Genomic DNA, 115,343 nt, shown 5'->3' with positions numbered 1-115,343 from the left:
ATCAAGCCACCTCAGCCGCCCTGGCGCAAACCCCGCCCGTGCGCATCACCCAGGTGCATCGAAACACGCTGCATATCCAGGGTGTTGATCTCGATACGATCATTCCAAGCCTGCAAGGGGTCACCGTTGGAGACTGGCTCCTCTTTGACAAAGAGGCGCCGCACAACAGTCAATTGTTGAACCGAAAGAGCCTGATAAAAAGGCGCGCACCGGGCCATGATCGCAAAGAACAGCTGATCGCTGCCAATCTCGATACGGCATTTGTTGTGACCTCTTGCAACAATGACTTCAGCCTGGCGCGGTTGGAACGTTACGTTGCCATGGCCCATGATGCCGGTGTCACACCAGTCATCATTTTAAGCAAAATTGATTTGACCACCGACCCCAGCGCCTTTGTCGAGCAGGCCCAAAGTATTTCACCACAGATCTCCGTGGTCTCCCTTGATGCCCGCAGTCTCGAGGCCAGTGGCCTTCTGCGCCCTTGGTGCCAAGCCGGGCAAACCGTCGCGTTTCTTGGCTCATCTGGGGTGGGTAAATCCACCTTGACCAATTCCCTCGCCGGCAATGAGGCCATCGCCACCCAAGATATCCGCGCCAGCGACGACAAGGGCCGCCACACCACCACCGGACGACAACTGTATATTCTGCGGAGCGGATGCGCCGTTCTGGATACGCCTGGGATGCGTGAAATTCAGCTGACTGATGTTTCCAGTGGCTTAGAAGAAACCTTCGCGGATTTGCACGCGCTCCAACAAAACTGCCGCTTCAATGATTGCGCCCATAACACCGAACCGGGCTGTGCTGTGCAAGCGGCCATTGCCTCTGGGGACGTTGACGTACCACGCCTGCAACGATGGCTCAAACTTGTGGCGGAAGATGCCGAAAACACCAAATTCTTGGCAGATCGAAAACGGCGTGACCGGGCAAAAAACAAACCTGAAAAATCTGTTTCAAAGCACAGCGCAAAGAAATAGCGCCTGTCCATTCAGCCGATAGCGCAGCGATACATCTGCCCCATGCGCGCCGCAACAATCTGCGTCTCCCGCTCAGCCGCCCATAACCATCAATTCGGAAACCGCCATTTTGGCATGATCTGAAAACGGATCAGCCTGCGCGATTTTCACCGCTGCTTCCATATCCTCTGCCTCAACGATCAAAAATCCGGTAATGGCTACAGGCTCATCACTAAGCCCATCCGGGCCAACCACCTTGGAGCGTTTCACCGGAGAAGCGGGATAGACCACAGCCTCCCCCAGGCCGGCCAACCAGTCCATCCATTTTCCCATATGTGCCTTGCCGTCTTCTGGAGAACTCATCTGAGGTTGCTCTAAATAGGTTAATAAAAATTGCGCCATGGGCCCGTCTCCTAAAATTCATTCTGCCTTAATAGCCCCAATCACATCCGTTATCGCCTCTTGGGTCAAGGCCAGAGCCCTGGGAGATGAAAATCGGTGATCACCGCCTTTGAGCAAGCGCAGTTGAATGTCGTCGCCAGCCGCAAGCGCAAAAAGACGTTGCGCCAGTTCAACAGACACCTCTTCATCCTCATCACCCTGCAAAAATCGCGTTGGAAAAGGCAAATTCAACGGGCTGCGCAGAACAAGATGTAACCGACCATCCTCAATCAGGCGCTTGGTGATCGGATAGGGATCGCCATAATCCGAAGGAATATTAACCAGCCCCTCTTGCGTCAAAAATTTGCGAGTGTCAGCGTTGAAATTTGCCCAAAACCCATCCTCCGTAAAATCCGGAGCCGCGGCGATGGTCACGAGCCCTGCAATTCGCTCTGGAATCCGTTTCACCATTAAAAGGGAAATCCATCCGCCCATAGATGAGCCAACCAAAATTTGTGCCCCTTCGGTCAGTTCACAAATCGCCGACTGCGCATCCTCCGCCCAATCGCCAATGCACCCATCTGTGAAGGCCTCCGAAGACGCGCCGTGCCCAGAATAGTCAAACCGCAAAAACCCGCGACCTTCTGCCTTGCACCAAGCCTCCAAATGCAGCGCTTTGGTGCCTGTCATATCGGACATAAACCCGCCCAAAAACACCACACCGGGCCCGATGCCTTTGCTCTGCGCATAGGCAATTCTTCGACCTGAATCCGTTGTCAAAAATTTCATGCGCACCCCCAAGTTTGAGCCAGATTTTATCTGCACAATGGGTCCTGACAATGGAATTTCGCGCCCCTGCGGTGCCAACGGCTGGGCCTGTGTCATATTGGCCGCAACGCGCCCCAGTGTTTGGGTGGTTGACAGCCAAATGCAAAAACGCCAAACAGCAGCCGAACCAAATACCCGCAACCGGGCGTTCCGTGGGCGCCAAACTGACGAGGAGTGCCCGTGATGGCCCAAATCTCACTCACCCTTCCCGACAATTCTATCCGCCATTATGAGGCCGGCATCACCGCCGCCGAAGTGGCTGCTGATATCGCCAGTTCTTTAGCGAAGAAGGCCATTTCCGCAACGGTGAATGGTGCCCATTTTGATCTGACTTGGCCAATTGAGACCGACGCCACGATCGCGATTCATACCATGAAAGATGAGGTTCAGGCCAATGAGCTGATCCGGCATGATTTGGCCCATATCATGGCCCGTGCGGTTCAGGAAATTTGGCCTGATGTGCAGGTGACGATCGGTCCGGTGATCAAAGACGGCTGGTATTATGACTTTGATCGCAAAGAGGCTTTCACCCCAGAAGACTTGGGCGTGATTGAGAAAAAGATGAAGGAAATCATCAATAAGCGCGATGCAGTCCGCACCGAAGTTTGGGATCGCGCGCGCGCGGTGCAACATTATACTGACGCCGGAGAGCCCTATAAGGTGGAGCTGATTGACGCCATCCCTGGCGACGAACCGCTGCGAATGTATTGGCACGGTGACTGGCAAGATCTGTGCCGTGGACCACATTTGCAACACACAGGGCAAGTGCCCGCAGATGGGTTTAAATTGATGAATGTGGCCGGCGCCTATTGGCGCGGCGACAGCGATAGGGCGATGTTGCAACGGATCTATGGGGTTGCATTTTCCAACAAAGAAAAGCTCAAAGCTCACCTGCATATGCTCGAAGAAGCCGCCAAACGCGACCACCGCAAGCTGGGCCGCGAAATGGATTTGTACCATATGCAAGAAGAGGCACCCGGACAGGTCTTTTGGCATCCAAACGGCTGGGCCATCTACACCGAACTCCAAGATTACATGCGCCGCAAACAACGCGCAGGCGGCTATGTTGAGGTCAACACCCCGCAGGTAGTGGACCGCAAGCTCTGGGTGGCCTCGGGCCATTGGGACAAGTATCAAGAGAATATGTTCATCGTCGAAGTGGATGAGGAGCATGCCCGCGAAAAGGCCGTTAATGCGCTCAAGCCGATGAACTGCCCCTGTCATGTGCAGATTTTCAACCAAGGCTTAAAATCCTACCGAGATCTGCCGCTGCGCATGGCTGAATTTGGCAGCTGCGCGCGCTACGAGCCGTCAGGGGCACTTCATGGCATCATGCGGGTGCGCGGCTTTACGCAAGACGACGGGCATATTTTCTGCCGTGAAGACCAAATCGAAGAAGAAACCGCTCTCTATATCGCCTATCTAACCTCTGTATATAAAGATCTTGGCTTTGAATCCTTCCGCGTGAAATTCAGTGATCGGCCAGAAAAGCGCTCCGGCTCTGATGAGGTCTGGGATCGGGCGGAAACCGCTCTTCTGGCCGCAACCCGCAAGGCAGGTATTGAACCCGAAATGAACCCCGGAGAAGGTGCATTCTACGGTCCAAAATTGGAGTTTGTTTTGACCGATGCCATTGGCCGTGATTGGCAATGCGGCACCCATCAGGTGGATTTCGTTCTGCCCGAGCGCTTAGACGCCAGCTATATCGGCGAAGATGGCAACAAGCACAGGCCGGTCATGCTGCATCGCGCCTGCCTGGGGTCTTTTGAGCGTTTCATCGGGATATTGATCGAAGAACATGCCGGGCGCTTGCCCCTTTGGCTGGCACCGCGGCAGGTGGTTGTGGCTTCCATTGTATCAGACGCCGATGAATTTGTGTATGAGGCCGTTGCGGCTTTGCGCGCTGTAGGCGTCCGGGCCGAAGCGGACACCCGCAACGAAAAAATCAATTACAAAGTGCGCGAACATTCCGTAGCTAAAGTACCTGTGATCCTCGCGGTGGGGATGAAAGAGGTTGCAGACCGGACCCTATCAATGCGCCGCTTGGGCAGCAAAAATAGTGAAGTTGTGGCACTTGATCAACTTGTGGCGGCGCTCAAAACCGAATCCACACCACCGGATTTGCTGTAAAATCCAAAGCCACTTTATACCAGAAAACTGCCCGATCATCGCATTGGGCAGCTATGCGCCCGGCAGGGCCGCATAGTAAGCCGCCACATCAGGCTTCCAGCCGAGCGTCATTTCTCCGTCATCGTGAACAATCAACGGACGTTTCATCAGCGCAGGATGCGCCTTGAGGAGGGCCAGTGGATCACCGGCCCGAGCCACCGCGTCCAAGCCGCGCCAGGTGGTCGAAGCACGGTTCAGCAGAGCATCTCCAAACTTCGCAAGAGCCGCCGCAAGAACTGCATACGGCACCGACCCGTCCCGCACATCGATATAATCGACCTGCTGATTTTGCAGCGCTTTTCTAGCTTTACGACAGGTGTCGCAGGCTTTTAATCCATATAGTTGCATAAAATTTCCCTTGATTTTATTTTTAATCGCATAATTGTATAGGTATCGCATCTGAATAACAGGATTTTCGTGAGAATTTTTGCCATTCAGCCGCGGGATGCCGTCCGCAACTCTACGGGCGTGTACTTATGACTTGGGAGAATATGATATGCCTTTGGGCACAGTAAAATGGTTCAACACCACAAAAGGTTTCGGGTTCATTGAACCAGAAGGTGGAGGAAGTGACGTGTTTGTCCACATTTCGGCCGTCGAGCGCGCTGGAATGACAAGCTTGGCTGACAACCAAAAAATAAACTATGAGCTGGTCGAAGGACGCGACGGGCGTCAAATGGCTGGTGAATTGAGCAACGCCGAATAAGCGCGCAAAGCTGCAGCCAGAGCGGACAGTGATCCGCTAAACGTTGGGCCGCGCCCAACCCGTTTACTTTTGTGCCATGCGCTTGGGCGTTAACGCCCAATCGCGGCTTCAAACTCTCTCCATTCACCCTTGCTCATACCTGAATCTTCTTGCGTGACAGGCTCACCAGCAAGCATGCGTTTCAGACATTCCACCGATTTGGCAGAGAATACCGCGCCGCCTAAACGATAATCCTCAAAAGCGCCATAGGCCGCAGGAACCCAGTCGCGCACCATCTCACAAATTGCCTCAGCATAGACCCTTATTTCATATTGCGCATGTGAATCGGCCCGAAGACGCAAGAAGTGAAACAGGTTGTGCAGATCAACTTTCCAGTACCATTGCGTGTAAATATTGGCCGGCAGGTTCATTCGAGCCAATTCACGGGCCAAACCATCCTGCCCCTCATCCGAGATCATCGCCTCGTAATTGTCATAGGCGCGGTTGCTGTCTGATTTCAAAATCTCCAAAACCCGCGCCGCTTCCGCCCCTTGCAAAACCTGCCCGCGGCCCTGGTTATTCACCACTGATTGCGCCGCCAAAGAGTCCGGTTCTGGGATGTAAAACTCTCGGTCGAGAATCGAATAGCGCGCTGAATACTCATTTACATTGGCGGTGCGATGCCGAATCCATTGGCGCGCCACGAAAACCGGCAATTTCACATGCAGTTTGATTTCACACATCTCGAAAGGTGTAGAATGCCAATGGCGCATCAAATAACGGATAAGGCCCGCATCATTTTGCACGGATTTTGTCCCCTTACCGTAGCTGACCCGCGCAGCTTGGCAGATGGCGGCATCATCACCCATGTAGTCGATAACCCGCACAAACCCATGATCCAAAACGGGCTTTGCGCGGTAAAGATGATCTTCCATACCTGGAGCCACAGCCCGCAGGGTAAGCTGAGGATTTGATCGCAGCTGGTCAATTTCTTCTTGTTGTTCTGGTGTCAGCAGCATCACTATTCCCTTAGTTAACCCCTTCTGGAGCGATTCCCTTAGCACTATATATGGAGTAACCTGAAGGATGAACCTACTATATAAAGGCAAGTGCAAATGAAATATCTACATACAATGGTCCGGGTGGCCGATTTAGACGCCTCTATCGCTTTTTTTGCCCTCCTGGGTCTCGAAGAAACGCGCCGTTGGGACAATGAAGCTGGACGTTTTACCCTGGTTTTCATGGCGCCTCCTGGCCAACCCGAATGTCCTGTGGAACTGACCTACAACTGGGATGGTGATGAGGGCCTGCCGTCAGACAGCCGACATTTCGGACATTTGGCCTATGAGGTGAAGGATGTTTATGCCACATGCCAGCATCTGATGGACAATGGCATCACAATCAATCGTCCACCGCGCGAAGGCCGCATGGCTTTTGTCCGCAGCCCAGACAATATCTCAATTGAGCTCTTGCAAGAGGGTGACAATCTGCCTGTGGCCGAACCCTGGGCGAGTATGGAAAATATCGGACATTGGTGAGTCGTCGTCTGTGCAAAGCCCTCGCCGCCCTCTCTTTTACGCTTTGGGTCACGGGTGCCGCGGGCGCTGATACCGCCTGCCGCCAGGCCCTGGCTTTGGGCCTGGATGTGTCGGGATCTGTCGATGAGGGTGAATATCAACTGCAACTGCGGGGTCTGGCCGCAGCCTTGGTCAGTGATGATGTCCGCGCCAGTCTGATGCGCTTGCCGGATGCACCCGTCCGGATTTTAGTTTTTGAATGGAGCGGTCAAGACTATCAGCGCGTTCTTATTGAGTGGACAGACATCACAAGCCCGTCACGCCTCGAGGCTGTGTCTGAAAAGCTGCAATCCACCACGCGGCGCACCGCCCCACCAACCACCGCTTTGGGTCAGGCGATCCAGGTCGGAGCCGGGTTTTTAAACCAACAGCCGGACTGCTGGAAGCGCACTTTGGATATTTCCGGTGATGGGAAAAACAACACAGGCCCAGAACCCCATCACGTCAACAGCCCCGAGAAGATTGGAGATATCGTCATCAACGCATTGATCATTGGTGTTGATGCCACCTCCCGGCTGTCGCATGCGGAGCTGTCCATTGCCGAATTAACCGCCTATTTTGCGCATCGCGTGCTGGCTGGGCCAGGCGCGTTTTCCGAAGTTGCCATCGGTTTTAAAGATTATGAGCGCGCCATGAGCCGAAAATTACTGCGTGAATTGGAATTTTTGAGCATGAGCCAACTAGATCAATAAATAAATCGAATCTGCTTGCCCCAATACTGTTCCATGCGCCGCAGCGCCTCATTTATATCCTCGACCCCGATGCCGTGCAAAACGCCCTCCGATTGCAACGCATCGGCGTGACCCTCGAACAATTCATGCACAAGCTCTCACACATGTTGCCCTTTATCAGTTAATGTCACGCGGACCGACCTCCGGTCCGCCCTACACCGTTCATGGTGCATGTAACCCATACCCACCAATTTTTTCAAATTATAACTGATATTTGAACCCTGGTAATATCCGCGGCTCTTCAACTCGCCCACGGTGACCTTATTGTCTGCGATGTTGAATATTAGCAAAGCTTGCACGGGGTTAATCTCGATCACCCCAACCCGCTCAAATTCATCTTTGATAAAATCCAACAACAAACGATGGAGCCGCTCGACCAGAGCCAAACTCTCCAAGTAATGGGTCATAAAACTCTTGCTGGTTTTGGGATCGTCACTCATTGATCGCCTCTCACGCTGCTTCGTTCAGCAGTATCGAGGAAATTCGCGAATATTATCTAAACGAGATGAATTTAATCACGTGGACTCTGCAAACCCGCGACAATTTGGGCGATCAGCGGCGCACATTCTGCGGGAGCTGCGGCAGTTCCGGTCACCCAAGAGTAAAGATCGTGATCGTTTTCAGCCAGCAATAGATCATATTTCACCAGCTCTTCGTCAGTCATCTGGTCCAAGGCGCCTTGAGCAAAATGGCTTAAAATAAGGTCCATTTCTTTTATTCCACGACGCATTGAACGCATTTTCAGGCGTTTGATCTTATGATCATGCAGCTCAATCATTTTATGGCCAATCTTAATTGTTTCTCCAATTTGCTCAGCCGATCGGCCGTGCGATTCATATCCGTTTTTATTGCACGCATTTCAATTAAAATTGTTTGGATATCGTCGGACAACGGCGCCGTGGTCGGCGCTTCCGGTCCGATCCCTTCACCGCTCAACAGCCAGGGCAAGGAGACATTGAGCATTCCAGTCAACATTTGCAATTTGTTGGCCCGCGGCTCAGAACGATCCTCCTCCCAGGCCTGTAAAGTGGCCAGTTTGATGCCAAGACGGCGCGCCAGTTGCGCTTGGGTCATACCAGCCTTTTCCCGCGCTCCAAGAACGCGATCACCAAACGTGGCTGCGTCGGGGCCATACCAATCAAGTTTCGTATCAGATTCATTTTCCATAATTTCGCTCTTTCCAATCACTTCGCCTTGCAGCGCTGTGCACCTCAATCTAAGATTCTAGGATCACATGTATCACGAGGCCTTCATGTATATTTTATCTTCCGCGCTTGAACGGGTGAAACCTTCTCCCACCATTGCTATATCAACCAAGGCGGCAGAATTAAAGGCGGCAGGGCGCGACGTGATCGCACTTGCAGCCGGCGAGCCGGATTTTGACACCCCAGACCATATCAAAGCTGCAGCGGTCAAAGCCATTGCAGAGGGCAAAACCAAATATACTGCACCGGATGGGATGCCCGAGCTAAAGCGGGCGATTTGTGCCAAGTTCCTGCGTGAGAATTCTCTGACCTATACCCCAGCGCAGGTGACTGTTGGAAATGGCGGCAAACAAACGCTCTATAATGCGTTTATCGCAACATTGAATGCAGGCGATGAGGTGGTGATACCCGCTCCCTATTGGGTCTCTTATCCCGACATGGTACTTTTGGCAGGCGGCACCCCGGTGATTGCCCCAACTTCACAAGATAACAATTACAAACTCACGCCCGCGCAGCTCGAAGCAGCACTGACCCCTAAGACCAAATGGTTCATTTTCAACTCCCCATCAAACCCGACCGGAGCGGGATATAATTGGGACGAGTTGAAGGCGCTAACCGATGTTCTTTTGCGCCATCCCGATGTCTGGGTGATGACCGATGATATGTATGAGCATCTGGCCTATGATGACTTCAAATTTTGCACGCCTGCCGAAGTGGAGCCGGCGCTCTATCCGCGCACGCTGACCTGCAACGGTGTCTCAAAAGCCTATGCGATGACCGGATGGCGCATTGGCTATGCCGCCGGTCCTGAGCCCCTTATCGCCGCCATGCGCAAAATCCAATCGCAATCGACATCCAACCCCTGCACCATCAGCCAATGGGCCGCTGTCGAAGCCTTGAACGGCCCACAGGAATTTTTGTCCGAAAACAATGCCTCTTTCAGCCGGCGCCGCGATTTGGTTGTGAAAATGCTCAATGAGGCCAAGGGGATTACCTGCCCCACGCCTGAAGGTGCGTTTTATGTCTATCCCTCGATAGACGGGCTCATTGGAAAACAGACGCCAAGCGGCGCCGTAATTGCGGATGATGAGGCCTTCGCAACCGAACTGCTCGAACAAACCGGCGTCGCGGTGGTCTTCGGCGCCGCCTTTGGCCTGTCCCCAAATTTCCGCGTGAGCTATGCCACATCCGATGCTGAGCTGTTGGAAGCTTGTACTAGGATCAAAGAATTTTGTGAAAATCTGATCTAGTCTGAGCTATGACCGTGACGATCTTCCGACCAAGGTATTTTTGAACCCGCAAAAATGGCGTGATCAAAAGCCAACGGGCCACAGATCAGCCGTTAAAGGCCGCGCCTAGGCAGACCGCCGGGCCAATCGAAAAAACCGCCGCCAAAGCAAGAGCGCGGCACATCCAAGCCCAAAGACCAGGCCCATCCATATGCCCGCTTCTTGAAACGCGAACCAGAAGCCTAAAACATAGCTGATCGGCAGACCGATCAACCAATAGGATATCGTGGCGATCCACATGGGCACTTTGGTATCTTGCAACCCGCGCAGGAGGCTCAGCGCCACCACCTGCGCGGCATCAACAAATTGAAACAGTGCCGCGAGCATCAACAAGAGCGTGCCGATGCGTAAAATTTCGGGGGTCAAAGGGTCCTGCGGGTCCAAAAATGCACGGATCAAAAACTGTGGGGTCGTCAAGAAAAAGAATATGGCCACAACAGCGGCAACGCTCGACAAGCCCATTGTCACCCAAGCTGTGCGCCTGACCGACGGCCAATCTTGCCGAGCAAAGGCCTTGCCCGCACGCACTGTGCCAGCTTGCGACAACCCCATATGCACCATGAAACTGAGCGCCGCCAGCTGCAACACAATGCCATGAGCCGCCAGCTCCAAATGTCCAAGCCAGCCCATCATAAAAGCGGATGCCGCAAACAATCCACTTTCGGCTAAGGCCGTAGCTGAGATGGGCACCGCAAGCCGGGTGACCGCAAGTGCCGCACTGCCATCAAAGCGCCAGAAGCGAGCGAACATCTGTTGTTCGGGAAAATTGCGTTGAATGTAGATCACGAATCCAAGCAGCGCGAGCATTTGGGATATGACAGAAGCAATCGCCGCGCCTTGCAGCCCCAACTCCGGCAAGCCCCAATTCCCAAATATTAACGCGTAGTTGATCAGCGCATTGGCCACTAAAACAAAGAGCGACACCCAAAGCACGATCCCTGCATGTTCCAGCGCCGAAAGATAGCTGCGCAGCACCAGTCCCCACAATGCGGGCCATAGGCCAAACCCGGCGATGCGAAGATAATCCTGCGCGCCCTGCGCCACTACTGGATCTTGCCCCATTGCCTCGAGCAGAGGCCGGGCATACCACATCGGTAAAAATAACAAAGCCGCCGCCAAGGTGGAAACCCAAAGCCCCATGCGCGTAGCGCGCCTGGCCGATTGCCAATCGTCTTCCGCCACAGATTTGGCCACCATCGGCAAAATTGCAAAAGCAAAACCGGACGTTGCAATAAAGGCGATAAAACAAACCTGAGCACCCAAAGTCACCTGCGCCAGTGCCAGAACCGAATACCAGCCCAGCATTAGTGTGTCGGTTGTATGCACGGCAAATTGCGCCACTTGGCTGCCCACCAAGGGCAGTCCCAGGATCAATAAAGATCGTGCTTCAAATGTGATCGCAGAGGCTTTTTTCATCTCGTTCTCTTACGCAGAAGCCGGCGGCCTGGCCAGTGGTAAAATCAGCAAGGAATATGGATCACCCGGTGTGCCAGGTCTTTTCTTGCCCTACAACTTCTGCCATGAATAACGTCAATCAAAGAAAGAGCAGCCCCATGGCAAGTGACCTATTATCTTCGGCCGCAAATACGGATTATGACGCCGCCTCCATTGAGGTGTTGGAGGGTCTAGAGCCGGTGCGCAAACGGCCGGGCATGTATATCGGCGGCACCGATGAACGGGCCTTGCACCATCTGGTGGCCGAGGTTTTAGACAACTCGATGGATGAGGCGGTGGCGGGCCACGCCAATCGCATCGAAGTTGAGCTGCACGCAGATTACTCCGTCACCATCCGCGACAATGGCCGCGGTATTCCTGTTGACCCCCATCCGAAGTTTCCCGATAAATCCGCTCTTGAGGTGATCCTATGCACCTTACATGCGGGTGGTAAATTTTCTGGTAAGGCCTATCAAACCTCCGGGGGCCTGCATGGGGTGGGTGCCTCTGTGGTCAATGCGCTCTCCGATTCTATGGTTGTCGAAGTCGCCCGCAATCGCGAACTCTACGAACAGCGCTTCGCCCGCGGCATCCCGCTGGGTCCAATTGCCAAGATTGGCGCCGCTCCCAATCGCCGTGGCACCTCGGTCACATTTCATGCCGATGAACAAATATTTGGCAAACACCGTTTCAAACCTGCGCGCCTCTTTGCCTCTATTCGTTCCAAGGCCTACTTATTTTCGGGTGTCGAAATTCGGTGGAAAACCGAGATTGATGATGGCGATACACCGCGCGAAGCAACCTTCCATTTCCCCGGTGGCCTGTCGGACTATCTCGTGGAGACCCTGGGCAAAGCCAGCACTTATGCCGCGGCCCCTTTCGCCGGTGCCGTGGAATTTCAAGAGCGCTTCAATGTGCCCGGTAAGATCGAATGGGCGGTCAATTGGACACCGTCACGTGATGGCTTTATCCAATCCTATTGTAACACCGTTCCCACTCCAGAAGGCGGCACCCATGAAAGCGGGTTCTGGGCCGCAATCTTAAAAGGCATTAAAGCCTATGGTGAATTGGTCAATAACCGAAAAGCCAGCAATATCACCCGTGATGACCTCACAACAGGCGGTTGCGCGCTGGTCTCTTGTTTCATCAGCGAGCCCGAATTTGTTGGCCAAACCAAAGACCGTTTGGCCACTGTCGAAGCCCAGCGCTTGGTCGAAAACTCTGTCCGTGACCGGTTTGACAATTGGCTCGCTGCCGATACGAAATCGGCCGGAGCCATTCTTGATTTCTTAGTCCTGCGCGCAGAAGAGCGCTTGCGCCGCCGGCAGGAAAAAGAAACCCAGCGCAAATCTGCCACCAAAAAATTGCGCCTGCCGGGCAAACTCACAGATTGCACCTCAAAAAACCGCGAGGGCACGGAATTATTCATCGTGGAGGGCGACAGCGCCGGCGGATCAGGCAAAGGCGCGCGCAATCGCGTCAACCAAGCACTTTTGCCGCTCAAGGGAAAAATCCTCAACGTCCTAGGCGCCGCCTCGAATAAACTCGGCTCTAATGCTGAGATCGGTGACCTTTGCGAAGCGCTCGGCGTCGGGATTGGTACAAAGTTCAATATTGACGATCTACGCTATGAAAAGGTCATCATTATGACCGATGCAGATGTCGATGGCGCCCATATCGCCAGCCTTTTGATGACGTTCTTTTTCTCACAAATGCGGCCGCTGATCGATGCCGGCCATCTTTATCTCGCCTGCCCCCCGCTGTTTCGCCTGACGCAGGGGGCAAAACGGGTGTATTGCCTGGATGAGGCAGAAAAAGACCTCTGGCTGGCCAAGGGATTGGGTGGCAAGGGCAAGATTGACGTCAGCCGCTTCAAAGGTCTGGGAGAAATGGACGCCAAGGATCTCAAAGAGACCACAATGGATCCGACGACACGCAAATTGATCCGCGTCACCGTGGATGAAGACACGCCCGGCGAGACCGGAGATCTCATTGAGCGGTTGATGGGCAAAAAGCCAGAAAAACGGTTTGAATACATACAAGCCAACGCAAAATTCGTTGAAGAGCTTGATCTATAGACCCTAGAAAAAGGACCTCCGATTATGCCACTTTATGCGATTACAATGCTTGCGGCGGGGATCGGTATACCAGTCTTGGCGGCGATGAATGCAGCCCTCGGCCGAACTCTTGGCGCGCCCATGCTCGCCGGAGTGGTATTGATCGCTGTGGGCCTGTTAACCGCCAGCCTGGTGGCCATCACCCAAGGGCCCGGTGCTCTGGTCAAACTCACAACAGCACCAAAACATCTTTTCTTTGCCGGGGTCTTACTGGCGTTTTATGTGCTGTCTATAACCGCGATTGCGCCCAAGTTTGGCGTTGGAAATGCTATTTTCTTTGTGCTCATTGGCCAATTGATTTCAGCGGCAGCAATCGATCATTTCGGACTTTTTGGGGCGCAGCAAATCACACTCACCTGGACCCGTCTCAGCGGATTATTTCTCATGGCCGCAGGCGTCTTGCTGACACAAAAAGCCTAAATCACATGCTAAAGCGGACCATGCGCCAACTGAACCACCGAGTCCCAGAGCGCATCGGGCACATCAATTTCCGCCATAGGGCTGCGGGCACTGCCAGGAAGCCTTGCGCCCTCCTGCAAAGCCACGGCATCTGCAAGCCGCGCCAGACGATCGGCAAATCCGTCATGATACGTGCTTGGATCCAAAATGAGATAGAACTGCCCCAATCCATGCGGCGGACCGTCGGGCAGTTTCAAACCACCCACATCCAAGGAGTTGACCGACCCTGTCATCCCAGCTGCGAGGAGCTCGGCCAATATGCCAAACCCCCAGCCTTTATAGCCGCCTGCTGAGACCAAAGCGCCGCCCAGCGCTGCGTCCGGATTCGTTGTGGCCACGCCCTGCGCATCCACAGCCCAACCCAAAGGAATGTCCTCCCCAGCAGCCTTGGCCATCGTGATCTTGCCCAAAGCCACAGCAGAGGTGGAAAAGTCAAAATGCACCTCAAGGCCACCGGCGCCATCTGGCACCGACATGGCAATGGGATTGGTGCCGATCACCTTTTGATTGCCACCCGGCGGGGCCACAACCGGACTGGCGTTGGTAAAACCAATCGCCATCAAACCTTCGCCAGCCAATTGCGCGGTGAAATATCCCAAAGAGGTGCATGTATGCGCATGAGCCACCGCGAGCGAAGCCGTGCCATTCTCGCGCGCTGCGGCCACAGCCATGGGTAAAGCTGCCTCAAAAGCCGGCTGCGCAAAGCCATAGCCCGCGTCCGACAGAATAGCGCCAGGTCGGGCGGCCGTCACTTTTGGATCCACCGACCCGCTCACCCGGCCCGTGGCCAATTGGCGGCAATAACTCTCGAGGTAATAGAGCCCGCAAATCACATTGCCATGAGCCTCCGCATCAGCGACAGCACGCGCCACCGAAGCAGCAATCCATTCTTTCGCACCAAAGGCTTCGAGCGCCAATTTACTGGCAGCTTCAATTTCCAAGACAGAGCAGCGCGGCATAGCAATTCCAATTCAAACAGGTCTAAGGGTAGTGGTTTGGGAGAAAGAATCAGGGTTTGCAGCGTTAAGCAACACAATATTCAGACAGTCTGACCCTGGATTCAGACAATTTGACCTTTGCTCAACCGGACCTGGCGATCCATTCGGGCCGCCAACTCCATATTATGCGTGGCAATCAACGCCGCCATACCGGTGCTGCGCACAAGATCCATCAAGACTTCGAACACATGATTAGAGGTTTCAGGGTCCAGATTCCCAGTCGGCTCATCCGCCAGCAAAAGTTTGGGTTCGTTGGCAAGCGCACGGCAAAAGGCGACCCTTTGCTGCTCTCCCCCGGACAATTCGCTTGGTCTGTGATCCGCACGCTCTGCCAAACCTGTTTGATCCAAGAGCTCTAACGCACGCTTGCGGGCAGGACCGGCCGCTTTGCCTGCCGCCTGCTGCGGCAGCATGATGTTTTCAGCCGCTGTGAACTCTGGAAGCAAATGATGAAATTGGTAGATGAAACCAATTTCCATCCGCCGAAAATCCGTGCGCAACCGATCATCAGCGCGTGTCATGTCCCGCCCAGAAATCTGCAACTGACCACTGTCGGTACTGTCCAGCAGGCCGGCAATATGCAGCAGCGTGGACTTTCCCGAACCAGATGGCGCCACCAGCGAGGTCACTTGCCACGGCATAAGTGTCAAATCACAAGACTGCAGTACCCTCACCTCATTGGCCTGGCCCGGATTGTAGGATTTACAGATCCCCGTCAGAGTCAACACCGGCTCACTCATGGCGCAGGGCCTCCACTGGATTCATCCTTGCGGCCCGCCGTGCCGGGAAAATAGTAATGAAGAAGGACAAAAACAGCGAAATCCCCACGGCTTTGAGCACATCCATGCCGCGCAGCTCTGCGGGCAAATGGTAGATGCCGCGGATTGATGGATCCCAGACTTGTCCGCCTGACAGGTAATTCACCAGACTAAAAATCGCATCAATGTTTAACACAAACATCACGCCAAAAATCACACCCAGAAGCGTACCCACCAAACCAATCCCAGCACCACACAGGAAAAACACCCGCAACACCGTGCCTTCGCTCAGTCCAATGGTTCGCAAAATACCGATATCGCGGCCCTTGTTTTTCACCAGCATGATGAGGCCAGAGATGATATTCATGGTGGACAGCAAGATCAGCACAATCATGATGACCAACATCACATTGTCTTCAATCGCCAGCGCCCGCAGAAATCCACCAGCGTAATCCCGCCAGGTTTCCACCACAGCCGAGTCGCCCACCGCATCGCGCAGCTGGCGCGCCATAATTTCCGCTTGCTCTGGCGTGTCTACAAAAACTTCAATTTGATCTGCAAAACCTTCTTTGTTGAAAAAACTTTGCGCCTCCTCAAACGGCATATAGAGACGGGTCTGGTCAATGTTATAATGCCCAGCGGTGAAGATATAAGTGACCGTATAAGATTTAACTCGCGGGCTTGTGCCAAATGCGGTCCGCACACCATTGGGCGAGATCAATTTGATCCGATCCCCAATCAATAGGCGCAGCGACTTGGCCACACCAGAGCCAATCGCCACCCCTTGAGCAAAATCATCAATACCTCCCTGGCTGCGCTCAGAGAGCGCCACGTTGGGGATGGTTTTTAGATTCTCAAGCGTGATGCCAAAAACCATGACCCCATGGTTTTGATCGTTTGCCGTGCCCATGGCCTGCCCGCGTATCAGCGGCGCCGCACGCGTGACACCTGGAAACGCCTGCACCCGGTCTGCTAATGCCTCGAACTTCTCAATGCGATAATCAAAATTGCCACTTGGGCCGTCGAAACGCTGCTCATACACCGTCACATGGGCATTGGCGCCCAAAATTGCATCGACAAATTCCGTTCGGAAGCCGCTGCGTACGGCCAGCACGATAATCAAAGCGGCCACAGCCAGGGCAATGCCGATCAAGCTGATCCAGGTCATTGCGCTGACGCCACCTTCAGAGCGTTTGGCGCGAAGATAGCGCCAAGCAATCAGGAATTCGAAAGCGGCGAAGGGCGCAGCGCGCGTCATCGGCGCCTCGCGGTGTCTGGCCTTTGAGCCTTCATCCATACCTCTTGCCTCATCGGCTTTGCCGCTTTCTGCGCCTTTTGCGCTTGGATTCAAGTATATTGCGCGATAACTTTGGCAATTGCGGCCTCTGGGGTCAATTCTTCACTCTCCCCAGTTTTACGGCAGGTCAATTCCACCACACCATTTTTCAAACCCCTTGGGCCAACGGTTAAGCGCCAAGGCAAACCGATCAGATCCATCGTGGCAAATTTACCACCGGCGCGCTCGTTGCGGTCATCGTAAAGCGGCTCAAGCCCCGCTTTGGTCAGGTGATTGTAAAGATCCTCACAAGCCGCGTCTGCCTCCGCATCGCCTTGCTTGAGATTCACAATCCCGCAATGAAACGGGGTGACACCTTCAGGCCAAATGATGCCTTTATCGTCATGGCTGGCCTCAATAATGGCCCCAACAAGCCGGCTGACGCCAATACCATGGCTGCCCATATGCACCGGCACCTGTTTGCCGTCGGCGTCTTGAACCGTTGCGCCCATAGCGTCCGAATATTTTGTACCAAAATAAAAGATCTGCCCCACTTCAATCCCGCGTGCCACTTTGCGGCGCTCTTGCGGCACCTCGGCGAAAAGCGCCTCATCGTGGGTCTCATCGGTGCGGGCATATTTGGTCGTAAATTCTTCCATGATCGACTGACATTGCGCTTTATCATCATAATTGATGTCACGATCCCCAAAGGTCAGATCCGTCACTGCGCTGTCATAGAACACTTCGCTCTCACCGGTCTCGGCCAAAACCAAAAACTCATGCGTATCATCGCCACCGATCGGACCGCTGTCCGCACGCATGGGAATGGCTTGCAGGCCCATGCGCTCATAAGTGCGCAGATAGCTGACCAAATGGCGATTATAAGCGTGCATCGCATCTTCTTTGGTCAGGTCAAAATTGTAACCATCTTTCATATAGAATTCGCGGCCCCGCATGACACCAAACCGTGGACGCCGTTCATCGCGGAACTTCCATTGAATTTGATACATGGTTAGAGGCATATCCTTGTAAGACGTGACATGACCGCGAAAAATATCTGTGATCAGCTCTTCTGCCGTGGGCGTAAAAAGCATATCGCGCCCGTGACGGTCTTTGATGCGCAGCATCTCCTCGCCATAATCGTCGTAGCGTCCTGATTCTCGCCAAAGATCTGCCGATTGAATGGTTGGCATTAACATCGCCCAATGACCGGCTTTCGCCTGCTCTTCATGCACAATGGTTTCAATATTTTTGAGCACCTTCAAACCAAGCGGCAACCAAGAATATATGCCCGCGGCAGATTGCTTGATCATTCCAGCACGCAGCATCAAACGATGCGACACAATCTGCGCCTCAGCGGGATTTTCTTTAAGGACGGGCAAAAAGTAGCGACTTAGGCGCATCGAACACTCCAATTGATTTCACAGATCAGTTTAATGCTCCCCCGTGAGTGTCACAAGCGAAAGCGGTCGAAACTGCGTCATAGGTCACTATATTTCCCTTCCCCCTCTTGCAAGCTGGGGTACAATACGCAAATTGAACAGCAAAAGGAGTTTGAATATGGCCTTACCGGTGTCTTTACAGCTACGCTATTGGGGAGTTGCTGCCGTCGTTTTGGGCCTGGTGCTTTGGCTTTTGGACGACACGTTGCTGCCCTTCATTTTGGGCGGGGCCATAGCTTACCTGCTCGACCCGATTGCCGATCGGATCGAGCGTTGGGGGATGTCGCGCCTGCTGGCCACAAGCGTTATTACCCTAGGGGCGATTTTCGTTTTTGTCTTAGCTGTGCTGCTGATCGTGCCTTTGCTCGTGGAGCAAGCAATTTCTTTATTTAACACAGCGCCTCAGATCGCCGCTGACCTCTGGACATTTCTGACCACCCGCTTCCCGGATCTTCTCGATGACAACAGCACGATTAGGCAATCTCTAACAGGGCTCGGCGACACCATTCAGGCGCGCGGGGGCGCTTTGGTCAATGGCCTGGCAGCCTCACTCAATTCCATCGTCAATATTATGGTGTTGATCGTGGTTGTGCCCGTTGTTGCCTTCTATTTATTGCTCGATTGGGATAATTTGGTGGCACAAATTGATGAATTGATCCCGCGCGAGCACCTCGAAAATGTGCGCAAATTGGGCCACGAGATAGACGCCACCCTCGCCTCTTTCATCCGCGGACAAGGAACGGTCTGCTTTATTCAAGGGCTCTACTACGGACTTGCGTTAATGCTCGCCGGGCTGAACTATGGCATTGTCGTCGGATTTGTGGCTGGCTTGATCTCCTTTATTCCCTATGTTGGCGCCTTGGTGGGCGGTGGACTGGCGCTGGGTTTGGCGCTGTTCCAATTCTGGGGAGATTGGATGTCCATTGGAGTAATTGGCGTTATTTTCATGCTCGGACAGGTTTTAGAAGGAAATGTTCTGACCCCAAAACTTGTCGGAAATTCCGTAGGATTGCACCCGGTCTGGCTGATTTTCGCCCTTTCGGTTTTCGGCGGTCTATTTGGCTTTGTCGGCATGTTAGTGGCCGTGCCTGTGGCCGCTATGATGGGCGTTGTCGCGCGGTTTTTGATGCGGCAGTATAAAGCCGGGCTATTGTACCGCGGCTTGAGCCACTCGGAACCCAAAGATGAGTGAGCAACTGAGCTTCAGACTTCCAATTAAAGTGGCTCGAGAACGCGATTCGTTTTTCGTGTCTGAAGCCAACCAACAGGCGGTGGCGCTTCTCGAGAATGCTGCCAATTGGCCGCAAGGCAAGTTGATCCTTTTGGGCCCGAAAGCCTGCGGCAAAACACATCTTCTTGAGATTTGGGCCACCGAACAAAACGCCCAAAAAATTGATCCCCTACAGGAATTTATCTCGCCAGAGGCCGGCGCGCGGGTTGTGGTAGACAACCTTGAGCAGGTGGCAGGTATCTTGCCGGCGGAGACTCGTCTGTTTCATCTGCACAACCAGCTACAATCCAGCGATGGGCTGCTGCTTATGGCCTCCAGTATTGCCATGCGGCAAGCCGGGTTCCAGCTGGCGGACCTCCTCAGTCGGCTGCAAGGCACAAGCTGCGCCAAGATCGACCGCCCCGATGACGCCTTGCTGCACGCGGTGTTGCTCAAATCCTTCATGGACCGCCAGCTTTCCCCAACGCCAGCCGTCTTGGCCTATATCCTAAAGAACATGGATCGCAGTTTTGATGCGGCCAGTGATATTGTCGCTGAATTGGACCGTCAGAGCATGTCCACCAAGCGCCCGATCACCCGCGCGATGGCCGCGACGGTTATGGCCTAGGGCGTCCCCCTTACAATTTGCGTTCAAGAGGTATAAATTACCACCTTGGATATAGGATAAACCATGATAAACTCCGCTGACTTTCTGCACAGTGATTTCCCCTCAGCGCAAGTTTGTGGGCAGGATATCACCGGGCCAGATCGGTTTTTGAACCGAGAGCTGTCATGGCTTGCGTTTAACTGGCGCGTTTTAGAGGAAGTGGATAACCTCAATGTGCCTTTGCTAGAACGCCTACGATTCTTGTCGATTTCCGCAACCAATTTGGACGAATTTTATTCAGTGCGCGTCGCCGGTCTGCGCGAATTAGCCCGCGCGGGCAGCATAACGCCAGGTATCGACGGGCGCAGCATCCCCAAACAATTGGAGTTTATCGACAGCGAAGCACGCGACTTGATGCGCAGACAGCAGTCAGTTCTTGCCAATCTTCGCAAAGAAATGGCGGCGCAGGATATTCATATTTTGACCACAGCAGAGGCGAAAGAAGATCATGCCTATCTGCTAAAATATTTCCTGTCCCATGTCTTTCCCGTGGTCTCTCCACTGGCGATTGATCCGGCTCATCCCTTCCCGTTTATCCCCAATGCTGGCTTTGCACTTGCGCTGCAGCTAGAGCGTCAGACAGACAAGCGCAGCCTGCGCGCCTTGGTGCCCGTGCCGCAGCAAATTAACCGCTTTGTGGTGCTTCCCGGGAAAGGGTATCGGTACCTTCCGCTAGAAGAGCTGATCTTGATGCAATTGGAACAGTTGTTCCCAGGCTATGCGCTCAAAGGCCATTGCAGTTTTTCTGTACTGCGCGACAGCGACTTGGAAGTCGAAGACGAGGCCGAAGATTTGGTACGCGAATTTGAGGTTGCGCTCAAACGCCGGCGGCGTGGCGAAGTCATTCGCCTGAAAATTAGTGCCAATGCCCCCCAAGCGTTGCGCGATGACATTATGGTCGAGTTTTCCGTCACCAATACCGAGGTGATCGAAGTGGATGGCATGTTGGGTCTACCGGATCTGAAAGAATTGGTCATTGAAGACCGGCCCAACCTCCTTTGGCCAAACTTTACCCCGCGCGTGCCAGAGCGGGTCACCGATCATGACGGCGATATGTTTGCCGCAATTCGCAACAAAGATATGCTGCTACAGCATCCCTATGAGACGTTTGATATGGTCGTGCGTTTGTTGCAACAAGCCGCGCGAGATCCCAACGTCTTGGCCATTAAACAAACGCTTTACCGCACTTCAAAACGTTCACCCATTGTTGAGGCTTTGTGCGAAGCGGCCGAAGATGGCAAATCTGTGACCGCATTGGTCGAGCTGAAAGCCCGCTTTGATGAGGCGGCCAATATCCGTCAATCCCGCCGTTTAGAACGTGCCGGGGCGCATGTGGTCTATGGCTTTATGAACCTTAAAACCCATGCAAAAATAAGCACCATCGTGCGGCGGGAAGGCAATCGGTTGGTCACCTATACCCATTATGGCACCGGCAATTATCATCCGATTACCGCACGGATTTACACCGATGTGAGCCTGTTCACCTGTGATGCGGCATTGGGGCGAGATGCCACAAAAGTGTTCAACTATCTATCGGGATATGCGCAGCCTGAAACGCTTGAGAATATCTCCATTTCACCACTGACCTTGAAAACTACCCTTCTGCAAGGCATCGCTGCGGAGGCCGAACACGCCAGGGCTGGCAAGCCTGCGGTCATTTGGGTCAAGTTAAATGCCCTAATTGATGCCGATGTGATCGATGCGCTCTACGCCGCGGGGCAGGCAGGGGTAAAAATCAGCCTTGTCGTTCGCGGGGTTTGTGGCTTGCGACCTGGGGTGGCAGGGCTTTCTGAAAATATTCGCGTGAAATCCGTGATTGGGCGGTTCTTAGAGCATTCCCGCATCGTTTGCTTTGCCAATGGCCACAATCTGAACAGCCCTAATGCGCGCGTTTATATCTCTTCTGCCGATTGGATGGACCGCAATTTACACCGCCGGGTTGAAACATTGGTTGAAATTCACAATGAAACTGTCAAGGCGCAGATTGTGAGCCAGATCATGGCGGCCAATCTGGCCGATGTTGCCCAATCCTGGGTGATGCAACCCGATGGCAGCTATGAAAGAGCCACCTGGCCAAAAGGCAGTTTTGCCTTTAATTGCCACCGGTTTTTCATGGAGAACCCCTCGCTCTCTGGACGTGGCAGTGCCGGGGCGCAGGACGTGCCGCAGCTGACCCATACCGATGATTCCTAACCACTCTTTGAAGTCTCGGTCGAATCGCCTAGGCTGAAGTCACAAACACTTTCGGAAACCCGCAGGAGCCCAGATGGACGACTTGGTAACATCCTCTGCAAAATGGGAACCTTTTGAGCGGCCCTTGTTCGATAACCCCAAGGCCCGCGATCTGTCGCGCGTTGGGGTGGTTGATATTGGCTCAAACTCCGTACGCTTGGTGGTCTTTGACGGCGCCGCCCGGTCTCCAGCCTATTTTTTCAATGAAAAAGTCATGTGCGCACTTGGCGCAGGCTTGGCCGAAACTGGCGCGCTCAATCCTGATGGGCGCTTACGCGCCCTCTCCGCTTTACGGCGGTTTTGTACCATCGCCAAAGGCATTGGCCTACCCACACTCACCACTGTCGCCACCGCCGCGGTGCGTGAGGCCAGCGATGGTCCTGACTTCATAGCGCAGGTTCAAAGCGAAACGGGGTTGAAAATCCATGTTATAGATGGGTCAGAAGAAGCCCGTCTCGCGGCGCAGGGTGTCTTGCTTGGCTGGCCCGGCTCTTATGGGCTCGTCTGCGATATCGGTGGCGGTTCTATGGAATTGGCCGAGATTTCTAATGGCCAAGTGGGCCAGCGCGTAACCTCTCCGCTGGGACCTTTGAAGCTGATCAATGTCCCAGGTGGCAAAAAGGGACTTTATGCAGTCATCGCAGAAACATTGGATCGCTTACGCGACCAAATGGGCCCGCAACCTGATCGGCTCTTTTTGGTTGGAGGATCTTGGCGGGCCCTGGCACGAATTGATATGCACAGACGCGGATACCCGCTTCATGTGATGCACGAATATCAAATGACTGCCCGCGATGTGAAGGCCACTGTGCGCTATATTGAGGACTGTGATCTCAAAGCGCTGGGCAAGACTATCCGTGTCACACAAAGCCGAATGGCGCTGTTACCAATCGCCGCAGAAATTCTCAAAGGCCTCCTCAAACGGTTTAAGCCGCATGACATCGCTGTCTCAAGCTATGGAATTCGAGAGGGGCTTCTGTATGAACAGATGCCACAAGCCATGCGCGACCGCGACCCTTTGATTGAAAGCTGCCATTTCGCCGAGCGCAAGGATGCGCGGCTGCCGGGCTTCGGTATGCGGCTTCACAAATTCATCTCGCCGCTCTTTTCCAAAATCCCCCATAGTCGCGCTCGCCTGGTCCGAGCAGCTTGTTTGCTGCATGATGTGAGCTGGCGCGCGCATCCAGATTTCCGCGCAGAGGTTTGCTTTGAATATGCCACCCGTGCCAATTTGGGAGGGCTAAGCCATGAGGAGCGAATTTTTTTGGGCTTGGCATTGCTGCATCGCTACCGAAACGGCCGGGAAGGCACCCGGTTTGAAGAGCTTTTGAGTCTCCTCGATGAGACCGGCCAGAAACAGGCGGAGATCTTAGGCAAAGCCATGCGCTTCGGCGCGATGCTCTGGGCCGATCCAGACAATGAGACCGCCCAGCTCCACTGGTCTCAAAATACAAGAACACTGTCGCTCACGCTCACAGCTGAGGCCTCACCTCTGTTTGGTGAAGTCGCCGAAGCCCGGCTCCAATCTTTGGCCTCATCCCTAAATGCAAATCTTCGCACCGACATGCGATTGACTTAAAGCACGTCTCACGTCCAAGTTCTGCCTCATTTAGGCTTGGACCCTTGCCAGTTCTTCCCAAGCCTTATTGATCGCCACCAAACGTGCTTCCGCCAATTTCACTGCTTCGCGCGGAACGCCGCGCGCCACAAGCTGGTCGGGATGGTTCTTTTTCACGAGTGCCCGCCATGCGGAGCGTATCTCTTCAAAGCTTGCTTCGGTTGAGACGCCCAAAACATCGAAAGGGTCTGCGGTCGCTCCCTTGACATAACGGCCTTTGATCACGCGAAAGTACCTTGCTGAAAGGCCAAAAATATCGGCAACCCGGCGTAAAAACGCATCCTCTTGCACATGATAAGCCCCATCCACTGTTGCTATGTGAAACAGACCTTCAAGCAAGTCTTCGAGGATATCCATTCTTGCGCCAAACATAGATTTGATTTGCCGCGCATAGGTTTCAAACCCAGCCACATCCTGGCGCGCAAGGTTAAATACTTTGGCCGCGCTGCTCTCTTCTGCGGCAGGTATATAAAAAATTTCCCGGAATGCCACCACCTCCGCACTGGTGACGTTGCCATCAGCTTTGGCCATCTTTGCGCTCAATGCGATGACCGCAATTGTAAACCCGACAGATTTCTCCGGCGGGCTGCGCAGCTTCTCAAAAACTGCTGAAAGCCCTTCGCCCTTGGCAAGGGCACCAAGCGCAGCGGTGATACGGGTCCAGATAGACATGAGTGACATTATAGGCTCTGCGCCCGCAGGACGAAAGGGCAAAGCCTCTATTTGAGTGTCACCAAACCGTGATCTGTTTGAATTTCAGCGGAAATCTGCGCAGGCCCAGTTGAGAAGCAAATTCGTTCATCACGGATGAGCTCTGACAAAAGTGCCTGCATTAGATTGGCTCGAGGGTGTTGAATTTGCAAGGAGATCAGACGGCAGCCGCTATCGGGCAAATTCTGACAAGGATGTGCAGGCGGTTGCCATTCAATTAACGCCGGCCCATAGCCCCCCAATGGCAAGTCTCCCGTATCTGAAACGGAAATATCCCAAGTGTAGGCGTCACGCTCAAGCCGCAAGGGCGTTCCAAACTCCGGGCCAAGCCGGGCGAGGCTCTCTTGGATATTGTCGGTTGCCAAAATCCAACTTGCAATGCGTGGCGGACCAGCAAAACGGTCCAATCCAAACCACCGGGGATAGGCCAAAGACGGTGCCTGTGGATCAACAGCGATGGATTCTAGGTAACATGCCTCGCCCATGCCCCAAAGATGGTTGTGGGTTGAGAAATGAAAATGCTGACCAGCCGCAAGCGGCGCAACCTTTAAACAGTCTTGAATATAGTCCGTTGCGGCTTGCCGGGTTTCGCCCGCCACTGCAATATGATCCAATCTTAACATACCATTCCCCTCTGCCGCGTTTTAAACACGCGCCTTTCGGATCAAATCCAAAACATTCTGGGCCGCATCGGGAATATTTGTACCGGGCCCAAAGATCGCCGCAACTCCCGCTGCTTTGAGGAAATCGTAGTCTTGCTGGGGGATCACACCGCCACAGACGACAATAATCTCCTGCGCATCTGCCGCCTTCAATGCCTCGACCAATTTGGGCGCCAAGGTTTTGTGACCCGCTGCTTGGCTAGAAATACCCACCACATGCACGTCATTGTCCACCGCGTCCTGCGCCGCTTCCTCAGGGGTTTGAAACAAGGGTCCAACATCCACATCAAAGCCAATATCGGCAAAGGCCGTGGCAATGACTTTGGCGCCCCGGTCATGGCCATCTTGCCCCATTTTCACCACGAGCATCCGAGGCCTGCGTCCCTCGTCTTTCGCAAATTTTTCCACAGACTTCTGAATTGACTCAAAGCTTTCATCGCCCTCATAGGCAGATCCATACACGCCAGCCAATGTCTTCACCTCCGCGCGATGCCGGCCAAATGTGCCCTCCATCGCCAATGAAATTTCCCCCACCGTCGCCCGATGACGTGCTGCTTCAACAGCTGCTTCTAAAAGATTGCCGCCTTCAACACAGCGCCGTCCAAGCTCAAGAAGGGCTGCATCGCAGGCCAATTGATCACGGCTTGCGCGGATGGATTGGAGTTTCACGACCTGCGCTTCACGCACCTGATTGTTGTCAATATCGCGCACTTCAATGTCGGGTTGTTTGTCAGCGGTATATTTGTTGACCCCAACAATCACCTCTTCCCCACGATCAATCATCGCCTGACGCCGCGCCGCACTTTCTTCAATTTTTAGCTTGGGTAGGCCGCTCGCCACGGCTTTGGTCATGCCGCCCATCTGCTCAACCTCTTCGATCAGCGCCCAGGCTTCATCAATAAGATCGGCAGTGAGTTTTTCCACATAGTAAGAACCGGCCAGCGGATCAACAACATTGGTCACCCCAGTTTCTTCCTGTAAAATAAGCTGGGTGTTGCGGGCGATGCGCGCCGAGGTTTCCGTTGGCAGGGCAATGGCCTCATCAAAACTGTTGGTATGCAATGATTGCGTACCGCCCAAAACCGCCGACATCGCTTCAAAAGCCGTGCGCACGATATTGTTATATGGATCCTGCTCTTGCAGGCTCACACCCGAGGTTTGGCAATGAGTCCGCAGCATGCTGGATTTGGGATTTTTTGGCTCAAATTCCGCCATAACCCGATGCCATAGCACCCTTGCAGCCCGCAATTTCGCCGCTTCCATAAAGAAATTCATACCGATGGCAAAGAAAAACGACAGCCGCCCGGCAAAGGCATCCACATCCATCCCTCGCGCGATCGCCGCGCGCACATATTCACGCCCATCTGCAATGGTATAAGCCAATTCCTGCACCAAATTAGCCCCAGCCTCTTGCATGTGGTAACCGCTGATCGAAATCGAATTGAACTTCGGCATATCACGGGCGGTAAATTCGATAATATCGGCCACGATACGCATAGAGGCCTCAGGCGGATAAATATAGGTGTTGCGCACCATAAATTCTTTGAGAATATCATTTTGGATCGTGCCCGAGAGAGCCGCGCGGCTGACGCCTTGCTCTTCACCGGCTACGATGAAAGAGGCCAAAACAGGTATCACTGCACCATTCATCGTCATGGATACGGAAATATTATCTAATGGGATGCCATCAAAGAGGATCTTCATATCCTCTACACTGTCAATCGCGACACCCGCTTTACCCACGTCGCCGACGACGCGTGGATGATCGCTGTCATAGCCCCGATGGGTGGCCAAATCAAAAGCCACCGAAACCCCTTGCTGCCCGGCCGCGAGCGCTTGCCGGTAAAAAGCATTGGAGTCCTCAGCTGTGGAAAATCCAGCATATTGCCGAATAGTCCAGGGTCGACCCGCATACATGGTAGCTTTGACACCACGCGTGTAGGGTTCTTGTCCTGGCACGCTGCCTATATGCGCCAAGCCTTTTACGTCCTGAGCCGTATAGAGCGGCTGCACCTTGATGCCCTCGAGCGTATCCCAAGTCAAAGTCTCCAATGACTTACCGCGCAGCTCTTTATCAGCAATTTCGTTCCAGGATGTCTTATCTGTCATTGTCAACGCTCCTTGTCCCACGGGTCGATATTCCCCGATATTTTTTGTTCAACCCCTTCGCTTGAACGTGCAAAGGCTCTATATAAAGCCTTGAAGGAGATATCATGTTTAAAAGAGTGTTCCATTTGTGGCTCGGGCTTCTGGCCATCACCCCACCAGTCTTGGCGGGGGAGACCTTAAACATTTGGCGCTCCGATCCGACCCATATTTTCAACGCCAAAGAGGTCGAGCTATCAGATGTCATCTGGGTGGCGCGGCCATGGGTCGTTTTTGCCGATAGCCCGCTGGACCCCACCTTCGCCCAGCAAATGGCGCTTTTACAGGCCGAAATAGCTGTATTGCAGGACCGCGACGTCATGATCGTGGTCGACACCGACCCAAGTGCCAAATCCGCCCTACGCAAAACCTTGCACCCCAAAGGCTTCAATTGGGTATTAATTGGCAAGGATGGAAAAATCAAACTGCGCAAACCCTTTGCTTGGGACATGCGTGAATTGAGCCGGGTGATCGACAAAATGCCCATCCGGCAGCGCGAGATGCGCAAGCCCTGAGCCTCTCCGCAATGCTTGGAGAGACCCAAGAAGGGCCACACCAGCTGCGGGCTTGAGACGTTCAAGCTCACTCAAACTCCATGATGATCGCATCCACGGCCAGGCTGTCTCCCGGCGCCGCATGTATCTTGCTGACCACAGCTTTCTTCTCGGCCCGCAATATATTTTCCATTTTCATCGCCTCAACCGTACAGAGCGTTTGCCCCTCTTGCACCTCATCGCCGACCGCCACATCGACTTTGACGATCAAGCCCGGCATGGGGCAGAGCAATAATTTAGAGGTATCCGGCGCTACTTTCTCGATCATCAATTGGGCCAGCTCCGCCTGACGCGGACTGCGCACGGTCACGCGCATATCAGCCCCACGGAATCGAATTCGATACCCGCTGGGGCATTTCTTAACCTTTAACGCGATATCAACGCCATCGACATTCATCAAAGCCAGAGGCTTACCCGGTGTCCAATCACTGGCCACCCTATGGCTGCCGCTTTCAAAGTGTACCGTGGATCCATTGGGATCTGCTGCAATGGTCACGGGAAACTCATGGCCCTGAATACCAACAACCCAATCATCCCGAACCCGGCGCTCGTGATTATCCATTCGACCAGAGACTTTCGTACGGCGAATTTCACCTAAACGATACATCGCCGCCGCGCAGGCGCCGACTATTTTGAGCGTCTCTTGTGGCAAACCGACCCCATGAAACCCGTCTGGATATTCCTCCTCAATAAATGCCGTTGTGATATTTCCGGCACAAAATTTCGGGTGATCCATAACGGCAGATAGGAAAGGAATATTGTGACCAATGCCCTCTACCTCAAAGGCGTCCAGCGCATTGCGCATCTGCGCGATGACCGCCGGACGGTCTGGTGCCCAGGTGCAAAGCTTGGCAATCATCGGATCGTAGAACATGGAAATTTCTCCACCCTCATAAACACCCGTGTCATTGCGTACGGCGGCGGTCGTGCTGCGGCTCTCAGCCGGCGGACGATATCTTGTCAGGCGACCAATTGAGGGCAAAAATCCCCGATAAGGGTCTTCCGCATAGAGTCGGCTTTCAAGCGCCCAACCGTTAATTTTCACGTCCTCTTGGCTAATGGAGAGCACCTCACCGTTGGCGACACGGATCATCTGCTCCACCAGATCCACCCCAGTTATCAACTCTGTCACAGGATGCTCGACCTGCAAGCGGGTGTTCATTTCAAGAAAATAGAAGTTCTGCGCGCTGTCGACGATAAATTCCACCGTACCTGCACTGGTATAGCCGACCGCTTGAGCCAATGTACAAGATTGCGCGCCCATTGCTTTGCGCACTTCAGGCGTGAGAAAAGGACTCGGGGCCTCTTCAATCACTTTTTGGTTGCGCCGCTGGATGGAACATTCGCGCTCATTGAGATAGATGCAATTGCCATGGCCATCCGCCAGAACTTGGATTTCAATGTGCCGGGGTTGGGTGACGAATTTTTCGATGAAAATCCGGTCATCTCCAAAGCTGCTGGCCGCTTCATTCTTGGACGATTGGAAACCCTCGCGCGCCTCCGCATCATTCCATGCAATGCGCATGCCCTTGCCACCGCCACCAGCGCTGGCTTTGAGCATCACCGGATATCCAACCTCTTGTGCGATCTTCACCGCTTCATCCGCATCTGCAATCAGACCCATATAACCCGGGACTGTGCTTACCCCGGCTTCCTTCGCCAATTTTTTAGAGGTGATTTTATCTCCCATACTTTCAATAGCAGAGGCAGGGGGGCCAATAAAAGCCACGCCTTCAGCCTCCAATGCCTCAGCAAACAGTCGATTCTCTGACAAAAACCCGTAGCCAGGATGCACCGCTTGCACCCCAGTTTTCCGGATCGCCTCCATGACTTTTTCAATCACAATGTAAGACTGATTCGCGGGCGAAGGACCGATATGCACCGCCTCATCCGCCATTTGCACATGCAACGCCTGGGCATCCGCATCGGAATAAATCGCCACAGTTTTGATCCCCATCGCCTTGGCTGTTTTGATCACACGGCAAGCGATTTCGCCCCGGTTGGCAATTAATATCTTTTCAAACATTGAGGAATCCTTCTCGGCGCGCGCACCTCACTGCAAAAAAGCTGCGCGTAAAAAAGAACCGGCGCTGGCCAAGGCCAGAACCGGTTAAGGAAAGAAAGGGTCGATATGTTTTCAAAACCAATGCAAAGGTTTTTAAAACTCTGACACCCAGATTGTGACGCACGAAGCTTTGTAGGCCAAGGGCAGTACCGGCTCTTCCCAAGCACTGGGCACAAAGCCGCGCAAAAAACCCTATGCAACCCGGCAGATTCACGCCGACCACCCTTCGACAAAAATTTGTGGAAAGCTCGCTTGCGCTTTTTTCAGATCCACCCGCAGCAAAGCCACATAAGATTCAGGATCAAATTCATCCTGCGCGGGAATGACTTCACGCTCAAACAACCAGGACAGACGGCCCCCATCAAGGTTGCCCCGTTCAAAGGGCTCCTCTCCAAAATACTCAATCAAAGCCCGCAAAAATGCCTCATCAGCGCGCCGATCTGGGGGGCGACGGTCGGCATAGCGCTCACGCCTGATGATTTTTGTTGCCCCATTCTTGCTCGCGCGCCGAATGGTAAATTGCGCATCCGTACCGGGAAGACGGCCGGGAAACCCTCGGTGTTTTTCCATTATTGGCTCTCTTCGACCTTAAAGTGGAATATTGTCATGTTTTTTCCACGGATTTTTCAGAGATTTTCCACGCAAACTAGCAAATGCTCGGCACACCCGGCGACGGGTGGATGCGGGCATGATCACATCGTCGATAAAACCTTTTTCCGCAGCAACAAAAGGATTGGCAAAGCGTTCTTCATAGTCTTTCGTGTGCTGCGCAATCTTTGCCACATCACCCAGATCTGCGCGATGGATGATCTCTGTCGCCCCTTTGGCGCCCATCACGGCGATCTCCGCTGTAGGCCAAGCGTAGTTGAAATCTCCGCGCAGATGTTTGGAGGCCATCACATCATAGGCGCCGCCATAGGCTTTACGCGTGATGACCGTCACTTTTGGCACGGTGGCCTCACCATAGGCAAACAACAGTTTGGCCCCATGCTTAATCACGCCGCCATATTCCTGACCTGTTCCGGGCAAAAAGCCCGGCACGTCCACAAGGGTAAGGATTGGGATTTCAAATGCATCACAAAACCGCACAAAACGCGCAGCCTTGCGGCTGGCATCAATGTCCAAACAACCGGCCAAAACCGTTGGCTGATTGGCCACGACCCCGACGGTCGAGCCTTCCATGCGAATAAAGCCGGTGAGGATATTTTTGGCAAATTCCTCTTGGATCTCATAAAAATCACCTTCATCCGCAATTTTAAGAATCAGCTCTTTCATATCATAAGGCTGGTTTGCATTGGCCGGAATCAAAGTGTCCAAACTGTTATCCACGCGAAGCGGATCGTCAAAGAATGGCCGGACAGGTGGTTTCTCACGATTGTTGAGCGGCAAAAAATCCACCAGCCGCCGAACTTCCGTCAGCGCCTCAACATCATTTTCAAAGGCCCCATCCGCCACGGAAGATTTCTTCGTATGAGTGACAGCTCCACCCAGCTCTTCGGCGGTCACCACCTCATTGGTCACCGTTTTGACCACATCGGGACCGGTCACAAACATATAGCTGCTGTCTTTGACCATGAAAATGAAATCAGTCATCGCCGGCGAATAGACCGCGCCACCGGCACAGGGGCCCATGATGACGCTGATTTGTGGCACCACGCCAGAGGCCATGACATTGCGTTGAAACACCTCTGCGTAACCGGCCAAAGAGGCAACGCCCTCTTGAATCCGTGCGCCACCAGAGTCGTTCAATCCGATCACCGGCGCCCCATTTTGCATCGCCATATCCATGATCTTACAAATTTTCTCCGCATGTGTTTCTGACAATGAGCCCCCAAAAACAGTGAAATCTTGGCTATAGACATAGACCATCCGCCCGTTGACCGTGCCCCACCCCGTGACCACACCATCACCGGGATAGGTTTGCTCTTGCATGCCGAAATCGACGCAGCGGTGGGCTTTGAACATATCAAATTCTTCAAAACTCCCCTCATCTAGCAGCAAATCAATCCGTTCGCGCGCGGTGAGTTTTCCCTTCGCATGCTGCGCATCAATCCGGCGCTGGCCGCCGCCCATCCGTACAACATCACGCCGGCTTTGTAATTCGTTCAAAATATTCGTCATGGCAGATCCTCTTTATGGGACAATAGCCTCCTGAGCCAACAAAGCGAAGTCGAATTTGGAATATTTGCAAATATTTTGCGGCCTTAATCTGAATAATTGAATAATTGCAAAGAGTCTGGACAAGCCCATCAGCCGTCGATAGCGATTTATAATGAGTAGTCATTCCCGCTCCAAGTTCTTGAACAATTCCACACCGCCCAGCATCTTCACACTGATTTGCCTCTCGGCAGTCGGCGCTCTCGGTCTCAGCATCTTTCTACCGTCACTGCCCTCAATGGCACAGACGTTCAATGTCAGCTACGCCAACGCCACACTCTCCGTGAGTCTGTATTTGGCAATGAATGCGGTATTCCAACTCTTTGTCGGCCCGCTGTCGGATCGCTACGGACGCCGGCCCGTGGTCATGGTCGCCTTAGCCATTTTTTGCAGCGCCTCATTGGGCTGCATTATTGCTCCCTCTTTTGAGGTTTTTCTGGTCTGCCGCTTACTGCAAGCGGTTGTGGTCACCGGCCTGGTTCTGTCCCGAGCGGCGATTCGCGACACCTGCAGCCAAGATCAAGCAGCTTCCGTGCTGGGATACGTCACAATGGGCATGGCCATCTTACCCCTCATCGGACCCGCAATGGGCGGTGGCTTAGAGGCACAATTTGGTTGGGTGGCGAGTTTTTGGCTCCTGCTCGGCGTTGGCATTTTTGTCTTTGCCCTGACCTATTTGGACATGGGCGAGACCAATCTGCATCAAACCAGCTCAATGGCAGAGCAGTTTCGCGCCTATCCTGAGCTCCTGAAGTCTCGTCGCTTTTGGGGTTATTGCCTAACCGCCAGCTTCAGCGCGGGTGCCTATTTCGCCTATCTGGGCGGCGGCGCCTATGTTGGCCGTGAAATATTTGGCCTATCGCCTGCCGCTTTGGGATTTTACCTCGGCGCGCCTTCATTGGGCTATATCGTTGGGAATGGCATATCAGGGCGTTTCTCAAACGCGCTGGGGGTCAACCGAATGGTGCTAATCGGCACGATTTTAACCTGCCTGGGATTGGTCCTGAGCATCAGCTTGTTCCTCTTCACTGACGCGCAACCGATTTCCTTCTTTGGCTGTGTCTGCTTTATGGGCCTTGGCAATGGTATGGTTCTGCCGAACGCCACGGCGGGCATGATGTCCGTTCGGCCGCATTTGGCCGGCTCCGCCTCTGGCATTGGCGGCACAATCAACACCGGCGGCGGCGCATTGATCGCAATCGGCACCGGGGCCATATTGGTCCCCGGGACCGGCGCTTTGCCCCTGCTGCTGATCATGCTCGCCACCACCAGCCTGTCCATTTTGACCATCACTTATGTGATCAAACGCACCCATGATCTTGAAATCGCAAACCCGCAAAGTTGAGTTTGCAAACTTGCTATGCTAGCAGGTTCCCATGGCCAAACAAAAACTCTATGCCGGCACGAAACTGCGCGAATTACGGCGCAAGGTTGATCTCACCCAGCGGGAATTTTCCGAGCGGCTCGAAGTCTCGCTGCCCTATCTCAATCAAATGGAAAACAACAACCGCCCAGTGTCTGCGGCGGTGATTCTCGCTTTGGCTGATGTCTTTGGTTTTGACGTCACCGAACTTGTGTCAGGCGACAACGCACGATTGGTCAGCGATATGCGCGAAGCGGCCACTGATCCGATCTTTGGCGCCGATGCACCGCATCTGGCCGATATCCGCATGGCCGCCAACAACGCTCCCGGATTGGCGCGCGCGTTCTTGCAGCTGCATCGGGCCTATCGGGAAACCCATGAGCGGCTCGCATCTCTGGATGAGGCCCTCGGCCGCGCCGACAGCCGCCTACAATCCAGCCCTTGGGAAGAGGTTCGAGACTTTTTCCACTATTGTGACAACTATATTGATGCCGTGGACCGCGCTGCGGAGCGCTTCGCCGCCGACGCTAAAGGCAGCATCCAGGCCCATGCGATTGCCAGGCTTGAAGCCCATGGCGTGACGTTGCGGCGCAGCGGAGGTCCAGCCCTACGCAGCTACGAGCCAGAAAGCAAAATTCTAACCCTTTCCGCGCATCTGCCCGGGCCCACCGCGACTTTTCAACTCCTGATCCAACTTGCCCTGCTGACGCAAAACGATCTGCTGGATGCCACTTTGGACTTTGCCAAATTTCATTCACCCGCCGCCCGCGACATCGCGAAATTGGGCTTGGCCAATTACTATGCAGGGGCCAGCCTCATGCCCTATGTCGCCTTTTTGTCTGCCGCACAGGATTTGCGACATGACCTGGAGCAATTGGCCGGGAAGTTTGGAGCCAGCATCGAACAGGTCGCCCATCGCCTCTCCACGTTACAACGCAGCGGGCAAAAGGGATTGCCCTTCTTTTTTGTCCGTGTCGATCAGGCCGGCACGATTACCAAGCGCCATTCAGCCACCTCTTTGCAATTCGCACGCTTTGGCGGTGCATGTCCGCTTTGGAATGTGCATCGCGCGTTTGAAACCCCGGGACAGTTTTTGCGGCAAATGGCCGAGACACCCGACGGGAAACGCTATTTCTGCTTGGCGCGGGATGTGAGCAAATCCGGCGGGGCATGGGGCGCGCCCGTGCGGCGCTACGCGATCGGATTGGGATGCGAAATGCGGCACGCGGGTTCTTTGGTCTATGCGGACGGACTCGACACAAGCGTGAACGCCCAGGTCGAGCCCATTGGCATTTCCTGCCGAATCTGTGAGCGCCGCAATTGCCACCAACGCTCCGTGCCGCCGCTGGAGCGCAATTTACAGGTGGATCCAGATCTGCGTGGCATCCTGCCCTATCAAGTGGGGTGAGGCTATGCCCTCCAGGCGCGTATCCCTAATAGGGCGCCTCCAAAGGACTCAGGCGCACATAGACAGATTTAAGCTGTGAGTAATGATTGATCGCAGCCTTCGAATTCTCCCGGCCCACGCCAGAGAGCTTGACGCCTCCAAAAGGCGCTTCAACCGGGGCGTCGTTATAGGTGTTGATATAGCAGGTTCCGGCCTCCAAAGCCTTCACCATCCGATGAGCCCGCGGCAGGTTTTGGGTAAAGACCCCAGCCGCCAGCCCATAATCCGTATCATTGGCACGCGCCAGAGCCTCCGCCTCAGTGTCAAATTCCAGCACTGATAAAACTGGCCCAAAAATCTCTTCCCTTGCGATGGTCATGTCATCCGTCACATCCGTAAATACCGCTGGTGTCAGCCAAAACCCTGGACGCTCCAAGCGCGTGCCGCCGCAGACAAGCCGCGCCCCTTCCGCCTTACCCTTGGCAATGAACCCCTCCACGATATCGCGCTGTCGCTCTGAAACCATGGGGCCAAAGTTCGTCGCCTCATCCATGGGATCTCCCACAACCGCTGTGCCCAGGCGCTCTGCAAGACGCTTGAGAAAAGCCGGCTTGATGCCTTTTTGTACAAAGACGCGTGTGCCATTCGAGCAAATCTGCCCAGAGGAATAGAAATTGGCCAAGATGGCTCCACTCACCGCAGCCTCCAGCTCGGCATCATCAAATATGATCAGCGGCGATTTCCCACCCAGCTCCATGGTCACATGGCGCATACCCTCTGCTGCAGCGGCATAAACCTTGCGGCCTGTTGGCAGTGAGCCAGTCAGCGAAACCTTGTCCACCAAAGGGTCACTGACCAAAGCGGCTCCCACATCACCCAAGCCCTGCACCACATTATACAGCCCAGCGGGCAAACCCGCCTCATGCAAAATTTCCGCTACCTGCAACGCGCAAAGCGGAGTTGTTTCAGAGGGCTTAAAGACCATAGCATTGCCGCAAGCTAAAGCTGGCGCGGCCTTCCAGGCGGCAATTTGCGTAGGGTAATTCCAAGCCCCAATACCAACGCAGATTCCGAGCGGTTCTCTTATCGTATAGATAAAATCCTCACCAAACTGCACATGCTCCCCAGTGAGACTCCCGGCCAGGCCACCAAAATACTCCAAAGCATCCGCCGCAGAAGTAGCGTCTGCCACCAAAGTCTCCTGCAAGGGTTTGCCGGTGTCATAGGTTTCCAATTCGGATAAAGAACGGTTCTGGGCGCGCATCATATCCGCCGCCCGCCGCAATATCCGTCCGCGCTCTGTGCCAGTCATCGCCGCCCATATTGGCTGAGCTGCCTTAGCCGCAGCAAGAGCTGCCTGCACAATCTGCGGTGTCGCACTATGCACCCGGCCAATCACCTCTCCCGTTGCGGGGTAGATCACATCAATCGGTGCGCCCGTTTCATCCTCTATATAAGCGCCATTGATAAAGTGGCTGGCGGTGGGTTTTGGATCGATCATAGGGGGGTCTTTCTTTCTCGTTTTCGTTTCAGCTGCGCCTCCCGCAGGGTGAGATACAACACGGAACCAATGATAATCGTCCCGCCCAATATAACCAAAGCATCTATATGTTCACCAAAAAGGAAATACCCGGTGGCAACCGACCAAATCAACTGCAAAAAACCTACCGGTTGGGTAACCGTCAGCGGCGCAGATCGGAAGGCAAAGGTCATGGAATAATGTCCGGCAACCGCACAGGTGGCGACAGCAAAGAGCATGGCGACTTCGAAACTTGTCGGCGTGATCCAAACTGGAATGGTCAGCGGAATAAGTCCGATGGTCACTCCGATAGACAAAAGAGCCACCACCATATCCGCGCTGGCCAGATCCGTCAGGCGCTTGGCGATGAGGTAGCTGACCCCAAAGCATAGGGTGGTGCCCAGCATGGCGATATGGCCTGATGTGATCTCACGGAAGCCAGGCCGTAAGATGATCAAGACGCCCAAAATCGCCACGACAATCGCCAATCCCCGGCGCAGCGCCAAACGCTCCCCGAGGATAACAACCGCTCCCAGCGTTACAAAAATTGGCGTCAAATATCCCATCGCAGAGACCTCTGCTACGGGAATGCGGGCCATGGCATAGAACCAAAATGTCACGGCAAAAGTATGCAAAAACGCACGCCCTGCTCCGAGTTTGGTCACCTGCCAAGTGAGCCCCTCACGCCATAAGGCACGCAGCACCGGCAACAAAAACACCAAGCCTAGAACATAGCGAAGAAAGGCACTTTCGGCGGCGGGCAGGCGCGTGCCCACCAATTTTACGCCGACATAGACGCCGATGAAACACAGGCCCGACAGCCCCATCCACAATGCGCCAACAATTGGCCTATCCGCAGCATTCTCGCTCATAAGCAATGGCTTTCACGCCCTGTCAGAAGAGGCAAGAGGAATTTAGACGCCCTAGCCAACCAAAGAAGGCAGCCAGAGAACAATCCCCGGAAAGGCGACCAGCAGCGCAATCGTGACACCATCCGCAAGGAAGAAAGGGGTGACCCCTTTAAAGACATCCTGCACCGTCAAATCATCGCGCACGCCAGCAACCACAAAACAATTGAGCCCAATGGGCGGGGTGATGAGACAAAACTCCGCCATTTTCACCACCAATATCCCAAACCAAATCGCACACATTGTGCCATTCATGCCAAAGGCACTATCGGCCGCAGTCACATATTCACCGCCATTGAGCGCCATCACAGCCGGGTAGACCACGGGCAAGGTCAAAAGCAACATGCCAATCGCATCCATGAACATTCCTAAGACCGCATAGGCCAAAAGGATGCAGATCAGAATAAGCAAAGGCGCCATGTCGAGACTGGTAATCCAATCAGAAAACACCCCCGGAAGATCTGCAAATCCCAAGAACCGCACATAAATCAGCACGCCCCAAATGATTGAAAAGATCATCACGGTCAGCTTCGCCGTTTCAAGCAAAGCATCTTTCAACTGCGCCCAGCGCATGCCGCGATACAGCGCCATCAGAAACACGATGAAAGCACCAACTGCGCCACCTTCGGTGGGTGTACCCCAGGCATCACCAAAAGGATTATAAACAAAGAAGATGATAATAACCACCACAGCGACAATCGGCAAAGCAGGTGGCAGGGCTGCAAAACGCTCGCGCCACGTGAAGCCCGTCACCGGCGGCCCGACGTTTTTAAAGATCACAGCAATACCGATGATGAGCCCGGCATAGATCATTGCCGAAAAGGCACCAGGAATGAAACCGGCCAACAGCAGCTTGCCCACATCCTGCTCAACGATGATCGCGTAGATCACCAGTATCGCAGAGGGTGGAATGAGCGACGCCAAGGTGCCGCCGGCCGCCACAACGCCAGCGGCGAATTGCTTATTATAACCAATTTTCAGCATTTCTGGGATTGCGATCCGCGCAAATACTGCCGCCGTGGCCACGGATGCACCAGAAACTGCCGCAAAGCCTGCGGTGGCAAAAACCGTAGAGACGGCCAGACCGCCAGGCACCCAAGCGATCCAACGTTTGGCGGCCTCAAAAAGCGCCGTTGTCAGCTTGGCATAATAGGCCAAATAGCCGATCAAAATGAAGGTCGGAATGAGGCTCAGGGCCTGCGCAGCAATTTTCGAATGCGGCACTTGACCGGAAATCTTTACACTGATGGTCAGGGCTTTCATAAATTTTGCTGGATCATAGTCAAAGCCATTCCAGCGCAGCCATAACAAGCCGACGAAACCGGCAAGCCCCGCCGCAAAAGCCACGCGCATGCCGATGAACACCAAGACCAGCATACCGCCGGTGGTCCATAGACCTACTGCAATAGGATCCATCACTCTTGCTCCGCCAAATGGGCAGCTTCTGCCATGGCCTGTTCTTCAATTGTTAAAATCAAGGGCACGGCCACCGGACGCTCAAGTCCGAAGACCAATGCCCGGCCGTAGCCAATCATCTGCAACACGAGCCTCACCGCCAAAAGTGAGAAAGCGACGGGGACCAAAAGTTTGGCCGGCCACATTGGAATGCCGATATCGATCGAACTATCTCGGCTCCAAAGAGGTTTGGCAAAATCAAAACTGCGGTCAAAATGCGCCCAGGATCCCCAGATCAACGCCAAAATAACCACCAAAATCAACGCCACAGTCAGCAGCTCCAACGCCCAAAGGACCCGGCCGCGCATCTTGCCGATAATCATATCCATACGAATATGACCGCCAAAACGTTGCACATAGGAGACTCCCATAAAGGCAATCACCGGCATGGCGGCCTCGATATAGTCAACATAACCATTTAAAGGCTGATTAAAAAATTTTCGGCCTGAAACAGAATAGGCCGCAAGAAACATTAACGAAAACACGGCCAGTCCGCTGATCAATGCAAAGACGCGCTCAACGGGCAGGAGCGCACGATCCGCGCGGCTGAGCCAAGAATTGTCTTGCAGAACAGATGAGGATGAAGCCATAGCGTTGCCTTCAGGTTAAATTGTCAGGGTGCAAAACATCAAAAGCACTTGCCCCTTGCGAAAGGGGCAAGTGCGCATGGATTAGTTGCCGTTACGGCTGTTTTCCAAAGTCGTCATCACGAGGTCAAACAGTTCTTGACCAGGAATGCCCTGAGCTTCCATGTCGGCAATCCAAGCCGCACGGATTGGATCCGCAGCTTTCGCACGGAATGCTGACAATTCTGAGTCGCTGATTGTGACTTTTTCAACGCCTTTTTCGGCCAAAATTTCATCCCAACGCTGCAACAATTTGCCGTAGTTTTCGAGGTAATAGGCAATCGAATCGTCAACAGATTCATCCAAAACAGCGCGGTGCGCATCAGGCAGGCTGTCATATGCATCGATGTTAACCACAACCGGGCAATTCACAGTGCCTGGGTTTAGGTTCTCAGTCCACCAATCGGCACGGTTGATTGTTCCGTAGGACAAATGCGCATGCTGTGCAAAGGCCACTGTATCCACAACACCTGATTCCATCGCTTGATAGGCTTCGGTTGCAGTCACGGAGGTGGGCACACTGCCAACTGCCGCGAACGCCTTGCCCAGACCGCCTGTAGCCCGCACACGCATGCCTTCAAAATCAGCCAGGGTCGAACGCGGATCGCCAGTCCCTACGATGTTATATTGCGGCATCGGTGAGGTCATGAGCAGACGCGCATTCCATTGCGCCATCTCTTCGGTCGCAGCTGGATGGGCATATACGGCATGGCTGACCGCCACTTCTTCTTCCAGATTTGCAACGCCTAAGAACGGCAGTTCCAGAACAGTCACCACGCGGTTTTTATCCGGATGGTAGCCGGCACAAAATTGCGCCATTTCAAAGGCCCCAATAGAAATTCCGTCAAGGTTTTCACGGTTCTTTGACAATCCGCCGTAGCTGACATTCATTGTGAATTCGCCATTAGTTTTCGCCGAAACCAATTCGGCCAACTTCTCAACATGCTCGGTAAACGCCCGACGCTTGCCCCACACCGAGACATTCCACTCTGTCGCGATCGCTTCGCCTGCAAAGGCCACTGTCAATGCAGCAATAGCAGTCTTCATTCCTAGATTCTTCATATTATCCTCCCAGATGGTGAGCCGAACTTATTTTGGCTTCCAAACGAGCTTAGCGCAATGGTCCCTCATTGGAAGAGGCGCCCAAGGTTTTTTCGTAAAATCCCGTTTTATTTTGCAGTAAGTTTCACAGATCAGAGCTGCGCGGGCGCCGAACTGGCAAACAGGTTGCGCGCTCTGCCAACCTGATCTGACATTTCCTGCGCACCAGCTGCCCCATGGTTTTCAGCCCTTCTGACTGAGCGATTAAACCGCACATTTCACGCCCAGCCAATCCGCCGATTTCTTCGGCGGGGAAATGGATCGTGGTAAAAGCTGGCACCATTTCCTTACTGCCCTTCAAATCCCCTATCCCCAAAATGACTAGGTCTTGTGGCACCCGCAACCCGCGCTGAAATGCGGCATAAATTGCCCCCTTTCCAACCCCAAAATTATGTGCCTTTTTCAATAGAGCTTCTGGAACTGGGATCTCATGTTTGTAGCTTGGTAATGGCAAAGGTGATTGTACTGCTTTAACCATACATTGATGGACGCTTGGGCTTGTTTTGAAGTAGCGGAATGGAGACTGTTTTATTATTGAAGGACGCGATAAATTAAACCTGACAATCTCATGAACGTTTAATTTTACCGTGCTAACAAGACAAATTATGACATTAGTAAACCAATACTAATTGTTGTCAGAATTGATAAAATCATTTTTTGAAAAATTTTTTCAGACAATCTTTCACGGATTGCCGTCCCAACTTTTACGCCGATGAATACGCATAAAACACCCAAGGTAGAAATCACAACATCTGACCCTGTGAACAGCCCTAAATATCCCAACCCAACCATCATGATCAGACTTGACATTGTAAACGAACAATTCGCAGCCTGGATAAACACATTCCGGCCTAGGTGCAACGACATCAAAAATGGAACTACTGGCATAACCTGTGAACCTGTTAGCCCGTTTAAAAAACCAGTGCAGATGCCAGAGATGGGAGCAAGCCTGTATTCTAATCCACTTGGCAATCGAAGATCTGGCTTAAGAAATGAAAAACCACACCACATGAGCAAAACAAGACCTAAGATAATCTTGGCCGTGGCCCCATCAGTTCCTGAAAGAATCCACAGACCCAATAACAGACTGGGAATGGTCGCAAGTAGCATTGGCCAAAACCGCAGTATCGTGGATTTAAACTGACCCACTTGGCGCATTACTACAAGATTTGAACAGATCGATGGGATCAACACCAACGAAAGCGCGTCCTTTAAGCCAATCGCGAATACCAAAATTGGTAGACAGGTCGTTGAAAAGCCCAAACCTGTAATGCCCTTTGCCGTGGCTGCAAAGAGGTAGACCGCGAAAATCGCAATGATTTCAATCGGGGCTAAATCAAATGCGGTGACTAGCAAGGTATTTTAGCGCGCTTTGCACACCACCTGACTGATGAGGCACTCCTGCCCGTATCATCCCCATTTCCACACCACTAAGAGTTCCCATCAACATCAAATCGTTGAAGTCTCCCAAATGACCAATGCGAAAAATTTTGTCAGCTACTTTGTTCAGGCCGGTCCCAAGTGACATGTCAAACCCATCCAATATCTCTTTGCGAAGCGTATCACCCCCATGCCCATCTGGCATCAAAACGGCGGTCAGACTATTGGATCGTTCTGCTGGGTTCACCGCCAGTATCTCTAACCCCCATGCCTCAACCGCCGCGCGCGTAGCTGATGCGTGACGTTCATGACGTGCAGCAACCTGTTCCATCCCCTCTTCCGCCAACATATCCAAAGCCTCACGCAATCCATAAAGAAGGGTTGTTGCAGGTGTATAAGGGAAATAACCTGCATCATTCGGGGTCATCATATCGCGCCAATCCCAATAAGATCGGCGATCGCCACCCGCCTGACATGCGGACCATGCTTTTTTCGAAATTGCATTAAACGATAAACCAGGGGGCAGCATCAATCCCTTTTGCGATCCTGCAACTACAACATCAACGCCCCATTTATCTGTTTTAAAATCAACGGACCCCAACGATGAAATCGTATCCACCATCAGCAGCGCGGAATGGGATACACCATCAATTGCGGCGCGCACGGCGCCGATGTCTGATGTAATGCCTGTTGCCGTATCATTGTGAACAACACAGACTGCTTTGATTTTATGTGCCTTGTCTTTCTCTAATGCGTCCGCGATTAAATTTGCATCAACGCCCCGGCGCCAATCACCCTCGATAAAGATGGGGTCATAACCCAACTTGGTTGCCATGTTTTTCCACAGCGTGGAAAACTGACCTGTTTCATACATTAATACCTGATCACCAGGTTGCAAAACATTAACCAATGCTGCCTCCCATGCGCCAGTGCCCGAGGCGGGGTAGATGACAACCCGACCTTCCGTTTGGAAAACTGGTTTCAAATCGCGCAGCAAGCCCAATCCTAATGCTGCAAATTCCGGCCCGCGGTGATCAATAACCGAGCGGTGCATCGCACGCAAAATACGCTCGGGTGTGTTGGTGGGTCCAGGTATTTGAAGAAAGTGACGTCCTGATCTCATACGTTAACCGAAAAAAGTTGCACTACACTCTGTCAATGGTGAATGTGATGATAGGAAAGGTCAAGTGAAATGGCAGACTATGATCGTTTGAAAAAACAAATCGAAGGCGACATTCTCAATTCCTCTTTTGATCGCGGTCGCTACGCGACAGATGCCTCTATTTATCAGATCATACCACAGGCGGTAATGATCCCAAAAACATGGTACGATGTGGAAGCCGCATTGGATTTTGCCAAGGCTGAAGGCATTTCACTTTTGCCGCGCGGCGGTGGCACATCACAATCTGGGCAATCCGTGAACGATGCGTTGGTAATCGATTTCACTAAACATCTGAATAACATACTGGATTATGACGCGAACGCGGGAACGGCCACAGTGCAACCTGGATTGGTACTGGACAATCTAAATCGCCATTTAAAATCAGATGGTTGGTGGTATCCTGTTGATGTCTCTACGGCATCACGCGCAACACTTGGGGGAATGGCAGCCAACAATTCCTGTGGGTCACGTTCGATCCGATATGGGAAAATGCAGGATAATGTGCGCGCGCTTACCGCGATGACCGTGGATGGCAAAACACGGCGCTTTGAATGCGCAGAACCCGCGCAGGCACTCGACGCAGACATGAGAACACTCGCTTTGCGAGAACAGTACGAAATAACAACCCGTTTTCCCAAGGTGCAGCGGCGTGTCGGGGGGTATAATATTGATGCACTGCTGGGCGACAAACCACACATCGGCCATCTGCTAGTCGGATCGGAAGGAACACTGGCCTTAACAAAAAGTATTGATTTGAAATTGTCCCCCGCAGTAGGGACAAAAATGTTGGGCGTGTGTCATTTCCCCACATTCTATGACGCGATGGACGCCGCCCAGCACATTGTTAAATTAGGCCCGATAGCGGTTGAATTAGTCGATCACAACATGATCCAATTAGGGCGTGAAATCCCACAGTTTCGGCCAATCGTCGAAAGTTTCGTCCAAGGCAATCCAGCAGCGCTGCTACTAGTGGAGTTTGCCGAAACACCAAAAGAAAACAAACAATGCCTAAATGCGCTGGTCGAATTGATGGGCGATCTGGGATTTTCATGGACAGACACAAACAAATCCACAGGTGGTGTGTTGAAGATTGAGGACCCCGCATTCCAGGCGCGCATTTGGGGTGTGCGCACGCAAGGGCTAAACATTATGATGTCGATGCGCAGCGAGGGAAAACCCGTGTCTTTCGTTGAAGATTGCGCCGTTCCTCTGGAACATTTAGCCGATTTTACCAGCCAGCTAACAGATGTTTTCCACAAACATGGAACCGAAGGCACATGGTATGCGCATGCTTCGGTCGGGTTGTTGCATGTACGACCTGTATTGAACCTGCGACAGGACTTGGGATTACGTCAGATGCGCGCAATCGCGGAAGAGGCCTTTGATCTAGTATCAAAATTCAAAGGTTCGCATTCAGGTGAACATGGGGATGGTATCGTGCGTTCGGAATTCCACGAACGAATGTATGGACCCAAGATGATCCGCATTTTTGAAACGGTCAAAGATCGCTTTGATCCGAATGCGGTCCTTAACCCCGGGAAAATCACCCGATCCCCCAAAATGGATGAGAGGGCCATTACCCGTTGGCCCGAAAGTTATGCGCCACAAACGCCAGAAACAGTGTTCAATTGGAACTCTTGGCCGGGCGGATTGGTGGGTGCCGTGGAAATGTGCAATAACAATGGCGCGTGCCGCAAAAGCTTTGGAGGTGTGATGTGTCCTTCGTTCCGCGTAACAGGCGCTGAAAAAGATCTGACGCGAGGGCGCGCCAATGTGTTACGTTTAGCACTAACGGGCCAATTGAGCGATGATGCATTTTCATCCGATGAAATGGCAGATGCCATGGCGTTGTGCGTGGGATGCAAGGCCTGCAAATCCGAATGTCCCATGTCCATTGACATGGCCAAAATGAAAATAGAGGTGCAGAGCGCACGCGGCGCGAAATATGGCGTGTCCATACGCGAACAGCTGATTGCGGCCCTGCCCCGCATGGCACCGCTTGCGTCCACCTTTGCACCTCTCTCGAACCTTGCCCTGAAATTCAGCCATGTTTTTGGTTTTGACAAAACCCGCCGCCTGCCAAATTTTAAAAAACCTTATTCGGGGTCTGAGACGGGCGACGTCTTATTATTCGCAGATACTTTCAACCGCCATTTTGACCCTGAAACATTGCATGCAGCGGAACGTGTGATTGCCGCCACTGGCAAAACCGTTGGTGTTATTTCGGCCCCTGGGCGCCCCCTATGTTGTGGGCGCACATACCTTAGCGCAGGCCAGGCCAAACGCGCGAAACAGGAACTGCAACGCACCACAGACGCCTTCCGTGCAGCGCTAGAGGCAGGAAAAACAATTGTAGGCTTGGAGCCGTCCTGCACTTTGATGTTCCGTGATGAAGCCTTGAACCTGATCCCTGATTGGAGCGAGGAGCACGCCACACGAATCCTGACCTTTGCAGAATACATTATGCAAAACCCACCTACGGGATTGGATATGTCGGGACTGGACGTTTTGGTGCATGGGCACTGCCATCAAAAGGCGATGGGCGTCGCCCAACAAACGGTTGATGCGGTGAATAAAGTGCTGGGTGCCAATGCGCAGATGATTGAAAGTTCTTGTTGCGGGATGGCAGGATCCTTCGGATATCAGGCCGAAACGGCAGAGGTATCGCGTCAAATGGCTGAACTTTCATTGGCCCCAACAGTGCGCGCTGCACCTGCGGATACAGTTATTCTAGCAGATGGGTTTTCCTGTCGCTGTCAGATCAAGGATGTGACAGAACGTAAGGCGATGAACCTTGCACTTTTGATGGATAAGGCGTTTGGAGATCATGTCACAAATCATTGATTTAATATCTAATTTAGATCTAGTTCAAACATTGGTACTGATTGGCATATTTCTATTTGCAGCCATCGTAAAAGGCTTTTTAGGCATCGGTTTACCTGCCGCTTCAATGGCGTTCTTAACGCTTGTTATGTCCCCAACAGAGGCAATACCGCTATTATGGTTGTCCATTTTAGCTACCAACTCATTGCAGTTTGCCCATGCACCAAACAAATTGGACATCGCGCGGGAATATTGGCTGTTCGCCTTGGCGATTATGGTATCGATTTTCGTCACATCCATGTTCATTACGGCCTATCCAACAGCTCTGCTTACAGTGGCGATCGGCATTGCGATGATGCTGTTTTCTTTAAACCTGCTGTTGGGTGTTAAATTGAACATCGGCCCAGGGCGTGGATGGCATTTGGGATTTGGGGTGCTGTCAGGAGTATTGGGCGGGATCAGTTCAATCTGGTCACCCACTGTCGCAATGTATTTGGTGGCACGTGATGTCAGTAAGGAACGATTTATTGGGGCGACAGGATTCTTGTTCTTGGCAGGTGTCCTGCCTTTGGGTGCAGGTCAATTGATTGCCGGAATTCTAACAGGCCCTGCATTGATCAAATCAAGCCTTGCGTTAATCGTCGTCCTAATCGGATTTCGCATTGGTGAACTACTGCGCCAACGTGTCAGCCAAAAATTATTTCGCAAAGCCGTTTTGATTGCGTTTTTCTTTATGGGTCTGCGCCTGATCATCATCGGCATTACCTAGGAACCATATAACATTTTGTTCAAATATAGGCGCTGGATTTTACCTGATGCTCCTTTGGGCAACTCTGGCAGAATATGTACCTTTTCTGGCGATTTAAATATTCCCACCTTTGCCTCACACAATGCACGTAACTGCTCGGGAGTGGCGTTCGATGTCTCGTTTAAACGCACTGCCGCCTCTACGCGTTCCCCATATTGCGGACAGGGTCGTGCGAATGCAGCGGCCTCAACCACATCGGGATGTTCGTATAGAACCTCGTCGATTTCGCGCGGCGCGATGTTTTCACCGCCCTTGATAATCAACTCTTTCAAACGCCCCGTTACAAAGACATAGCCATCCTCATCCATACGCCCCAAATCCCCCGTGCGCAGCCAATCCCCATGAAAGGTGGCAGCAGTGGCATCGGGATTGCGTAAGTATTCTTTCATTACATTGGGACCTTGGATTTGAATTTCACCCTCAACCCCACAGGCACATTCAATGCCGTCCCCATCAGCAATGCGCGCCTGATTGCTGATTGCTTTGCCCGCAGACCCAATTTTATGCAAGCGGGGATCCAATGGATTAACCAAACATTGTGCTGCCGTTTCCGTCAGGCCCAAAGATTCCACAATACCCAAGCCAAAGCGGTCCTGAAAGGCACGCTGTGTTTCAACCGCAAGCGCAGAGGATGCAGAGCGCGCAAAACGCAGGCGGGATTTCAAATCGGCACTTGGCTCTGCCACTCCATGCAGCAGGTGACTGATGATCGTGGGGACGGCAGAAAACCACGTAATTCCACCATCTGCCGCCTGTTGCCAAAATTTACTGGTGGAAAAACGCGATACCATCGCCAAGGATCCACCTGATACCAAACTGCCCATGACGGACACGCACAGACCATTGATATGATAAAAGGGTAAAACCCCCATCCCACGGTCTTGTTCAGTCAATTCATGGGCCACACTGACGGTCCAACCACCCGCCAATAGGCTAGATTGCGTATGAACGACGCCCTTCGGTCGCCCTGTGGTGCCAGAGGTATACATTAACAATGCATCATCATCTGAGGAAACGGGATGCAAGTTTTCTCGCTGATCCGTTGGCGCATATAGGTTCAACCGTTCTGGTTTCACCTGATGGAACACGTCCAATTGCGTTTCATGCACGAAAGCCACACACGCCGCGGAATGATCCATGGCATAGCCAAGCGCATCTGGCCCTGCGGCCAAATTTAACATCGTAACACGAAACCCACCATAGAGCGCGGCAAACAACGCCTTAACCCCATCATATCCGTTGGGATGCATCACTACGATGCTTTCACCTTTAACAATGCCTTGTGCCGTTAGATCGGCAGCCACCATCGCGCAGTGATCGCGTAAATCAGCCCAAGTTAGGGTCTGTTCCGTTTCGGGAAAAACAAATGCCGTACCTCCGCGTTCAGCACGGGCGTCAATCCAATCCCTCAGCGTTCCTTGGGGAGGTGTCGTTGTTTCAAATCTCATTTCCCAGCAAGGCTCCAGTACCCGTCAAAGATGTCTTCTAATTTGGGTTCACGCGATGAAATTTCGCGAATAATTTTTGTTGATTGTAGAAAGTGACGATAGTTCACATTTTCATTCACGGAATTGCCCCCCCATGTGCCACACCCCATCGACAGGGAAAAGGGCATGCCATTGGTGAACGATCCACCCGTCGCAAATGTATGCGCCTGATTAACAATGATCCGACTGGTTGGGATTTCCATTGCCAAGGTATACGCTCGCTCATCTAATGCAGAATGCAATCCCACCGAATGCCCTGCCCCCTGATAAACCTGAATGTTATGCGTAATATCCAAAGCAGCGTCAAAATCAGACGCGCAATACAGCGCCAAAACGCGGCTAAGTTTTTCGCCAGACAGCGGATGATCAGGACCTATGCCTGATGTCGGCACGACCAAAAATTCAGTCCCCTCTGCCACGTCCACATCAAGAGCCGCAATCATTTTATCCGCATCTTGTGCAATGACCGAACGGTTCAAATGCCCATCTGGCCATAGTTTGGATACCAACGTTGCCTCATCCGCATAAAACGCACCACCTGCGCGCGCTAGTGCAGCAATGAAGTCATCGTAAACTGCATCCACCACAACAACCGAATTTTCCGAACTGCAAGAAGTGGCGTTATCAAAGCATTTAGACGCCCGAATTTTTTCTGCAGCCCCATCCAAATTTGCGGTTTCATCCACGATCACTGTCACGTTTCCAGCGCCTACAGCAACTGCTGGGGTGCCTGCGGTTTGTGCGCGATGCACGTTGTTTTGGCTGCCCGTGCAGACGATCATATCACACTGATCCATCAATGTTTGTGTCTTCTCCTTGGACCCAGGTGTGGGGATCATTTGCACCAGTGCGGGGTCCTCGCCGATTTTCGCAAACTCGGCATGGATATATTCAAGCAACAATTCACAACAGGCCACGCCCTTAGGCGATGGCGCAACCACAATTGAATTGCCGCATTTCAACGCATTGATTATGTTATTGGCAGGTGTAGCCGCAGGGTTTGTTGAGGGCACAATCGCACCTACAACCCCCTTGGGGCGGGCAATTTCCGTAATTCCTGTTTTAGGATCATCCGACATAACACCAAAGGTCACCACATTTTGAATATCCTGCATTAGACCTAGTGTCTTACGATGATTTTTAATGATCTTATCAGGAACATTTCCCAGCCCTGTCGTTTCCACAGCCAATTCTGCCAAACGCCGATTGCGGGCAGGTTCCATAATCACCCATGCCACAGCTTGCGCAGCGTGGTCATAGCGCTGCTGCGATCCATTTTTTTCGTACTCTGCCTGTGCGATGCGCGCACGCGCAACAATCGCCTGAACGCCAGTATCCATCATTCCATAAACTCCGTTTCAGGTTGCCCCAGCCTTATGCGTTTGTCTTGATTGAGGTAAACGCGCGGTAGATGTTTGATGCAAGAGTAATTACACCTGCAGCGATCAAAATTGCACAAATTGGACGAGACAAATACGTGCCCAAATCGTAATGCACCATCTGCATGCCTTGCGCGAAATTTTGTTCGCCAATTTTACCAAGAATCAAACCTAGTACAATTGCAGGGATCGAAAACCCGGAACGGCGCAACAGATACCCAATAATGCCTGCTAGGAACATTACCATCACATCCAAAACCAAACCACGTCCGATATAAGCTCCTGTTGTGGCCAACATCAAAATAAGCGGCGCCAAGAACTGGAACGGGATTTTCAATAGGTTCAAAATGGTTTTGGTTTCTAAAACACCAATGATCAGGATGGACAAATTGGCGTAGAACATCGCCGCAAACACAATCCAAATCAGATCAGGTGACAGCATAAAAACTAATGGACCAGGTTGCAGATCATGCATTTGGAACACCGCAACCATCATCGCGGTTAATGCGCCCCCCGGCAGACCCAGTGCCAACAGCGGGATCATCGCTGCACCCGTTGCCGCGTTGTTTGCGGTTTCTGCGGAAATAACCCCTTCTAGTTTACCCTTGCCGAACTCCTCTGGATTTTTGGACCACCGCACAGCTTCGCCATAACTCATGAAAGCGGCGAGCGTGGCGCCAATGCCCGGCAGGATGCCACAGAAAAACCCAACTAGGATGGATCGCAGCACGGCGATTTTATGCATCCATAGTTCAATGAAAGATGGAAACGTCATGCTGACTTTGGGTGCCTGGTATTTACCGCTGGCCTTCTTCTCAGCTTGAACAAAGATTTCTGAAACTGCAAAGAACCCCAAGATCGCAGGAATAAACGCAATACCAGCGGCTAAATCAGTCATCCCGAAATTATAACGGTTGATGCCTCCCACCGGATCTTGACCAATGGTTGCAATCAACAATCCAATTAGGACCGACATCCAGCCTTTCCAAATGGTGCGCGCCCCAACGGATGAGGCGACGACTAGACCGAAGAAAACAAGAGCAAAGATTTCAGGCGGGCCAATGTTGCGGATCGCCCAATTTGCCAATGGTTCGGTTGCGGCCATCATAACGAGGGCCGATGCAATGCCCCCAATGGCCGAACACAACACGGCTGCGCCAACGGCCTTGCCCGATTGGCCTTTTTGCGTCATGGGGTAGCCATCAAAGGCGGTTGGAGCATTTTCGGCAGATCCAGGGATGTTGAACAAAATGGCAGTAATCGCACCGCCATAGGTCCCAGTACAGTAAATGACCGCAAACAACATAACGCCCTGAGCAGGTTCCAGACTCGCGGTAAAGGGCAACAAAATCGCCGCAAGTGTCAGCATACTAACCCCGGGGATTGCCCCAAACAACATGCCACCCACGACGCCAAAGACGAAAATACCTATCGTGAAGGGATCACCAAAAAGAGCTGCGGAACCCGCTAAAAAATTCTCGATCATTGCGCGTTAAATCCCTTGCAACTGAGCATTCAGTTTCAGCACCCACGCGCTGAAATCATAAAAGGGTGACACATTGCCTTGGGGCAATGGAGCGTTCAAAATCATTAGGAATAGCCCTATGAAAACACAATAAATAAACAGCGTCATGATCAAGATCACCTTCCATCTACGTTCGCCAAAAAACCAAATAATTGCGGCAATGAAAAACGGTGCACTAAAGTAAATGCCAATCGGTTTAAGCAGATAGGCAAATATGAACGGCGTCAGCAGCACGGCTATCATGCGGCGTACGGTTCCTGCCTCGCTAAAGTCTGCCTTATCCTCCAATTGGCCCAAAGTTGCCTGTGTTGCGTTGCCATAGCGGTAATGGAACCAAAGATTTCCAAGTGTCGCCAATAGTAAAAATCCAATCACAACTCGTGGCCATGCGGTGGCCCCAAAAATATAGATTTCGATAGGTTGATTGAATTCGAATGAAAAGGCGTAAAAAATGCCAGCGATCAACAAAAAAATCGCGGCCTCGATCAGATTACTGAGTGTTAGTCGTCCCACAGTGTATTCCCATGCTCGCGGCAGAAAACATGGCGCCAAATGGCGCCATGTTACATTTATTATCTTTTGTTTATTTCACGTCTAGGCCCATGGCGTTATACACTTCGCGATACTGCTCGATCGAACGGGCAATCAAATCTTTTGCACCGTTGGTATCACGATAGCTGTCAATCACAGTCATGAATTTTGATTCATTGAATGCCTGGTAGCTGTCTTCACAATATCCACGCTGAAAAGCCCACTTTAGCCATTCGACGCGATCCGTTGGTGCATCTGCATGTACATAGAACCCCCGAAAACGTAGCAATGGATCAAAATCCATACCCATTTCCCGGTGCGTTGGCGTATCTGCAAACGCGGCTGGGCGTTCATCAAAGATTGTTAGGATCGGTTTGAATTGATCCGCATCAAGGAAGTTGCGCACATCACCAGGCTGCTCAAAAAGGGCATCCACTTGTCCACCCAACAAGGCGCCGTAACGTGGGGCACCCTTGTCGAATGAAATCTGCTGAATCTTCATGTCACTTGCATCGGTGATAAAGCCCATTGTGACGCGCTCCATCGAACCCTCTTTGGATACGTTCGCAATGGTTGCTTTACCGTTTTGCGCCTTGACCCATTCTACAAAAGATGGCCAATCGCTAAAACGTGTTTCATTTGTGCGGATATACACCTGACTGAATGTCACCTGGCTAACAACCAGTGGAATCAAATCCTCTGCTGGGTTTGGCATAGATGAATCCAACGCATGCGCAGAGGACGCGTCATCAATGTGTTCCAAAACGTTATATCCATCTGGTGGCGCCGCCATATAGGCCGTCATACCAACAGTCCCAGAACCGCCTGGTTTGTGATCGCGGTTGATTGGAATGCCAGTCAGTTCAGTCACCGCTTCGGCCATCGCAGCAGCTACCTGCCCTGATCCACCTGCAGGACCATATGGTACGATCATTGTCAAAGCACGCTCTGGAAACCCACCTGGTTTATCAAAGGATGCTTCACCACGTTTACATTCAAATGCAAACGCCGATCCAGCCGCCATCATCGCAGCACAAAGTGCCGCTGTTCCAATAATATTTCTCATTTTTTACCTCCCTTATGGGTGCCGCAACGCAAAATCTTACCCCTAGATTGCCGAACTGAACCGTATGGTTCACATATCAGACAACATCCTCAAAAGGCCCTTTACATCCAAGGCACTTGGTCCAGCTTAACTTTTAATCTCGTTCTGTCTATAAATTTGTGTCACATTAAAATAAGTAGCTGCCAATAGCCTGTTAAAAGGATGCCACTATTGGAAGTTTTCAGTCGAATGAGAACTCGTATCAGATTGCTAGCGCAGCAGGGTTGCGGTATCCGCGCAACAATATGTAATCTTGCTCCGCGTCAGGTTCACTGGCACCCCCAGAGGCATTTCTCCAAATTCGCAAAGCACCATAACTAGATGAGAACAACCCATCCGTCTTGGATCGATAAACTGGGAAGGAAACTCTGCGTTGATTGCAGTCGTAAGATACGCCATAGAACAAACCTATACCTTCCAGTGTTCCAGCAGAGAACATGAGTGGGGCCCAAACAAAATGAACAGAACGACGCGCGTAGAGCGTCAACACCTTCCCTCGACTAGCAGCCATGATGCTGCGCCAAGCCAATCGCGCAATCTGGCCGTGGATCAAGGACATCGCCTCAACTTCATAGAAAGGACAATCTTTTGCAAAGACCTGGTGGGGCAGGTCACAAACCCAAAGCATAAGTGAGCTTAACTCGGTGGCAACCGACTGTGACGATGCGTGAGAAATGGTACGGTCACAACGAATATCAGATGGCTCTGAACAACCAAAATATACATGACTGGGCGAATCCATAGTGAATTCCTAATCTCGACTGCCCACCTAACCCAAATTTTTGAAACCAAATGAGATCTCACCTGTAAAGGTCAAAATAAATGAAGTTTTAATATTTATATTTAATTCAGTTCCAGGTTTTTAGCTCCGGCACCAAGGCGACGGAGGCAGTTTCCTTAACGTCGTAAGATGGCAGCCTAATGGGTCCAAACACCACGACGATTTGTTGCGAAATTTTCTCCATAACCGCCAGCACGAATATTTGTGGCACGCTTTTGAGGTTCAACAACCGTGGCCTCAATACCATGGCGTTCGGCATAGGCTACAGCCTCATCTTTCGTGTCAAACTGCAGGCGTATCTGCGTTTGCGTATCATCACTGGAGGTCCACCCCATCAGGGGATCGATACGGCGCGCTCCCGTCTGCACAAATTCAAGCACCCAAAGTTTTGTTTTGGCAGTGCCAGATGACATAGCTGTTTTAGCGGGCTGGTATATACGTGCAAACATTATGTCCTCCATAGCGGCTATTTTAATAGCTTCCTGCTTCGAAGCAAGCACTTGCCTACACCGGTTTACTTAGATTGTTTATATTTATATTATCGCATTGAGAGATTTATTTATCTATCTAGGATTGGCGATGACCTACTCTCCCACAGCTTGAGCTGCAGTACCATCGGCGCGACCATGCTTAACTTCCGAGTTCGGGATGGGATCGGGTGTTTCATTGGCGCTATGATCACCAAACCAAGATAGACAAATTCTGATTGTTATTAGCAATCAAACTTTGGTGTTCCAAGTTAAGTATATTATGCGGCAATTGTGTATGGCTTTTGGATCAGTATTGGCGTGTCTGCCTTCTACTGGATCAAATCAAGCCTATCGGACCATTAGTACCAGTCAGCTGAACGTGTTACCACGCTTACACCTCTGGCCTATCGACGAGGTGGTCTACCTCGGTCCTCAGGGATACCTTGTTTTGAGGGGGGCTTCCCGCTTAGATGCTTTCAGCGGTTATCCTGTCCGATCATAGCTACCCAGCACTGCCGTAGTCGACAACTGGTCCACCAGTGGATCGTTCACCCCGGTCCTCTCGTACTAGGGGCAACTCCTCTCAAGTATCCTACACCCACGGCAGATAGGGACCGAACTGTCTCACGACGTTCTAAACCCAGCTCACGTACCTCTTTAAACGGCGAACAGCCGTACCCTTGGGACCTGCTCCAGCCCCAGGATGAGATGAGCCGACATCGAGGTGCCAAACGGTGCCGTCGATATGGACTCTTGGGCACCATCAGCCTGTTATCCCCGGCGTACCTTTTATCCGTTGAGCGATGGCCCTTCCACTCGGGACCACCGGATCACTATGGCCGTCTTTCGACTCTGCTCGACTTGTCAGTCTCGCAGTCAGGCTGGCTTCTGCCATTGCACTCAACGAGCGATTTCCGACCGCTCTGAGCCAACCTTCGCGCGCCTCCGTTACGCTTTAGGAGGCGACCGCCCCAGTCAAACTACCCACCATACAGGGTCCTGGATCCGGATAACGGACCGCAGTTAGATAACAAGCAAAACAAGGGTGGTATCTCAAAGGAGGCTCCACAAAAACTGGCGTTTCTGCTTCAAAGCCTACCACCTATTCTGCACATGTTGTGCCTGTTATCAGTGTAAAGTTGTAGTAAAGGTGCACGGGGTCTTTCCGTCTAACCGCGGGAAGCCTGCATCTTGACAGGCAATTCAATTTCACTGAGTCTATGTTGGAGACAGCGGGGAAGTCGTTACGCCATTCGTGCAGGTCGGAACTTACCCGACAAGGAATTTCGCTACCTTAGGACCGTTATAGTTACGGCCGCCGTTTACCTGGGCTTCAATTCGGAGCTCTCACCCCTCCTTTTAACCTTCAGGCACCGGGCAGGCGTCAGACCCTATACGTCGTCTTGCGACTTCGCAGAGCCCTGTGTTTTTAGTAAACAGTCGCCACCCCCTGGTTTGTGCCCCCAGCTTCCAGTTGCCTAGAAACCGGGCCTCCTTCTCGCGAACTTACGGAGGTATTTTGCCGAGTTCCTTCAACATAGTTCTCTCAAGCGCCTTGGTATACTCTACCTATCCACCTGTGTCGGTTTAGGGTACGGTCTGATGGAGGGCTATTTCCAGGAACCACTGAACTGCTGGGGCAACTACGCCTGATCCAACAATCTTCGTGATCCGTCACTTCCTCCTGGCCCAGGAATATTAACCTGGTTCCCATCGCCTACGGCTTTCGCCCTCGGCTTAGGGGCCGGCTTACCCTGCTCAGATTAGCTTTAAGCAGGAACCCTTGGATTTTCGGCGAGGGGGTCTCTCACCCCCTTTGTCGTTACTCATGTCATCATTCTCACTAGTGATCTCTCCACCGGATCCCTCACAGGCCGGCTTCACAGAAAGCTCCTTGCGTCCAGTATTTTACGCGCAACCACAAAGGCTCGAAAGCCCGCGCAGTCCGCTATAAAACGAAGGACGCATGGAACTATGTCACACTACGCTCCGCTACCATGCATTAAATGCATCCGAAGTTTCGGCTCATGGCTTGAGCCCCGTTACATCTTCGCCGCAGGACAACTTGATTAGACCAGTGAGCTGTTACGCTATCTTTAAAAGATGGCTGCTTCTAAGCCAACTTCCTGGTTGTTTTGGTCGTCCCACCTGCTTTCCCACTTAGCCATGAATTAGGGGCCTTAACTGTCGGTCAGGGTTGTTTCCCTTTTCACTACGGGCGTTAGCACCCGCAGTGTGTCTGCCATCTAGTACTCCCGGGTATTCGGAGTTTGGTTAGGATCAGTAAGCCTGTGGGGCCCCATTACCCATCCAGTGCTCTACCCCCCGGGGTATTCGGATGACGCTCTACCTAAATAGATTTCGCGGAGAACCAGCTATCTCCGAGTTTGATTGGCCTTTCACCCCTAGGCACAACTCATCCCGATCTTTTTCAACAGATGTGGGTTCGGTCCTCCAGTTGGTGTTACCCAACCTTCAACCTGGTCATGCCTAGATCACTCGGTTTCGGGTCTAATGCATCTAACTCAATCGCCCTATTAAGACTCGCTTTCGCTGCGCCTACACCTAACGGCTTAAGCTTGCTAGATACACTAAGTCGATGACCCATTATACAAAAGGTACGCTGTCAGGCCGCAAGGGCCCTCCAACTGATTGTAGGCGTCCGGTTTCAGAAACTGTTTCACTCCCCTCGTCGGGGTGCTTTTCACCTTTCCCTCACGGTACTGGTTCACTATCGGTCAGTAAGGAGTACTTAGCCTTCGGAGGTGGTCCTCCGATCTTCGAACAGGATTTCACGTGTCCCGCCCTACTTAATACGTCCAATCATGCTTCCTATACGGGACTGTCACCCACTTTGGTTGTGCTTTCCAACACATTCTAGTCACACTCATGGCTCGGCTGGTCCCCGTTCGCTCGCCGCTACTAGGGGAGTATCTAATTGATGTCCTTTCCTCCGGGTACTTAGATGTTTCAGTTCCCCGGGTTTGCTTTTATAACCCTATGTATTCAAGTTATAAATACTTGGTTTTGCATCTAGATAAGCGCGCAACATATAATCAAGCCAAGCTCAGTGGCGGAATCCCAAAGGAGCAAAATTTACCGGACAAGGTCCAGCACGGGGTGGTTATCGCTACGCGATAACTAGAAACAATCAAGTGGGTTGCCCCATTCGGAAATTTATGGATCAAAGCTTATTCTCAGCTCCCCATAACTTATCGCAGAGTATCACGTCCTTCATCGCCTCTTACTGCCAAGGCATTCACCAAACGCCCTTTTCGCGCTTGATTTGATCCAGAAGAAGACAGGCCTTTTGCATGTCCTGCCAACATCATCCGAAGATGACTAAATTCTGAACCAAAAGTCATACAAAATTATTCCCATGGGCCCCCGCTGGTTCAAAGAGGGGGCAACATTCGTGCCGCCACTGCCCGGATAGAGCAGCGACGATGAGCAAAACCTTGCGGATTTGCTCAGGTATAATTGTACTTAACTTGGAACAAAATTACTTTGTGAACTGTTGCTATAAAAGGCAGCGTGACAAAAGATAAGATCACTCCTACCCCTCTTACACGATGCCAAACAACATCACGATACACCTTACTTGGTGCATCAGTAATTCTGATGTTTGTATCTCTCTTTACGATGTCAAGTCAGTCCGAAGACTGAACAAAGTCCAAGTTGGACAGCAAAACAACTAAAGTTGCTTAACTTTCAAACTTAAATCCTTGGTGGAGCGTATCGGGATCGAACCGATGACCCCCTGCTTGCAAAGCAGGTGCTCTCCCAGCTGAGCTAACGCCCCTTTTAAGGGTGAATCTATGGTGGGTCGAGGAGGACTTGAACCTCCGACCTCACGCTTATCAGGCGTGCGCTCTAACCACCTGAGCTACCGACCCAGTGGATCTTGCATAACAAGATCGACAACGCCCGACAGGTGACTTGCAAAGCAAGTCTGCCGAAAGGGCCGGTGGTGGTCCAATCAGGCGGTTTATACAAGCTCAAGGCTTGCAATTTCTGAAGAGATATGAGGACGGCTCGGCCCAAGTCCATCAAAAGATGAACTGATGTTTTGATATGCAAAGGACATATCATGCTAAGTGATCTACGAGTAAGACAAAAGTCTTGCTGCTAAGATCATCCTTAGAAAGGAGGTGATCCAGCCGCAGGTTCCCCTACGGCTACCTTGTTACGACTTCACCCCAGTCGCTGATCCTACCGTGGCCGCCTGCCTCCCCGAAGGGTTAGCGCAGCGTCGTCGGGTAGAACCAACTCCCATGGTGTGACGGGCGGTGTGTACAAGGCCCGGGAACGTATTCACCGCGTCATGCTGTTACGCGATTACTAGCGATTCCGACTTCATGGGGTCGAGTTGCAGACCCCAATCCGAACTGAGACAGCTTTTGGGGATTAACCCATTGTCACTGCCATTGTAGCACGTGTGTAGCCCAACCCGTAAGGGCCATGAGGACTTGACGTCATCCACACCTTCCTCCCGCTTATCACGGGCAGTTTCTCTAGAGTGCCCAGCTTAACCTGCTGGCAACTAAAGATGTGGGTTGCGCTCGTTGCCGGACTTAACCGAACATCTCACGACACGAGCTGACGACAGCCATGCAGCACCTGTCACTGCGTCCCCGAAGGGAACGTACCATCTCTGGTAGTAGCACAGGATGTCAAGGGTTGGTAAGGTTCTGCGCGTTGCTTCGAATTAAACCACATGCTCCACCGCTTGTGCGGGCCCCCGTCAATTCCTTTGAGTTTTAATCTTGCGACCGTACTCCCCAGGCGGAATGCTTAATCCGTTAGGTGTGACACCAACAAGTATACTTGCTGACGTCTGGCATTCATCGTTTACGGTGTGGACTACCAGGGTATCTAATCCTGTTTGCTCCCCACACTTTCGCACCTCAGCGTCAGTATCGAGCCAGTAAGCCGCCTTCGCCACTGGTGTTCCTCCGAATATCTACGAATTTCACCTCTACACTCGGAATTCCACTTACCTCTCTCGAACTCAAGACTAGCAGTATTAAAGGCAGTTCCAGGGTTGAGCCCTGGGATTTCACCTCTAACTTACTAATCCGCCTACGTGCGCTTTACGCCCAGTAATTCCGAACAACGCTAACCCCCTCCGTATTACCGCGGCTGCTGGCACGGAGTTAGCCGGGGTTTCTTTACCAGATACTGTCATTATCATCTCTGGCGAAAGTGCTTTACGACCCTAGGGCCTTCATCACACACGCGGCATGGCTAGATCAGGGTTGCCCCCATTGTCTAAGATTCCCTACTGCTGCCTCCCGTAGGAGTCTGGGCCGTGTCTCAGTCCCAGTGTGGCTGATCATCCTCTCAAACCAGCTATAGATCGTAGGCTTGGTAGGCCATTACCCCACCAACTACCTAATCTAACGCGGGCTAATCCTTCTCCGATAAATCTTTCCCCCGAAGGGCGTATAAGGTATTACTCTCCGTTTCCAGAGGCTATTCCTTAGAGAAGGGCATATTCCCACGCGTTACTCACCCGTCCGCCGCTCACCCCGAAGGGCGCGCTCGACTTGCATGTATTAGGCCTGCCGCCAGCGTTCGTTCTGAGCCAGGATCAAACTCTCAAGTTGAAATACAGTTACCTGTATATCCTTGACGTTCGAACCTCTGCACATCGTCCCGCTGTTCAGGCGGGACATCATTTCTGTCCATTGTGCTTCAGTTTCAAAAGAAACAAAAACCTAACAAACAGTGAAGCTGACCTTACATCATCGGACACCCTCATAAGAAGTAGCCCTAGTAAGTCGATATGCAGTTGTTTGTTCATCGAATGAACCAAACCGCCCACATATCTCTTCAGATACCAATATTTCAAATAACGTGACACAAAAATAATCAAATTACGCAAACATTATGCGCAAAATGAAAACACCTGCTATCAGTAGTCGTGACCAGCGCGGCGTCTCTGCGTTGCTGATAGAGGGCTTCTAAGGTTACTGACCAAAAGCCGCAAGAGCTTTTTTGCAGAAAAATCTAATTTTTTGAATTAAGTTTTTTTGCATTTAAAAACAGGATGATAATTTCTTTTTTGGTAACGGCTACCCGTAAGTGACCTGGCCACAAACCACGCCTGCAGCCGATAAAGCACGAATTCGCGGGAATCTTGGCAGCTCAGATATGCCAGCAGCCACAGACTCACCTAAACTCCAGCAGAGGTCTCCTCACCCAATAAGCTTTGTCCGCAGTCCTTGAAGGCCAGATTGCAATCTACGACGCCATTTGCCCACGCGCAGGGCCAAAAATGCCAGGATCACGGCCATATGGGCCAGGGCTTCCACATCAAAGCCTTTCGACAGCATGATGAAATGCACCCCCGCAAGAATCGCAGCCAGATAGGTCAAGCGATGCAAGACCCGCCAAAACCGGCCAAGGCGCCGAACCGACCAATCATTTGAGGTCAACGCCAGTGGAATCATCACAATGAACCCAGCGAACCCCGCGGTCACATAGGGGCGTTTGGCAATCTCAGTCCAGATTTGATTGAGAGCCTGGAGATCCAGCAAGAACCAGACCAAGAAATGCGCCAAGACATAAGCGAAAGCCATCAATCCGATGGCTCTGCGGAATCGCACCAGATTGATCCGGGTAACGTGTAACAGCGGTGAGACAGCGAGACCCACGATTAAAAGTTTGAGAGCAAATTCGCCCAATTGCTCTTCCAGTTCATTAATGGGTTCTGGTCCAAGATTATCGGTCAAACCTGCGACAATGGCCAAGAGACCCGGAATAGGTAAAATAATGTATAGCACCCAGGTTGGAATTTTGCGCAGCCCGGCATTTATGCTTTGTATAAACATTTAGACAATCCATTTTCATTCAATGGGGTCATATTAGCCAAATGGCGAGTGAACGCAAACACTCCGCACCATGGGGACAAGAGGTTAAAAATACGTCTTGAGATCCATGCCCTCATAGAGATCTGCAACTTCCGCCTCATACCCGTTGAACATCAATGTCGGTTGCCGGCGATTAAACAGGCCACCGCCAATCCTGCGTTCTGTGGCTTGCGACCAACGTGGATGGCTGACCGTTGGATTCACATTGCTGTAAAAGCCATACTCTCGGGCATTGGCCATATTCCAGCTCGTGACGGGCTCTTGGTCCGTTAAGGTAATCCGAACGATGGATTTGATCGATTTGAAACCATATTTCCAAGGCACCACCAACCGGATGGGTGCCCCATTTTGATTTGGGATGGGCTTGCCGTAAATCCCCGTCGCCATCAAAGTCAAAGGATGCAGAGCCTCATCAAGCCGCAGCCCCTCACGATAGGGCCAATCCAACACAGGGTAGCGCAGACCTGGCATTTCATCGGGACGGTTGGCTGTCTCAAAGGCCACATATTTTGCCCCAGACTGCACGCCAACCTTATCGAGTATGTCTTTCAGCTCTACCCCATTCCAAGGCACGACCATCGCCCATGCTTCCACACAGCGGAACCGATAGATGCGCTCCTCTTCGCTTAAACCTTCAAGTAGGGAGGCCACCGAATAGCGTCCAGGCGCGTCGACCAGACCATCCACTTCAATCTCCCAACCAGCGGTGTTCAAACGATGGGCATTGGCGGCAGGGTCTTCCTTATCGGTGCCAAATTCATAAAAATTGTTATAGCTGGTAATATGCTCCCAAGTATTAGGCTCCAAGGTTTCCGCCAAAGCCGGGCTGGCGATCGAAGCCATAGCCCCCGCGCCCAAGGCACCGGCAATGAGTTGCCTGCGATTGAGCCAAAGCGGCTCCGGGGTAATATCGGCGCGTGTCAGCGTATTCGTCCAGCGATGTGCCATAGTCAGATCCTTTCCGTTGCCAAAGAGGTAACCCAAAAGCCGTTTCTGTCCAATACAACTCACATCACAGCTTCGCTAGGCACCGGAAACATTTTGACCGCTTGCCTCTGCCGCGACCCGGCGGCACAGTCAGTCAAAAGGAGATCGACATGAAAACTGCACTCATTACCGGCGCCGCGCGCGGCATTGGTCTCGCCACCACTGATATCCTATGCGCACAGGGCTGGCATGTGGTCATGGTGGACAGAGACGCAGAAGAATTGATGGCCCGAGCCTCTGAGCGCCACGCTGTGACCGCAGCCGTGCATGATATCTCAGACCCAGGCCAAGTGGACAAAATGATCGCAGTGACGCTGGCCGCACGAGGGCAGATTGATGCTTTGGTCAATAACGCCGGGGTCGCAGATTTTGGTCCGCTCGAGCAAACCTCCTTCGCCCGTTGGCGGCGGGTGATGGACACCAATCTGGACGGGGCATTTCTGTGCACCCAAGCCGCCACGCCAGCCCTAAAGGCCAGCCGCGGCGCAGTGGTCAATATTGCCTCAATTTCAGGTTTGCGGGCCTCAACCCTGCGGGTGGCCTATGGAACGTCCAAAGCTGCAATCATTCATATGACACAGCAATATGCCGCAGAGCTTGGCGAATATGGAATCCGAGTCAATTCTGTGGCTCCCGGTCCGGTGCGCACCAAGCTGGCCATGGCCGTGCATACCCAAGACATTATCGATGCTTATCACGATGCCATTCCACTGGGGCGCTATGGCAGCGAAGCGGAAATAGGGCAGGTCATCGCCTTTCTATGCTCCGATCAAGCCAGCTTTGTGACGGGGCAAAATATCTCTGTCGATGGGGGGTTTGAAAGCACAGGTATTGGCCTGCCGTCACTCCGTGGGCAAACCAAGTAACGCCGGCAGCTGCGCCATGTCGTCAAATAGCAACTCTGTGAGACCTTCAAATTTTGCGCGCGGAGTCTCGCGCGCAAACCCGAAAACAGCCATGCCCGCAGCTACAGCGGCCTGAGCCCCGGTGGCGCTGTCTTCAATCACCACGCAATCTTGCGGCGCCACCCCAGCTTGGCTGGCAGCCAAAAGATAGACATCCGGGGCTGGTTTGGGCGCGGCAACATCCTCGCGCGAATAGGTCCGCCCGGCAAAGCGCGCCGCCAAGCCGCAGCGCGCCAAGGTGATTTCCATCTTGCGATGCGGTCCGTTTGAGCCAATCGCATAGGGAATCCCCTGACGATCCAAACGGTCCAACACCGCCCCAATGCCCGGGATAGGCTCCACCTTGCGCGCCAAAGCAGCAAATACTTTATCATAGATTAGATCGAGCCCAATCTTCTGGAATATCCGCGCCCATCTCCCGCGCTTGCGCGCCGGCTCCAGCAATCGTGCCCCCCATGAAAAGATCGGTGGTTTTTGTCAGATCAAGCGGCAAGCCTCTTGCGGCCAGATCATCACGGATCAATTGCAATGTCAGAGGCTCGCTGTCCACCACCACACCGTCACAATCAAAAATTACCAACTTCGGCACGCAGTCAAGCTGACACATACAATGTTCCTTTTACAATAAATCGCCCCCGCACAGTTGCGCGGGGGCCCCGGTGTTCGCAAGTTTAATGCACGACCGCATCTTTCGGCGGCAGTCGGGTAGAACCGCTCACCCGGCCCCCAACAAGCAAGCCCTCACTGCCGGCCGTCACAGGCACGATGTCACCATCTACCACTTCACCAGCCAAAAGCATCTCAGCCAATTGGTTTTGCAACGCCGATTGCATAACCCGCTTCAACGGACGCGCGCCGAAAACCGGATCATAACCCTCATCAGCCAACCAAGTTTTGGCGAAGGCATCCAGTTCTAAGCAGATTTGCCGCGGCGCCAGACGGCTCTGCAAACGTGCCAATTGGATGTCTACAATGCCATCCATATCCTGCCTGTTCAGACGATCGAAAATGATGGTCTCGTCCAAACGGTTGAGAAACTCGGGACGGAAATGCCCCCGCACAGCGTCCATCACGTCGCGCCGCGCCTCCGACGAGTCCATTCCATCTGGCAATTCACTCAACACCTGCGCCCCAAGGTTCGAGGTCAGTACGATCAAAGTCTGTTTGAAGTCCACGGTCCGTCCCTGGCTGTCGGTGAGCACACCATCGTCCAAAACCTGCAATAGAATATTGAACACATCCGGATGCGCCTTCTCAACTTCATCAAACAAAACCACTTGATACGGACGGCGGCGCACAGCTTCTGTCAAAACGCCCCCTTCATCATAGCCAACATAGCCAGGAGGCGCGCCAATCAATCGCGAGACACTGTGTTTTTCCATGAATTCCGACATATCAATCCGAACCATTGCAGAGACATCATCAAACAGGAAATCCGCCACAGCCTTTGTCAATTCTGTCTTGCCCACGCCCGTTGGACCCAAAAAGAGAAAGCTCCCCAAAGGCCGACTTTCGTCATTGAGCCCGGCCCGCGCCCGGCGCACCGCATTGGACACGGCTTTGACCGCGGCCGATTGGCCAATCACCCGCGCATGCAGGTCGTCCTCCATGCGCAGCAATTTATCACGCTCGCCCTCCAGCATCCTTGAGGTCGGAATCCCCGTCCAGCGCTCGACCACACCGGCGATTTGATCCGGACGCACGGCCTCCTCAACCATATGACTGTCCGATGCTTCCGCCTCAGCCAGGCTTTTTTCCAACCCAGGGATCACCCCGTAAGACAGCTCGCCAGCTTTGCCGAGATTGCCCTCACGTTTGGCGATATCCAGATCGGCGCGAGCCCGGTCTAGCTGCTCTTTGATTTCACGCGCTGAGGCCAATTTATCCCGCTCTGCTTGCCATTGAGCATTCAGCTCGCTGGACCGCTCTTGCAGATCAGCCAAAGATTTCTCCAAGGCAGCAAGCCGAGTTTTTGATCCAGCATCATCTTCCAGCTTAAGCGCCTCAACCTCGATTTGTTTTTGCAAGATATCGCGGTCCAATGCGTCCAGCTCTTCTGGTTTGCTATCCACTTGCATCCGCAACCGGCTGGCCGCCTCATCCACGAGGTCGATTGCTTTATCGGGCAAAAAACGATCCGTAATGTAGCGGTTTGAAAGGGTTGCAGCCGCCACAAGCGCCGCATCGGCGATGCGCACACCGTGGTGCAGCTCGTATTTTTCCTTGATCCCGCGCAGGATCGAGATGGTGTCGGTCACGCTCGGCTCTTCGACCTGCAGCGGTTGAAAGCGCCGGGCAAGGGCGGCATCTTTTTCAACATATTTGCGATATTCATCCAGCGTGGTCGCGCCGATACAGTGTAATTCACCGCGAGCCAAGGCCGGTTTTATCAAATTAGCCGCATCCATCGCACCCTCACTTTTGCCCGCGCCCACCAACGTGTGCATCTCATCGATAAACAATAGGATTTCGCCCGCCGCAGATATCACCTCATTCAAAACCGCCTTGAGACGTTCTTCAAATTCGCCACGATACTTCGCCCCAGCAATCAAGGCGCCCATATCCAGCGCCAAAAGCCGCTTATTGCGCAGGCTTTCGGGCACGTCACCGTTGACAATGCGCAACGCCATGCCCTCGGCAATCGCCGTTTTCCCGACGCCCGGCTCACCGATTAACACGGGATTATTCTTGGTGCGCCGCGATAGCACCTGCATGGCGCGGCGGATTTCTTCATCCCGGCCAATGATCGGGTCAATCTTCCCCTCTCGCGCCCGTGCGGTCAAATCCTGGGCATATTTCTTGAGCGCCTCATAGCTGTCTTCAGCGCTGGCCGAATCTGCCGTGCGACCCCGGCGGATGTCTTCAATTGCGCCATTGAGCTTTTGAGCGGTGACTGCACCGGCGTCGAGTGCCTCCTTCGCTTTGGATTTCACCATGCAAAGCGCCATCAAAATGCGCTCTACGGGCACGAAACTGTCGCCCGCCTTTTGCGCCAGTTTTTCCGCCTCCGTTAAAACTTTGCCAGTTGCGCTGTCGACATAGACCTGCGCATTGCCCGTGACCTTGGCAATTTTGGACAGCGTGAGGTCCAAATGTTCGCACACCCGCGAGGGTGCACCGCCAGATCGCGCGATCAAGTTGCTCGCCAACCCCTCTTTGTCTTCCAAGAGCGCTTTGAGCAAATGCTCCGGCCCTAGGCGCGCATGATCGTCTCTTTGTGCAATAGTTTGGGCCGATTGGATGAAACCACGCGACCGTTCGGTGAATTTGTCTAAATTCATCGTCTCTCTCCTTCATAAGCGTCGCGGATCTTAAGCTGCCCGACTTCGGCACAGCGTTGGTGCGACCTTAACTGTTATTTGGGCATGGTCTATTGCCTGGACAAGTGCTTGGTCCGCATAAACCGAGTTTTTTGACATGAAACCGCTATTTCTGACCCATGGCATAGACAGACCCAGTTGCAATGGATAGTTCACCTCCAACTTGCAAACCTTGGAGGCCCCCATGGCTGATGACAAATTGATTATGGCGATGGATATGCCAAATGCCATTGAAGCCCTGAAGATGGCCGAGCATCTCGGGGATGCGGTCAACTTCTACAAAATCGGCCTCGGTATGCTGACTGGTGGCGGTTTGGCACTGGCCAATGAGCTAAAAGCGGAAATGGGCAAGCGTATTTTTCTCGATATGAAATTGTTCGACATCGGCGCCACAGTTGAACATGCGGTGCGCGGTATCGCGCAATTTGATCTCGATTTTCTCACCGTCCATGGCGACCCGTACGTTGTGCGCGCTGCGAAAGAGGGCGCGGCTGGCAAGGATATGAAAATTTTAGCCGTGACGATCTTGACGTCACTGGATCGCGCCGATCTCAATGATGCGCTTATCAAGCCCGGAGATATTGCCGATTTGGTATTAGAGCGCGCGGGCAAAGCCTTTGACGCCGGCGCGGATGGTGTGATTGCTAGTCCGCAGGAGGCCGCCATCATCCGCGCACTTCCAGAGGCTACAGGCAAGTTGATCGTCACCCCCGGCGTGCGCCCCACAGGCGCCGACTTGGGCGATCAAAAACGCGTCGCCACTCCGGCGCAGGCCATTGCCAATGGTGCAGATCATGTGGTTGTGGGCCGGCCAATTTGGACCGCCCCTTCCCCACGCGACGCAGCGCTGGCTATTTTGGCCAAACTGGCCAGCCCGCAAGCCCTAAGCCCGAACTCCTAATCGTTAATGTCTCTGTCAAAAGTTTTGACCTGCCCTTTCGGCAGCGAAAAAACCCTGCGCAGGATCAAAGTGGCGACAAGCGAGGTCACAGCGAAAAGCAGCAAAGATGCGGGCGCGCCGACAACGCCTTCACCGACCAAAAACATCACCAGCGCGACGCAGGCGGCACCAATGGTCATGCCCAAAAATACAAAGGCCGGCACGATGATTTCTAGAAAGGCAAGGGCCAGGGCTAAAATCGCCCAAGCCCACCAAGTGGCATGGAGTGTCTGAAGCATCACTTCGACCCTTTCAGCATTTTGAAAGCATCCGCAAATGCATCCATCGCATTGGAGGGCACCAAAATGGTTTGCTTGCCCTCGCCGCCACCTAAGGCGGTCAAGGCGTCAACCTGTTTGAGCGCCACCTGATATTGCGCCGCTTCGATGCCATTCTTGGCAATCGCGCGGGCAACAACGCCGGTGGCATAGGCTTCTGCATCCGCTTGCATACGACGCGCTTTGGCCGCTTGCTCGGCTGAATAAAGCTCGGCATCTGCATTGAGCTCAACCGCGCGCTTGCGCCCTTCCGCTTCAGTCACCTGGGCCCGGCGCGCGCGCTCTGCGTTGAGCTGTTGCAGCATAGCCTCTTGTGTCGCTCGGTCTAAATTTACATCCAACAATTCCGCCCGCGTCACCTCAACGCCCCAATCATCCACCGCCACTTCAATTGCGGTCTTGATGGCGACGATCAATTCAGAGCGGTTCGATTGCACCTCATCAAGCTCCATTTGGCCAATCTCCGCTCGCACAATCCCTGCGACTGTGGTTGAGATCGCGGCGTCTACATCGCGGATCCGATAGACGGTTTTGGCCGGCTCAGTGATGCGATAAAAAACAGATGTATCCACTTTCACCAATACGTTATCGCTGGTGATGGCATCTTGGCTATTGGTTGGCAATTGCCGCTCAAGAATCGAAACCCGATGCCGCACCCGGTCGAGGAACGGCACAATGAAATTGAGCCCAGGGCCCAAAACCGATTTGAGACGGCCGAAACGCTCCACCACAAACTTCTCAGATTGCGGCACGACGCGCACACCTTTGAACAGGATGACCAGAATAATAATAGCCAAGGCGATCAAAAAGCTATTTTGCCCGAGCTGACTTAAAGCCGCTTCAAAATTCATAAATTTTCTCCTTATTCTGCATCATCTATATAGGGCATTTTTGCAAAAATGAAATCTCCTGTGCGGGCGGGACATGGGCTTGCGCGTGGACGCAGCCGCGCTTCCACGCTAGTTTACACCTATGCCTGCATTTTGCCGCGACTGTTTGACCACCTTTGATTCTGCCCCGCGCCGGTGTTCGGGCTGCGGGCGGCCACGCATCACCTCCCACCCAGAGCTGTTCTCCCTCTCCATCGCCCATATGGATTGTGATGCCTTCTATGCTTCCGTGGAAAAACGCGACAATCCAGACCTGGCCAGCAAACCCGTAATCATAGGTGGCGGTCGGCGCGGGGTGGTGAGCACCGCTTGCTATGTCGCCCGCGTGCGGGGTGTGAAATCTGCCATGCCTATGTTTCAGGCCCTAAAACTCTGCCCAGAAGCGGTGGTGGTGCGGCCGCGTATGGATGAATATGTGAAGGCCAGCGCAGCCATCCGAAAAATGATGCAAGAGCTTACCCCAGCCATCGAACCCTTGTCACTGGATGAAGCCTTCCTCGACATGACCGGCACCACAGCGCTGCATGGAGCGCCGCCCGCAGTGATGTTGGCGCGTTTGATAAAACGCATGAAGGAGGACTTAGGCCTAACCGGTTCGATCGGTCTGTCGCATAATAAATTTCTCGCGAAAGTCGCCAGCGATCTGGACAAGCCAAGGGGATTTTCTGTCATTGGAAAGACGGAAACACATCAGTTCCTTAAAGACAAACCCATCGGCCTAATTTGGGGCGTGGGGTCTGTGGCTCAGGGCGCATTGGAAAAGGCGGGCATCCGCACATTTGCCGATCTTTTGCGTTGGGAACGTCAAGACCTGATCGCGCGTTTCGGATCCATGGGTGATCGATTGTGGCATCTGGCCCGCGGCGAGGACCCACGGCGCGTCTCGGCCCAGGCGCCTGTGAAAAGCATCTCAAATGAAACGACATTCTTTGAGAATACCTCAGACACAGATGTGCTCGATGGGCATATTTGGCGCCTGGCAGAGAAGGTCAGCGACCGCGCAAAAGCACGGGATCTGGCGGGGCGTGTCGTGACGCTGAAACTCAAGCGCAAAGATCACAGCGCCCTATCACGCCGTGTATCCTTACGGGATGCGACGCAAATCGCCGATCGGATCTATCGCACGGCGCGAGACTTGTTTGACCAATCTGGCCCGCAAGGCCCCTATCGCTTGATCGGCGTGGGCCTGTCAGGTTTGGTGCGCGCGGCGCAAAGCGATTTGACCGAGGATCTTCTGGACCCCGATGCGAGCGCCCGCGCTAAAGCAGAACGGGCGACAGATTCTATTCGGGCAAAATTCGGCACAGATGCCATCAGAAAAGGACGGTCTTTACGCTAGGGCTTCACTGCGCGGCAAGCTCCTTCCCAGATTGCCCCATTTTTGCGATATCCGCAATAACGCCGGCCAGACGCCGACGGACGGCGTCGAACTCAGTACTCGGCCGGATCCGCGCTTCATCCATATAAAGGCTGCGATCAATTTCGATCTGCACCGCATGTTGCCCCATCTGCGGCTTGCCATAGCGCCGGCTGATAAAAGCGCCCGCAAAGGGTGTATTGCGCGCCACCCGAAATCCAACCTCCACAAAAGCGGCGTGAATACATGCCATCAGCGTCTCATCTGCGGCAGCCCCAAAGCGATCACCCAAAACGATCTGCGGCGCCGTGCCGTCAAGAGCTCCACGGCTGACAGCAGAATGGGGCATGGAATGACAATCAATCAATATAGCTTGACCAAACTGCGCCCGGTTTTGCTCCAAAAGCGCGGTCAACTGATGATGATATGGCCACCAAAAGCGATTGATGCGATCGTGCGCCTCCGCAAGGCTGATCTTGCCGTGGTAGATCGGTATGCCAATCGCCACGACCCGCGGCACCACCCCCAGACCTGAGGCAATCCGCGCATTCACGCCCGGGCTTTTAACCCCTTCAATCACAGCGGGATCCAGCTCGTCGCAGCCGCGGTTCAGATCCACAAAAGCCCGCGGCGCATTGGCAACTAAAAGCGGCGCGCCAAACTGCACAGCAGGTGCAAACAAGTGATCGACAAAAGCATCTTCTGAGGCGCGAATCGCACGCGAATCAAGAACGGACTGCGCCAAAAACTCTGGCGCATAGTGGCGCCCCGAATGCGGCGCAGCAAAGACAACGCAGCTGCTACGTTGCACGGGCTCAAAAAGGGTGAACGGGGCATGTCGCATGCGCGAACCCTAGCATAGAGCACAGATTGGGGAAACAATTCCTATAAAATTCGCTAAAATTGCCATTGTCCCAGCAATTTCTCGGTTCAATTGCGATTTCAGCTTGAAGACTCGCCACCTGCTGCATATACGGCCGCTACCGACGCGCTTTTTGCGTCCTTTTTTGTGGGGCGTGGGGAAAACATCGGTTCAACGGGCGCGTAGCTCAGCGGTAGAGCACTTCGTTGACATCGAAGGGGTCACTGGTTCGATCCCAGTCGTGCCCACCATTTTGTTTACTTGGGCTACTCCGCGGCCCGGTTTTGAAGGAGAAGGCCATGAAGGTCAAAAACTCGCTTCGCTCGCTCAAGAGCCGCCACCGCGATTGTCGTGTGGTACGCCGTAAGGGCCGTGTTTATGTGATCAACAAAACACAGCCTCGCTTTAAAGCACGTCAGGGATAATCTCTGATTCAGCGTTTTTAAAAATGCCGTCCCTTCGGGGGCGGCTTTTTTTGTGACCTAAATCCCAGGCTCATTCATAGGTGCGTTGATCTTCAATCACGACGCCATCGCGCGGCAAGCTGTCAGAGGCAACGACCTCCACCTGACCGCGCAATTTCAACGTCTCAGACAAGGAAACTGCATAGTCTGCTGATTTCTCGGCAGCACCTTCAACTTTCACGGTCATAGCATCCGCATCACCGTCACGGCTGGCGATGACGCGCGCACGGGTGACTTCAGGGTGTTTGGCCACAAAGGCCGCCACTTGCTCAGGTCGGATAAACATCCCCTTGATCTTTGTGGTTTGATCCGCGCGGCCCATCCAACCTTTGATCCGCAGGTTGCTCCGCCCGCAGGGGCTTTCACCCGGCATAAAGGCAGAAAGATCCCCAGTGGCAAAACGTACCAACGGGTAGTCATTGTTCAGAGTGGTGACCAACACCTCGCCCACCTCGCCAAAGGGCACAGGATCGCCTGTACCTGGGGTGACAATCTCAGCCACCACACCCTCATCCAAGATCAAGCCGTCCATTGCCGCGCTTTCATAGGCGATATTGCCCAGATCTGCGGTCGCATAGCATTGACGACAGAGGATGCCTCGATCTGCATACCATTGCCGAAGCGACGGAAACAGCGCTCCGCCACCAACTGCGGCTTTGCCAATATTGAGGGTCAGGCCCATCTCATCGGCCTTTTCCAAAATAACCTTTAAATAATCCGGTGTGCCCGCATAGCCAGTGACCCCCACATCATGCGCCGCTTGAGCTTGTAGCTCGGTTTGTCCAGTCCCGGCAGGCAAAACGGCTGCGCCCAGGGCCCGCGCGCCGTTTTCAAACATCGTGCCGGCCGGCGTCAAATGATAGGAAAAGCAATTTTGCACAATATCGCCTGGCCCAAAGCCAGTGGCATGCAAAAACCGCGCAAAACGCCACCAATCATGACTATTTCGACCCGGCTCATAAAGCGGACCTGGCGATTGGAAGGCATAATCAAATTCTCCGCCACTAAATCCACCAAAGGGTGGCAAGCGTTTTTGCGCAGCGCCAAGCTCTGACTTGCGCAGAACCGGCAAGCGGGCGAGGTCTTTGGCAGAAGCAATACTGGCCAGCTCAAACTGTGCAAAATGCCCATAGCCCGCAAGGCTCTGAGCATGAGACAAAAGCGCCGGCAAACATTCGGCCAAAGAAGCTGCGCGGGCATCCGCAGAGCGGGTTTCTAAGGCGTCATAAAATGTCATTGTGTGGCTCCCATGTATGAACAGGTCAGCTGAGCCATCTTTTGCGGCGGCGATAGCTGCGGGTGTCGCGGAAAGACTTGCGCCCCTCATCGGACATGCCGAGATAAAATTCTTTCACATCCGGATTTTCGCGCAATTCCGCGGCCGGACCGTCCATCACCACACGACCAGATTCCAAAATATAGCCATAATGGGCGAACCTTAGGGCAACGTTCGTGTTTTGCTCCGCCAAGAGGAAAGACACGCCCTCTTTTTCGTTGAGGTCTTTCACGATACCGAAAATTTCTTCCACTAATTGCGGCGCCAAACCCATAGAGGGCTCATCCAGCAAAATCGTCTCCGGACGTGACATCAAGGCACGCCCAATGGCACACATCTGTTGTTCGCCGCCAGAGGTATAACCCGCCTGACTTTTGCGCCGTTCGGCCAGCCTTGGAAAATAGGCGTAAACTTTTTCCAAATCCGCCGCGACTGCAGCGGCGCCATCCGTGCGGGTATAACTGCCAGTCAGCAGGTTTTCTTCGACTGTTAAATGTTCAAAACAATGGCGCCCTTCCATCACTTGGATCACGCCGCGCTTCACCAGATCTGAGGGGTTCAGACCAGAGACCGACTGACCGCGATAGGCAATCGTTCCTTTGGTAACTTCCCCGCGTTCGGAGTGAAGTAATTGAGAAATCGCTTTTAATGTCGTGGTTTTACCCGCGCCATTGCCGCCCAAAAGCGCGGTAATCCCACCTTTTGGCACACTTAAAGACACGCCCTTCAATACCAAAATCACGTGATTATAAATCACTTCAATATTATTGACTTCGAGCAGTGTTTCGTTCGTTGAGCTGTCATCAAGCATGGCATTCTTCCTATTCGGATGCTCTGGCCCAACGGGGCCAGAGCTTATTTTACAACTCGGTTAAATCGCTCTGCTTAATTACAGCGCTCTGCGATGTTGTTTTCGGCAGCAAATGCTGCGGAGTCAGCTTCGATCAATGGTTGTATCACAGACATATCAGTTTCCTTAAAGTCTGAAATCAGAGACCATGTTTTGCTTGATGCATCCCACTGTGCAACACCCACAGTGCCCGGACCACCGTGATTTTCGCATGACACTTTGAAAGATGGGCCAAAGTTTGGCATGCCTAGTTCAGCCATCCTTGCTTCGGTAATTTCCAAAGATTCCATACCATCGAGCATCATGGCTGGGGTAATATCAGCAACCCCATGAATAGCCTGCGCGTTCCGGACTGCTTCCGCTGCAAGCATAGCAGCATAGAAACCGCGGTTGTAAATTGCTGTTCCAATCTGATCTCCAGCACCAGCAGCTTTACCAGTGTCAACCACATGTTTCTTCACATCTTCAAAGACTGGAAAGTTGTTGCCAACATTGTGGAAAGTCACAGCTTTATAACCATTAGCATCATCACCAGATGGCAAAACATCATTTTCAGAACCTGACCACCAAACACCAATGAAGTTTTCCATTGGGAAACGGATATTGACTGCCTCTTGGATTGCTACCTGGTTCATAACACCCCAACCCCACATGGTCACATAGTCTGGGCGCTCGCGGCGGATTTGCAGCCACTGCGATTTTTGTTCTTGGCCAGGGTGATCCACCGCTAGCAGGCTCAACTCAAATCCATGTTTCTTTGATAGCTCTTCCAACGTCCGAATTGGCTCCTTGCCATAAGCTGAGTTATGATAAACAAGAGCAATTTTTTTGCCTTTTATATCCCCACCATTGACATCTAGAATGTGCTGCACAACCGCGGAAGCACCATTCCAATAGTTTGCTGGGTAGTTGAAGACGTTACTAAAAACTTTACCGTTCGCTGCAGATGTTCGACCATATCCCATGGAGTGAATTGCAATACCATCTGCTGTGGCCTTTGGAATTAACTGATATGTAATTCCAGTTGATAGCGGTTGGTAAACCAAAGCACCTTCGCCCTTAGTAGCCTCATAACACTCAACGCCTTTCTCAGTGTTATAGCCTGTTTCGCATTCAAGAATTCGCGTCATAACACCACCAATGCCACCATCCCGCTCATTCAAAAGCGTCATATAATCAGCATAACCATCGGCAAACGGAATGCCGCCTGCCGCATAAGCGCCTGTGCGATAAGACAGGGACGGGAACACTAGGTCTGCCATCACTGGGGCTGCAGCCATGACGGCGGCCACTGTTGCTGTTGCTAGTCTTTTCATCGGATTATTCCTCCCTTGGTTTGTCCGAAAAGCCGGTTTTCCCGGTCGTTTGATTAACCTGTCCCTAGTGCGGGAAAGGCCAAAGTCGTAATTTCTCTTTTGCCACGCGCCAAAGCTGCGCCAATCCATGTGGCTCAGCAATCAAAAACACAATGATCAACGCTCCAACAATGACAAATTCTAAATGGGCCGCAAGTGCCGTGTCCCAACCCAGTCCACCCACCAGAACATTTTTCAAGAATACTGGCAAAAGTACCATAAATGCAGCCCCCGCGAAACTGCCAAATATGGAGCCAAGACCACCAATAATTATCATGAAAAGTACCAAGAACGATTTTTGGATACCAAAAGCTTCACCAACCTCTGCCGCACCAAGATAGACACTAAAAAAGAGCGCACCAGAAATACCAATAAAGAAGCCAGATATAGCAAAGGCCGAAAGCTTAGCATTCAAGGGGTTAACACCGATAATTTCAGCAGCAATATCCATATCGCGGATAGCAGACCATTTCCTTCCAAGCGCTCCACGTGTCATGTTTCGCGCAACGATTCCTGTAAACGTCACGAAAATCAGACATATGAGATATTTTGCCCAGGCCTCAGTGTTGGGGCCTGTGACAAGATATCCAAAAACCGTGCGATCCGGCGCATTGATCTGTCCTGATGCAGAGTAGTTATAAAACCACGCCACCCGGTTGAACAGCCAAACCAAAAAGAATTGTGCCGCTAAAGTTGCCACCGCGAGGTAAAAACCCTTGATGCGCAAGCTGGGCAAGCCAAAAAGCGTGACCACTGCAGCAGTGATTCCACCAGAAATCAGCACATGGACCACAATGCTAACATCCGGGAAAGCTGTCATCAGCTTATAGCAAGCATAGGCTCCCACGGCCATGAAGCCACCCGTGCCCAAAGACACCTGGCCGCAGTAGCCCGTTAGAATATTGAGACCGATGGCTGCAATCGCATAGATCAAAAAAGGTACCAAAACAGCGTTGGCCCAGTAATCATTAATTACAAAGGGAATGACCAAAAATGCCACGATCAAAACCGCATAATAGCGATAACGATCAAATTTGATGGGGAAAGTTTGGCTATCCGCTTTGTAGGTTTCGCTGAAATCGCCCGATTCACGATATAGCATACGCTGTCCCCTTCACATTCAGATCATTCGTCACAAAGCCCCTCGGGGCACGGATACATGAGTTAAACACGCTCAATGATTTTCTCCCCAAACAAGCCTTGTGGACGAAAGACCAAAAACACTAGGGCCAGCATGTAGGCGAACCAATTCTCCGTCGCGCCACCCAAAAAGGGCGCGCCGATAAGGAATTCGAACAGTTTTTCCCCAACACCCACAATCAATCCGCCAACAATCGCACCAGGGATCGAAGTGAACCCTCCAAGCATCAACACAGGCAGAGCTTTGAGCGCGATAAGAGACAAAGAGAACTGCACGCCTGATTTTGCGCCCCACATGATGCCTGCGACAAGAGCGACAAAACCCGCCAGCGACCAGACCAAGACCCAGATAAAACTCAACGAGATCCCAACCGATAAAGCCGCTTGGTGATCATCTGCCACCGCCCGCATGGCGCGGCCTTGCTTGGTGTATTGCGCGAAGGCCACCAGCAAGACCACGAGAATAATCGCCACAACCGCCGCAACAATATCCAACTGATCTATGAAAAACCCATAGAAGTTTGAGCCACCCAAAAACGCCGTAGCCTCCTCAATCCAAAAACTGCCCCCCTGCGGAATGCCAACATCCAGTTTCTTGATCTCTGATCCCCACATCATGTCGCCAAATCCTTCCATGAAGTAGGCCAGCCCAATGGTCGCCATGAAGAGGATAATTGGTTCTTGCCCCACCAAATGTCGGAAGATGAAATACTGAACAATCCAGGCTAATCCAACCATCACCGCCATCGCTAAAAGAATGGCTGCAAAGGCTGGGACGTGCCAGCCAAAATGATGCACATCCGTGCCAAAAAGCGCGTTGATTAAATGGGAAAACGGCACCTGACCATCCATAATGCCCACAAGCGTAAGCGCCGCGAACAAGGCCATAACCCCTTGCGCATAGTTGAAAATGCCCGAAGCTTTGAAAATTAGAACAAACCCCAAAGCCACCAGCGCGTAAAGCACCCCAGCCATCAAGCCATTTAGCAAAACTTCGACACCGAATAAAAATTGGTCTGGGAACATTGCTTACGCCTCCGCGCCGGTATTGTGAGCAGCCTGCATGAAGCAGAAGCCCTTAAATTTAATAGCATCAATCATGCGCGACTCCCAAATAGGCATCAATCACCGCCTGATTGTTGCGCACTTCATCGGGCGGACCATCGCCAATTTTCTTGCCATAATCCATCACAACCACGCGGTCGGATAGATCCATCACAACACCCATATCATGCTCAATCAACACAATCGTCGTGCCAAATTCATCGTTCACGTCGAGAATAAAGCGGCTCATGTCCTCTTTTTCTTCCACGTTCATGCCCGCCATTGGCTCATCAAGCAGCAAAAGCTTGGGGTCAGCCGCTAAGGCGCGGGCCAATTCAACGCGTTTTTTCAACCCGTAGGGCAAGCGACTGACTGGTGTTTTGCGGATATGTTGAATTTCAAGAAAATCAATCACGCGCTCTACCACCGCGCGATTTTCTGTCTCTTCACGTTCGGCTTTTCCATACCAAATTGCTTGGCTTAAAATACCACTTTTCATGTGGTTCAAACGGCCGGTCATGACGTTATCCAAAACGCTCATGCCTTCGAAAAGCGCGATATTCTGGAACGTCCGCGCGATGCCTTGTCGGGCAACTTCAAAGGGTTTCATTTCCGGCCGGCGGGCGCCTTTGTACCAGACCTCCCCCTCCTGAGGATGGTAAAAGCCAGAAATGACGTTGAGCATCGACGATTTCCCGGCGCCATTAGGTCCGATAATCGCGCGGATCTCTCCTTCGCGTACATCAAAAGAAATATCCTTGATCGCCACGACCCCACCAAACCGCAGGGTGATATTCTTCATTTCCATCATCACAGCACCAATGGTGCGGCCATCTGCGGTTACAAAACTTTCGGCTTGGTCAAACATGGGGCGCACACTCCAAAGAATATTGAATGATCACTGCGGGCATGGATACAATCATTGCGCGGCCACCTGTTGCTCGGCTGCAATCGCTGCATCTCGCAGCTCCAATTTTGCCGAAATCGAGCCCTTACGCCCGTCCTCATAGGTCACCTCAGTGGTAGTCTCAACAAACTCCGCACCGCCATAAAGGCCGGCAATCAGATCATCAAATTTATCCTCAACCGTGCGACGACGCACCTTACGTGTGCGGGTCATTTCACCGTCATCGGCATCCAATTCCTTGTGCAGGACCAAGAAGCGGCTCACTTGGCACCCTGAGAGCATCGGGTCTTGCGCAATGCTTTGATTGGTTTCTTCGATATGGGCCTGGATCATATCCAAAACCTTCGGGTGTTGAGACAGTTCTTGATAGCCGCCATAGGCAATATTGTTGCGCTCAGCCCAATTGCCCACAGCATTCAGATCAATATTCACAAACGCGGTGCAATAGTCCCGACTACTGCCAAAGACGACAGCCTCCAAAATATTCGGATAGAATTTCAGCTTATTCTCAACATATTTTGGCGCAAACAAACGCCCATCGGCCATTTTGCCAACATCTTTGGCGCGGTCAATAATACGCAGGTGGCCTGTATCTTCTTCAAAAAAGCCCGCATCTCCCGTTGCCACCCAGCCTTCGGCGTCTTTGGTTGACGCTGTGCTTTCCGGGTTGTTGTAATATTCCACAAAGACACCTGGTGACCTGTAATAAATCTCACCATTGTCCCCAACACGCACTTCAACGCCCGGCGCCGGAACGCCCACCGTATCGGCCCGCACCTGTCCATCCGGTTGAATGGTCACATAAACCGTAGCTTCTGTTTGGCCGTAAAGCTGTTTCAGATTAATCCCAATCGAGCGATAAAAGTCGAACAACTCAGGGCCAATCGCCTCACCGGCTGTATAGCCAATGCGCACGCGGCTCAGGCCAAGGGTGTTTTTAAGAGGTCCGTAGATAAAAATATCACCCAGAAAATATTTAACCCTATCCATGAAGCCAACCGGTTCTCCGCTCAATAACGCTGGGCCCACGCGCTTGGCATGGGCCATCGCCTTGTCAAACATCCATTTTTTGAGACTGCCCGCATCTTCCATGCGGATCATCACATTGGTCAACTGGTTTTCAAACACCCGCGGCGGGGCGAAATAATACGTCGGACCGATTTCCCGCAAATCAGTCATCATCGTCTCGGCGCTCTCTGGGCAATTGACACAAAAGCCCGTCCATAACGCTTGCCCCATCGAGAAGGTATAATCACCGACCCATGCCATCGGCAGATAAGCCAATACTTCTTCGCTTGAGCCTAGGTCATCAAATTGCGATGAGTTTTTTGAGGTTTCAATGACGTTCCGGTTGGACAATACCACGCCCTTCGGACGGCCAGTGGTCCCGGAGGTATAGAGCATCACGCAGGTGTCGTCATAGGTCTGCGCCTTTTGACGTTTGACCAGCTCGTCGCCCAGATCTCTCCGCGCCGCGCGGCCTTCGTCTTGCAAGCTCTGATATTGCTTGAGCATGCTGTGGTCATATTTGCGCAATCCGCGTGGATCCAAATAAATGATGGTCTGAAGATTTTTCAAACTGTCGCGAATGTCGAGGATCTTATCCACCTGCTCCTGATCACCAGCCACGATAAACCGCGCATTGCAGTGATCTAGAACATAGGCAATCTCATCTCCTACCGCGTCTTGGTAAATTGGTACGGGCACAGCGCCGATTGATTGTGCAGCCAACATTGCCCAATAGAGGTAAGGACGGTTGCGACCCGCGATGGCCACATGGTCACCTTTTTCGGCACCCAGCGATAGCAAACCCAAGGCCAGAGCCTCAACTTGATCCACCGCTTCAAGCCAAGTCCAGCTTTGCCAAATGCCAAATTCTTTCTCGCGATAGGCCGCTTTATCGCCAAACTCACTCGCATTGCGTGCCAGTAGTGCTGGAATAGAGACCAGACCAGCCGAATCCGTCACAGTCAAAATACGATCCTCCCAATGCCGGTTCCCGGCGCCTTTTCATAGGCTCTGATTAGATAGATTGACTGCGGATTGTCAAAGGTCAATCAATTTTTTTGAACATCCGTTCAGTTTGGTCAAAAATCGGCATGCCGTGACCCATCAAGTGGTGTGCAAAGCGTCACAAATAGAGTGGCATTTAACCTTGCAAAATTACCCGCGCGGGATGGATTTCGCCAGATTTATAACGGCCAATCGCCTGGGCTTTGCCCTCATAGCTGACCCAAATTTCATCACCATACTCTGCTTTGGTAAAACAAATCGCTGGATTGCCATTGCGCAGTTTTGCCGCGCCTTCCGCATTGGTTGTTCCCTGCAACAGATCCGCCAAACCGTCTTCCAAGGGACACAAGAACTGGTCAATCTCAGCCGTTTTCGCAAAGGGTTCAATTTGTTCTAGGCTGATCGCCTGTGCCAAATCGAACGGGCCCGACCAGAGGCGACGCAATTGCGCCACATGGCCATAACAGCCCAGTACCTCACCCAAGTCCCGCGCAATAGAACGCACATATCCGCCCTTGCCGCAGGTCATTTCCAAAACCGCTTGATCCGCTGAAGGCCGGTCAGCCAGCAACAGCTCTTCGACCCAAAGCGGCCGGGCGGCAATCTGCATTTCCTCGCCCGCACGCGCCAATTTATACGCCCGCTGCCCATCAATTTTCACTGCGGAAAATTGCGGCGGCACCTGCATGATTTCGCCAAGAAGCCCCTGCAAAGCCTCAATAATCTGCGCATCACTGGGGCGCTCATCCGAGGTGTTGATCACCTCCCCCTCCGCGTCGTCAGTATTGGTGGCAGCGCCAAAATTTACTGTAAATTCGTACGCTTTCGTTGCATCTGTGATAAAGGGGATGGTCTTCGTCGCCTCGCCCAGCGCTACCGCTAAAAGCCCAGTGGCTTCGGGATCCAAAGTTCCCGCATGGCCTGCTTTTTTGGCATCAAATGCCCAACGAATTTTATTGACCACAGCCGTGCTGGTCAGGCCTGCGGGTTTATCAACAATGACCCAACCGGAAACATCCCGGCCCTTGCGTGTGCGTCCCATAAGTCCCTCATGCGTTTTAGGCGGCTGCCCTAGCCCGGGCAGCGCAGCAGGTCAATCGCGCTGAGAACCCGAATCGACTGCATCCCCAACCTCCCTATCTGGCGCGAGATCGCGGCGCACGTCTTCGCGCTCAAATAAGGCGCGCGTGCTGTCTATTCGGTCAAACGTCTCATCAATACGAAATCTCAAGTCAGGCGCAAATTTCAACCCTGCCTTACGACCAACGATGCTGCGAATCTGGCCCTTATTACGCGCCAATGCCGCAATCGCCTCCTCATAGAGCTTACCGCCCAGAGGCATGATATATACAGTCGCAATCTGCAAATCTGGCGAGGTGGTCACCTCTGAGACAGTGATGGAAATGCGATTCAGTTCCGGATCGTGAATCTCGTCGCGGGCCAGTATTTCCGACAAGGTCCGGCGAATGACCTCGCCAACTTTCAGCTGCCGTTGCGACGGTCCGGATTTTTTATGTGATCTGCTTTGTGCCATGGAAGGGGTCATAGGCGCTGTACCAATAGGTTTGCAAGTGGCAAAACTTTGCTCCACATAAGCAGGAAAGGAGAATGTTATGGCTCAAACCCCCGCAATCACCATCACCGGCGCCTCTGGGCGCATGGGACAAATGCTGCTTCAAACTGTTTTGAACAGTGATAAAGCAAGGCTTGTCGGCGCAGTTGAGCGCAAAGGACACCCCTGGGTTGGCTGCGATGTAGGCGAAGCTATGGGCGGGCAAGCCGTTGGCGTGGTTGTTACAGATGAACCACTTGAGGCATTTGCACTGTCCCAGGCCGTGATTGATTTCACCGCCCCGGCCGCCACGCTAGAATTCGCCGCCCTCGCCGCGCAAGCCCGCGCCGTGCATGTCATCGGAACCACAGGCATGAGCGAAGAAGACCTAGAAAAGCTCGAGCCGGCCAGCCGCCATGCGGTCATCGTGCGGGCTGGCAATATGTCGCTTGGCGTAAATCTCCTCACCAAAATTACTGAAACTGTCGCCGCCGCCTTGGATGAGGATTTTGACATCGAAATTATCGAAGCGCATCACCACCACAAAATCGACGCCCCGTCTGGTACCGCCCTCATGCTTGGGGAATCTGCCGCTACAGGACGCGGTGTCTCATTGAGCGATATGCGCGACAGTGGCCGCGATGGCATTACAGGCGCCCGCAAACGCGGTGATATCGGCTTTGCCGCGATTCGCGGCGGCGATATCGTGGGCGAACATGATGTGCTGTTCGCGTCCGCCGGCGAGCGCATCATTCTACGCCATATCGCCACCGACCGCGCCATTTTCGCCCGCGGCGCACTGAAAGCTGCACTTTGGGGGCAAGGCAAGCAGCCTGGTCAATATAATATGATGGATGTCTTAGGGCTGTAAAATATCGTTCCAGAGTCCAAACAGTGCTGACAACAGCCAGACGCTCCTAAAAATCCACCGCGATACCTTTGCGCTCCCAGTCGCCAAAACGCACGGGCTCGGGCCCGTCGCGCCCGCCAAGTTCCGACGGCAGGGTTTGCTCGGGTTGTGCCGCTTTGCGGGCTTCTGCTTCAGCCAGTGCACGCGCGGCCGCGGCTTTGAGATCGGGTTTCTTGTTTTCTGTCATAAGGCTGATATACGCCGCTTTCATCAGATCGCAAGGATAGCTCATGCCCCGCCCCCCACAAAAATCAGGTCGCCCCGGACTTTCCATGGCCGGTCAAACCCACAAGCGTCCCGTTTTGAACCTGCCACGACAAGCGGCTGTGCAAATATTAAACGGTGTGATGACTGAGCATAAACAGCTTTCTGAATTGATACAGTCCGATGAATTCCAAGCCTTGGCACCCGAAGATCGCGCCCGCAGCCAGCGTTTGGCCACCCACACCCTCCGTCATGTGGGCCGGGCAGATCGGGCTTTGCGACCCCATTTGGCCAAGCTACCGGCTGTGGAAGTTCTGAATATTTTGCGTCTGGGTTTGGTTGAAATCGCCGGGATGGGCGCTCCAGCTTATGCTGTGGTCAATGATTTGGTCTCTATTTGCTCCGCGTCCAATCAAACCCGTCCTTACAAAGGTCTGATCAACGCTGTGCTACGCAAGGCCGTCGCAGATGAAACCGGAAAATGGGACAAATCACCCGTGCAAATGCTGCCAAAATGGCTGCGCAACCCCCTTCGCGAAGCCTATGGTAATGGTCCAATTATGGCCATCGAAACCGCGCATATGCGCGGCGCACCCGTTGATTTAACCGTCACTGGCGATCTAGAAACCTGGGCGTCTACTTTAGGCGGCACGCCCTTGGCAAATGGATCCCTGCGCTTGGGCGAGATCGGGCAAATTTCGACCCTTGAGGGTTTCGCAGAGGGCAAATGGTGGGTGCAGGATGCCGCAGCAGCTTGGCCTGCCGCCGCTTTGGCGCTGACGCCAGGTGAAACCGTGTTAGACGTCTGCGCTGCGCCTGGCGGGAAAACCATGCAAATGGCCGCCAAAGGTGGTGTTATCACTGCTTTAGATATCTCCGCCAATCGGATGGAGCGCGTGGCCGAAAATTTAGCCCGCACCCAATTGGCCGCCGAACTGGTGGTGGCAAATATTCTTTACTGGCAAGATCCAAGGCAATTTGATGCCGTGTTGCTTGATGCGCCCTGTTCTGCCACTGGAACAATTCGCCGCCACCCAGATTTGCCCTTCGCCAAGGATGGCACAGGCATTTCAGAGCTGATAGAGCTTCAGACACAAATGCTTAATGCAGCAGCAGGCCGGGTGAAACCCGGCGGCAAGCTGGTGTTTTGCACCTGCTCTTTGATTCCAGATGAGGGAGAAGTGCAGGCAGAGAATTTCTTACGCGAACATAAAGATTTCACCGCGGATACGGGTTTGCCTCAGGGTATGGATCCAGCTTGGCGCACCCAAGAGGGTGGTTTTCGCTTGCGCCCAGATTATTGGTCCGAGCTTGGTGGAATGGATGGGTTTTATCTCATCCGAATGAACCGACACGGGTGATATTTAGCAGGGTGACAGGGTAAGGTGTTCGACGTATAAAAACCTCGAAACACTCAATTTTTAGGATCGCCTGAGCCTGTGACCCAATATTCTCATCAACTGTCTTGGCTAATGCAACTCCGATATCGCTGGCTGTTGCGCTTGGCGGTCTGGTCTAAGCCGAAAGTGGGTTTGATCGCGACGCCCGAGCCTTGGACAACGGGCGATTTTGATCGCGGATCGCTGATTCTCTCAGGAAAAATTGTGTTCACCGGCCATGTGATGGACATTGGCGAGAATTCAATATGGAATCACAAACCGCCCTCCACTCTTTTTGCCGCTGAACTGCATGGGTTTCGATGGCTCGATGACTTGGCCACCTATGGCGATGCTCGCGCCAAGTGCACAGCTCAGGCCTGGGTTTTGGATTGGATTGATGGATTTGGCATGGGGCTTGGGCCCGGCTGGAGCGCAGAGGTCACCGGTCGACGTTTGAACCGTTGGATCAACCATTCAACCTTTTTGCTGCACGGCCTGTCGCAAAACCAGCACGATAAGGTTTTGCGGTCTATGGCCCTGCAAACCAGTTTACTGAGTACATCTTGGCGGCACCTGCCCCCCGGACGCGGGCGATTCGAAGCCCTGGCCGGGCTAATCTGTGCGGCACAATCTTTGGCTGGGATGCAAAGCCACCAGCCCGCCGCGCTGATGGCCTTGGTTAAGGAGTGCCAAGACCAGATAGATGTTCATGGCACGATTGCCTCACGCAATCCTGAAGAACTTTTAGATATTTTCAGTGTGCTGACTTGGGTCAAACAATCACTCGAATTGACGCATGCGCCCATTCCGGAGGCGTTGACGAGCTGCCTTGCACGGGTCGCACCGGTGCTGCGCGGACTGCGTCATGGTGACGGCACTTTAGCGCGTTTTCACGGAGGTGGCCAAGGCAGCGAATATGTCTTGGATCAAGCACTCGCCATCTCGGGAATCCGCGCCAGCACTCTACAGGATTCGGCGATGGGATTTGCCCGCCTCTCATCCGGTGCGACGGCCGTGATCGCCGATGCCGCCGCCCCGCCTCTCGGCCAGGAGCGCTTTACCAGCCACGCATCCACCTGCGCCTTTGAGCTCTCAGTCGGGCGCACGCGCGTCATCGTAAACTGTGGATCAGGCCTGCGATTTGGCAAAGATTGGCACCAAGCCGGCCGCACCACCGCCTCCCATGCAACATTGGCGATTGACGGGCTGTCTTCCTCCAGCTTTGGCCCACCAAAACGCAATGCTGACCGCCCCTTTGCCGAAACACCCCACCTCGTGATGGTGAAAAAAACCCGAGCCGTGGATGGGGTAAGGTTACAGATGAACCACAATGGCTATCAAAAAAGCCACGGGTTGATCCATGCGCGCACGCTTGATCTGCCGGTCGACAGCAAGGGGCTTGTGGGCGAGGATGAGCTTTACGCTCCAGATGAGAGCGACGTGCAGCTTTTGCAAGCGGCGCAGGCTAAATCAGACACGCCGCTGCGGTTTTTTATTCGCTTTCATCTGCACCCAGAGGTGACGCCAAATCTCGACGCTGGTTCAGATTCGATTTCCCTAACTCTTGCAACGGGTGAAATTTGGGTCTTTCGCTGTCAGCCAGGCATTGAATTGACCTTGGATGACAGTGTCTATTTTGAGGATGGCCGCCAATTCCCGCGCCCGTCAAAGCAGATTGTTTTGAACGGTATGATCAAAGAAATCACCACCCGCGTCCGTTGGTCACTGGCCAAAGCCAGCGAAAACCCTCAAAAGGCCTCCTAAGAAGCCAGGCGGTCGGGCGTGGCACATTCGTAGGATAACCAATGACACAGCTTGTAGACCTCAAACGCGCGTTAATCTCCGTATCAGACAAAACTGGGCTGCTCGAACTCGGTCAGGCGCTTGCGGATGGGGGGGTGGAACTGCTGTCAACCGGCGGTTCAGCAAAAGCCTTGCGCGATGCGGGATTGCCTGTGACGGACGTGGCCGATGTGACCGGGTTCCCGGAGATGATGGATGGGCGGGTTAAGACCCTGCATCCAAATGTGCATGGCGGGCTACTGGCCCTGCGGGACAATCCTGAGCACCTGGCTGCAATGCGAAAGCATGGGATCGCAGGGATCGACCTTCTGGTTGTCAATCTTTACCCCTTTGAGGCCACCGTTGCCAAAGGCGCAGATTATAACACGGCGATTGAAAATATTGACATTGGCGGTCCTGCGATGATCCGGGCAGCTGCAAAAAACCATGGGTTTGTATCCGTGGTCACCGATACCGAAGACTATGACGCGCTGCTGCAAGAATTAGATGAGAATGATGGGGCGACCGGGTATGGCTTTCGCCAAAAACTCGCGCTCAATGCCTATGCCCGCACGGCGGCCTATGATACCGCTGTTTCAAATTGGCTCGCCAAGACGTTGGATGCCACCCCCCGGCGGAAAGCTGCTGCGGGCACATTGGCGCAAACGCTGCGTTACGGCGAAAACCCCCATCAATCCGCAGCCTTTTACACCGACGGGCAAGCACGCCCCGGAGTCGCCACTGCGGTGCAACATCAGGGCAAGGAACTCTCCTACAATAATATCAATGACACCGATGCAGCAGTGGAGTTAGTCGCCGAATTTGATCCAAAAAACGGTCCAGCTTGTGTGATCGTTAAACACGCCAACCCCTGCGGGGTCAGCCAAGCTGCCAGCCTTGTGAAAGCTTATCAAGCCGCCTTCCAATGCGATCAAACCAGTGCATTTGGCGGCATCATCGCGCTTAACCAAACTTTGGATGGTCCAACGGCCGCTGAAATTTGTAAAATCTTCACCGAAGTTGTGATTGCACCCAATGCGGACGAAGAGGCCAAACAGATTTTTGCCCAGAAAAAGAACCTGCGATTATTGACCATGGGCGCTTTGCCAGATGTCACCGCCGCCAGCCAAACCATCCGCCAGGTCTCTGGCGGCTATCTGGTGCAGGACAAGGATACGGGCCAAATTTTGCCAAGCGATTTGAAAGTTGTGACCAAACGCGCGCCAACAGCGCTCGAATTGCAAGATCTACTTTTTGCTTGGAAAGTGGCGAAACATGTCAAATCCAACGCCATAGTTTATGTCAAAGACGGTGCAACTGTTGGCATCGGCGCCGGGCAAATGAGCCGGGTCGACAGCACACGCATCGCCGCGCGCAAAGCGCAGGATATGGCGGAGGTTCTTGGGCTTGAGGCGCCTTTGACACAAGGCTCCGTGGTCGCCTCCGATGCTTTCTTTCCCTTCGCAGATGGGTTAATCACAGCCTTTGAGGCCGGCGCCACGGCGCTGATCCAACCAGGCGGCTCGATGCGCGACGGCGAGGTTATCGCCGCCGCAGATGCAGCGGGTCTGGCCATGGTCTTCACTGGCATGAGACACTTTAGGCACTGATATGCAGAGACTCTTACTCATAAGCGCAGCGACCATTTTTACGCTGGACCAGATTACAAAATACCTAGTGGTATTTTATATGAACTTGATTGAGCGCGGAGAAATTAGCGTTTGGCCCGGCTTTATTCACTTTCACATGGCCTGGAACAGCGGCATCAACTTTGGTCTATTTTCCAGTAACGGCCCCGCAACGCGCTGGATCTTGATTGCCATAGCTCTCAGCATTTGCGGCATCGTTGCCTATTGGATGCGCCGCGAAACCCGTCCCATCGCCCTGATGAGCGCGGGTCTGGTGATTGGCGGCGCTTTAGGCAATGCGGTCGATCGCGTCCTATATGGCAGTGTGGCAGATTTTCTCAACATCACATGCTGCGGGCTGCGCAACCCCTTCGCATTTAATGTTGCTGATATTGCTATTTTTGCCGGCCTCTTAGGTATAATGTTTTTCGCCAGTGACACCAAAAGGCCTGACCAATCCAACTAGATTGCTGTATTTTGACCTTCATCGCTAAGGACATAATTGCACAACCAACCGCAGACACGTTCCAAAGGAAGGCTCATGTTCAATAAACTATTTGCCATTTTATGTCTCTTTGTTCCAGTGGAAGCTCTGGCCCAAAGCAAAACCACGGACTTCATGCTCGACAATGGCATGCAAGTCGTGGTGATCGAAGACCACCGCGCGCCAGTGGTTGTGCATATGGTCTGGTACAAAGTTGGATCTTCCGATGAACCACCAGGAAAGTCTGGGATCGCGCATTTTCTTGAGCATCTCATGTTCAAAAAAACTGCAAACCTAGCAGCCGGTGAGCTGGCCGACACGGTTGCAGCGCATGGCGGGTCACACAATGCCTTCACCAGTCTTGATTACACCGGCTACTTCCAAAGGGTAGCTGCGGATCGTTTAGATTTGATGATGCAGATGGAAGCAGATCGTATGACAGGGCTGCAGCTGTCCCCCGACGACATTACCGTTGAGCGCAATGTGGTGATTGAAGAGCGCAACCAGCGCACAGAAAGCGCCCCTGGTGCGTTGTTTAACGAACATTTGCAGGCAGCTTTGTTCCTGAACCACCCCTATGGCGTGCCCATCATTGGCTGGATGCATGAGCTGAAAACCCTCAATTACGACGACGCTATGGCGTTTTACAAACAGCATTACGCCCCTAATAATGCGGTATTGGTGACGGCGGGTGATGTAACCCCTGAAGAGGTTAAAGCCTTGGCGGAGCAATACTACGGCGTGGTGCCGGCCAATCGGGCGGTCACACCACGCGCCCGCAGGCAAGAGCCGCCGCATCGAGCAGCCCGCCGCGTGATTTTTCGCGATGAGCGCGTAGCGCAGCCATTTTTTGCCCGCGCGTATCTCGCACCCGAGCGCAACAGTGGCGATCAACGTACCGCCGCTGCTCTGGTCTATCTCGCAGAAATTTTAGGGGGCTCGGGCGCTACCTCTGTTCTGGGCAAAGCCTTGCAATATGACACACGCCAAGCAATTTACACCAGCGCCCAATATAAACCAACGGCCTTGGACCCTAGCTCTTTTAGTCTGGTGGCCGTGCCTGCACCCGGTGTGCCATTGCAACAAATTGAAGACGCCGTAGATGCCACGATTACAAATTTTTTGACTCATGGAATCGATATTGAGCGCTTTGAGCGGATCAAATCCCAATTTCGTGCCAGCGAGATTTACGCCATGGATAATGTCTCAGGCATTGCCCGGCGCTACGGCGCGGCCCTAACCCAAGGGCTAACGGTTGCAGATGTGCAGGCCTGGCCGCAGATCTTGCAAGGCGTCACCCCAAAAGAGGTCATGGAGATTGCCGAGCGGCTGTTTGATGAAAAAGCCTCTGTGACCGGATGGATGATGGGACCAAGGGAGGAAACAGAATGATGCGCATTTTCATCCTCGGAGCCCTGCTGTGGGCTGGAGCGGTACAGGCTGATGTTTCTGTCAAAACTGTCACAAGCCCGGGAGGCCTTTCTGCTTGGGTCCTGGAAGAACCCGCAATCCCTTTCACCGCTTTGAACATTATGTTTTCGGGCGGCGCGGCTCTTGATCCCCCGGACAAGCGCGGCGCAGCATATATGATGACCGGACTGTTAGACGAGGGCGCGGGAGATTTGGACTCGCAAGCCTTCGCATCGGCAAGAGAAGCGCTATCTGCCTCTTTCAGCTTTGATGTGAGCGATGACACGCTGTCAATCTCGGTGCGCGTTTTAACAGAAAACCGAGCCGAGGCCTTGGCCCTTTTGAAAACCGCGTTAATTAAGCCCCGTTTTGATACAGACGCCGTTGAAAGGGTGCGCCAACAGGTGCTCTCAATTCTGGCCACAAATGCACAAGATCCAACCGACACAGCGCAGCGCGTTTGGGTAGCGCAGGCTTTCGGAGATCACGCCTATGGAGCCTCTTACCAAGGCACAGAAAGCTCCATCACGGCCCTCACTCGCGCAGATTTGCTGGCTGCGCACCAAAACCTTCTGGTGCGGGATGCCGTTTCAATCTCGGCTGTTGGGGATATTACAGCCGAAGAGCTTGGACCCATTCTGGACGATTTGCTCGGCGACTTGCCGGCAGGATCTGCCCTCGAAACGCCGCTTTTGGAGCTGGACATCCCTGCCGGTCTGACCGTGGTTGATATACCCACACCTCAGTCCGTCGCAATTTTTGGACATAAGGGCATTGATCGCACAGATCCTGATTTTTTTGCGGCCTTTACTCTTAACACCATTCTGGGCGGAAATGGCATTGAAAGCCGGCTAACGGCGGAAGTGCGCGAAAAACGTGGACTCACCTACGGAATTTCGACAGTTCTGCTCACCAAAGATCGTGCCAATGTGATGTTGGGACAGGTCGCCAGTGCCAATGACCGAATTGGCGCGGCCATTGAGGTCATTCGTGACGAATGGAGCAAGCTGGCCCGTGACGGGGTCACCGCCGAAGAATTGCAGGCGGCCCAAACCTATCTGACCGGCGCTTACCCCTTGCGGTTCGATGGCAACTCACAGATTGCCCGGATCTTAGTTGGCATGCAGCGCCAAGGTTTAGGGCTGGACTACATCAACACCCGCAACGCAAAAATCAACGCGGTCACCCTGTCTGAAATCAATCGCGTTGCTGCGCGGTTGCTCCAGCCAGAGGCCTTGAATTTTGTTGTGGTGGGACAGCCAACAGGGCTCAAGGAAGATTAGCAGAATCGGATGCGGACATGCTATGGATTGTAGTATGCACAAACCTGACCCCAATATAGGCCAAGGCCAACCCATCATTCGGCAATTGAATGAAGCAGCAATCAATCAAATTGCAGCTGGTGAAGTTGTAGAGCGCCCGGCCTCTGCCATCAAAGAATTGGTGGAAAACGCCATTGATGCCGGCGCCTCACGTATCGACGTGGACTATGCCGACGGTGGCAAGCGGTTGATACAGGTCACCGACAACGGCTGTGGCATTGCGTCCGAAGATCTAGCTTTGGCCATGTCACGCCATGCCACAAGCAAAATCGATGGCTCTGATCTGCTCAATATCCAAAGTTTTGGCTTCAGAGGCGAGGCTCTTCCATCCTTGGGCGCGGTGGGCAAGCTGACGCTGACAAGCCGCACAGCGACAGGCTCCGGCGCAGAATTACAAGTCATGGGTGGCAAGTTAAGCCCGGTACGCCCTACCGCGATGCAGCCGGGAACCCGTGCAACCCTGCGAGATCTGTTTTACGCCACACCAGCCCGCCTCAAATTTCTGCGCTCTGATCGCGCTGAAGCGCAGGCTATTGCCGATGTGGTCAAGCGATTGGCCATGGCAGAACCCGCGATTGCATTCTCGCTGCGCGACACCGTCACTGGCCGGATGGTCTTCCAAGTTCAAGCCGAGCAGGGCGATATGTTCTCGGCGCTCCGAGGGCGCTTGGGGCAGCTCATGGGCCGAGATTTTGTTGACAACGCAATTGCCCTGGATGCGGAACGCGAGGGGGTAAATCTTACAGGTTTTGCGGGCCTTCCGACCTATTCTCGCGGAGCCGCCGTAGCACAGTATCTCTTCGTCAATGGCCGCCCCGTGCGGGACAAATTGCTGCTTGGCGCATTGCGCGGAGCCTATGCAGACTTTCTGTCGCGCGACCGTCACCCGGCGGTGGCGTTATTTGTGGAATGTGAGCCAACACTTGTCGATGTAAATGTCCATCCTGCGAAATCAGAAGTGCGGTTTCGCGAGCCCGCCATGGTCCGAGGCCTCATCGTTTCGGGGCTGCGCCATGCGCTGGCCGAGGCGGGGCACCGCGCCTCTACAACCGTATCCAGTGCAGCTCTCGGCGCCTTTACACCCGAACTAACGGGCCAACCACGGGTCTACCAAATGGATCGCCCGCGCAATGCACCGGGATACTCCGGTCTGGCTGAGACCGCCACCATGTTTGATCCCCAGCCTTCGGCACGGCTTGAAGACGCACCACAGATTGAGGCCCAGCATCGTCCCTTGGGCGCGGCGCGGGCACAGTTGCATGAAAACTACATCCTCTCACAGACCAAAGACGGTTTGGTCATCGTGGATGCTCATGCCGCCCATGAGCGTTTGGTCTATGAAAAACTCAAAACTCAGATGGCACACACCGGCGTAGGCGCACAAGCGTTATTGATTCCAGAAGTCATCAGCCTGTCCGAGGGAGATATGGTCCTATTGATGGAGCAAAACGCGACCTTGTCACAAATGGGTCTGAGCATCGAACCCTTCGGCCAAGGCGCCGTTGCCGTGCAATCCGTACCTGCCCTTTTGGGCCATGTGGATGTGCAGCGGTTGGTTTTGGATATTGTCGATGAGCTGTCGGACGGGGGCACGCAGCAAAGCTTACAAGCGCAGCTAGAGGCGATACTGAGCCGCGTGGCCTGTCATGGCTCGGTACGAACGGGCCGGCGGATGCAAGCCGATGAGATGAATGCACTGTTGCGCGAAATGGAAGCAACCCCGCACTCAGGCCAATGCAACCACGGTCGCCCCACCTATGTCAGTTTGGCGATGAGCGATATTGAAAAATTGTTTGGACGCACATGATAGTCACCCCTGAAATAACCTTGATCTTGATGGCGGCCGCTGGCGGTTTTGCCCTTGTGGTGATGGTTTTATTATTGATGGTGGCCCGCGCAGCGGGGCGCGCGGCACAGGCCACAGCGCCTTTGACAAGTCAAATGGAGTATCTCAACCAAAGAGTGCAGACCATTGGCGACGGGCAGCAACAATTGGCCGGTGGCCTGACCCAAGTTTCAGAGGCGCAAGCCGCGCAACAAAACAATATGCTTAAGTTGATGGAGGCTCGATTGGCGGCGGTTCAGGAGCAAATGACGCTCAACCTGACCACAAATGCCAAGACCACCGCCAATTCATTGGGCGAATTACAACAGCGCCTAGTCACAATCGACAAGGCTCAAGACACTATCCAAAAACTCTCTGGCGACGTACTCAGCCTGCAAGATATTTTGGCCAATAAGCAGACACGCGGCGCCTTTGGCGAAATCCAACTGCAAGAGATCGTCAGCAAAGCGCTGCCGTCGGATGCCTATGCTTGGCAAGCCACCCTACCCAATGGCAAGCGTGCCGATTGCTTGATCCACCTGCCCAATCCACCCGGCCCAATCGTCATAGACAGCAAATTTCCGCTGGAGGCCTATGAGGCCCTGCGCAACGCCACGACCGAGCTTGAAACAAAAGACGCCGTCAAATTTATGCGAACCTCTGTGAAAGCCCATATCAAGGCCATTTCAGAGAAATATATCCTAGAGGGGACAACCGCTGACGGGGCGATCATGTTTTTGCCGTCTGAAGCTGTCTATGCCGAGTTACACTCAAATTTCCCCGAATTGATCCGCGAAGGGTTTGAAGCGCGCGTGTGGATTGTCTCCCCCACCACCTGTATGGCGACATTGAACACGATGCGTGCAATCCTCAAAGATGCGCGGATGCGCGAACAAGCCGGCGCCATTCGCACGGCATTGCGGCAATTGCATCGGGATGTCGAGCTGGTGGTCGATCGGGTAGACAAGCTCAACACCCATTTCAACCAAGCGCGCAAAGATATCGAAGGTATCAGCACAGCGGCAGAGCGCGCCGGTAAGCGCGCTACTAAATTGGACAATTTCGATTTTGAAGAGGTCGAAGCGATTGAACCGGTTGCGCCCCTGCCGAAACTATAGCCGGAAAAGAGATTGCGCCACCCGCGGAATCCATGCGCTAAACCGCAACGGTGCATCGGTGACGGCAAGACAGATACAGTCATGCCCAATCTCAGCCACAGGCTTATGATGCAGATCCTCTCCAGCCACTTCAACATCACCCGCCGCGAAGCGCGCAGTTTCATCGCTGAACGCGCCTTTAAGCACGAGTGTCAATTCCGTGCCGCGGTGCCCATGATCCGGCACAGCTGCACCGGCGGGAATGTAAAGCAACCGCGCTGTCGCAGCATGCGAGGTTTTCAATACTGCCTGCCGCACCCCCAAACCAATGGGCCGCCATTTTACATCGTTCAAACCGCCGCCAATATAGGCGCTCAAGGGATCGGGTAGATCACTGCCAGCCGGCGCTGGCGCCGCAGCTTTTGAACCTTTGGCAATCAACGCCAAAGTCTTGGACAGAGCTGCGGCGCCCAAATCTTCGGTCGGCTGCTCCTGCAATAGCGCCCCACCAATAGAGTCATAGCTTAGCGCAGCCGCCCGGCATTCATCACACATCGACAAGTGCGTGGCGACGACCAAGTTAAAAGCCTCCGGCAATGTGCCTGCGGAATAGCCGATCAAAAGTTGATCTGAAAGGTGATGGGTGATCTTGTTCATTATGTTCATTTCATCGTCTGGCGGAGTTTCGATAAGGCCAATCTAAGGCGCGATTTGATGGTGCCAAGGGGCAGACCGGTTTCAGCTGCAATTTGGCCATGGCTGAGGTCGCCAAAATAGGCTTTTTCAATCAATTCACGCTGCTGGCCAGGCAAAGATTTCATCGCTTGGCTCAGCTGCTCTGATTCTTGTTGCATCACTAAAATATCAGAGGCTTCCGGCTCCGCTTCAGGACCCCAAGTCAGCTCCTCGGGTTCGGGGCGCCGTTGTTTGCGCAATGCGTCAATATTTTTATTGCGGGCGATGGTAAAGATCCAAGTGGACACACTGGCCCGGCTGGGATCAAAAAGATGTGCCTTGTGCCACAGGGTAGCCATAACCTCTTGGGTGCAATCTTCTGCCATGCCTGGCGCCGCGCCTGATTTCATCAAGAAAGCTTTTATTCGCGGCGCAAAATATCCGAAAAGCTCCGCGAAGGCCTGCTGGTCTTGGTCTGTCTGAATACGCTTCAGATGATCAACCCATATATTTTTCGGGATGGTTTTTGTCACGGCGCGAATGCTTGCCTTCTGGTCGTCAAATGCATTTGAATTATATGCAGCATAGGCCACCTGACGATCAGATGCACCCGTTTCTTGCACTATATCCAAATTCATTCTCATGGTATGGTTACGCCGTATCAAACCATTTGGATCAGAAAAAACTTGACCGTTTCAAAAGTAATCCAAACCCGCGCGCCCAGCGTACAGAGTTTAAGTAATTATGAAGGACGTGCCTATGCCATTTGAGAATGCCCCGATGGGCGCGAAACGTATTGCTGTGATTGGTGGCGGCATATCAGGCATGGGAGCCGCTTATGAGTTACGCCATTCACACCAAGTGGTTTTGTTTGAAGTCGCTCCAAAGCTCGGCGGCCACGCGCGGACGGTTATGGCCGGAAAAAACGGCGACTTACCAGTAGATACTGGGTTTTTGGTTTTCAATGACGTGAACTACCCACATTTGATTCGGCTTTTCAAAGAGCTGGACGTGCCAGTGATGGACTCAGACATGAGCTTCGGTGCGTCTATTGACGGTGGCTGGTTGGAATATGGGCTCCTGGCCCCGAAAGCGGTATTTGCCCAGCCACAAAATTTGGTCCGACCGAAATTTTACGGCATGATCCGCGATATCTTAAAGTTCAATAAACGCGCCAATAGTGAATTGATTGATCCTGCGATTACCATCGGTGAGTTGGTCAATAAATGGCAGCTCGGCGATTGGTTCCGCGACTATTACCTTACCCCCTTCACAGGCGCAATTTGGTCCACACCAATCACGCAAATTCTTAATTTTCCTGCGCAGGCGATGATCAATTTCATGAAGAACCACGCTCTTCTCGGCGCCGGTGGACAACATCAATGGCGCACGGTGCGCGGCGGCTCGCGTGAATATGTCAGTCGCCTGCAAAGTGCCTTGGTGGGGGCCAATGTTGACATTCGTCTGTCAAGCCCCGTGGCGCAAGTCCGGCGCAACCCGCTGGGCGTTGAGTTGCTTATGACGGATGGCAGCCTTGAGGCCTTCGATGAGGTGATTTTCGCCACGCATTCCGACATCACGCTATCCATGCTCAGTGATGCGAACCGTCTCGAACATAAAGCTTTGGACGCCGTGAAATATCAGCCCAATGAGATGGTCCTGCATGGAGACTGCTCCATTATGCCCAAACGTCAGGCCGCCTGGGCGTCATGGGTTTATACCGAAGATAAAGATCGTCGATCGAACCGTATTGATCTGACCTACTGGATCAACCGTCTGCAAAGCTTGCCCAAAGATGACCCTTGTTTTGTTACCTTGAACACCCAGCGCAATATTGATTCAGCCCTAATCTATGATCACCACACTTTTCACCATCCAGTTTTCGACACCGCAGCTTTGAAGGCGCAGCAACTTATCAGCGACATCAATGGCGCAAATCATACCTGGTTTTGCGGCGCTTGGATGCGCAATGGTTTTCACGAAGATGGCCTGGCCACAGGCATCGAAGCGGCCCGACGCCTGATGGCGCAAAAAGCGACTATTTTGGCCGCCGCTGAATGACCTGCCTCGACCACATCAAGGCGCATACCTATCACGGGCGCAAAGGGCCAGTTTCCAATGCCTTCCGCTATGCGATAGATTATGTGCTGATTGATTTGGTCGCAGACGTTTCCCGACCAACCCTTTTTTCACGCAATCAGTTTAATCTGATGAGCCTGTTTGACAGCGACCACGGCGGCGCCCCAAAAGCGGGGCGTGGCCTGGCCTGGGCCCACGATGTTTTAAAGGCGCAAAATCTACCGGGCCAAGAGCGAATCTTGCTTTTAGCCCAACCGCGCTCGCTCGGCCACGTGTTCAATCCAGTGAGCTTCTGGCTCTGCATGGATGCGCAAGACACGCTGCGGGTAGTGATTGCCGAGGTCAGCAATACCTTCGGCCAAAGACACAGCTACCTGTGCCACAAAGATGATCTGTCTCCCATCACAGCCAAAGACATCGTGCGCGCACAAAAAATCTTTCATGTCTCGCCGTTTCAACCGATCGAAGGTGATTACAGGTTCCAATTTGATATTCGCGCAGAGCGTATAGGAATTTCGATTGAATATTATCGAGCTGGAGGTGGTCTGATTGCAACTCTGGTCGGACCCCGCCAGCCCCTGTCCAATGCCTCCATCCTGAGTGGTTTTCTGCGGCGCCCCCTCGGGTCTCGCCGGGTTTTGGCATTGATCCATTGGCAGGCGATAAAGCTATGGTTACGCAGGGCGCGGTTTCGCTCCTGCCCAGAGGCCCCACAAAGCGACATAAGCCGATGACCGCCAGCACATCCCGTCCGTCTTTGCCTGCCTTTGCGGTTTTTGCAGGGTTTTTGGCCGCTGCTGGAATTCCCATCTATATCTTTGCGCCCAGCTTCTATGCGCAAAACTATGGTACGGGATTGACGGCCATAGCGGCGGTGCTGTTTTGGTTGCGCCTGCTGGATGCGGTGCAAGATCCCTTATTTGGTTGGATATCTGAACGGCTTGGCCGCGAACGTGGATTTTGGATCGGTTTTTCAGTTTTCATCCTGATCGGATCTTTAATATTGCTTTTTGCCATCCCACCGCGCACCACGCCTTTACTGTGGTTCGCCCTTTCAATGACCGGGCTGTTCAGCGCCTTTAGCTTTCTGACAATTAATTTTTATGCTAAAGGTATTTCGGCGGCCTCTCATCTGCCTGGCGGGCATATGCAACTGGCCGCTTGGCGCGAAACCGGCGGGCTAATTGGTATTTGTTTGGCGGCCGTAGCGCCCGCCCTACTTACGATCTGGACCACCTCACCTATGGTCGGCTTTAGCCTCGGGTTTGCCGGGTGTGGCCTCTTGGCCGCTTGGATGATGAGACATCAATGGGGCGGCACGGCGCCCCGTGAGCCATCCAACTTCGCCCGCATCTGGCGCGATGATCCGGCACGCAGACTGTTGATCTTAGCCTTTGTCAATGCAATGCCAGTGGCCGTCACATCCACGCTATTTTTGTTTTTTGTCACACATCGGCTGCAAGCAGGCGCTTGGGCCGGTGGATTGCTGCTGATCTTCTTCCTCTGCGCCGCTGGCTCCGCCCCACTTTGGGCCAAGGCCGCCCAGCGATTTGGCACGCGCCAAAGCTTGGTCTGCGCCATGGGCCTGGCTATTGTCGTCTTTGCCTTGGCGGCATTTTTGCGCGGCGGGGATGTGGCCTATTTTGCTTTGGTCTGCATTGCCTCGGGCGCCAGCATCGGCGCAGATTTGACACTTCTACCGGCGGTCTTCGCACAACGATTGTCCATCATCGCCCCGAGCGGGGGACAAGGTTTTGGACTTTGGTCTTTGATGAGCAAGTTGACCCTAGCCGCTGCCGCCATAGCTGTGTTCCCAATTCTGGACCGGGCAGGATTCGACGCCACGGCTCCAGAGCAAACCGAGCAGGCCCTTTTGACCCTGACTTTGCTCTACGCGGTTTGCCCGCTCGTATTAAAACTGGTTGCGATTGGCTTGCTAATCAAAACCCCATTGCAGGATGAACAGATATGACCATGACTTTCATCATCTTGGCCACACTCGCTCTGGCGCTTGGCCTGCGCTATGCGACCGGCTTCAGAGCCCAACGCCCGCGGCACTATGTCGCCAGCACGCCTGTGTTCGACATCAGAGAGGTCCTCAAAGGGCCAATGCTCTGTGAAGGGGTGATCTATGGTCCTTTTGGCCGCGTCAGCACTCGCTTTGTCGCTCAGATGTTTGCAGAGTGGCAGGGCAACGAAGGTCGTATGACTGAAGAATTTCACTACGACAGCGGCACCATTCAGCATCGCGAATGGACTTTGAAACTCAGTAAGAATGGCCAAATTCAGGCCACTGCACCAGATTTAATCGGGACAGGCCACGGGCAGCAATCGGGCGCAACTGTGATGCTTTCTTATGAAATTAAACTCAACAAAGAGGCCGGTGGCCATGCACTCAAGGTCACAGATTGGATGTATCTTATGGACAATGGCGCCATCATGAACCGGAGCCAGTTTCGAAAATTTGGCTTCAAAGTTGCAGAACTGGTCGCCACAATGCGACCTCTGCCGGCGGTGTGATCCACGATGAATTATACGGCAAAACGATACTGGCTCATAGGTGCCAGTGAGGGGCTTGGCCGGGCGCTGGCTCATAAGATGAGTACCGCAGGCGCGGAGCTTATCTTATCGGCCCGCTCGGAGACACGTTTGCAGGCCTTGGCCGATGCGCTTCCCGGCCCGGCCGAGGTTTTGCCTTTGGATCTGGCCGATAGCGCGTCTGTCGCAGCCGCCGGAGCGCGGTTGGGGCATGTGGACGGGGTGGTGTTTCTAGCAGGGGTCTATTGGCCCATGCCCGCACAAAAGTGGAATGGCACACAGGCAATGGCCATGGCCGATATCAATTTCACCGGCGCGTTCCGGGTGCTAGATCAAGTGATGGAGTCGTTTCTGGCGCGTGACGCCGGGCATATTGTGCTGACCGGCTCTCTTTCTGGGTTTCGGGGTCTTCCGGGTGCCATTGGATACGGGCCCTCAAAAGCGGGACTTATGGCCTTGGCAGAAAGCCTGCGCGCCGATTTGCACCGCACGGGGATCAAAGTACAACTGGCCAATCCCGGCTTTATTAAAACCCGCCTGACCGATAAAAATACCTTTGCAATGCCCTTTATAATGTCGCCGGAACAAGCCGCCGATCACATGCTGCGCCACATGGAAACTGCGCGATTTCAATACAGCTTTCCGCGCTTATTTTCTGGGGTTTTTCGAGGCAGTCGCTTTCTGCCTGAATGGCTATATTTCAAGATTTTTGGTAAGAGCTGAGGGTTTCAAAAAACCGCGTCTTTGCCCAATATCAATAGTGGAGACCGCTGCATAACGCGCATTTCGCTAAATCTTCCTCGCCCGGTAAGACCTCCGCATAGCAAATAATCACAGCAGATATTTCGAGCCCGGTGGCAAAACCGGGCCGTGCCTGCCTGCCCCCCCGGCAGGCGCAGCCCTACTTTTCCACATCTTTGAATTATGCAATGGTCTTTAGGTGGTGATCAAACTGCGCGCCTGCCTTGCTCCAAACGCCCTGCTCCATATCGTGCAAACCCAGTAAGCTTGGCAAAAGTTGTGCGGCAAAATCCTCCGAGCTTTCACGCGGCAAGAGTGACGGCAAATTATCAATCGCAGTGACATCCAAAATCGGATTGTCATGAACGCGCAAAGCGGGATGCTCCCAGCTTGTGGTGCGGTCATAAACTTTTATGGGAGAAAAGGCACTGCCCGGGTCGCATGCAATGTCGCCAATGACCCGAAGGTTCCGCAGCGCGCTTGCGGCGGACGCCGGTACAAACTCTGGAGCTGACGCGCTGGCAAGGATGCAATTGAGAAAAATATCGTGCGTCAAAATTTCCGGGAATGGTCCACCCTGCGCAGTTTCCGCGATATCCCAGCCGGTCACTTCAGCGCCCATGGCGTGGCAAAAATCACGCGCTCCGCGGCCCACGCGGCCCAGCGCCCCGATAATAATCACCTTTGGGCGCACATCCGTGCTGAGATCTTCGGCGATATATTTTTGCAGGGCCCCTGCAGAAGGAAAGGTCTGCAAAGGAGCGCACAGCGCGCGGCTGCGTGCCGCCGTCCAGCATTTGAGCGCAACGGCCGCCCCGGCATATCCAGCCCAATAGCCGAAGGCTGCGACGCGACGCCCGGTGTCATCGGTGAGATATTCCAAATCATAAAGCCGTCCGCCCCCACGCTTAAACCGCTCCAACAAGCGCACGCCGTCCGGCTGGCCCTTATAGGCATGGCCGAACATGATGTGCCGGTGCACCAGCGGGCTGTCGTCTTCTGGCAACTCTTTCAATCCAAAGATGATCGCATCCTTGGGGGCCGTGCGCCAGGATCCTGTCGCGGCCAAGCTGCACCCAATGTAATCGGCCAGCGCAATAGCCCGAGACGGATCTTCTTCCAAAGTCACCTGAAACCCGGCTTGGACAAGTGCAGTCACACCGCCCGGGGTCACGCCCACGCGTTGCTCATTCGGACGCTCTTCTGCGCGAATCCAAATGTGGGTCATAAAAGACCTTTCTCAGCGACCCTGGCAACCGAGGGACGCGCAGCAACCAACCGTTGCAGCTGTGCCAACTTCGGATAATTTTGGATCTCCACCCCATCGCCGGCCAACCATTGTGTAATTGCAAAAAGATGGGCGTCGGCCGGGGTGAACTGTGCTCCGAATATATAAGGCCCGATGATCACATCCTCCACACAGGCACAGCTTTCGGCCATGGTTTGTGGAACTTTCGCTCTCATATCCTCATAGGAGGTTTCCAGATCAGCCCAGCGATACCCACGCAACTTATGTGCATGATTTAGATGCATGGTTGCGGCAAAATAATAGGATATCTCGCGATGCTTGGCGCATTCAAACGCATCCTTTGGCAGCAGATGCGGGGCGATATATTCCAGCATCGCCGCAGTCTCGGTCAATATGCCGCCCGCGGTGACCAAAGCTGGAACGCGGCCCTTCGGGTTAACCTCCAAATAAGCCTGACTGCGCTGTTCATTGGCCGCAAAATCAATCAAACACAGCTCATAATCGGCCTCTATTTCCTCCAGTACAAGCGCAACAGCGACAGAAATAGTGCCCTTGGTGGCAAAAAGTTTTAGCATAGTCTGTTCCAATTAATATATTAAATCACGGTCCGTGCATAACGGCGGTCGGCGGCATCCAAATGCGGCGTGCCGTTATAGCTTGCCATTTGCGTCGCCCCTTGTGCAATTGAAAATCGATGTATCGAAGAATTGTGAATAGGCAGCATCACCTGCGAAAATCCCTCCGGCCCAAGGGATAAATGCCGGGCAATCGACATACCAATCACGCCGCCAGAGGTGATTACCAAACTGCAGCCACCCAAGTTGGCAAGCTCCGACATCACTTGAGCAAAGCGATCTGCGAAGCTGCGGTAACTCTCATGAGCATTGTCCAACCGGCCAGCATGCCAAGCGGTGAAAAGTCGTGGCACATGCTGGGCAAATTCTTCCGCTGAGTTGGGTAAAGGCTCGCGTGTTTGCGCTTGATATTCTCTGGCCAAATCAAAATAGCGCAGCTCATTCACCCGTGCATCAACCTCGATGCTCTGCGACAGACCTAACCCCGCCGCAGTCTCCTGATGCCGTCGAAGATTTCCGCAAATCACCCGGTCAAATGCACTGTCTTGGGCGCGCAGATAATCGCCCAGCCAAGCAGACTGTTGATGACCTGTAGCGGAAAGCTTGTCATAGCTGTCCTCATCTTTGGCACCGGTATTGGCCTGTCCATGGCGGATCAATATAATTTCACTTTGACTCATAGCACTGAGTTAACTCGCTTTGCCGGTTTTGCCAATCGGGTTGAAATGACGTGCATCAGAAACCCACCTTGGCGTAAATTTGGCTATGCCTGTCGCGTATGGCACCTGTTTTGAGCAAAAAACTGGTCTATCAAGAGAAAGATTCGCAGGAGACGTTCGATGTCAGATACAGTCACATTCACCCTTGATGGCGCAGAGGTGTCGGCCCCTGCTGGACAAACGATTTGGGACGTCACCAAAGGCCAGGGCTTTATCATTCCCCATCTGTGTCACCGCGACGAGCCAGGATACCGATCCGACGGCAATTGCCGCGCCTGTATGGTCGAGGTCGAAGGGGAACGGACGCTGGTGGCCTCCTGCATCCGTCCTGTAGCTGAAGGCATGGTCGTTCATACCCGTTCGGACCGCGCCAAGCAGGCGCGCCGGATGGTTATGGAAATGCTGGTCGCAGATCAACCACAGCAGGAGGTGGCGCATGACAAATCCAGTCACCTTTGGGAGATGGCAGCGGGTCAAGGCGTCCTTGAAAGCCGCTTTCCAAAACTCGAAGAGGGGCGCATCCCTCTGCTGGACGACAGCCATGTAGCGATGTCTGTCAATCTCGATGCCTGTATTCAATGCGGCCTGTGCGTGCGCGCCTGCCGTGAGGTTCAGGTCAATGACGTCATTGGCATGTCGGGCCGGGGGCATGATGCCTATCCGACCTTTGATATGGCGGACCCAATGGGTGAAAGCAGTTGCGTCGCCTGCGGTGAATGTGTGCAGGCCTGCCCCACGGGCGCATTGTTGCCAGCAACGGTCACCGATGAAAACCAAATCGGAGACAGCAAAGATTTTGATCATGAGGTCGAAAGCATCTGCCCTTTCTGCGGTGTGGGTTGTCAGGTCAGCCTCAAGGTCAAAGGGGATCGCATTAAATATGTCGAAGGGATCAACGGGCCCGCGAATGAAGGTCGCCTCTGCGTCAAAGGCCGCTTTGGATTTGACTATATTCACCACGATCATCGCCTGACCAAGCCGCTCATCCGCAAAGAAGATGCGCCGGCCAAGGGCCTCAACGTTGATCCGGGAAATTGGGGCGATGTCTTCCGCGAAGCCAGCTGGGAAGAGGCATTGGATGTCGCCGCAGGCGGTCTGGCCAAGCTCAAACAAGCCTACGGCGGCGCCTCCGTTGCGGGCTTTGGTTCGGCGAAATGTACCAATGAAGAAGCCTATCTGTTCCAAAAACTCATTCGCCAGGGCTTCGGGCACAACAACGTGGATCATTGCACCCGCCTCTGCCACGCCTCCAGCGTCGCAGCTTTGATGGAGAACGTTGGCTCTGGCGCGGTAACCGCGACCTTTAACGAGATTGAAAACGCCGATGTTGCAATTGTCATTGGGGCCAATCCAATCGAAAATCATCCCGTTGCGGCGACCTATTTTAAGCAATTCACCAAACGCGGTGGAAAGCTGATTGTCATGGATCCGCGCGGACAGGCCCTCAAACGCTTTGCCAGCCATATGCTGCAATTCAGGCCCGGGGCGGATGTTAGCATGCTCAACGCCATCATGCATGTGATCGTGGAGGAAGGCCTCTATGATCAGAAATACATCGACAGCTACACGGAAAATTGGGACGCCGAGCGTGCGCATCTGAAAGGCTTCAGCCCTGAGAAAATGGCCGATATCTGCGGCATTGACGCGGAAACACTGCGCGATGTCGCGCGGGTATTTGCCGGCGGCAAGGGGGGGATGATCTTCTGGGGCATGGGGGTATCGCAGCATATCCACGGCACTGACAATTCACGCTGTCTGATTAGCCTGGCGCTCATGACCGGCAATGTGGGTCGGCCCGGCACGGGGCTGCATCCGCTGCGCGGGCAAAACAATGTGCAGGGCGCCTCTGACGCCGGGCTTATCCCGATGTTCCTGCCCGATATGCAAACTGTGGTCAGCGATGACGTCCGCTCCAAATTTGCAGAGGTCTGGGCTCGTGATGGCGGCGTGAATGAGCCGCTGGATCCCAACAAAGGTCTCACCGTCACAGAAATCATGGATGCCGTGCACACGGGCGTTATTCGCGGCATGTATGTGCTGGGTGAAAATCCAGCCATGTCCGATCCTGATGTGGCCCATGCGCGGGATGCTCTGGCCAAGCTGGAGCATCTGGTGGTGCAAGATATTTTCATCACCGAAACCGCCAATTATGCCGATGTAATCCTACCGGCCGCTGCCTTTGCAGAGAAGAGCGGCACAGTCACCAATACAAACCGGCAAGTGCAACTGAGCCGGCCAGCGGTCCCCCCACCCGGTGAGGCGCGCGCGGATTGGTGGATCGAAGTGCAGCTGGCCAAACGGCTCGGGCTCGGCTGGAGCTATACCCACCCCAGTGAGGTTTTCGCTGAGATGAAGCTCACTATGAAATCTTTTGACAATATCAGCTGGGAGCGTCTCGAACGTGAGAATGCGGTGACCTACCCATCGCTCTCCCCGACAGACCCCGGCCAGCCTATCGTCTTTGGAGATGGGTTCCCGCGGCTGGATGGGCGTGCGCGCTTCACTCCGGCAGATTTGATTGCCCCCGATGATGTGCCAGATGCACAGTATCCGATGATCCTGACCACGGGCCGGCAGCTCGAGCATTGGCATACAGGCTCCATGACCCGCCGCTCAAAGGTGCTCGATACAGTGGAGCCAGAGGCCAATTGCTCACTACATCCCTCCACTCTGCGCAAGCTGGGCGTGACGCCGGGCGGCTTGGTCCGCTTAACCACCAAACGCGGCAGCATCGAGATCATGGCCCGCGAGGATCGCGCCGTGGCGCTCGATATGGTGTTTTTGCCCTTCGCCTTTGTGGAGGCGGCGGCCAATTTGCTGACCAATTCCGCAGTGGATCCTTTTGGCAAAATCCCAGAGTTCAAATTCTCCGCGGTGAAGGTGGAAAACCCCAAGGATCAAATCGCCGCTGAATAGCGTCAGATCGACATGCGGAATTTGAGCCTGAGCGCCAAGGCCATGAGAAACAAAAAGAACGGGCTGAGGACCGCGGCGATGGTGCAGAGAAAATGCAACGCAGGCGGCGCGGCGCATATCGCTTTAAGGGTTTGCTCTTCGACATAGGCATGACCGCTGATAAACTGCAACATTCGCCCGCCCGTGTGGTAAAGAACATCCCAGGTCGTGATCGCCGGCTCATGTGCGGCCCATCCGCGCCAGGCAAAAAAGGTGATGCACCAAAGGTACGGCAGCGCGAGAGCCAGCCGGCCAACCGAGGTGCCATGATTGCAAATCCAGCCGTAGGCTTTGCGCAAGGGCCGTTCAAAAGATGGCTCTGCCATCTCCGCGCGGCAAGCCAGCTCCCGCCAGATCATCTCTTTACGCAGCTACAGCTGCCCGATTTTTTCGGCTTGGGTGCGGATGTATTCGTAGGCGGTGATATGGTTCAGCAAAGCGCCTTCGACACTGCCTTAAGTTTTTTTTGGACCATTTCTTTTTGGAATTTCTGGCCAAATCACACCATGAAATTTACAGGCCGGATGAAAATTTCGACCGTGGAAGCTAGGGAACTTGTTTCAAATAGCGCATACCTAAAATTTGATGCAAGATGATCGTCAGGCCGCTGGCAATAAAAATTAACCGGTCAACTAAATTTGACGCTATTGAATATAGCAGCAACGCGGAATTAAGCTTGTTCGAAATTGGCTGCATCCAAAAATTTAGAACCCGAAAATGAGGCCCCATTCAAAATTTGCATTATAAAAACCAACGCCGCGCTCGAAACAACAATTTTCAAACCTGATTGTGCTCAAAAAAAACGCGCCCTTGAAATCAAACGCCTCGCTAAACCTGTGGTTGTCGATCGTTATCGCCGGCCCCATATCCCCGAAATCGGTATCTATCGGAAACAATTTTTTCGCATCTGCGAGGTCATCGTCAAGCAATGGCCGTGCGCGCCTATATTCCACACTGTCAGCCCCCAACCGTTTCATAACTTCTAAGCGCTGTTCCTCTGTTAGGTTCAAGGGCTCCAAGAGCTTCAATCTTTCTACACCCAAATACTTCATAAACCCATTCCAACGGTAGGATGGGCACGATGATTCTTGCGTCCAGAGGATCAGCTTCACCCAAGGGTCGTTGTTCTCCTCTGCTAAAATCTGGTCAGGTTTGCTATCGCTCATCGGTTCAAATCACTTTGTTATCAAATATCGCCGCCCAAATGTGTCGGCCGGGTCGAGCCTGCAAAATATTTTGACAAATGACAATATATCAGAGACTTGCCCATAGGCTGCGCGGGGCAAACGCTCTTGAACTCCGCCGCACAATGACCCAGCATAGGCTATGATTACCCGCTCCCATATCAAGGACGATGCGCCCAGCGTCGCGGTCTATTCCGACTGCGAACGGTATCGCTATGCTCTGACCCGCGTTTGGGATCCGCAGGGACGGCGGTTGAGCTTTGTCATGCTCAACCCCTCCACCGCCACCGAGGTGCAAAACGACCCCACGGTTGAGCGCTGCGAGCGGCGGGTGCGGGGCTTGGGGTTTGGCGGGTTTCGCGTGACCAATATCTTTGCCTGGCGCGACACCGACCCGCGTAAGATGCGCACCGCCCTTGATCCCATCGGCCCCGAGAATGACGCGGCGATTCTTGAGGCCTGCCAGTGGGGCGATCAGGTGATTGCTGCCTGGGGCACCCATGGCGCGCATTTGAACCGCGGACCTCAGGTCGAGGCACTTTTGCGCGCGTCGGGCCGTTCGGTGTTGCATTTGGGCCTGTCAAAGGCCGGGCATCCTAAACATCCGCTTTATATCGCCTATTCTCAGCAGCCCGAGGTTTGGACATGATTGAAGGTTTCACAAAGACAGTCATCCGCTGCAACGGCGTGGATCTCGCTGTCCATCGCGCCGGGCAGGGAGCGCCCCTGCTGTTGATCCACGGTTTTCCGCAAAACCACATGTGTTGGGAAACTGTGGCGCCGCAATTGGCGCAGCGGCATGATGTGATTATTCCCGATTTGCGCGGCTATGGCGAAAGCGACGCGCCTGCGAATGATCCAGACAACACTACCTATTCCAAGCGCAATATGGCACAGGATATGGCCGACCTTCTCACCGCGTTGAATATTTCTCGCGCAGATATCCTAGGCCATGACCGCGGCGCGCGGGTCGCCTATCGTTTTGCGCTGGATCATCCAGAGCGGCTGGGCAAGCTGGGCATCATTGAAATTGTGCCAACAGCCGATTTCTGGGCCAGCTGGACTGCAGATCTTGCAATGGCCGCCTATCATTGGACGTTTCTGGCCCAACCGTCACCCTTGCCCGAACGGATGATCGGGGCGGATCCTGTCGCTTATGTGGATTGGACTTTGGCGCAATGGACGCTGAGCAATAGTCTTGCGGCCTTTTCCCCCGCAGCCCTGGACAGTTACCGCGCGCAGGCCCTGGACCCCGCACGGGTTCATGCCATGTGTGCAGATTATCGCGCCGGAGCCAGTTTTGATCGTAGATTGGATGAGGCGGATAAGGCCGCCAGAAAACAGATCACCGCACCGCTACGCTTGCTCTATGGCGCTCATGGATTCCCTGCCAAAAGTGGCAATGCAGCAGAGATCTGGCGCAGCTGGGCCCCTGCGGTGGAGGCCAGCGTCTGCGAGTCTGGGCATTTCGTCATGGAGGAAAATCCTCAGGCTGTTCTTGCAACTTTCGCACCCTTCTTTGCGCCCTAGAGAATCCCCTTCCCTTTCGCGAAAAACTTCCCTATACGCAGCCATCGCTCAGATTCCTTGTGACGTTTGTAGCGGTGCCTCCACGGGCCTTGCTGGACGACATCCCGGCCTGCGCCATAAACCTTAACCTTAAAAGGAGACCCCGATGTCGATTACCGCTGAAGAAAAAGCACGGCTCATGAAAGAATTCGCCATCAAAGAGGGCGATACAGGTTCCCCTGAAGTTCAGGTTGCAATCTTGTCGTCGCGCATCGCAACTTTGACTGAGCACTTTAAAACCCATAAAAAAGACAACCACGGGCGCCGCGGTTTGCTGAAAATGGTGGCCACACGTCGTAAGCTTCTGGATTATGCTCGAGGCAAAGACGAAGCTCGTTACCAAGATTTGATCAAACGTTTGGGCCTGCGCCGCTAAGGATCTGTCCAATCCAAGATTTTGAAACCGCATCCTTCTGGATGCGGTTTTTTGCGTTTGGGGGCCGCCGTCTAAATTTGGGCTAGACAATTGGCTCTATCTACTGGACAGATTTTTTATGCAATTTTCCAATCCCTCAAACCGGTTCGCCTCCCTCGCTGTGTTGATCGCAGCAGGAATTTGGGGGCTATATTGGATTCCGCTGCGCTACCTTGCAGGGATGGGCGTGCGCGAAGACTGGGCCGTTGCCTTGATCAATATTCCAGCTGCTTTTGTCGCACTGGCACTGTTTCTATGGCAATTCCGCAGCCAGCTGGCGCATGTGCGCCGCGGGGCTTTGATTGGCATATTTATGGGGTTAACCGTAGCGCTGTTCACCATCGGTCTTGTGCTGTCTTCAGTGGTGCGTGTGACGTTACTGTTTTACCTCGCGCCAATTTGGTCGACGCTGATTGGCAGCTATTGGCTGCAAGAAGAAGTCACCCGCGGCCGCTGGATCGCCATTGCAATTGGCTTGCTCGGCCTTGGGTTTTTGGTGTCCCAAGGCGGCGGGCAAGTCCCTCTTAACATCGGGGATGCTTTAGGGTTCCTCTCGGGCATTACCTGGGCTGTGGGCGGGGCGATGATCAAACGTTATGGCGAGGTTCCCATGCCGACGTTGCTGCTGTTTCAGTTCTGCCTCGCCTCTTTATTTGCACTATTGTTCGGGGCTCTATGGGGCCAAACCTCAGCTCCAAGCCTGGCGCTTTTGCAACAGGTCGCAGCCGCCTCAACTGTGATTTCTATTGGGATCATTCTACCATCGATATTAATTATCTTCTGGGCACAAAAATTTCTCTTTCCCGGTCGTGTTGCCCTCTTGATGATGAGCGAAGTCATTGTCGCCACCTTCACTGCCAGCTTGATGCTGCCTGAAGAGGCCATGGGGATGCTGGAATGGATCGGGGCTTGCCTGATTATTGGGGCCTGCGTGGTAGAGATCTTTGAAGCACCAGCGGCCCAAGGCGCTCCAACCTAAGCTGCGTCCAACGCCGCAAAATCACGCCCCCCCTTCCCCCGACGCAAATATTACTATAAGTGCGCGCTATCTGAAACGCGGCGCCCGGACTCCAGCGCCCGAAAACAAGATATCGGGGTCGGCGGCAATGGGGCCGCCATGTGATAGGCCAATGGGCCGTTTAGGAAAACATAGATGTTCACAGAAACTAAAAAATCCATTCAGTGGGGCGAAGAAACCCTTACTTTGGAAACAGGTAAGGTTGCCCGTCAAGCCGACGGCACCGTAATTGCGACTTTGGGTGAAACCTCAGTTATGGCGAACGTAACATTCGCCAAAAGCCAAAAACCCGGTCAGGACTTTTTTCCTCTGACTGTACATTACAATGAAAAATATTACGCTGCCGGCAAAATTCCAGGTGGCTTTTTCAAACGTGAGGCACGTCCAACTGAAAAAGAGACGCTGACATCACGCTTGATCGATCGCCCCATCCGGCCGTTGTTTGTGCCGGGCTTCAAAAACGAAGTCTTGGTGATCTGTACCGTTCTGTCTCATGACTTGGTCAACGATCCTGATATGGTTGCGATGATCGCGGCCTCAGCTGCTCTGACCATCTCGGGCGCGCCATTTATGGGCCCAATCGCCGGGGCGCGTGTGGGCTTTGTAGACGGTGACTATGTTCTCAATCCGACGATTGATGACATGCACAATCTGCGCCAGAACCCTGAGCAGCGTTTGGACCTGGTTGTTGCTGGCACCAAAGATGCAGTGATGATGGTTGAATCCGAAGCCTATGAGCTGTCTGAAGATGAGATGCTCGGAGCGGTTGCTTTTGCTCATGAGCAAATCCAGCCTGTGATTGATCTGATCGTGGATCTGGCGGAAGACTGCGCGAAAGAGCCTTTTGACTTCCAAGCTCCAGATTACAAAGAACTCTTCGCCGCCGTTTCTGCCGCTGGTGAAGATGCTATGCGCGCCGCATATGCCATCACCGACAAGCAGGAACGCACCTCTGCGGTTGCCGCTGCGAAAGAAACAATCAAAGCCAGCCTAAGCGAAGCTCAGCTGGCAGATGAAGACCTCAGTTCTGCTTTGAAAAAATTGGAATCCAAAGTTCTGCGCGGCGATGTGGTTAAGAACGGCAAACGCATTGATGGCCGAGCCTTAGATACCGTCCGCGCAATTAATTGCCAAACAGGTCTGTTGCCACGTACACACGGCTCCGCGCTGTTTACCCGTGGCGAAACGCAAGGTCTGGTCGTGACCACTTTGGGCACCGGGGATGATGAGCAAATGATCGACGCCTTGCACGGCACCTATAAATCCAATTTCCTGCTGCACTATAACTTCCCGCCCTACTCTGTCGGCGAAGTCGGTCGCTTTGGCCCTCCGGGTCGCCGCGAAATTGGACATGGTAAATTGGCATGGCGCGCCCTTCAGGCGGTTTTGCCTCCGGCAACCGACTTTCCTTACACGATCCGTTTGGTCTCTGAGATCACCGAATCTAACGGATCGTCCTCTATGGCGTCCGTTTGTGGTGGCTCGCTGTCTATGATGGATGCGGGTGTGCCTTTGAAAGCGCCTGTCGCGGGCGTCGCCATGGGTCTGATCTTGGAAGATGATGGCGAGTATGCCGTTCTGACCGATATCTTAGGCGATGAAGATCACCTCGGTGACATGGACTTTAAAGTGGCCGGCACAGAAGCTGGGATCACCTCACTGCAAATGGACATCAAAGTGGCCGGCATTACGCAGGACATTATGAAAAAAGCCTTGGCGCAAGCCAAAGCTGGTCGTTTGCATATCTTGGGTGAAATGGGCAAATCCATCTCGGGCGCACAGGAATTTTCTGTTCACGCTCCACGGATTGAAACTATGCAAATCCCAACTGACAAAATCCGTGAAGTTATCGGCTCTGGTGGTAAAGTAATCCGTGAAATCGTTGAAGTCTCCGGCGCTAAAGTCGATATCAACGACGAAGGTGTGATCAAAATCGCCAGCCCGAATGGTGATAGCATCAAAACAGCCTATGACATGATCCACGCGATTGTGGCAGAGCCTGAAGAAAATGCGATCTACAAAGGCAAAGTCGTCAAAGTTGTCGACTTCGGCGCATTTGTAAACTTCTTCGGCAAGCGTGATGGTCTGGTCCATGTCAGCCAAATCGAAAACCGCCGCTTGAACCACCCCTCAGATGTTCTCAAAGAAGGTCAAGAAGTCTGGGTCAAACTGCTGGGCTTTGACGATCGCGGCAAGGTGCGTTTGGCCATGAAAATGATCAACCAAGAAACCGGCGAAGAAATCACTGCCGATGAGGCCAGCGAAGGCTAAGCCGCCGGCGATACACATCTTAAAAAGTCCCGCTTTTTGTGGGGCTTTTTTGACCAAACCATATGCTTAAAGAGATTTTTATCAAAAATTTTGCGTGCCTATGCCCTCAACGCTTGCGCATTTTATCCGGCAATGACATTCTCGATCGAATTCAGTTCTGCGGGAGGCAAAGATGATCGAAAAACGCCAGTTTTATATTAACGGCCAATGGGTTGATCCAGTAACAGCGCATGACTTTGATGTCATAGATCCAAGCACCGAAGATGTGCTTGGGGTGGTTTCCTTAGGCGGTCAAGCCGATACGGATGCAGCGGTCGCAGCGGCAAAAGCTGCCTTCCCCAGCTGGTCCCAAACCAACAAAGCGGAGCGTTTGGAGCTCTTAGAAAAACTCCTCGACGTTTACAAAGCCCGGCAGGCAGATATGGCCGAAGCCATCAGCCTTGAAATGGGTGCACCGCAAAAATTAGCTCGTAACCAGCAGGTTGGTGCTGGGACATGGCATTTGCAAGGCTTTATAAATGCCTTCAAAGACTTCGAATTTGATCGCCCACTCGGCCCTCAAGCGCCCAATGAGCGCACCGTGATGGAACCCATTGGCGTCACCGCTTTGATCACGCCTTGGAACTGGCCCATGAACCAAATTGTGCTCAAGGCCGTGCCCGCGCTGGCTTCGGGCTGCACTATGGTGTTGAAACCCTCCGAAATTGCGCCGCTCTCGGGCCTATTGTTTGCTGAGATGATTCATGAGGCAGGCTTCCCTGCCGGTGTGTTCAACCTCGTCAACGGCGATGGTCTGGGCGTTGGCTCTCAGCTGTCTGTGCATCCTGATGTGGATATGGTTAGCTTCACAGGTTCATCCCGTGCGGGCATCGCCATTTCCAAAGCCGCCGCCGATACGCTCAAACGTGTGAGCCTCGAGCTGGGCGGAAAGGGTGCAAATATCATTTTCGCCAATGCTGCTGATGATGCGGTGACCAATGGAGTCGCCCGCTGCATGCGCAATTCCGGCCAATCGTGCAACGCCCCAACCCGTATGTTGGTAGAGCGCTCTCGCTACGCCCAAGCGCTGGAGCAAGCCGCGGCCGCAGCCGAGGCTACTAAAGTTGGCCCCGCGTCTGAAGAGGGCGGCCATATCGGTCCCGTGGTTAGTCAGATGCAATTTGACAAAATCCAAAACCTAATCGAGGTGGGTATAAAAGAAGATGGCGCCACAGTGATCGCAGGCGGGCTTGGTCGCCCGGAAGGGTTGAACAGCGGCTATTATGTCCGCCCGACCATCTTTGCGGATGTGGACAACACGGCCCGTATCAACCGCGAAGAAATCTTTGGCCCTGTCATGACCATAATGCCCTTTGATACCGAAGAGGAAGCCATCGCAATTGCCAATGACACGCCCTATGGTTTGACCAATTACATCCAATGCGGCGATGAAGAACAACGTCAGCGTGTCGCGCGGCAGTTACGCTCGGGCATGGTCGAAACCAATTCTGTCGGCTTCGGCATGGGCAGCCCATTTGGCGGCTACAAGCAATCAGGCAATGGCCGCGAAGGCGGTATGTTCGGCCTGCATGAGTTCATGGAAATCAAAGCTGTGAGCTGCTGGGCAGACAGTTAAGTCATACACCTAAAGCCCCATCAAAATTTCCGCACTGTGGACAAGCGATAAGCGCACGGATCGGGATTTTGATGGGCACTTATCATGCCGATTGCACCATTCATCGTCACTGAGCAGGTACGGCCGGTATTTTAGAACGGTATTTTTGCGCGGAAATCCATCAGTTCTCCACCATCTGGATGACGTAAACGCAAGCGGTGGGAATGTAGCATCAGGCGCGGGGCCGCTTGGCTTTCCGGCGTGCCATAAAACGGATCGCCCAAAATCGGATGCCCAAGCGCCAGCATATGCACCCTAAGTTGATGCGAGCGACCCGTTTTGGGACTTAACTTGATGCGCGTTTCTTGAGCGCCCCTTTTAATCACCTGCCAATCGGTCTGTGCCGCGCGACCAGTCTTATGGCAAATCATCTGCCGCGGCCGGTTCGGCCAATCAACTATGATCGGCAAATCAACCGTGCCGTTTTGTGCCGCCATTTGCCCCCAAACCCGCGCCACATAAGTCTTTTGCGTCTGGCGTTTTTCAAATTGCAGCCCCAAATGACGCTGTGCATGGGGTGACAAAGCAAAGACCATGACGCCAGAGGTGTCTCTATCCAACCGATGCACCAAAAGCGCTGTGGGGTAGTCGGCCTGAATGCGGGACATCAAACAATCGGCCAAGAGTGGTCCACGCCCGGGCACAGACAAAAGACCCGAGGGTTTGTTAACCAGCAAGAGCTCATGATCCAGATGGATCACATCCAAAGGGTCCATCGGAGGGGTATAGGCTGTCATGACCCGCCCATAGCTCTTTCGCACCTACAGGTAAATTGCCCAGCAAAAATATCTATTTTCTTGATGCTCCATTTTCCTGATCCACAGTTTACAAGCTCCGCATTTTTAAGTTAATCTAAGATATTGTTTAGGATTTATTTAATAAGATAATTTTGGGCTGTCCTCAGCTGTATTTTTTGTACAGGACATATTTCATTCGCCGAGCCGAGGCTCACATATAACTCCTATGGCATGCCTGGTCTGGTCGATATGCCCAGCGCGCAGCTAGGCTGCCCTTAGCGGCAAAACGGCCCCGGGGTTCATAATGCCTTGAGGATCCAACGTGTCTTTAATCTGGCGCATAAGTTGCAATTTCACAGGATCACCAAAACGCGCAATATCCGCCACCTTGAGCCGCCCAACGCCATGCTCCGCAGAAACAGATCCCCCTAATTCATGTGTCAGGCGATGCACCTCTGCCTGCAAATCTGCCCGCATATCGCGGTAGTTTGAAGCGGGCGCACCCTCAGCAGGAAACAGATTGTAGTGGAGGTTCCCATCTCCGAGATGCCCAAAACAATTGATTCGGATGTCGCCAAAACGGGCCAGAGCATGAGGCATCTTTTCGATAAAACCAGCAATTTCTGACAATGGCAAAGAAATGTCCGACGAACAAATTGCGCCAATTGCGCGGTTGGCAAGAGGGATAGTCTCCCGCAAGCTCCACAAATCCTGCGCTTGCTGTGCAGATTGGGCGATCACCCCATCAAGGATTATGTCTGAAGCCTGATCGAAGAGGGTTTCAATGGCCTGTTCCGCCCCTGTGCCATGCGACACACCAAGATGCAGCAGAACCGACCAATTGGGCGGCGAGGACCATGGCTGACGCATCTGCGGATGGGTCTCGGTCAAAAAGCGCAAGCCCTGTCCAGAAATCAACTCAAACGCCGAGATGCTTTCACCCAATAAGCCCTTAGCACGCCCCAACAGTTTCAGCGCCGCACTCGGACTGTCTACGGTCAAAAGCGCCGTACCCTCAGATTGTGGCCGGGGCGCCAGCTTGAGACTCGCTGCGGTGATAATGCCTAAGGTGCCCTCTGATCCGATAAGCAAGTGCCGCAAATCATAGCCGGTGTTATCTTTGCGCAGTCGTTGAAGACCGTTGAAAATTCGGCCATCGGCCATCACCGCTTCAACCCCTAGGACTTGGTCGCGCGCCATGCCATAGCGCAGTACATTGATCCCACCTGCATTGGTGGCGAGCAACCCGCCGATCTGCGCCGTGCCTTCAGAGGCCAGCGATAACGGAAATAGTCGATCCACATCCGCCGCGCTCTGCTGAACCTCTGCAAGCACCACACCGGCCTCAGCCACCAGAACATTCTCCGCAGGGTAACAGGCTCGAATCCGACGCATCCGCCCAAGACTCAGGATCAGCGGGGCTGGGGCACCGGTCGTGGATTCTGGCAGGATTTGCCCTCCGACAAGACCAGTGCCACCACCGTAAGGCACAACGCTGATCCGAGCCGCCGCCGCCACTGTGATAACCTGCGCCACTTGAGCGGTGCTGTCCGGTGCCACCAATAGCCCAGCAGAGCCCCGATATTGTCCACGCGGCTCGGTCAAATATTTATCACCAAGCTCGGGAAAGGCGGCGGCAGGCAGGAGGCGTTGCAGTTGGCTTATAAACTCTGCCGTCACTGGATTTAACATAACGCCCTTGCCCTCATGTCGCCCAAGGCACAAAATCGCCGAGCTGCCCCCGTGTCAGTAATGACAGACCTCTGCTTTGGCAA

Annotated in this window: 100 protein-coding genes, 3 tRNA genes, 3 rRNA genes and 1 pseudogene (1 of these 107 cut by a window edge); 43 read left to right on the top strand and 64 right to left on the bottom strand. The window is 53.3% G+C overall.

What is annotated here, in order from left to right; translation table 11 throughout:
* Positions 1–974 carry the 3' portion of a ribosome small subunit-dependent GTPase A gene (rsgA, locus tag ABLW18_RS07935; protein ID WP_347824279.1) on the top strand. The gene continues 40 nt to the left of window position 1, outside the view, so the window shows 974 of its 1,014 coding nt (coding positions 41–1,014); the start codon falls outside the window, past its left edge; it ends in the stop codon at positions 972–974.
* Positions 975–1,046: 72 nt separating this feature from the next.
* On the opposite strand, the gene ABLW18_RS07930 is transcribed toward rsgA, so the two are convergent.
* Together ABLW18_RS07930 and ABLW18_RS07925 are read right to left on the bottom strand one after the other, a co-directional pair.
* Complete coding sequence (locus ABLW18_RS07930; protein WP_347824278.1) at positions 1,047–1,355, bottom strand: YciI family protein; 309 nt, start codon at positions 1,353–1,355, stop codon at positions 1,047–1,049.
* A gap of 18 nt (positions 1,356–1,373) precedes the next feature.
* Complete coding sequence (locus tag ABLW18_RS07925; RefSeq protein ID WP_347824277.1) at positions 1,374–2,123, bottom strand: alpha/beta hydrolase; 750 nt, start codon at positions 2,121–2,123, stop codon at positions 1,374–1,376.
* A 222-nt stretch (positions 2,124–2,345) separates the two neighbouring features.
* On the opposite strand from ABLW18_RS07925, the gene thrS reads away from it, so the two are divergent.
* Positions 2,346–4,292, top strand: a complete 1,947-nt coding sequence (gene thrS, locus ABLW18_RS07920) for a threonine--tRNA ligase (protein ID WP_347824276.1) — start codon at positions 2,346–2,348, stop codon at positions 4,290–4,292.
* A 51-nt stretch (positions 4,293–4,343) separates the two neighbouring features.
* Here the strand turns inward: thrS and ABLW18_RS07915 are convergent, their stop codons facing one another.
* Positions 4,344–4,679 (bottom strand): ArsC/Spx/MgsR family protein, encoded by a 336-nt coding sequence (locus ABLW18_RS07915; protein ID WP_347824275.1) that lies wholly within the window; start codon positions 4,677–4,679, stop codon positions 4,344–4,346.
* Positions 4,680–4,827: 148 nt separating this feature from the next.
* On the opposite strand from ABLW18_RS07915, the gene ABLW18_RS07910 reads away from it, so the two are divergent.
* A complete protein-coding gene (locus ABLW18_RS07910; protein ID WP_347817074.1) occupies positions 4,828–5,037 on the top strand; it encodes a cold-shock protein in 210 nt (69 codons plus the stop codon).
* Between the two features lie 89 nt (positions 5,038–5,126).
* On the opposite strand, the gene thyX is transcribed toward ABLW18_RS07910, so the two are convergent.
* Positions 5,127–6,035 (bottom strand): FAD-dependent thymidylate synthase, encoded by a 909-nt coding sequence (gene thyX / locus ABLW18_RS07905; RefSeq protein WP_347824274.1) that lies wholly within the window; start codon positions 6,033–6,035, stop codon positions 5,127–5,129.
* Between the two features lie 90 nt (positions 6,036–6,125).
* Between thyX and ABLW18_RS07900 the strand changes: the two genes are divergently transcribed.
* Positions 6,126–6,554 carry a VOC family protein gene (locus tag ABLW18_RS07900; RefSeq protein WP_347824273.1) on the top strand — a complete coding sequence of 143 codons (429 nt, stop codon included), beginning with the start codon at positions 6,126–6,128 and terminating at the stop codon, positions 6,552–6,554.
* Positions 6,551–7,285, top strand: coding sequence for a DUF1194 domain-containing protein (locus tag ABLW18_RS07895; RefSeq protein WP_347824272.1), 735 nt, complete (start codon positions 6,551–6,553; stop codon positions 7,283–7,285). Before ABLW18_RS07900 ends, ABLW18_RS07895 begins: the two co-directional genes overlap by 4 nt.
* Here the strand turns inward: ABLW18_RS07895 and ABLW18_RS07890 are convergent.
* The 3 genes and pseudogenes from ABLW18_RS07890 to ABLW18_RS07880 form a co-directional block, all read right to left on the bottom strand.
* A pseudogene (locus ABLW18_RS07890) lies at positions 7,279–7,764 on the bottom strand (winged helix DNA-binding protein). The gene ABLW18_RS07895 and the pseudogene ABLW18_RS07890 sit on opposite strands and share 7 nt — an antisense overlap.
* A gap of 71 nt (positions 7,765–7,835) precedes the next feature.
* Positions 7,836–8,102 carry a succinate dehydrogenase assembly factor 2 gene (locus ABLW18_RS07885; protein ID WP_347824271.1) on the bottom strand — a complete coding sequence of 89 codons (267 nt, stop codon included), beginning with the start codon at positions 8,100–8,102 and terminating at the stop codon, positions 7,836–7,838.
* Positions 8,099–8,491, bottom strand: a complete 393-nt coding sequence (locus ABLW18_RS07880; protein WP_347824270.1) for a helix-turn-helix transcriptional regulator — start codon at positions 8,489–8,491, stop codon at positions 8,099–8,101. The genes ABLW18_RS07885 and ABLW18_RS07880 overlap by 4 nt, the downstream gene beginning before the upstream one ends.
* An 85-nt stretch (positions 8,492–8,576) precedes the next feature.
* Between ABLW18_RS07880 and ABLW18_RS07875 the strand changes: the two genes are divergently transcribed.
* Positions 8,577–9,779, top strand: coding sequence for a pyridoxal phosphate-dependent aminotransferase (locus ABLW18_RS07875; protein WP_347824269.1), 1,203 nt, complete (start codon positions 8,577–8,579; stop codon positions 9,777–9,779).
* A gap of 105 nt (positions 9,780–9,884) precedes the next feature.
* Here ABLW18_RS07875 and ABLW18_RS07870 read toward each other — a convergent pair whose 3' ends face one another.
* Positions 9,885–11,234 (bottom strand): MATE family efflux transporter, encoded by a 1,350-nt coding sequence (locus ABLW18_RS07870; RefSeq protein WP_347824268.1) that lies wholly within the window; start codon positions 11,232–11,234, stop codon positions 9,885–9,887.
* Positions 11,235–11,371: 137 nt separating this feature from the next.
* Here ABLW18_RS07870 and parE point away from each other — a divergent pair, with 137 nt between their 5' ends.
* Together parE and ABLW18_RS07860 are read left to right on the top strand one after the other, a co-directional pair.
* Positions 11,372–13,330, top strand: coding sequence for a DNA topoisomerase IV subunit B (parE, locus tag ABLW18_RS07865; RefSeq protein ID WP_347824267.1), 1,959 nt, complete (start codon positions 11,372–11,374; stop codon positions 13,328–13,330).
* 24 nt (positions 13,331–13,354) lie between these two features.
* Entirely contained in the window at positions 13,355–13,789 is a 435-nt protein-coding gene (locus tag ABLW18_RS07860; RefSeq protein WP_347824266.1) for a DMT family transporter, read from the top strand.
* A gap of 8 nt (positions 13,790–13,797) precedes the next feature.
* Here ABLW18_RS07860 and ABLW18_RS07855 read toward each other — a convergent pair whose 3' ends face one another.
* The 4 genes from ABLW18_RS07855 to proS form a co-directional block, all read right to left on the bottom strand.
* Positions 13,798–14,787, bottom strand: coding sequence for an Ldh family oxidoreductase (locus ABLW18_RS07855; RefSeq protein ID WP_347824265.1), 990 nt, complete (start codon positions 14,785–14,787; stop codon positions 13,798–13,800).
* Positions 14,788–14,888: 101 nt separating this feature from the next.
* A complete protein-coding gene (locus tag ABLW18_RS07850) occupies positions 14,889–15,566 on the bottom strand; it encodes an ABC transporter ATP-binding protein (RefSeq protein ID WP_347824264.1) in 678 nt (225 codons plus the stop codon).
* Positions 15,559–16,881 carry a lipoprotein-releasing ABC transporter permease subunit gene (locus ABLW18_RS07845; protein ID WP_347824263.1) on the bottom strand — a complete coding sequence of 441 codons (1,323 nt, stop codon included), beginning with the start codon at positions 16,879–16,881 and terminating at the stop codon, positions 15,559–15,561. The genes ABLW18_RS07850 and ABLW18_RS07845 overlap by 8 nt, the downstream gene beginning before the upstream one ends.
* A 50-nt stretch (positions 16,882–16,931) precedes the next feature.
* Complete coding sequence (gene proS, locus ABLW18_RS07840; protein ID WP_347824262.1) at positions 16,932–18,263, bottom strand: proline--tRNA ligase; 1,332 nt, start codon at positions 18,261–18,263, stop codon at positions 16,932–16,934.
* A gap of 157 nt (positions 18,264–18,420) precedes the next feature.
* Here proS and ABLW18_RS07835 point away from each other — a divergent pair, with 157 nt between their 5' ends.
* The 4 genes from ABLW18_RS07835 to ABLW18_RS07820 all read left to right on the top strand — a co-directional run bounded on the left by ABLW18_RS07835 (position 18,421) and on the right by ABLW18_RS07820 (position 23,990).
* A complete protein-coding gene (locus tag ABLW18_RS07835) occupies positions 18,421–19,494 on the top strand; it encodes an AI-2E family transporter (protein WP_347824261.1) in 1,074 nt (357 codons plus the stop codon).
* Positions 19,487–20,140 carry a chromosomal replication initiator DnaA gene (locus tag ABLW18_RS07830; protein WP_347824260.1) on the top strand — a complete coding sequence of 218 codons (654 nt, stop codon included), beginning with the start codon at positions 19,487–19,489 and terminating at the stop codon, positions 20,138–20,140. The genes ABLW18_RS07835 and ABLW18_RS07830 overlap by 8 nt, the downstream gene beginning before the upstream one ends.
* 63 nt (positions 20,141–20,203) lie before the next feature.
* A complete protein-coding gene (locus ABLW18_RS07825) occupies positions 20,204–22,372 on the top strand; it encodes an RNA degradosome polyphosphate kinase (RefSeq protein WP_347824259.1) in 2,169 nt (722 codons plus the stop codon).
* 73 nt (positions 22,373–22,445) lie between these two features.
* The gene (locus ABLW18_RS07820) at positions 22,446–23,990 is read left to right on the top strand and encodes a Ppx/GppA family phosphatase (RefSeq protein ID WP_347824258.1); all 1,545 of its coding nucleotides are present in this window, start codon (positions 22,446–22,448) and stop codon (positions 23,988–23,990) included.
* A gap of 30 nt (positions 23,991–24,020) precedes the next feature.
* Here ABLW18_RS07820 and ABLW18_RS07815 read toward each other — a convergent pair whose 3' ends face one another.
* Genes ABLW18_RS07815 through scpA form a run of 3 tightly spaced genes read right to left on the bottom strand, consistent with a single transcriptional unit; the run spans position 24,021 to position 27,511 of the window.
* Entirely contained in the window at positions 24,021–24,701 is a 681-nt protein-coding gene (locus ABLW18_RS07815) for a molecular chaperone DjiA (protein WP_347824369.1), read from the bottom strand.
* 47 nt (positions 24,702–24,748) lie between these two features.
* The gene (locus tag ABLW18_RS07810) at positions 24,749–25,363 is read right to left on the bottom strand and encodes a VOC family protein (RefSeq protein ID WP_347824257.1); all 615 of its coding nucleotides are present in this window, start codon (positions 25,361–25,363) and stop codon (positions 24,749–24,751) included.
* Positions 25,364–25,384: 21 nt separating this feature from the next.
* Positions 25,385–27,511 carry a methylmalonyl-CoA mutase gene (gene scpA / locus ABLW18_RS07805; protein WP_347824256.1) on the bottom strand — a complete coding sequence of 709 codons (2,127 nt, stop codon included), beginning with the start codon at positions 27,509–27,511 and terminating at the stop codon, positions 25,385–25,387.
* 104 nt (positions 27,512–27,615) lie between these two features.
* Here scpA and ABLW18_RS07800 point away from each other — a divergent pair, with 104 nt between their 5' ends.
* Positions 27,616–28,062 (top strand): DUF4174 domain-containing protein, encoded by a 447-nt coding sequence (locus tag ABLW18_RS07800; RefSeq protein ID WP_347824255.1) that lies wholly within the window; start codon positions 27,616–27,618, stop codon positions 28,060–28,062.
* A 67-nt stretch (positions 28,063–28,129) separates the two neighbouring features.
* Here ABLW18_RS07800 and ABLW18_RS07795 read toward each other — a convergent pair whose 3' ends face one another.
* The 3 genes from ABLW18_RS07795 to ABLW18_RS07785 all read right to left on the bottom strand — a co-directional run bounded on the left by ABLW18_RS07795 (position 28,130) and on the right by ABLW18_RS07785 (position 32,287).
* Positions 28,130–30,127: an acetyl/propionyl/methylcrotonyl-CoA carboxylase subunit alpha gene (locus ABLW18_RS07795; RefSeq protein ID WP_347824254.1), complete on the bottom strand. Its 1,998-nt coding sequence runs from the start codon at positions 30,125–30,127 to the stop codon at positions 28,130–28,132.
* 249 nt (positions 30,128–30,376) lie between these two features.
* Positions 30,377–30,736, bottom strand: a complete 360-nt coding sequence (locus ABLW18_RS07790; RefSeq protein ID WP_347824253.1) for a hypothetical protein — start codon at positions 30,734–30,736, stop codon at positions 30,377–30,379.
* 18 nt (positions 30,737–30,754) lie between these two features.
* A complete protein-coding gene (locus tag ABLW18_RS07785) occupies positions 30,755–32,287 on the bottom strand; it encodes an acyl-CoA carboxylase subunit beta (protein WP_347824252.1) in 1,533 nt (510 codons plus the stop codon).
* A gap of 151 nt (positions 32,288–32,438) precedes the next feature.
* Here ABLW18_RS07785 and ABLW18_RS07780 point away from each other — a divergent pair, with 151 nt between their 5' ends.
* Together ABLW18_RS07780 and ABLW18_RS07775 are read left to right on the top strand one after the other, a co-directional pair.
* The gene (locus ABLW18_RS07780; RefSeq protein WP_347824251.1) at positions 32,439–33,668 is read left to right on the top strand and encodes a multidrug effflux MFS transporter; all 1,230 of its coding nucleotides are present in this window, start codon (positions 32,439–32,441) and stop codon (positions 33,666–33,668) included.
* Between the two features lie 31 nt (positions 33,669–33,699).
* Positions 33,700–35,094, top strand: a complete 1,395-nt coding sequence (locus ABLW18_RS07775) for a short-chain fatty acyl-CoA regulator family protein (RefSeq protein WP_347824250.1) — start codon at positions 33,700–33,702, stop codon at positions 35,092–35,094.
* A 25-nt stretch (positions 35,095–35,119) separates the two neighbouring features.
* On the opposite strand, the gene betB is transcribed toward ABLW18_RS07775, so the two are convergent.
* From betB to ABLW18_RS07735, 8 genes are all read right to left on the bottom strand, one after another.
* Entirely contained in the window at positions 35,120–36,574 is a 1,455-nt protein-coding gene (gene betB, locus ABLW18_RS07770) for a betaine-aldehyde dehydrogenase (RefSeq protein ID WP_347824249.1), read from the bottom strand.
* Positions 36,571–37,464 carry a DMT family transporter gene (locus ABLW18_RS07765; RefSeq protein ID WP_347824248.1) on the bottom strand — a complete coding sequence of 298 codons (894 nt, stop codon included), beginning with the start codon at positions 37,462–37,464 and terminating at the stop codon, positions 36,571–36,573. Before ABLW18_RS07765 ends, betB begins: the two co-directional genes overlap by 4 nt.
* Positions 37,465–37,515: 51 nt before the next feature.
* Entirely contained in the window at positions 37,516–38,916 is a 1,401-nt protein-coding gene (locus ABLW18_RS07760) for a TRAP transporter large permease (RefSeq protein WP_347824247.1), read from the bottom strand.
* Positions 38,916–39,545, bottom strand: a complete 630-nt coding sequence (locus ABLW18_RS07755; RefSeq protein ID WP_347824246.1) for a TRAP transporter small permease — start codon at positions 39,543–39,545, stop codon at positions 38,916–38,918. The genes ABLW18_RS07760 and ABLW18_RS07755 overlap by 1 nt, the downstream gene beginning before the upstream one ends.
* Before the next feature lie 81 nt (positions 39,546–39,626).
* A complete protein-coding gene (locus ABLW18_RS07750; RefSeq protein WP_347824245.1) occupies positions 39,627–40,643 on the bottom strand; it encodes a C4-dicarboxylate TRAP transporter substrate-binding protein in 1,017 nt (338 codons plus the stop codon).
* Between the two features lie 124 nt (positions 40,644–40,767).
* Positions 40,768–41,160 carry a substrate-binding domain-containing protein gene (locus ABLW18_RS07745; protein WP_347824244.1) on the bottom strand — a complete coding sequence of 131 codons (393 nt, stop codon included), beginning with the start codon at positions 41,158–41,160 and terminating at the stop codon, positions 40,768–40,770.
* Between the two features lie 125 nt (positions 41,161–41,285).
* On the bottom strand, positions 41,286–42,038 hold the full coding sequence (locus ABLW18_RS07740) for a sulfite exporter TauE/SafE family protein (protein WP_347824243.1): 753 nt from the start codon (positions 42,036–42,038) through the stop codon (positions 41,286–41,288).
* Entirely contained in the window at positions 42,019–43,116 is a 1,098-nt protein-coding gene (locus ABLW18_RS07735) for an aminotransferase class V-fold PLP-dependent enzyme (protein WP_347824368.1), read from the bottom strand. The genes ABLW18_RS07740 and ABLW18_RS07735 overlap by 20 nt, the downstream gene beginning before the upstream one ends.
* 138 nt (positions 43,117–43,254) lie before the next feature.
* On the opposite strand from ABLW18_RS07735, the gene ABLW18_RS07730 reads away from it, so the two are divergent.
* Together ABLW18_RS07730 and ABLW18_RS07725 are read left to right on the top strand one after the other, a co-directional pair.
* Positions 43,255–46,068, top strand: a complete 2,814-nt coding sequence (locus tag ABLW18_RS07730) for an FAD-binding and (Fe-S)-binding domain-containing protein (protein WP_347824242.1) — start codon at positions 43,255–43,257, stop codon at positions 46,066–46,068.
* Positions 46,052–46,816 carry a sulfite exporter TauE/SafE family protein gene (locus tag ABLW18_RS07725; RefSeq protein ID WP_347824241.1) on the top strand — a complete coding sequence of 255 codons (765 nt, stop codon included), beginning with the start codon at positions 46,052–46,054 and terminating at the stop codon, positions 46,814–46,816. Before ABLW18_RS07730 ends, ABLW18_RS07725 begins: the two co-directional genes overlap by 17 nt.
* Here the strand turns inward: ABLW18_RS07725 and ABLW18_RS07720 are convergent.
* From ABLW18_RS07720 to msrP, 14 genes are all read right to left on the bottom strand, one after another.
* Entirely contained in the window at positions 46,813–48,303 is a 1,491-nt protein-coding gene (locus ABLW18_RS07720; protein ID WP_347824240.1) for an AMP-binding protein, read from the bottom strand. The two genes, ABLW18_RS07725 and ABLW18_RS07720, sit on opposite strands and share 4 nt — an antisense overlap.
* Positions 48,300–49,685: an aldehyde dehydrogenase family protein gene (locus ABLW18_RS07715; RefSeq protein ID WP_347824239.1), complete on the bottom strand. Its 1,386-nt coding sequence runs from the start codon at positions 49,683–49,685 to the stop codon at positions 48,300–48,302. Before ABLW18_RS07715 ends, ABLW18_RS07720 begins: the two co-directional genes overlap by 4 nt.
* Before the next feature lie 31 nt (positions 49,686–49,716).
* The gene (locus ABLW18_RS07710; protein ID WP_347824238.1) at positions 49,717–51,207 is read right to left on the bottom strand and encodes a tripartite tricarboxylate transporter permease; all 1,491 of its coding nucleotides are present in this window, start codon (positions 51,205–51,207) and stop codon (positions 49,717–49,719) included.
* Between the two features lie 6 nt (positions 51,208–51,213).
* On the bottom strand, positions 51,214–51,714 hold the full coding sequence (locus tag ABLW18_RS07705; RefSeq protein WP_347824237.1) for a tripartite tricarboxylate transporter TctB family protein: 501 nt from the start codon (positions 51,712–51,714) through the stop codon (positions 51,214–51,216).
* A 115-nt stretch (positions 51,715–51,829) separates the two neighbouring features.
* Positions 51,830–52,843: a tripartite tricarboxylate transporter substrate binding protein gene (locus ABLW18_RS07700; protein WP_347824236.1), complete on the bottom strand. Its 1,014-nt coding sequence runs from the start codon at positions 52,841–52,843 to the stop codon at positions 51,830–51,832.
* Between the two features lie 241 nt (positions 52,844–53,084).
* Positions 53,085–53,624 carry a hypothetical protein gene (locus ABLW18_RS07695; protein WP_347824235.1) on the bottom strand — a complete coding sequence of 180 codons (540 nt, stop codon included), beginning with the start codon at positions 53,622–53,624 and terminating at the stop codon, positions 53,085–53,087.
* Between the two features lie 176 nt (positions 53,625–53,800).
* Positions 53,801–54,112, bottom strand: coding sequence for an ETC complex I subunit (locus tag ABLW18_RS07690; RefSeq protein ID WP_347824234.1), 312 nt, complete (start codon positions 54,110–54,112; stop codon positions 53,801–53,803).
* A gap of 122 nt (positions 54,113–54,234) precedes the next feature.
* Positions 54,235–54,349, bottom strand: a 5S ribosomal RNA gene (gene rrf, locus ABLW18_RS07685).
* 122 nt (positions 54,350–54,471) lie between these two features.
* Positions 54,472–57,420, bottom strand: a 23S ribosomal RNA gene (locus tag ABLW18_RS07680).
* A 439-nt stretch (positions 57,421–57,859) separates the two neighbouring features.
* A tRNA-Ala gene (locus tag ABLW18_RS07675) sits at positions 57,860–57,935 on the bottom strand.
* A gap of 17 nt (positions 57,936–57,952) precedes the next feature.
* Positions 57,953–58,029 (bottom strand) — tRNA-Ile (locus ABLW18_RS07670).
* A 248-nt stretch (positions 58,030–58,277) separates the two neighbouring features.
* A 16S ribosomal RNA gene (locus ABLW18_RS07665) occupies positions 58,278–59,742 on the bottom strand.
* Together the 16S, 23S and 5S rRNA genes with 2 tRNA genes alongside form the textbook arrangement of a ribosomal RNA operon.
* Before the next feature lie 591 nt (positions 59,743–60,333).
* Entirely contained in the window at positions 60,334–60,969 is a 636-nt protein-coding gene (msrQ, locus tag ABLW18_RS07660) for a protein-methionine-sulfoxide reductase heme-binding subunit MsrQ (RefSeq protein WP_347824233.1), read from the bottom strand.
* 84 nt (positions 60,970–61,053) lie between these two features.
* Positions 61,054–61,956 (bottom strand): protein-methionine-sulfoxide reductase catalytic subunit MsrP, encoded by a 903-nt coding sequence (msrP, locus tag ABLW18_RS07655; protein ID WP_347824232.1) that lies wholly within the window; start codon positions 61,954–61,956, stop codon positions 61,054–61,056.
* 149 nt (positions 61,957–62,105) lie between these two features.
* On the opposite strand from msrP, the gene ABLW18_RS07650 reads away from it, so the two are divergent.
* Entirely contained in the window at positions 62,106–62,861 is a 756-nt protein-coding gene (locus tag ABLW18_RS07650; protein WP_347824231.1) for an SDR family NAD(P)-dependent oxidoreductase, read from the top strand.
* On the opposite strand, the gene ABLW18_RS07645 is transcribed toward ABLW18_RS07650, so the two are convergent.
* From ABLW18_RS07645 to clpB, 3 genes are all read right to left on the bottom strand, one after another.
* On the bottom strand, positions 62,838–63,242 hold the full coding sequence (locus ABLW18_RS07645) for an HAD-IA family hydrolase (RefSeq protein WP_347824230.1): 405 nt from the start codon (positions 63,240–63,242) through the stop codon (positions 62,838–62,840). The two genes, ABLW18_RS07650 and ABLW18_RS07645, sit on opposite strands and share 24 nt — an antisense overlap.
* A 28-nt stretch (positions 63,243–63,270) precedes the next feature.
* Positions 63,271–63,507, bottom strand: coding sequence for a hypothetical protein (locus tag ABLW18_RS07640; protein ID WP_347824229.1), 237 nt, complete (start codon positions 63,505–63,507; stop codon positions 63,271–63,273).
* A gap of 64 nt (positions 63,508–63,571) precedes the next feature.
* Positions 63,572–66,181 (bottom strand): ATP-dependent chaperone ClpB, encoded by a 2,610-nt coding sequence (clpB, locus tag ABLW18_RS07635; protein ID WP_347824228.1) that lies wholly within the window; start codon positions 66,179–66,181, stop codon positions 63,572–63,574.
* A gap of 223 nt (positions 66,182–66,404) precedes the next feature.
* Here clpB and pyrF point away from each other — a divergent pair, with 223 nt between their 5' ends.
* Positions 66,405–67,121 (top strand): orotidine-5'-phosphate decarboxylase, encoded by a 717-nt coding sequence (gene pyrF / locus ABLW18_RS07630; RefSeq protein WP_347824227.1) that lies wholly within the window; start codon positions 66,405–66,407, stop codon positions 67,119–67,121.
* Here the strand turns inward: pyrF and ABLW18_RS07625 are convergent.
* The gene (locus tag ABLW18_RS07625; protein WP_347824226.1) at positions 67,118–67,399 is read right to left on the bottom strand and encodes a hypothetical protein; all 282 of its coding nucleotides are present in this window, start codon (positions 67,397–67,399) and stop codon (positions 67,118–67,120) included. The genes pyrF and ABLW18_RS07625 overlap by 4 nt on opposite strands.
* Positions 67,399–68,289 carry an SPFH domain-containing protein gene (locus tag ABLW18_RS07620; protein WP_347824225.1) on the bottom strand — a complete coding sequence of 297 codons (891 nt, stop codon included), beginning with the start codon at positions 68,287–68,289 and terminating at the stop codon, positions 67,399–67,401. The genes ABLW18_RS07625 and ABLW18_RS07620 overlap by 1 nt, the downstream gene beginning before the upstream one ends.
* 121 nt (positions 68,290–68,410) lie before the next feature.
* Between ABLW18_RS07620 and ABLW18_RS07615 the strand changes: the two genes are divergently transcribed.
* A complete protein-coding gene (locus ABLW18_RS07615; protein ID WP_347824224.1) occupies positions 68,411–69,667 on the top strand; it encodes a DNA polymerase IV in 1,257 nt (418 codons plus the stop codon).
* 4 nt (positions 69,668–69,671) lie between these two features.
* Here the strand turns inward: ABLW18_RS07615 and ABLW18_RS07610 are convergent, their stop codons facing one another.
* Positions 69,672–70,529 carry an N-formylglutamate amidohydrolase gene (locus ABLW18_RS07610; RefSeq protein WP_347824223.1) on the bottom strand — a complete coding sequence of 286 codons (858 nt, stop codon included), beginning with the start codon at positions 70,527–70,529 and terminating at the stop codon, positions 69,672–69,674.
* 194 nt (positions 70,530–70,723) lie between these two features.
* Here ABLW18_RS07610 and ABLW18_RS07605 point away from each other — a divergent pair.
* Positions 70,724–70,798: transfer RNA gene (locus ABLW18_RS07605), tRNA-Val, on the top strand.
* 48 nt (positions 70,799–70,846) lie between these two features.
* The gene (gene ykgO / locus ABLW18_RS07600) at positions 70,847–70,972 is read left to right on the top strand and encodes a type B 50S ribosomal protein L36 (RefSeq protein WP_048864290.1); all 126 of its coding nucleotides are present in this window, start codon (positions 70,847–70,849) and stop codon (positions 70,970–70,972) included.
* Positions 70,973–71,042: 70 nt separating this feature from the next.
* Here the strand turns inward: ykgO and ABLW18_RS07595 are convergent, their stop codons facing one another.
* The 9 genes from ABLW18_RS07595 to rbfA all read right to left on the bottom strand — a co-directional run bounded on the left by ABLW18_RS07595 (position 71,043) and on the right by rbfA (position 81,130).
* Positions 71,043–72,248 (bottom strand): phenylacetate--CoA ligase family protein, encoded by a 1,206-nt coding sequence (locus ABLW18_RS07595; protein WP_347824222.1) that lies wholly within the window; start codon positions 72,246–72,248, stop codon positions 71,043–71,045.
* Positions 72,249–72,273: 25 nt separating this feature from the next.
* On the bottom strand, positions 72,274–73,098 hold the full coding sequence (locus tag ABLW18_RS07590) for an ABC transporter ATP-binding protein (RefSeq protein ID WP_347824221.1): 825 nt from the start codon (positions 73,096–73,098) through the stop codon (positions 72,274–72,276).
* A gap of 74 nt (positions 73,099–73,172) precedes the next feature.
* Positions 73,173–74,453: an ABC transporter substrate-binding protein gene (locus tag ABLW18_RS07585; RefSeq protein WP_347824220.1), complete on the bottom strand. Its 1,281-nt coding sequence runs from the start codon at positions 74,451–74,453 to the stop codon at positions 73,173–73,175.
* A 64-nt stretch (positions 74,454–74,517) separates the two neighbouring features.
* Positions 74,518–75,594: a branched-chain amino acid ABC transporter permease gene (locus tag ABLW18_RS07580; protein ID WP_347824219.1), complete on the bottom strand. Its 1,077-nt coding sequence runs from the start codon at positions 75,592–75,594 to the stop codon at positions 74,518–74,520.
* A 62-nt stretch (positions 75,595–75,656) separates the two neighbouring features.
* Entirely contained in the window at positions 75,657–76,658 is a 1,002-nt protein-coding gene (locus ABLW18_RS07575; protein ID WP_347824218.1) for a branched-chain amino acid ABC transporter permease, read from the bottom strand.
* Positions 76,659–76,725: 67 nt separating this feature from the next.
* Positions 76,726–77,544 carry an ABC transporter ATP-binding protein gene (locus tag ABLW18_RS07570; protein WP_347824217.1) on the bottom strand — a complete coding sequence of 273 codons (819 nt, stop codon included), beginning with the start codon at positions 77,542–77,544 and terminating at the stop codon, positions 76,726–76,728.
* A gap of 51 nt (positions 77,545–77,595) precedes the next feature.
* Entirely contained in the window at positions 77,596–79,551 is a 1,956-nt protein-coding gene (locus tag ABLW18_RS07565) for an AMP-binding protein (RefSeq protein ID WP_347824367.1), read from the bottom strand.
* 181 nt (positions 79,552–79,732) lie between these two features.
* Positions 79,733–80,638 carry a tRNA pseudouridine(55) synthase TruB gene (truB, locus tag ABLW18_RS07560; RefSeq protein ID WP_347824216.1) on the bottom strand — a complete coding sequence of 302 codons (906 nt, stop codon included), beginning with the start codon at positions 80,636–80,638 and terminating at the stop codon, positions 79,733–79,735.
* A 51-nt stretch (positions 80,639–80,689) separates the two neighbouring features.
* A complete protein-coding gene (rbfA, locus tag ABLW18_RS07555; protein WP_347824215.1) occupies positions 80,690–81,130 on the bottom strand; it encodes a 30S ribosome-binding factor RbfA in 441 nt (146 codons plus the stop codon).
* Between the two features lie 79 nt (positions 81,131–81,209).
* On the opposite strand from rbfA, the gene dapB reads away from it, so the two are divergent.
* Complete coding sequence (dapB, locus tag ABLW18_RS07550) at positions 81,210–82,019, top strand: 4-hydroxy-tetrahydrodipicolinate reductase (protein ID WP_347824214.1); 810 nt, start codon at positions 81,210–81,212, stop codon at positions 82,017–82,019.
* Positions 82,020–82,065: 46 nt separating this feature from the next.
* Here the strand turns inward: dapB and ABLW18_RS07545 are convergent, their stop codons facing one another.
* Positions 82,066–82,245 carry a DUF1674 domain-containing protein gene (locus ABLW18_RS07545; RefSeq protein WP_347824366.1) on the bottom strand — a complete coding sequence of 60 codons (180 nt, stop codon included), beginning with the start codon at positions 82,243–82,245 and terminating at the stop codon, positions 82,066–82,068.
* A 43-nt stretch (positions 82,246–82,288) separates the two neighbouring features.
* Between ABLW18_RS07545 and ABLW18_RS07540 the strand changes: the two genes are divergently transcribed.
* The 8 genes from ABLW18_RS07540 (at position 82,289) to rmuC (ending at position 93,210) form a co-directional block, all read left to right on the top strand.
* On the top strand, positions 82,289–83,623 hold the full coding sequence (locus ABLW18_RS07540; RefSeq protein ID WP_347824213.1) for a transcription antitermination factor NusB: 1,335 nt from the start codon (positions 82,289–82,291) through the stop codon (positions 83,621–83,623).
* A gap of 78 nt (positions 83,624–83,701) precedes the next feature.
* The gene (locus ABLW18_RS07535; RefSeq protein ID WP_347824212.1) at positions 83,702–85,405 is read left to right on the top strand and encodes a heparinase II/III family protein; all 1,704 of its coding nucleotides are present in this window, start codon (positions 83,702–83,704) and stop codon (positions 85,403–85,405) included.
* A 41-nt stretch (positions 85,406–85,446) separates the two neighbouring features.
* Positions 85,447–87,033: a bifunctional phosphoribosylaminoimidazolecarboxamide formyltransferase/IMP cyclohydrolase gene (gene purH / locus ABLW18_RS07530; RefSeq protein WP_347824211.1), complete on the top strand. Its 1,587-nt coding sequence runs from the start codon at positions 85,447–85,449 to the stop codon at positions 87,031–87,033.
* Between the two features lies 1 nt (position 87,034).
* Positions 87,035–87,517: a signal peptidase II gene (gene lspA / locus ABLW18_RS07525; protein WP_347824210.1), complete on the top strand. Its 483-nt coding sequence runs from the start codon at positions 87,035–87,037 to the stop codon at positions 87,515–87,517.
* A 75-nt stretch (positions 87,518–87,592) separates the two neighbouring features.
* Positions 87,593–88,927: a pitrilysin family protein gene (locus ABLW18_RS07520; protein ID WP_347824209.1), complete on the top strand. Its 1,335-nt coding sequence runs from the start codon at positions 87,593–87,595 to the stop codon at positions 88,925–88,927.
* Positions 88,924–90,228, top strand: coding sequence for a pitrilysin family protein (locus tag ABLW18_RS07515; RefSeq protein WP_347824208.1), 1,305 nt, complete (start codon positions 88,924–88,926; stop codon positions 90,226–90,228). Before ABLW18_RS07520 ends, ABLW18_RS07515 begins: the two co-directional genes overlap by 4 nt.
* Positions 90,229–90,262: 34 nt before the next feature.
* Positions 90,263–92,074, top strand: a complete 1,812-nt coding sequence (gene mutL / locus ABLW18_RS07510) for a DNA mismatch repair endonuclease MutL (protein WP_347824207.1) — start codon at positions 90,263–90,265, stop codon at positions 92,072–92,074.
* A complete protein-coding gene (rmuC, locus tag ABLW18_RS07505) occupies positions 92,071–93,210 on the top strand; it encodes a DNA recombination protein RmuC (RefSeq protein WP_347824206.1) in 1,140 nt (379 codons plus the stop codon). The genes mutL and rmuC overlap by 4 nt, the downstream gene beginning before the upstream one ends.
* Here rmuC and ABLW18_RS07500 read toward each other — a convergent pair.
* Together ABLW18_RS07500 and ABLW18_RS07495 are read right to left on the bottom strand one after the other, a co-directional pair.
* Positions 93,205–93,855, bottom strand: coding sequence for a ChrR family anti-sigma-E factor (locus ABLW18_RS07500; protein WP_347824205.1), 651 nt, complete (start codon positions 93,853–93,855; stop codon positions 93,205–93,207). The two genes, rmuC and ABLW18_RS07500, sit on opposite strands and share 6 nt — an antisense overlap.
* Positions 93,852–94,502: a sigma-70 family RNA polymerase sigma factor gene (locus tag ABLW18_RS07495; RefSeq protein WP_347824204.1), complete on the bottom strand. Its 651-nt coding sequence runs from the start codon at positions 94,500–94,502 to the stop codon at positions 93,852–93,854. The genes ABLW18_RS07500 and ABLW18_RS07495 overlap by 4 nt, the downstream gene beginning before the upstream one ends.
* A 121-nt stretch (positions 94,503–94,623) precedes the next feature.
* Here ABLW18_RS07495 and ABLW18_RS07490 point away from each other — a divergent pair, with 121 nt between their 5' ends.
* From ABLW18_RS07490 to ABLW18_RS07470, 5 genes are read left to right on the top strand one after another with little or no spacing between them, the layout of a single operon-like run.
* Entirely contained in the window at positions 94,624–95,925 is a 1,302-nt protein-coding gene (locus tag ABLW18_RS07490; RefSeq protein ID WP_347824203.1) for an FAD-dependent oxidoreductase, read from the top strand.
* Entirely contained in the window at positions 95,922–96,677 is a 756-nt protein-coding gene (locus tag ABLW18_RS07485; RefSeq protein WP_347824202.1) for a DUF1365 domain-containing protein, read from the top strand. Before ABLW18_RS07490 ends, ABLW18_RS07485 begins: the two co-directional genes overlap by 4 nt.
* Positions 96,674–97,915 (top strand): MFS transporter, encoded by a 1,242-nt coding sequence (locus ABLW18_RS07480; protein ID WP_347824201.1) that lies wholly within the window; start codon positions 96,674–96,676, stop codon positions 97,913–97,915. Before ABLW18_RS07485 ends, ABLW18_RS07480 begins: the two co-directional genes overlap by 4 nt.
* Before the next feature lie 2 nt (positions 97,916–97,917).
* Positions 97,918–98,463 (top strand): DUF3833 family protein, encoded by a 546-nt coding sequence (locus ABLW18_RS07475; RefSeq protein WP_347824365.1) that lies wholly within the window; start codon positions 97,918–97,920, stop codon positions 98,461–98,463.
* Between the two features lie 6 nt (positions 98,464–98,469).
* A complete protein-coding gene (locus ABLW18_RS07470; RefSeq protein WP_347824200.1) occupies positions 98,470–99,204 on the top strand; it encodes an SDR family NAD(P)-dependent oxidoreductase in 735 nt (244 codons plus the stop codon).
* 199 nt (positions 99,205–99,403) lie between these two features.
* On the opposite strand, the gene ABLW18_RS07465 is transcribed toward ABLW18_RS07470, so the two are convergent.
* From ABLW18_RS07465 to ABLW18_RS07455, 3 genes are read right to left on the bottom strand one after another with little or no spacing between them, the layout of a single operon-like run.
* The gene (locus tag ABLW18_RS07465) at positions 99,404–100,450 is read right to left on the bottom strand and encodes a saccharopine dehydrogenase (RefSeq protein ID WP_347824199.1); all 1,047 of its coding nucleotides are present in this window, start codon (positions 100,448–100,450) and stop codon (positions 99,404–99,406) included.
* Positions 100,447–101,046, bottom strand: a complete 600-nt coding sequence (locus ABLW18_RS07460; RefSeq protein ID WP_347824198.1) for a glutathione S-transferase family protein — start codon at positions 101,044–101,046, stop codon at positions 100,447–100,449. The genes ABLW18_RS07465 and ABLW18_RS07460 overlap by 4 nt, the downstream gene beginning before the upstream one ends.
* A 20-nt stretch (positions 101,047–101,066) precedes the next feature.
* Entirely contained in the window at positions 101,067–101,726 is a 660-nt protein-coding gene (locus ABLW18_RS07455; RefSeq protein WP_347824197.1) for a histidine phosphatase family protein, read from the bottom strand.
* Between the two features lie 159 nt (positions 101,727–101,885).
* Between ABLW18_RS07455 and fdhF the strand changes: the two genes are divergently transcribed.
* Positions 101,886–104,681 carry a formate dehydrogenase subunit alpha gene (fdhF, locus tag ABLW18_RS07450; protein ID WP_347824196.1) on the top strand — a complete coding sequence of 932 codons (2,796 nt, stop codon included), beginning with the start codon at positions 101,886–101,888 and terminating at the stop codon, positions 104,679–104,681.
* 2 nt (positions 104,682–104,683) lie between these two features.
* On the opposite strand, the gene ABLW18_RS07445 is transcribed toward fdhF, so the two are convergent.
* Positions 104,684–105,079 carry a hypothetical protein gene (locus ABLW18_RS07445; protein ID WP_347824195.1) on the bottom strand — a complete coding sequence of 132 codons (396 nt, stop codon included), beginning with the start codon at positions 105,077–105,079 and terminating at the stop codon, positions 104,684–104,686.
* 967 nt (positions 105,080–106,046) lie between these two features.
* Here ABLW18_RS07445 and ABLW18_RS07440 point away from each other — a divergent pair.
* From ABLW18_RS07440 to ABLW18_RS07415, 6 genes are all read left to right on the top strand, one after another.
* Positions 106,047–106,553: a DUF1643 domain-containing protein gene (locus tag ABLW18_RS07440; RefSeq protein ID WP_347824194.1), complete on the top strand. Its 507-nt coding sequence runs from the start codon at positions 106,047–106,049 to the stop codon at positions 106,551–106,553.
* Complete coding sequence (locus ABLW18_RS07435) at positions 106,550–107,434, top strand: alpha/beta hydrolase (RefSeq protein WP_347824193.1); 885 nt, start codon at positions 106,550–106,552, stop codon at positions 107,432–107,434. Before ABLW18_RS07440 ends, ABLW18_RS07435 begins: the two co-directional genes overlap by 4 nt.
* Positions 107,435–107,579: 145 nt before the next feature.
* On the top strand, positions 107,580–107,849 hold the full coding sequence (rpsO, locus tag ABLW18_RS07430) for a 30S ribosomal protein S15 (RefSeq protein WP_347824192.1): 270 nt from the start codon (positions 107,580–107,582) through the stop codon (positions 107,847–107,849).
* A gap of 118 nt (positions 107,850–107,967) precedes the next feature.
* Positions 107,968–108,867 carry a DMT family transporter gene (locus ABLW18_RS07425; protein ID WP_347824191.1) on the top strand — a complete coding sequence of 300 codons (900 nt, stop codon included), beginning with the start codon at positions 107,968–107,970 and terminating at the stop codon, positions 108,865–108,867.
* A gap of 174 nt (positions 108,868–109,041) precedes the next feature.
* A complete protein-coding gene (pnp, locus tag ABLW18_RS07420) occupies positions 109,042–111,177 on the top strand; it encodes a polyribonucleotide nucleotidyltransferase (protein ID WP_347824190.1) in 2,136 nt (711 codons plus the stop codon).
* Positions 111,178–111,349: 172 nt separating this feature from the next.
* On the top strand, positions 111,350–112,792 hold the full coding sequence (locus ABLW18_RS07415; protein ID WP_347824189.1) for an aldehyde dehydrogenase family protein: 1,443 nt from the start codon (positions 111,350–111,352) through the stop codon (positions 112,790–112,792).
* 131 nt (positions 112,793–112,923) lie between these two features.
* Here ABLW18_RS07415 and ABLW18_RS07410 read toward each other — a convergent pair whose 3' ends face one another.
* The gene (locus ABLW18_RS07410; protein ID WP_347824188.1) at positions 112,924–113,568 is read right to left on the bottom strand and encodes an RluA family pseudouridine synthase; all 645 of its coding nucleotides are present in this window, start codon (positions 113,566–113,568) and stop codon (positions 112,924–112,926) included.
* A 264-nt stretch (positions 113,569–113,832) separates the two neighbouring features.
* Positions 113,833–115,260 carry an FAD-binding oxidoreductase gene (locus ABLW18_RS07405; protein WP_347824187.1) on the bottom strand — a complete coding sequence of 476 codons (1,428 nt, stop codon included), beginning with the start codon at positions 115,258–115,260 and terminating at the stop codon, positions 113,833–113,835.
* Positions 115,261–115,343: the final 83 nt, after the last annotated feature.

Origin of the sequence: uncultured Planktomarina sp. (genome assembly GCA_943788425.1) — a bacterium.
Taxonomy (GTDB): Bacteria; Pseudomonadota; Alphaproteobacteria; order Rhodobacterales; family Rhodobacteraceae; genus Planktomarina.
Note: the sequence above shows the minus strand (reverse complement) of the source record. Positions and strands in the feature narration are given on the sequence as shown.

Bases quoted from the DNA above. Each gene is read 5' to 3' on its own strand.
- ABLW18_RS07930 (WP_347824278.1), bottom strand. From the start codon at position 1,355: ATGGCGCAATTTTTATTAACCTATTTAGAGCAACCTCAGATGAGTTCT.
- ABLW18_RS07925 (WP_347824277.1), bottom strand. From the start codon at position 2,123: ATGAAATTTTTGACAACGGATTCAGGTCGAAGAATTGCCTATGCGCAG.
- thrS (WP_347824276.1), top strand. From the start codon at position 2,346: ATGGCCCAAATCTCACTCACCCTTCCCGACAATTCTATCCGCCATTAT.
- ABLW18_RS07915 (WP_347824275.1), bottom strand. From the start codon at position 4,679: ATGCAACTATATGGATTAAAAGCCTGCGACACCTGTCGTAAAGCTAGA.
- ABLW18_RS07910 (WP_347817074.1), top strand. From the start codon at position 4,828: ATGCCTTTGGGCACAGTAAAATGGTTCAACACCACAAAAGGTTTCGGG.
- thyX (WP_347824274.1), bottom strand. From the start codon at position 6,035: ATGCTGCTGACACCAGAACAACAAGAAGAAATTGACCAGCTGCGATCA.
- ABLW18_RS07885 (WP_347824271.1), bottom strand. From the start codon at position 8,102: ATGATTGAGCTGCATGATCATAAGATCAAACGCCTGAAAATGCGTTCA.
- ABLW18_RS07880 (WP_347824270.1), bottom strand. From the start codon at position 8,491: ATGGAAAATGAATCTGATACGAAACTTGATTGGTATGGCCCCGACGCA.
- ABLW18_RS07875 (WP_347824269.1), top strand. From the start codon at position 8,577: ATGTATATTTTATCTTCCGCGCTTGAACGGGTGAAACCTTCTCCCACC.
- ABLW18_RS07870 (WP_347824268.1), bottom strand. From the start codon at position 11,234: ATGAAAAAAGCCTCTGCGATCACATTTGAAGCACGATCTTTATTGATC.
- parE (WP_347824267.1), top strand. From the start codon at position 11,372: ATGGCAAGTGACCTATTATCTTCGGCCGCAAATACGGATTATGACGCC.
- ABLW18_RS07860 (WP_347824266.1), top strand. From the start codon at position 13,355: ATGCCACTTTATGCGATTACAATGCTTGCGGCGGGGATCGGTATACCA.
- ABLW18_RS07855 (WP_347824265.1), bottom strand. From the start codon at position 14,787: ATGCCGCGCTGCTCTGTCTTGGAAATTGAAGCTGCCAGTAAATTGGCG.
- ABLW18_RS07850 (WP_347824264.1), bottom strand. From the start codon at position 15,566: ATGAGTGAGCCGGTGTTGACTCTGACGGGGATCTGTAAATCCTACAAT.
- ABLW18_RS07845 (WP_347824263.1), bottom strand. From the start codon at position 16,881: ATGGATGAAGGCTCAAAGGCCAGACACCGCGAGGCGCCGATGACGCGC.
- proS (WP_347824262.1), bottom strand. From the start codon at position 18,263: ATGCGCCTAAGTCGCTACTTTTTGCCCGTCCTTAAAGAAAATCCCGCT.
- ABLW18_RS07835 (WP_347824261.1), top strand. From the start codon at position 18,421: ATGGCCTTACCGGTGTCTTTACAGCTACGCTATTGGGGAGTTGCTGCC.
- ABLW18_RS07830 (WP_347824260.1), top strand. From the start codon at position 19,487: ATGAGTGAGCAACTGAGCTTCAGACTTCCAATTAAAGTGGCTCGAGAA.
- ABLW18_RS07825 (WP_347824259.1), top strand. From the start codon at position 20,204: ATGATAAACTCCGCTGACTTTCTGCACAGTGATTTCCCCTCAGCGCAA.
- ABLW18_RS07820 (WP_347824258.1), top strand. From the start codon at position 22,446: ATGGACGACTTGGTAACATCCTCTGCAAAATGGGAACCTTTTGAGCGG.
- ABLW18_RS07815 (WP_347824369.1), bottom strand. From the start codon at position 24,701: ATGTCTATCTGGACCCGTATCACCGCTGCGCTTGGTGCCCTTGCCAAG.
- ABLW18_RS07810 (WP_347824257.1), bottom strand. From the start codon at position 25,363: ATGTTAAGATTGGATCATATTGCAGTGGCGGGCGAAACCCGGCAAGCC.
- scpA (WP_347824256.1), bottom strand. From the start codon at position 27,511: ATGACAGATAAGACATCCTGGAACGAAATTGCTGATAAAGAGCTGCGC.
- ABLW18_RS07800 (WP_347824255.1), top strand. From the start codon at position 27,616: ATGTTTAAAAGAGTGTTCCATTTGTGGCTCGGGCTTCTGGCCATCACC.
- ABLW18_RS07795 (WP_347824254.1), bottom strand. From the start codon at position 30,127: ATGTTTGAAAAGATATTAATTGCCAACCGGGGCGAAATCGCTTGCCGT.
- ABLW18_RS07790 (WP_347824253.1), bottom strand. From the start codon at position 30,736: ATGGAAAAACACCGAGGGTTTCCCGGCCGTCTTCCCGGTACGGATGCG.
- ABLW18_RS07785 (WP_347824252.1), bottom strand. From the start codon at position 32,287: ATGACGAATATTTTGAACGAATTACAAAGCCGGCGTGATGTTGTACGG.
- ABLW18_RS07780 (WP_347824251.1), top strand. From the start codon at position 32,439: ATGAGTAGTCATTCCCGCTCCAAGTTCTTGAACAATTCCACACCGCCC.
- ABLW18_RS07775 (WP_347824250.1), top strand. From the start codon at position 33,700: ATGGCCAAACAAAAACTCTATGCCGGCACGAAACTGCGCGAATTACGG.
- betB (WP_347824249.1), bottom strand. From the start codon at position 36,574: ATGATCGATCCAAAACCCACCGCCAGCCACTTTATCAATGGCGCTTAT.
- ABLW18_RS07765 (WP_347824248.1), bottom strand. From the start codon at position 37,464: ATGAGCGAGAATGCTGCGGATAGGCCAATTGTTGGCGCATTGTGGATG.
- ABLW18_RS07760 (WP_347824247.1), bottom strand. From the start codon at position 38,916: ATGGATCCTATTGCAGTAGGTCTATGGACCACCGGCGGTATGCTGGTC.
- ABLW18_RS07755 (WP_347824246.1), bottom strand. From the start codon at position 39,545: ATGGCTTCATCCTCATCTGTTCTGCAAGACAATTCTTGGCTCAGCCGC.
- ABLW18_RS07750 (WP_347824245.1), bottom strand. From the start codon at position 40,643: ATGAAGAATCTAGGAATGAAGACTGCTATTGCTGCATTGACAGTGGCC.
- ABLW18_RS07745 (WP_347824244.1), bottom strand. From the start codon at position 41,160: ATGGTTAAAGCAGTACAATCACCTTTGCCATTACCAAGCTACAAACAT.
- ABLW18_RS07735 (WP_347824368.1), bottom strand. From the start codon at position 43,116: ATGCACCGCTCGGTTATTGATCACCGCGGGCCGGAATTTGCAGCATTA.
- ABLW18_RS07730 (WP_347824242.1), top strand. From the start codon at position 43,255: ATGGCAGACTATGATCGTTTGAAAAAACAAATCGAAGGCGACATTCTC.
- ABLW18_RS07725 (WP_347824241.1), top strand. From the start codon at position 46,052: ATGTCACAAATCATTGATTTAATATCTAATTTAGATCTAGTTCAAACA.
- ABLW18_RS07720 (WP_347824240.1), bottom strand. From the start codon at position 48,303: ATGAGATTTGAAACAACGACACCTCCCCAAGGAACGCTGAGGGATTGG.
- ABLW18_RS07715 (WP_347824239.1), bottom strand. From the start codon at position 49,685: ATGATGGATACTGGCGTTCAGGCGATTGTTGCGCGTGCGCGCATCGCA.
- ABLW18_RS07710 (WP_347824238.1), bottom strand. From the start codon at position 51,207: ATGATCGAGAATTTTTTAGCGGGTTCCGCAGCTCTTTTTGGTGATCCC.
- ABLW18_RS07700 (WP_347824236.1), bottom strand. From the start codon at position 52,843: ATGAGAAATATTATTGGAACAGCGGCACTTTGTGCTGCGATGATGGCG.
- ABLW18_RS07695 (WP_347824235.1), bottom strand. From the start codon at position 53,624: ATGGATTCGCCCAGTCATGTATATTTTGGTTGTTCAGAGCCATCTGAT.
- ABLW18_RS07690 (WP_347824234.1), bottom strand. From the start codon at position 54,112: ATGTTTGCACGTATATACCAGCCCGCTAAAACAGCTATGTCATCTGGC.
- msrQ (WP_347824233.1), bottom strand. From the start codon at position 60,969: ATGTTTATACAAAGCATAAATGCCGGGCTGCGCAAAATTCCAACCTGG.
- msrP (WP_347824232.1), bottom strand. From the start codon at position 61,956: ATGGCACATCGCTGGACGAATACGCTGACACGCGCCGATATTACCCCG.
- ABLW18_RS07650 (WP_347824231.1), top strand. From the start codon at position 62,106: ATGAAAACTGCACTCATTACCGGCGCCGCGCGCGGCATTGGTCTCGCC.
- ABLW18_RS07640 (WP_347824229.1), bottom strand. From the start codon at position 63,507: ATGTGTCAGCTTGACTGCGTGCCGAAGTTGGTAATTTTTGATTGTGAC.
- clpB (WP_347824228.1), bottom strand. From the start codon at position 66,181: ATGAATTTAGACAAATTCACCGAACGGTCGCGTGGTTTCATCCAATCG.
- pyrF (WP_347824227.1), top strand. From the start codon at position 66,405: ATGGCTGATGACAAATTGATTATGGCGATGGATATGCCAAATGCCATT.
- ABLW18_RS07625 (WP_347824226.1), bottom strand. From the start codon at position 67,399: ATGCTTCAGACACTCCATGCCACTTGGTGGGCTTGGGCGATTTTAGCC.
- ABLW18_RS07620 (WP_347824225.1), bottom strand. From the start codon at position 68,289: ATGAATTTTGAAGCGGCTTTAAGTCAGCTCGGGCAAAATAGCTTTTTG.
- ABLW18_RS07615 (WP_347824224.1), top strand. From the start codon at position 68,411: ATGCCTGCATTTTGCCGCGACTGTTTGACCACCTTTGATTCTGCCCCG.
- ABLW18_RS07610 (WP_347824223.1), bottom strand. From the start codon at position 70,529: ATGCGACATGCCCCGTTCACCCTTTTTGAGCCCGTGCAACGTAGCAGC.
- ykgO (WP_048864290.1), top strand. From the start codon at position 70,847: ATGAAGGTCAAAAACTCGCTTCGCTCGCTCAAGAGCCGCCACCGCGAT.
- ABLW18_RS07595 (WP_347824222.1), bottom strand. From the start codon at position 72,248: ATGACATTTTATGACGCCTTAGAAACCCGCTCTGCGGATGCCCGCGCA.
- ABLW18_RS07590 (WP_347824221.1), bottom strand. From the start codon at position 73,098: ATGCTTGATGACAGCTCAACGAACGAAACACTGCTCGAAGTCAATAAT.
- ABLW18_RS07585 (WP_347824220.1), bottom strand. From the start codon at position 74,453: ATGAAAAGACTAGCAACAGCAACAGTGGCCGCCGTCATGGCTGCAGCC.
- ABLW18_RS07580 (WP_347824219.1), bottom strand. From the start codon at position 75,594: ATGCTATATCGTGAATCGGGCGATTTCAGCGAAACCTACAAAGCGGAT.
- ABLW18_RS07575 (WP_347824218.1), bottom strand. From the start codon at position 76,658: ATGTTCCCAGACCAATTTTTATTCGGTGTCGAAGTTTTGCTAAATGGC.
- ABLW18_RS07570 (WP_347824217.1), bottom strand. From the start codon at position 77,544: ATGTTTGACCAAGCCGAAAGTTTTGTAACCGCAGATGGCCGCACCATT.
- truB (WP_347824216.1), bottom strand. From the start codon at position 80,638: ATGGGACGCACACGCAAGGGCCGGGATGTTTCCGGTTGGGTCATTGTT.
- rbfA (WP_347824215.1), bottom strand. From the start codon at position 81,130: ATGGCACAAAGCAGATCACATAAAAAATCCGGACCGTCGCAACGGCAG.
- dapB (WP_347824214.1), top strand. From the start codon at position 81,210: ATGGCTCAAACCCCCGCAATCACCATCACCGGCGCCTCTGGGCGCATG.
- ABLW18_RS07545 (WP_347824366.1), bottom strand. From the start codon at position 82,245: ATGACAGAAAACAAGAAACCCGATCTCAAAGCCGCGGCCGCGCGTGCA.
- ABLW18_RS07540 (WP_347824213.1), top strand. From the start codon at position 82,289: ATGCCCCGCCCCCCACAAAAATCAGGTCGCCCCGGACTTTCCATGGCC.
- purH (WP_347824211.1), top strand. From the start codon at position 85,447: ATGACACAGCTTGTAGACCTCAAACGCGCGTTAATCTCCGTATCAGAC.
- lspA (WP_347824210.1), top strand. From the start codon at position 87,035: ATGCAGAGACTCTTACTCATAAGCGCAGCGACCATTTTTACGCTGGAC.
- ABLW18_RS07520 (WP_347824209.1), top strand. From the start codon at position 87,593: ATGTTCAATAAACTATTTGCCATTTTATGTCTCTTTGTTCCAGTGGAA.
- ABLW18_RS07515 (WP_347824208.1), top strand. From the start codon at position 88,924: ATGATGCGCATTTTCATCCTCGGAGCCCTGCTGTGGGCTGGAGCGGTA.
- mutL (WP_347824207.1), top strand. From the start codon at position 90,263: ATGCACAAACCTGACCCCAATATAGGCCAAGGCCAACCCATCATTCGG.
- rmuC (WP_347824206.1), top strand. From the start codon at position 92,071: ATGATAGTCACCCCTGAAATAACCTTGATCTTGATGGCGGCCGCTGGC.
- ABLW18_RS07500 (WP_347824205.1), bottom strand. From the start codon at position 93,855: ATGAACATAATGAACAAGATCACCCATCACCTTTCAGATCAACTTTTG.
- ABLW18_RS07495 (WP_347824204.1), bottom strand. From the start codon at position 94,502: ATGAATTTGGATATAGTGCAAGAAACGGGTGCATCTGATCGTCAGGTG.
- ABLW18_RS07490 (WP_347824203.1), top strand. From the start codon at position 94,624: ATGCCATTTGAGAATGCCCCGATGGGCGCGAAACGTATTGCTGTGATT.
- ABLW18_RS07485 (WP_347824202.1), top strand. From the start codon at position 95,922: ATGACCTGCCTCGACCACATCAAGGCGCATACCTATCACGGGCGCAAA.
- ABLW18_RS07480 (WP_347824201.1), top strand. From the start codon at position 96,674: ATGACCGCCAGCACATCCCGTCCGTCTTTGCCTGCCTTTGCGGTTTTT.
- ABLW18_RS07475 (WP_347824365.1), top strand. From the start codon at position 97,918: ATGACTTTCATCATCTTGGCCACACTCGCTCTGGCGCTTGGCCTGCGC.
- ABLW18_RS07470 (WP_347824200.1), top strand. From the start codon at position 98,470: ATGAATTATACGGCAAAACGATACTGGCTCATAGGTGCCAGTGAGGGG.
- ABLW18_RS07465 (WP_347824199.1), bottom strand. From the start codon at position 100,450: ATGACCCACATTTGGATTCGCGCAGAAGAGCGTCCGAATGAGCAACGC.
- ABLW18_RS07460 (WP_347824198.1), bottom strand. From the start codon at position 101,046: ATGCTAAAACTTTTTGCCACCAAGGGCACTATTTCTGTCGCTGTTGCG.
- ABLW18_RS07455 (WP_347824197.1), bottom strand. From the start codon at position 101,726: ATGAGTCAAAGTGAAATTATATTGATCCGCCATGGACAGGCCAATACC.
- fdhF (WP_347824196.1), top strand. From the start codon at position 101,886: ATGTCAGATACAGTCACATTCACCCTTGATGGCGCAGAGGTGTCGGCC.
- ABLW18_RS07445 (WP_347824195.1), bottom strand. From the start codon at position 105,079: ATGATCTGGCGGGAGCTGGCTTGCCGCGCGGAGATGGCAGAGCCATCT.
- ABLW18_RS07440 (WP_347824194.1), top strand. From the start codon at position 106,047: ATGATTACCCGCTCCCATATCAAGGACGATGCGCCCAGCGTCGCGGTC.
- ABLW18_RS07435 (WP_347824193.1), top strand. From the start codon at position 106,550: ATGATTGAAGGTTTCACAAAGACAGTCATCCGCTGCAACGGCGTGGAT.
- rpsO (WP_347824192.1), top strand. From the start codon at position 107,580: ATGTCGATTACCGCTGAAGAAAAAGCACGGCTCATGAAAGAATTCGCC.
- ABLW18_RS07425 (WP_347824191.1), top strand. From the start codon at position 107,968: ATGCAATTTTCCAATCCCTCAAACCGGTTCGCCTCCCTCGCTGTGTTG.
- pnp (WP_347824190.1), top strand. From the start codon at position 109,042: ATGTTCACAGAAACTAAAAAATCCATTCAGTGGGGCGAAGAAACCCTT.
- ABLW18_RS07415 (WP_347824189.1), top strand. From the start codon at position 111,350: ATGATCGAAAAACGCCAGTTTTATATTAACGGCCAATGGGTTGATCCA.
- ABLW18_RS07410 (WP_347824188.1), bottom strand. From the start codon at position 113,568: ATGACAGCCTATACCCCTCCGATGGACCCTTTGGATGTGATCCATCTG.
- ABLW18_RS07405 (WP_347824187.1), bottom strand. From the start codon at position 115,260: ATGTTAAATCCAGTGACGGCAGAGTTTATAAGCCAACTGCAACGCCTC.